Origin of the sequence: Rosenbergiella collisarenosi (genome assembly GCF_018494085.1) — a bacterium.
Classification (GTDB): Bacteria; Pseudomonadota; Gammaproteobacteria; order Enterobacterales; family Enterobacteriaceae; genus Rosenbergiella; species Rosenbergiella collisarenosi.
Genome location: NZ_JABBFP010000003.1, coordinates 344,350 through 432,239, shown reverse-complemented (window position 1 = coordinate 432,239; position 87,890 = coordinate 344,350). Strand labels below are relative to the sequence as shown.

83 protein-coding genes are annotated in these 87,890 nt (G+C 52.7%); 51 read left to right on the top strand and 32 right to left on the bottom strand.

All coding sequences use genetic code 11. The features are described 5' to 3' along the window. A partial coding sequence (locus HGT70_RS07830; RefSeq protein WP_214195494.1) for a hemagglutinin repeat-containing protein occupies positions 1–362 on the top strand: 362 nt, incomplete at its 5' end. A gap of 60 nt (positions 363–422) precedes the next feature. On the opposite strand, the gene HGT70_RS07825 is transcribed toward HGT70_RS07830, so the two are convergent. Continuing rightward, complete coding sequence (locus tag HGT70_RS07825; protein WP_214195493.1) at positions 423–671, bottom strand: hypothetical protein; 249 nt, start codon at positions 669–671, stop codon at positions 423–425. 135 nt (positions 672–806) lie between these two features. Next, positions 807–1,871: a phenylacetaldoxime dehydratase family protein gene (locus tag HGT70_RS07820; protein ID WP_214195492.1), complete on the bottom strand. Its 1,065-nt coding sequence runs from the start codon at positions 1,869–1,871 to the stop codon at positions 807–809. 447 nt (positions 1,872–2,318) lie between these two features. Here HGT70_RS07820 and HGT70_RS07815 point away from each other — a divergent pair, with 447 nt between their 5' ends. Further along, entirely contained in the window at positions 2,319–2,813 is a 495-nt protein-coding gene (locus tag HGT70_RS07815; RefSeq protein ID WP_214195491.1) for a DUF2569 domain-containing protein, read from the top strand. Positions 2,814–2,883: 70 nt separating this feature from the next. On the opposite strand, the gene HGT70_RS07810 is transcribed toward HGT70_RS07815, so the two are convergent. The 6 genes from HGT70_RS07810 to HGT70_RS07785 form a co-directional block, all read right to left on the bottom strand. Further along, on the bottom strand, positions 2,884–4,491 hold the full coding sequence (locus HGT70_RS07810) for a purine-cytosine permease family protein (RefSeq protein WP_071429472.1): 1,608 nt from the start codon (positions 4,489–4,491) through the stop codon (positions 2,884–2,886). A 72-nt stretch (positions 4,492–4,563) separates the two neighbouring features. After that, positions 4,564–5,286, bottom strand: coding sequence for a GntR family transcriptional regulator (locus HGT70_RS07805; protein WP_214195490.1), 723 nt, complete (start codon positions 5,284–5,286; stop codon positions 4,564–4,566). Further along, positions 5,279–8,914, bottom strand: a complete 3,636-nt coding sequence (uca, locus tag HGT70_RS07800) for an urea carboxylase (protein ID WP_214195489.1) — start codon at positions 8,912–8,914, stop codon at positions 5,279–5,281. Before uca ends, HGT70_RS07805 begins: the two co-directional genes overlap by 8 nt. Position 8,915: 1 nt before the next feature. Beyond that, positions 8,916–10,700: an allophanate hydrolase gene (gene atzF / locus HGT70_RS07795; RefSeq protein ID WP_214195488.1), complete on the bottom strand. Its 1,785-nt coding sequence runs from the start codon at positions 10,698–10,700 to the stop codon at positions 8,916–8,918. A gap of 191 nt (positions 10,701–10,891) precedes the next feature. Next, positions 10,892–12,868 carry a TonB-dependent copper receptor gene (locus HGT70_RS07790; protein ID WP_214195487.1) on the bottom strand — a complete coding sequence of 659 codons (1,977 nt, stop codon included), beginning with the start codon at positions 12,866–12,868 and terminating at the stop codon, positions 10,892–10,894. 96 nt (positions 12,869–12,964) lie between these two features. After that, positions 12,965–13,345, bottom strand: coding sequence for a DUF2946 domain-containing protein (locus HGT70_RS07785; RefSeq protein ID WP_214195486.1), 381 nt, complete (start codon positions 13,343–13,345; stop codon positions 12,965–12,967). 156 nt (positions 13,346–13,501) lie between these two features. Between HGT70_RS07785 and HGT70_RS07780 the strand changes: the two genes are divergently transcribed. Both HGT70_RS07780 and HGT70_RS07775 read left to right on the top strand, forming a co-directional pair. Continuing rightward, positions 13,502–14,413: a LysO family transporter gene (locus HGT70_RS07780; RefSeq protein ID WP_214195485.1), complete on the top strand. Its 912-nt coding sequence runs from the start codon at positions 13,502–13,504 to the stop codon at positions 14,411–14,413. Further along, positions 14,410–15,123 (top strand): alpha/beta hydrolase, encoded by a 714-nt coding sequence (locus tag HGT70_RS07775; protein ID WP_214195484.1) that lies wholly within the window; start codon positions 14,410–14,412, stop codon positions 15,121–15,123. The genes HGT70_RS07780 and HGT70_RS07775 overlap by 4 nt, the downstream gene beginning before the upstream one ends. On the opposite strand, the gene HGT70_RS07770 is transcribed toward HGT70_RS07775, so the two are convergent. Continuing rightward, a complete protein-coding gene (locus tag HGT70_RS07770) occupies positions 15,098–15,286 on the bottom strand; it encodes a hypothetical protein (RefSeq protein ID WP_071429486.1) in 189 nt (62 codons plus the stop codon). The genes HGT70_RS07775 and HGT70_RS07770 overlap by 26 nt on opposite strands. A gap of 293 nt (positions 15,287–15,579) precedes the next feature. Between HGT70_RS07770 and HGT70_RS07765 the strand changes: the two genes are divergently transcribed. Genes HGT70_RS07765 through HGT70_RS07755 form a run of 3 tightly spaced genes read left to right on the top strand, consistent with a single transcriptional unit; the run spans position 15,580 to position 18,820 of the window. Next, entirely contained in the window at positions 15,580–16,551 is a 972-nt protein-coding gene (locus tag HGT70_RS07765) for an HlyD family secretion protein (RefSeq protein ID WP_214195483.1), read from the top strand. Then, positions 16,533–17,687, top strand: coding sequence for an ABC transporter permease (locus HGT70_RS07760; protein WP_214195482.1), 1,155 nt, complete (start codon positions 16,533–16,535; stop codon positions 17,685–17,687). The genes HGT70_RS07765 and HGT70_RS07760 overlap by 19 nt, the downstream gene beginning before the upstream one ends. Continuing rightward, positions 17,684–18,820: an ABC transporter permease gene (locus HGT70_RS07755; RefSeq protein WP_214195481.1), complete on the top strand. Its 1,137-nt coding sequence runs from the start codon at positions 17,684–17,686 to the stop codon at positions 18,818–18,820. The genes HGT70_RS07760 and HGT70_RS07755 overlap by 4 nt, the downstream gene beginning before the upstream one ends. Positions 18,821–18,823: 3 nt before the next feature. Here the strand turns inward: HGT70_RS07755 and HGT70_RS07750 are convergent, their stop codons facing one another. The 3 genes from HGT70_RS07750 to HGT70_RS07740 form a co-directional block, all read right to left on the bottom strand. After that, entirely contained in the window at positions 18,824–19,975 is a 1,152-nt protein-coding gene (locus HGT70_RS07750) for an iron-containing alcohol dehydrogenase (RefSeq protein ID WP_214195480.1), read from the bottom strand. Between the two features lie 129 nt (positions 19,976–20,104). Further along, entirely contained in the window at positions 20,105–22,069 is a 1,965-nt protein-coding gene (locus HGT70_RS07745; protein WP_214195479.1) for an FUSC family protein, read from the bottom strand. 248 nt (positions 22,070–22,317) lie between these two features. Further along, on the bottom strand, positions 22,318–22,824 hold the full coding sequence (locus HGT70_RS07740; RefSeq protein ID WP_214195478.1) for a DinB family protein: 507 nt from the start codon (positions 22,822–22,824) through the stop codon (positions 22,318–22,320). A gap of 135 nt (positions 22,825–22,959) precedes the next feature. On the opposite strand from HGT70_RS07740, the gene HGT70_RS07735 reads away from it, so the two are divergent. After that, a complete protein-coding gene (locus HGT70_RS07735; protein WP_214195477.1) occupies positions 22,960–23,349 on the top strand; it encodes a VOC family protein in 390 nt (129 codons plus the stop codon). Here HGT70_RS07735 and HGT70_RS07730 read toward each other — a convergent pair. Beyond that, on the bottom strand, positions 23,346–24,101 hold the full coding sequence (locus HGT70_RS07730) for an aspartate/glutamate racemase family protein (protein ID WP_214195476.1): 756 nt from the start codon (positions 24,099–24,101) through the stop codon (positions 23,346–23,348). The two genes, HGT70_RS07735 and HGT70_RS07730, sit on opposite strands and share 4 nt — an antisense overlap. A gap of 236 nt (positions 24,102–24,337) precedes the next feature. Between HGT70_RS07730 and HGT70_RS07725 the strand changes: the two genes are divergently transcribed. The 3 genes from HGT70_RS07725 (at position 24,338) to HGT70_RS07715 (ending at position 27,783) form a co-directional block, all read left to right on the top strand. After that, the gene (locus HGT70_RS07725; protein ID WP_214195475.1) at positions 24,338–25,825 is read left to right on the top strand and encodes an NCS1 family nucleobase:cation symporter-1; all 1,488 of its coding nucleotides are present in this window, start codon (positions 24,338–24,340) and stop codon (positions 25,823–25,825) included. A gap of 70 nt (positions 25,826–25,895) precedes the next feature. Further along, a complete protein-coding gene (locus HGT70_RS07720; protein ID WP_157725265.1) occupies positions 25,896–26,498 on the top strand; it encodes a 2OG-Fe(II) oxygenase in 603 nt (200 codons plus the stop codon). A 124-nt stretch (positions 26,499–26,622) separates the two neighbouring features. Next, positions 26,623–27,783: an MFS transporter gene (locus tag HGT70_RS07715; protein ID WP_241569006.1), complete on the top strand. Its 1,161-nt coding sequence runs from the start codon at positions 26,623–26,625 to the stop codon at positions 27,781–27,783. Between the two features lie 46 nt (positions 27,784–27,829). On the opposite strand, the gene HGT70_RS07710 is transcribed toward HGT70_RS07715, so the two are convergent. From HGT70_RS07710 to mdoC, 5 genes are all read right to left on the bottom strand, one after another. Continuing rightward, positions 27,830–29,257 (bottom strand): c-type cytochrome, encoded by a 1,428-nt coding sequence (locus HGT70_RS07710; RefSeq protein ID WP_425328681.1) that lies wholly within the window; start codon positions 29,255–29,257, stop codon positions 27,830–27,832. Then, positions 29,254–30,909, bottom strand: coding sequence for a GMC family oxidoreductase (locus HGT70_RS07705; protein WP_214195474.1), 1,656 nt, complete (start codon positions 30,907–30,909; stop codon positions 29,254–29,256). The genes HGT70_RS07710 and HGT70_RS07705 overlap by 4 nt, the downstream gene beginning before the upstream one ends. Before the next feature lie 39 nt (positions 30,910–30,948). Further along, positions 30,949–31,512: a sugar dehydrogenase complex small subunit gene (locus HGT70_RS07700; RefSeq protein WP_071429509.1), complete on the bottom strand. Its 564-nt coding sequence runs from the start codon at positions 31,510–31,512 to the stop codon at positions 30,949–30,951. A gap of 127 nt (positions 31,513–31,639) precedes the next feature. Then, a complete protein-coding gene (locus tag HGT70_RS07695; RefSeq protein ID WP_071429511.1) occupies positions 31,640–33,124 on the bottom strand; it encodes a SulP family inorganic anion transporter in 1,485 nt (494 codons plus the stop codon). Positions 33,125–33,148: 24 nt separating this feature from the next. Continuing rightward, entirely contained in the window at positions 33,149–34,270 is a 1,122-nt protein-coding gene (mdoC, locus tag HGT70_RS07690; protein WP_214195511.1) for a glucans biosynthesis protein MdoC, read from the bottom strand. Between the two features lie 219 nt (positions 34,271–34,489). On the opposite strand from mdoC, the gene HGT70_RS07685 reads away from it, so the two are divergent. From HGT70_RS07685 to HGT70_RS07675, 3 genes are read left to right on the top strand one after another with little or no spacing between them, the layout of a single operon-like run. Next, positions 34,490–36,055, top strand: coding sequence for a glucan biosynthesis protein G (locus HGT70_RS07685; RefSeq protein WP_071429512.1), 1,566 nt, complete (start codon positions 34,490–34,492; stop codon positions 36,053–36,055). Beyond that, positions 36,048–38,600 carry a glucans biosynthesis glucosyltransferase MdoH gene (mdoH, locus tag HGT70_RS07680; protein WP_214195473.1) on the top strand — a complete coding sequence of 851 codons (2,553 nt, stop codon included), beginning with the start codon at positions 36,048–36,050 and terminating at the stop codon, positions 38,598–38,600. Before HGT70_RS07685 ends, mdoH begins: the two co-directional genes overlap by 8 nt. Positions 38,601–38,648: 48 nt before the next feature. Further along, a complete protein-coding gene (locus HGT70_RS07675; protein ID WP_071429516.1) occupies positions 38,649–38,888 on the top strand; it encodes a YceK/YidQ family lipoprotein in 240 nt (79 codons plus the stop codon). Here HGT70_RS07675 and HGT70_RS07670 read toward each other — a convergent pair whose 3' ends face one another. After that, the gene (locus HGT70_RS07670) at positions 38,889–39,284 is read right to left on the bottom strand and encodes a MysB family protein (protein ID WP_071429518.1); all 396 of its coding nucleotides are present in this window, start codon (positions 39,282–39,284) and stop codon (positions 38,889–38,891) included. Between the two features lie 184 nt (positions 39,285–39,468). On the opposite strand from HGT70_RS07670, the gene trhO reads away from it, so the two are divergent. Beyond that, positions 39,469–40,527, top strand: a complete 1,059-nt coding sequence (gene trhO, locus HGT70_RS07665) for an oxygen-dependent tRNA uridine(34) hydroxylase TrhO (RefSeq protein WP_214195472.1) — start codon at positions 39,469–39,471, stop codon at positions 40,525–40,527. Positions 40,528–40,570: 43 nt separating this feature from the next. On the opposite strand, the gene acpA is transcribed toward trhO, so the two are convergent. The 5 genes from acpA to HGT70_RS07640 form a co-directional block, all read right to left on the bottom strand. Further along, positions 40,571–42,262, bottom strand: coding sequence for an acid phosphatase (gene acpA / locus HGT70_RS07660; RefSeq protein WP_214195471.1), 1,692 nt, complete (start codon positions 42,260–42,262; stop codon positions 40,571–40,573). Positions 42,263–42,341: 79 nt separating this feature from the next. After that, positions 42,342–43,463, bottom strand: a complete 1,122-nt coding sequence (gene solA, locus HGT70_RS07655) for an N-methyl-L-tryptophan oxidase (protein WP_214195470.1) — start codon at positions 43,461–43,463, stop codon at positions 42,342–42,344. A gap of 84 nt (positions 43,464–43,547) precedes the next feature. Next, positions 43,548–43,799, bottom strand: a complete 252-nt coding sequence (gene bssS / locus HGT70_RS07650; protein ID WP_071429526.1) for a biofilm formation regulator BssS — start codon at positions 43,797–43,799, stop codon at positions 43,548–43,550. Positions 43,800–43,903: 104 nt separating this feature from the next. Then, positions 43,904–44,953 carry a dihydroorotase gene (gene pyrC / locus HGT70_RS07645; RefSeq protein WP_071429528.1) on the bottom strand — a complete coding sequence of 350 codons (1,050 nt, stop codon included), beginning with the start codon at positions 44,951–44,953 and terminating at the stop codon, positions 43,904–43,906. A 201-nt stretch (positions 44,954–45,154) separates the two neighbouring features. Then, positions 45,155–46,210: an NAD(P)-dependent alcohol dehydrogenase gene (locus HGT70_RS07640; RefSeq protein WP_214195469.1), complete on the bottom strand. Its 1,056-nt coding sequence runs from the start codon at positions 46,208–46,210 to the stop codon at positions 45,155–45,157. A gap of 105 nt (positions 46,211–46,315) precedes the next feature. On the opposite strand from HGT70_RS07640, the gene HGT70_RS07635 reads away from it, so the two are divergent. Beyond that, entirely contained in the window at positions 46,316–46,705 is a 390-nt protein-coding gene (locus HGT70_RS07635) for a winged helix-turn-helix transcriptional regulator (protein WP_214195468.1), read from the top strand. A 139-nt stretch (positions 46,706–46,844) separates the two neighbouring features. Beyond that, on the top strand, positions 46,845–47,516 hold the full coding sequence (locus HGT70_RS07630) for an SDR family oxidoreductase (protein ID WP_214195467.1): 672 nt from the start codon (positions 46,845–46,847) through the stop codon (positions 47,514–47,516). 555 nt (positions 47,517–48,071) lie between these two features. Here HGT70_RS07630 and HGT70_RS07625 read toward each other — a convergent pair. Further along, positions 48,072–48,632 (bottom strand): lipoprotein, encoded by a 561-nt coding sequence (locus HGT70_RS07625; RefSeq protein WP_214195466.1) that lies wholly within the window; start codon positions 48,630–48,632, stop codon positions 48,072–48,074. 9 nt (positions 48,633–48,641) lie between these two features. Continuing rightward, complete coding sequence (gene grxB / locus HGT70_RS07620; RefSeq protein ID WP_071429537.1) at positions 48,642–49,289, bottom strand: glutaredoxin 2; 648 nt, start codon at positions 49,287–49,289, stop codon at positions 48,642–48,644. Positions 49,290–49,443: 154 nt separating this feature from the next. Between grxB and rimJ the strand changes: the two genes are divergently transcribed. Beyond that, the gene (gene rimJ, locus HGT70_RS07615; protein ID WP_071429539.1) at positions 49,444–50,019 is read left to right on the top strand and encodes a ribosomal protein S5-alanine N-acetyltransferase; all 576 of its coding nucleotides are present in this window, start codon (positions 49,444–49,446) and stop codon (positions 50,017–50,019) included. 115 nt (positions 50,020–50,134) lie between these two features. After that, the gene (gene murJ, locus HGT70_RS07610; protein ID WP_214195465.1) at positions 50,135–51,673 is read left to right on the top strand and encodes a murein biosynthesis integral membrane protein MurJ; all 1,539 of its coding nucleotides are present in this window, start codon (positions 50,135–50,137) and stop codon (positions 51,671–51,673) included. 5 nt (positions 51,674–51,678) lie between these two features. On the opposite strand, the gene HGT70_RS07605 is transcribed toward murJ, so the two are convergent. The 3 genes from HGT70_RS07605 to flgA all read right to left on the bottom strand — a co-directional run bounded on the left by HGT70_RS07605 (position 51,679) and on the right by flgA (position 53,134). Beyond that, positions 51,679–52,104, bottom strand: coding sequence for a flagella synthesis protein FlgN (locus tag HGT70_RS07605; RefSeq protein WP_071429543.1), 426 nt, complete (start codon positions 52,102–52,104; stop codon positions 51,679–51,681). Positions 52,105–52,108: 4 nt separating this feature from the next. Further along, positions 52,109–52,399 carry a flagellar biosynthesis anti-sigma factor FlgM gene (flgM, locus tag HGT70_RS07600; RefSeq protein WP_071429545.1) on the bottom strand — a complete coding sequence of 97 codons (291 nt, stop codon included), beginning with the start codon at positions 52,397–52,399 and terminating at the stop codon, positions 52,109–52,111. Between the two features lie 93 nt (positions 52,400–52,492). Continuing rightward, the gene (flgA, locus tag HGT70_RS07595; RefSeq protein ID WP_071429547.1) at positions 52,493–53,134 is read right to left on the bottom strand and encodes a flagellar basal body P-ring formation chaperone FlgA; all 642 of its coding nucleotides are present in this window, start codon (positions 53,132–53,134) and stop codon (positions 52,493–52,495) included. Positions 53,135–53,285: 151 nt separating this feature from the next. On the opposite strand from flgA, the gene flgB reads away from it, so the two are divergent. The 11 genes from flgB (at position 53,286) to flgL (ending at position 63,030) form a co-directional block, all read left to right on the top strand. Further along, positions 53,286–53,696 (top strand): flagellar basal body rod protein FlgB, encoded by a 411-nt coding sequence (gene flgB / locus HGT70_RS07590; protein WP_214195464.1) that lies wholly within the window; start codon positions 53,286–53,288, stop codon positions 53,694–53,696. Positions 53,697–53,706: 10 nt separating this feature from the next. Continuing rightward, positions 53,707–54,105 (top strand): flagellar basal body rod protein FlgC, encoded by a 399-nt coding sequence (gene flgC, locus HGT70_RS07585; protein WP_071429551.1) that lies wholly within the window; start codon positions 53,707–53,709, stop codon positions 54,103–54,105. Positions 54,106–54,119: 14 nt separating this feature from the next. Then, positions 54,120–54,776 carry a flagellar hook assembly protein FlgD gene (gene flgD, locus HGT70_RS07580; RefSeq protein ID WP_071429554.1) on the top strand — a complete coding sequence of 219 codons (657 nt, stop codon included), beginning with the start codon at positions 54,120–54,122 and terminating at the stop codon, positions 54,774–54,776. Between the two features lie 16 nt (positions 54,777–54,792). Continuing rightward, positions 54,793–55,995, top strand: coding sequence for a flagellar hook protein FlgE (gene flgE, locus HGT70_RS07575; RefSeq protein ID WP_071429556.1), 1,203 nt, complete (start codon positions 54,793–54,795; stop codon positions 55,993–55,995). Positions 55,996–56,010: 15 nt separating this feature from the next. Further along, positions 56,011–56,772, top strand: a complete 762-nt coding sequence (locus HGT70_RS07570) for a flagellar basal body rod protein FlgF (protein WP_071429558.1) — start codon at positions 56,011–56,013, stop codon at positions 56,770–56,772. A 12-nt stretch (positions 56,773–56,784) separates the two neighbouring features. Then, positions 56,785–57,567 carry a flagellar basal-body rod protein FlgG gene (gene flgG / locus HGT70_RS07565; protein WP_071429560.1) on the top strand — a complete coding sequence of 261 codons (783 nt, stop codon included), beginning with the start codon at positions 56,785–56,787 and terminating at the stop codon, positions 57,565–57,567. 68 nt (positions 57,568–57,635) lie between these two features. Beyond that, positions 57,636–58,310 (top strand): flagellar basal body L-ring protein FlgH, encoded by a 675-nt coding sequence (locus tag HGT70_RS07560; protein ID WP_214195510.1) that lies wholly within the window; start codon positions 57,636–57,638, stop codon positions 58,308–58,310. A 26-nt stretch (positions 58,311–58,336) separates the two neighbouring features. After that, a complete protein-coding gene (locus HGT70_RS07555) occupies positions 58,337–59,425 on the top strand; it encodes a flagellar basal body P-ring protein FlgI (protein ID WP_232526973.1) in 1,089 nt (362 codons plus the stop codon). Then, positions 59,425–60,327 (top strand): flagellar assembly peptidoglycan hydrolase FlgJ, encoded by a 903-nt coding sequence (flgJ, locus tag HGT70_RS07550; RefSeq protein WP_214195463.1) that lies wholly within the window; start codon positions 59,425–59,427, stop codon positions 60,325–60,327. Before HGT70_RS07555 ends, flgJ begins: the two co-directional genes overlap by 1 nt. Positions 60,328–60,412: 85 nt before the next feature. Continuing rightward, positions 60,413–62,053 (top strand): flagellar hook-associated protein FlgK, encoded by a 1,641-nt coding sequence (gene flgK, locus HGT70_RS07545; protein ID WP_071429566.1) that lies wholly within the window; start codon positions 60,413–60,415, stop codon positions 62,051–62,053. A 14-nt stretch (positions 62,054–62,067) separates the two neighbouring features. After that, on the top strand, positions 62,068–63,030 hold the full coding sequence (gene flgL, locus HGT70_RS07540; protein ID WP_214195462.1) for a flagellar hook-associated protein FlgL: 963 nt from the start codon (positions 62,068–62,070) through the stop codon (positions 63,028–63,030). Positions 63,031–63,086: 56 nt separating this feature from the next. On the opposite strand, the gene rne is transcribed toward flgL, so the two are convergent. Further along, positions 63,087–66,071 carry a ribonuclease E gene (rne, locus tag HGT70_RS07535; RefSeq protein ID WP_214195461.1) on the bottom strand — a complete coding sequence of 995 codons (2,985 nt, stop codon included), beginning with the start codon at positions 66,069–66,071 and terminating at the stop codon, positions 63,087–63,089. A gap of 543 nt (positions 66,072–66,614) precedes the next feature. Here rne and rluC point away from each other — a divergent pair. Continuing rightward, positions 66,615–67,574 carry a 23S rRNA pseudouridine(955/2504/2580) synthase RluC gene (gene rluC / locus HGT70_RS07530; protein WP_071429572.1) on the top strand — a complete coding sequence of 320 codons (960 nt, stop codon included), beginning with the start codon at positions 66,615–66,617 and terminating at the stop codon, positions 67,572–67,574. 11 nt (positions 67,575–67,585) lie between these two features. On the opposite strand, the gene HGT70_RS07525 is transcribed toward rluC, so the two are convergent. Then, positions 67,586–68,173, bottom strand: coding sequence for a Maf family protein (locus HGT70_RS07525; RefSeq protein WP_071429575.1), 588 nt, complete (start codon positions 68,171–68,173; stop codon positions 67,586–67,588). A gap of 142 nt (positions 68,174–68,315) precedes the next feature. Between HGT70_RS07525 and yceD the strand changes: the two genes are divergently transcribed. The 20 genes from yceD to HGT70_RS07425 all read left to right on the top strand — a co-directional run bounded on the left by yceD (position 68,316) and on the right by HGT70_RS07425 (position 84,282). Next, a complete protein-coding gene (gene yceD, locus HGT70_RS07520; RefSeq protein WP_214195460.1) occupies positions 68,316–68,837 on the top strand; it encodes a 23S rRNA accumulation protein YceD in 522 nt (173 codons plus the stop codon). 14 nt (positions 68,838–68,851) lie between these two features. Continuing rightward, positions 68,852–69,022, top strand: coding sequence for a 50S ribosomal protein L32 (gene rpmF / locus HGT70_RS07515; protein WP_048911991.1), 171 nt, complete (start codon positions 68,852–68,854; stop codon positions 69,020–69,022). 26 nt (positions 69,023–69,048) lie between these two features. Beyond that, complete coding sequence (gene plsX / locus HGT70_RS07510) at positions 69,049–70,062, top strand: phosphate acyltransferase PlsX (protein WP_071429579.1); 1,014 nt, start codon at positions 69,049–69,051, stop codon at positions 70,060–70,062. Further along, entirely contained in the window at positions 70,063–71,016 is a 954-nt protein-coding gene (locus HGT70_RS07505; protein ID WP_214195459.1) for a beta-ketoacyl-ACP synthase III, read from the top strand. Between the two features lie 15 nt (positions 71,017–71,031). Then, a complete protein-coding gene (gene fabD, locus HGT70_RS07500) occupies positions 71,032–71,964 on the top strand; it encodes an ACP S-malonyltransferase (protein WP_214195458.1) in 933 nt (310 codons plus the stop codon). 10 nt (positions 71,965–71,974) lie between these two features. Continuing rightward, positions 71,975–72,709, top strand: coding sequence for a 3-oxoacyl-ACP reductase FabG (fabG, locus tag HGT70_RS07495; RefSeq protein ID WP_214195457.1), 735 nt, complete (start codon positions 71,975–71,977; stop codon positions 72,707–72,709). Between the two features lie 148 nt (positions 72,710–72,857). After that, entirely contained in the window at positions 72,858–73,094 is a 237-nt protein-coding gene (gene acpP / locus HGT70_RS07490; protein WP_028685983.1) for an acyl carrier protein, read from the top strand. An 84-nt stretch (positions 73,095–73,178) separates the two neighbouring features. Next, entirely contained in the window at positions 73,179–74,417 is a 1,239-nt protein-coding gene (gene fabF / locus HGT70_RS07485; protein WP_214195456.1) for a beta-ketoacyl-ACP synthase II, read from the top strand. Positions 74,418–74,481: 64 nt separating this feature from the next. Next, positions 74,482–75,291: an aminodeoxychorismate lyase gene (pabC, locus tag HGT70_RS07480; RefSeq protein WP_071434951.1), complete on the top strand. Its 810-nt coding sequence runs from the start codon at positions 74,482–74,484 to the stop codon at positions 75,289–75,291. 3 nt (positions 75,292–75,294) lie between these two features. Further along, positions 75,295–76,320 carry an endolytic transglycosylase MltG gene (mltG, locus tag HGT70_RS07475; protein WP_214195455.1) on the top strand — a complete coding sequence of 342 codons (1,026 nt, stop codon included), beginning with the start codon at positions 75,295–75,297 and terminating at the stop codon, positions 76,318–76,320. Next, complete coding sequence (gene tmk / locus HGT70_RS07470) at positions 76,310–76,942, top strand: dTMP kinase (protein ID WP_071429591.1); 633 nt, start codon at positions 76,310–76,312, stop codon at positions 76,940–76,942. The genes mltG and tmk overlap by 11 nt, the downstream gene beginning before the upstream one ends. Further along, the gene (holB, locus tag HGT70_RS07465; protein WP_071429593.1) at positions 76,942–77,919 is read left to right on the top strand and encodes a DNA polymerase III subunit delta'; all 978 of its coding nucleotides are present in this window, start codon (positions 76,942–76,944) and stop codon (positions 77,917–77,919) included. The genes tmk and holB overlap by 1 nt, the downstream gene beginning before the upstream one ends. A 21-nt stretch (positions 77,920–77,940) precedes the next feature. Then, the gene (locus HGT70_RS07460) at positions 77,941–78,741 is read left to right on the top strand and encodes a YchF/TatD family DNA exonuclease (protein ID WP_071429595.1); all 801 of its coding nucleotides are present in this window, start codon (positions 77,941–77,943) and stop codon (positions 78,739–78,741) included. 47 nt (positions 78,742–78,788) lie between these two features. After that, complete coding sequence (gene hinT, locus HGT70_RS07455; protein ID WP_071429597.1) at positions 78,789–79,142, top strand: purine nucleoside phosphoramidase; 354 nt, start codon at positions 78,789–78,791, stop codon at positions 79,140–79,142. A 14-nt stretch (positions 79,143–79,156) separates the two neighbouring features. Beyond that, positions 79,157–79,522: a YcfL family putative periplasmic lipoprotein gene (locus HGT70_RS07450; RefSeq protein WP_071429599.1), complete on the top strand. Its 366-nt coding sequence runs from the start codon at positions 79,157–79,159 to the stop codon at positions 79,520–79,522. 10 nt (positions 79,523–79,532) lie between these two features. After that, positions 79,533–80,156 (top strand): penicillin-binding protein activator LpoB, encoded by a 624-nt coding sequence (lpoB, locus tag HGT70_RS07445; protein WP_071429601.1) that lies wholly within the window; start codon positions 79,533–79,535, stop codon positions 80,154–80,156. Next, on the top strand, positions 80,137–80,913 hold the full coding sequence (locus HGT70_RS07440) for a phosphotransferase (RefSeq protein WP_157725266.1): 777 nt from the start codon (positions 80,137–80,139) through the stop codon (positions 80,911–80,913). The genes lpoB and HGT70_RS07440 overlap by 20 nt, the downstream gene beginning before the upstream one ends. A 46-nt stretch (positions 80,914–80,959) precedes the next feature. Then, the gene (gene nagZ, locus HGT70_RS07435; RefSeq protein WP_214195509.1) at positions 80,960–81,982 is read left to right on the top strand and encodes a beta-N-acetylhexosaminidase; all 1,023 of its coding nucleotides are present in this window, start codon (positions 80,960–80,962) and stop codon (positions 81,980–81,982) included. Between the two features lie 230 nt (positions 81,983–82,212). Further along, positions 82,213–83,517, top strand: a complete 1,305-nt coding sequence (locus HGT70_RS07430; protein ID WP_214195454.1) for an NAD(P)/FAD-dependent oxidoreductase — start codon at positions 82,213–82,215, stop codon at positions 83,515–83,517. A 213-nt stretch (positions 83,518–83,730) separates the two neighbouring features. Further along, the gene (locus HGT70_RS07425) at positions 83,731–84,282 is read left to right on the top strand and encodes a glycine zipper 2TM domain-containing protein (protein ID WP_071429607.1); all 552 of its coding nucleotides are present in this window, start codon (positions 83,731–83,733) and stop codon (positions 84,280–84,282) included. A gap of 42 nt (positions 84,283–84,324) precedes the next feature. Here the strand turns inward: HGT70_RS07425 and mfd are convergent, their stop codons facing one another. Next, entirely contained in the window at positions 84,325–87,780 is a 3,456-nt protein-coding gene (gene mfd, locus HGT70_RS07420) for a transcription-repair coupling factor (protein WP_214195453.1), read from the bottom strand. Positions 87,781–87,890: the final 110 nt, after the last annotated feature.

Genomic DNA, 87,890 nt, shown 5'->3' with positions numbered 1-87,890 from the left:
TGACCTTACACAGCGGTCGCGATACCACCTTAACCGGCGCGCAAGTTAACGGTGAGCGGATAGCGGCACAGGTTGGCGGTAACTTAACGCTGACCTCTGAGCAAGACAGCAACCGCTACGACTCCAAGCAACAAAGCGCCAGCGCGGGCGGCAGTTTTACCTTTGGCTCGATGACCGGTTCAGGGAGTTTCAATCTTAGCCAAGATAAGATGCACAGCACCTACGACAGTGTGCAAGAGCAGACCGGCCTGTTTGCGGGCAAAGGGGGCTTTGATGTGAAGGTTGGTGAGCATACCCAGCTTAACGAAGAGGTTGAAAGGTTATTCGCAGAGCGAAGAGCCACAGCAGCAGGCAAGGTATGAAGGTACGTTGGGTGCCGGAGGCGTACAGCGATATGGGATTACCTAGTAGAGAGCAATCCGCTAGCCGCGCTGTAGATAGTTGAGCGGTTCAGTGAGTCGGCGGCTCTGCTGGCAGAACGCCTTTGATGGGGACGCCGGGGAAAATAGGCGGTACGCGGGAGCGGGTATTTCATGAACATTATCGGCCTGTTTACGAGCTGGATGAAAAAGCTGATACCGTCTGGATAGTGACGTTAATCCACACAGCCCAATGCTGGCCTCCCATATCGCCGGACAGCCCAAAAACCCTCTGTGAGTTGGGGTATCCATTGCCCGCGCCAAATATGGCGCTCCTGATGCGTAAAATTATTAACCTTATTAAGATCATGACTGAACAGTAAAAAAATCCGCAATTTGAAGATTACAGATGGTTGCTGATCTCCAAGATCTTTAAATTGAATATTGTTATCTTACCGAATCGGTATTACACGACGACTTCCCTTTTTTTAGTAGACCCGTATTAGGGTGGCAGTTGATATATTCGAAATATTGCGATTGAGCTGGGATAACGGAAATTTCATGCCACAGGCGTAGTGTAATATCAAAATTCAGTGCCTTAACGTATTTCATAAACTCTTTAAAAATCGCGACATGGGTAGGGTGGCTTTTCGACCAGAGTTCCAAAGCCTGTAGATCGGTGAAATGGGCAAGGCCAAAAGTCTTTGGTAATAATGCACGGTCATCACGTTCTAACACTTGCATATAACGACAGCTCAAACAACCGATAGTCAGTCCGTCGTCGCGTAAGAAACGCATTCCGGTATTCAAGATTGGCTCTACGTCCTCAACATACAGTGTGCGCTCTTCGTTTAACGTATCTGACCAATCCTGACCAGAGCGAATAAGACAAAGATTATCGCTGCCATGGACAATTTGGCGGGCGGCGTTTATCGACGAGATCCTAAGTTCGCTATGAGCATTGAGCGGCGAGGTTTGGGCGAGAGGAAGCCTGTCGCGGGCGCTCCCCCAGTAGCCGTGCTCTTGTATTTCATCGCTCATTTTCCGAGCAAGGTGAGCGATCCCTTCAGGATGATGGTGATCGGAGAATATCGTCTCCATTCCTCGTATATCAGGCGTGACGACTTCCATAAATAAGCCATATTCCTCTTGTTCTCTGTCGACGGATTGCCACCATTCTTGAAAATCGCTCTCTGTTTTCCAGAGCGAAAAAGTCTCGGCAGAAGCCCAATAGGCAATAGCAATATCGTTGATAAACCCTAATTCGTCGCGATAAGTTGCTAGATCCCAGTGCGAGGGACCATGGGCTGTTGAGAAACGCGCGGTAATTGCGTCGAGAGCCCGTTCGCCCTCGGTCTGTGTAGACTGTACGCCGAAATACGCCATAACAACGCGCTCAACGAGGGGGGAGAATCGTGTCGTCCATGCTGGGAAAGGAGGGGTGTAGGCTGCCGGGGTCGAAACCGGCGTTTTCCTTTCTTCTTGTAATGGGTGAGGAATGGCTGATTCCATGGCTATACTCCTTCATCTTTGTGACTCGAGATCCATAAATACGCAAGCGGCTGGTATACAAGCGACAGTTCCAAGGTTGGTCATAAATATGATCTCGTGGTTAAGCGGCTGAACTAGATATACCCGAGCCGGCTCTGAGAGCGTTATGACCAGAGGGAAGAAATAATTGTCGAAAACGGAAATGGTATAGATTGTACTGAGCATGAAAAAAGCGGGGTAGATTAGCTTTGCGGAACTTATGTATTTTTTCTAGAGTGAACTGCCGTTACTAAGTTTAATATAGCGAAGAGCAAATTGTTATGCCAGTTAGAATACTTGACGCAGAGTCATGTAGATAAACGCTTATCGAAAGCAGCTGATGGATAAAAAACGCAAGGTTTTCACTTGCTCTTTTAGCAAAGAACATAGGTCGTTGACCTGTCATAATTCTCTTACAAGGTAGTTTTTATGGAATGTATAAAATGTCAAAGTGAACACGCGAATCAAGAGTCTGGTCTCTGTCAGACATGCGAAGATAAGCAATATCGAAAGATTGATGGGCTATTATATCTCCCCGCAATCGGGCTAGTTTTAACGATTAGTAATAGCGTTTTGGATATTTGGGGTCTGGTGGTTAACTTTTCAGGGTATTTGACCGAGTCTGGTGCGCTCTTCCATTTTATTCTCGTAACTCTATTACTCACGCTAATCAGTTTGAGCGTTTCACTCTATGCGGCATGGATGTTTTTTAGGAAAAAGCGGCAAACTCGTCGAGCGATGATTAGCTATTATATTACAGGATTAATTATTGCGCTGTTCACCGTTATCTACCCGGCTATGTTTTTCGGAATGCCGATGACAAGCGCTAGTATGTCGCTGTTGATCAGAGGAATAATTGGCGTCTTGGTTTGGATCCCTTATTTTATCGTCTCTAAGCGGATTAACGTGGTTTTTTGTCGCTAACAATCCTGCCAGGGCACCTGAATTCTTTGCACTCGACGAACGCCCCTCCCTGGGCGTCTGACGGCAACGGTTAGTGAAGGGTTTTACACAATGAGCAAATCACGCCCTGATGAGCGGCACTGTGCATCACGTCTGGGCGTTCATAGGGCTGCTGGCAGGACACGCAATGATATAGGGTGCTAACAGGTGTACCGGCTGTATCGTAACGGGGTTCGTCAATACCGTCGTGGGTCTGTTTAGCGTAATATTTACCGCCCGTGACGATCGCCATTAAGGGTGTTAACCCTGCGGCGACCGCGAGGGCGATAAGCGGCGAATATGGCATCAGGAATGGGCCGAGTAGGCCAAAGAACGCGGCAATCGAAAGCCCCGCAGCCCCCAAAAAAGCCACCATGCCGACCGGATTAAAACGATAGAGCATCCCCTTACGGTACTCTGGGAGTTTCGGCGAGAGCTGTAATAGGTATTTATTCACCGCAATATCTATCGCGACCACCGTCACCCAAGCAATCGCAAAGTTCGAGTAGAAGCCTAAAATATTCCCGAGTACCGCAAACATATTGCCTTCCATCAGCGCAAGGGCGATGGCGAGATTAACCAGAACAAAGACGATCCGCCCAGGATAATGGCGGCGAATACGGGTGTAAGCACTGGTCCACGATAGGGAGCCGGAGTAGGCGTTGGTCACGTTGATCTTAATCTGCGAGATAACCACCAAGACGACCGCAAGCGTCAAGGCGAGCCAGCCGGGTAACATTTGATGGAAGGCGGCATTAAATTGCTGTACTGGCTCGGTACTGTTAATCCCTGGGGCGAAGCTGAGCAAATAAAAACCGAGGAAGGCACCGATCGCCTGCTTTAACGCACCAAGGACAACCCAGCCCGGACCCGCTGAAAGCACGGCTACCCACCACGAGCGACTATTCTCCCGCGTCTTAGCAGGCATAAACCGTAAGTAATCAATCTGCTCACCAATTTGCATGATCAGCGATAGGCAGATACCGGCCCCCAACATCACCGATGCCATGTCGATACCAGCTTGTCCTTGTTTTCCCGCGAAGTGATAAAACTGCTGGAGCAGGGTGGGTTGCTGCCATAACAGCGCGACAACTGGACCTATCATCAGGATCAGCCAAAGGGGGGTAGTCCAAATCTGTAGTTGGCTTAAGGCCTTCATCCCGTAGACGACCAAAGGAATGACGAGCAGCGTCGAGAGCAAATACCCCAGCCATAGGGGAAGATGTAAGCCGAGCTGCAGGCCTTGTGCCATGATCGACCCTTCCAGTGCGAAGAAGATAAAGGTGAAACTGGCGAAGATAATACTGGTGATCACCGAGCCGTAGTAGCCAAAACCCGCACCACGCGTGATCAAATCTAAGTCGATATTATACCGTGCCGCGTAATAGGCGAGGGGGATCCCGGTGAGAAAGATGATGATCGCCGCGAAGACGATGGCTAACAGGGCATTGAGGGTACCGTAGGTGAGCCCGATACTCGCACCAATGGAAAAATCGGCTAAGTAAGCGATACCGCCTAATGCCGTGATGGCAACGGTCGCGCTTCCCCAACGGCGAAAGCTATGGGGGGCATAGCGTAAGGTATAATCTTCCAGTGTCTCATTGACTGCGGATGAGGGGGCGGGGCGGCTATTGTTAGCGGTTTCACGGGAGTAGCTCATCATTGACCTCTTAAAATAAGTTAACATTATTCCGGGTAACGGGCGCCGCTTAACACGGCGTCGCGGTGAGGACTAGGTTCTCGCTCGGGAAGGACTCTCCCTCGGATGAGCGGCTTGAGCGGTCTCGCGTGCTTGCTGGAGGCGCAGTAAGGTGATGGTGCGAACCGCCGCTTTACTCTCGGAAATATGCAGTGTTAAGAGGCGTAAGGCCTCTTCACAGCGTTGTGCGTAGAGGGCGTGCAAGATCGCCTGATGCTGCTGATAGGTGGCGTGCAGGCGATGTTGCTGAGTAAAGTCTAGCCTGCGAACGCGACGCATTTTCTCGGTAATATCGCTATGCAACTGTAAAAACTGACGATTGTGCGTCGCGGCGACTAAGGCGCGATGAAAGGCCTCATCTTCCTTCGCCACGCTCGCCCCTAGGGTACTCGGGGCCGAGTCAATCCAAAAGCGCTGTTGCGCCGCAAGCGCTACGCGACGTTCTGCCAACGTAAGTGCACATAGTCGCCGGACCGCCTCACATTCGAGGACGATACGTAAATCATAAAGCTCGTCGTAATAGTCGAAATCCAACGCCTTAACCTGCCAACCACTGCGAAATAACACCTCCACATAGCCTTCACGTTCCAGATGAAATAACGCTTGTCGCACCGGGGTACGGCTAACGTTGAGCTGCTGGGCTAACGTATTCTCACTAAACCGTTCACCGGGGAGCAGCTGAAAATCGAAAATAGACTGTTTAACGGCCTGATAGACTTTATCGGCCAGGCCTTCCCGGGTTTGAGCGCTAGGCATCGTGCTTATCCTCCGCGGCCAACCAGAGCAGTGTCTCGCCTGGAGTCACTTGTTGACCCGGTTGTGCGAGAATATGTGTGACCGTCCCGGCGAAGGTTGCCGTAATCGAGAGTTCCATCTTCATCGCTTCGACGATAATCAATGGTTGACCGACCGTCACCGCGTCACCGACGTTAACCATGACTTTCCACACGTTGCCGCTCAATTCAGCTCGAACCGGGGTATCTGTCGCCTCGGCAGCGTGGGAAGGGGCGCTAGCGGGCGGCATCGAGAGTGGAGAAGGCTGTGTTTCCCAGCGGCCAACCTCTTGGGTAAATGCCTGATGTTGGCGATGACGAAACGCTGCAATTGACGATGCATTATCGTGCAGGAATTGCTGATAGGCCGCAAAATCGAATACCGTTTCCTCGATTTTTACCGAAGCGCGTCCTTCGCGAAAGGCCTCGCGCTGTGCCAGTAACTCGGTCTCAGAAACCGGATAAAAACGGACCTGATCGAAGAAACGCAGTAGCCAAGGTTCTCCGGTTGTGAATTGGGTATTTTTAAGAAACTTATTCCAAATAGGGAGCGTACGCCCCACCAGTTGATAGCCTCCCGGCGAGTCCATGCCATAGATACACATATACATTCCGCCAATCCCCACCGTTCCCTCGGCGGTGAATGTGCGGGCGGGATTATATTTTGAGCTGAGCAGACGATGGCGCGGATCGATGGGAACGGCGCAGGGGGCACCGAGATAGACATCGCCCAGCCCCAGAACCAAGTAGCTCGCAGAAAATAGGGTTTCACGGACCTCCTCGCGATGCGCGAGGCCATTGATGCGCTGGATAAAATCGACGTTATTCGGCAGCCAAGGAGCCTGCGCGCACACGGTCTCTCGGTAGCGTTCGACAGCGGATAAGGTGGCGCTGTCTTCGAAGGCCATCGGTAGCCAGATCACCCGTGACGGCACCTTCATCGTGCTGACGTCGCCCAATCGCTCCTCGATATCGACGAGTAAGCTGATGAGCTGGCGTTGGCTGAGTTGTAGGCTGTTATAGCGAATTTGTAGCGAGCGTACTCCAGGAGAAAGCTCGTCAATCCCCGTAATCACCGCAGCATTGAGGGCCTCCATCAGGAGATGAACCCGCAGGCGCAAGGCGAGATCGAGCAGATTATCGCCGTACTCGATCAGCACATAGTGGTCGCCAGCTTGGCGATAGAAAACCTCCGGTGTCGTGGCGGTTGCTGCCCGACGAGCCAATAAAGTTCCGGAACCAAGATCGGTGGACGCTAAGGAGGGCGCGGGAAAGTCGGCAATCGACGGCGCACAGAGATCGTTAATCGTCGCTTGCTGCGCACGCTCGCGCGCCACTGCTTCTAGCTGGCTTATCGGGTAGAAACGGATACTGTCGCCAGGTTTCACTTGCCCGACCTTCCACAGTTCTGCCTTGGCGATGGTGACCGGGCAGACAAAGCCTCCTAGGCTCGGGCCATCGTGGGTCAAGATCACCGGGAAATCCCCGGTAAAGTTAATGGCACCCAGCGCATATTCGCAGTCATGCACGTTTGATGGGTGCAGTCCCGCTTCGCCGCCATCAGGCCGACTCCAGCTTGGCGTCGGGCCGACTAGTCGTACACCGAGCCGGTTCGAGTTGTAATGGACCTGCCAGTCGCTGGCGAAGAAGGTCTCTATTGCCTCCGGGGTAAAGAAATCGGGAGCGCCATGCGGGCCATACAGCACGCCGATCTGCCACTGCGTGCCGTAGTCGGGGATCAGTGCGGCGGGGATCGCCGTTGGCGGAGAAATCGGCGCGGGGGTGGTACAGGCGCTAAGCGCCGGTTGCGAGAGGGCGAGCCTATCCGCGACTCGCAGCGTGCGCCCTGCATGACCGCCGAATTGCCCTAAGACAAAGGTCGATCGGCTCCCCATGTAGCAGGGCACGTCGAAGCCGTTACGCACGGCAAGATAGGCCCGACACCCGCGCGGCGCTTGGCCGAGACGTAATATTTGTCCGGCGCTAACCGTAATAGGCTGCCAATAGTCGATCGGGTCCTGGTCCAAGTATGCTGGGCAGGGCGCGCCAGTGAGGGCAATCAGCGCATCGCAGTCGAAACGTAAAGTTGGTCCCTGTAAGGTGAACTCAAGGCCAGCGGCATCGGGATGATTCCCGACGATACGATTGGCGAGGCGAAAGGCGTAATCGTCCATCGGTCCAGAGGGGGGAACGCCGATATGCCAGTATCCGAGCCGCCCTGGAAAATCTTGTAGGGTACTGAAGGTGCCCGGCTGTAAGACCTCGATGCTATGGGCGGTGGGACGAAAATGGTCGAGAAACCGCGTCGACATCGTCCCCTGTTGGAAAACCTCGGTGGCAATGACCTGGCGTAGATAGTCGAGATTGGTGGTTATACCCTGTAATCGAGTAGCATCGAGTGCGTGGCGTAGTTTCTCGAGGGCGGCCTCGCGCGTGGCAGCATGGACGATCAGTTTTGCGATCAGTGGGTCGTAGAAGGCCGAGACTTCGCTCCCCTGTTCAACGCCACTCTCGATGCGAACATCGGCGGGGAACACGACCTCGGTCAACACACCGGGGCAGGGTTGGAAATGCTTCAGGGGGTCTTCCGCATACAGGCGTACCTCGATGGCAGCGCCCTGTGGCGCGCGTTGTAAGCGTTGCCAATCAAGGGGTTCGTTAGCCGCCACCCGCAACATACATTCGACTAAGTCTACGCCGGTCACGGCTTCGGTAATTGGATGTTCTACCTGTAGGCGAGTATTGACCTCCAAGAAATAAAAGGCCTCTTGCCGAGGATCATAGATATATTCGACGGTACCCGCGCTGCGATAATTAACCTGCTTGCCAAGACGCACTGCGGAGGCTAAAAGTTCGGCGCGGATCGCTTCAGGAAGATGGGGCGCGGGGGTTTCTTCAACCACTTTTTGGTTGCGTCGTTGTAACGAACAGTCGCGCTCACCGAGGGCCACGACGTTACCTTGACCATCACCGAAGATTTGCACCTCGACGTGCCGAGCCTGATCGATATAACGTTCGAGGAACACCCCCGCATCGCTGAAAAATTGCTCCCCTAGACGACGTACACTCTCCCAGGCCTCTCGCAGCGCAGCCGCATCCGGGCAAAGCGTCAAACCGATCCCGCCGCCGCCTGCCGTGCTTTTTAACATCACCGGGTAACCGATGCGCTCAGCCGCCATTAGCGCCTCGTCTAAGGAGGCGAGCAGCCCGGTGCCGGGCGTCATTGGGACGCCAGCCGCGTGCGCTAATTCTCTGGCGCGATGCTTTAACCCAAATTCGCCAATTTGCTCTGCCGTTGGCCCCACAAATACCAGACCCTGTGCCTCGCAGTCGGCCGCGAAAGCCACGCTCTCCGAGAGGAAACCATAGCCCGGCCAAATCGCTTGCGCGCCGCTCTGTTTCGCCGCCGCTAAGATCTTATCGCGACGTAGATAGCTGTCACTGGCGTTGTCACCTCCCAATGGCAGCGCGATATCGGCGAGTTTAACGTGGCGCGCGTTGCGATCGGCGTCTGAGTAGACGGCAACACTGGTGATCCCCAAACGGCGGAGCGTCGCTAGTGCTCGGCAGGCAATTTCGCCACGGTTTGCCACTAACACGGTGGTAAACATATTATTTCTCCTCTTGGCTCATTAACCAACGACGCCACCCGCCGAAGGCAGTGATCTCTAGCGCGTCGGTCAGGGTGTAGGGTTCGCAGATAAAGCCTTTAACTGTCCGGCCATCGGCCAGTGTGACGCTACCGATCCCTAGTGGGGCGGGGATCTCGGCGACAAACTCGCCAAACCTTGCCAGCGGGATATCCCAAAGCTCCACCGTGATGGCGTTTCCGCCGTCGCCTCGCAGCAAGCCGGGTTTTTTTATCGGGCCGTCGAGTAGGGCGAAGAGTCGGTAGTTATCGGCGGTCTGCGTCTGTTCGATAAAGACGGCATCCCGCGTGGTAAGTTGGTAATTGAGCGGCATACCGGAGAGGTGAGCGCCAACCACGGCCACCCTTACGTGATCTGGCGAGGGCGGCAGGGTCGTCGAACGCGCAGGAAGGGGGTTACCGGTTGCGCCTAAGGGTAAGGCGAGCAGAGGCTGCCAACGACAGCCAAATTCCGCGAGCGCGCGGTCGTGCCAGGCGGGCGCGACTAATGTAATACCGGCGGGTAAACCATCGTCACGAAACGGCGCGGGGAGAGCCAAGGCGCTGAGGTCGGCCAAGTTAGTAAAGTTGGTATACAGGCCGAGTTGCGCGTTTAGGGCGATCGGGTCTTGGGCGAGGGCCTCAAGGGTATGGATCGTGGGGGAGGTTGGGACGAGTAACGCATCGAACGGTTGCAGGGCATGCTCAATCTCCCGGCTGAGGGTGGCCCGCAGGTATTCCGCGCGGTAAGCATCGATCGCTGAATAGTTCAGGCCTTGGCTGATCACCTGATGAACGACAGGGTCCATCTGTTCGGGATGATCGAGTCTGTCGCCGACCGCAGCGCTGCGCTCGGCCACCCATGGCCCGGCATACAGCTGCTCAGCGAGTTGCTGGAAGGGTGCGAAGTCGATCGTGGAAAGCTGTACGCCAGCCTCACGCATCGTAGCGAGCGCTTTCTCCCATGCCCCGCGTGCCTGCGCATCGCCAAAGAAGTTCACGGCATCGGGGATGGCAAAGCGCGGCTGGGCGGAGAATTGTGCCGGTGCACGCCGAGGCAGCTGGCGAGAATAAGGCTCTGCGGGATCATAACCGGCCGCGAGGGTCGCGACGTGATAAGCCTGTGCGACGGTTAGCGCGAAAATCGACACCGTATCGTTCAAGCGACAGGCCGGAATAACGCCACGGCTGGATATCCACCCCTTAGTCGGCTTCAAGCCGACCAGATTATTAAAGCCGGCAGGAACCCGTCCAGAGCCTGCGGTATCGGTGCCCAAAGCAAAAGCTACCAGCCCACGGGCAACGGCCGACGCGGACCCAGAGCTAGAGCCGCCACTGATATAGTCGCTGTTGAAGGTATTGACGACGGCACCGAAGGGCGAGCGGCACCCGACCAATCCCGTCGCATATTGGTCTAGATTCGTTTTACCGATGACGATGGCGCCAGCCGCCTTAAGCCGCGCGATCACCGCAGCATCTTCGATTGCTTGATAGGTAGCGGCCGGACAGGCGGCACTCGTTGGCCAACCGGCAACATCGATATTATCTTTTACCGCAAAGGGAACGCCCCACAGCGGCAGGGTCTGCGCAGCGGTGGGTAATGCGCTCAGCTGTTCATCTATCTGTTCGGGCGTCGCCAGCGTGATCCATGCCGTGTCCCGTGGGTCGAGGGCGGCGAGATGAGTATGAAGGGTCTGGCGTAGCGCATCGGGGTGCTGATGGTGCTGGTGCTGCCAGTCTTCGATCGTATAGCCTAGTGTTGTGCACATAGTGGGATCCCAAGTGGTATACAAGATGGGAGACTATTGAGCAAAAACTAGGCCATAATTTTAACCTGCTATTTTTAAATGGTATTTTTCGAATAATCCCACGCTTTTCGCGAGGAGATTGTGTTTTCCTGCACCATCGGCTGACGCGAGTGTTAGCCGATGGTGCAGTGCAAGGGACTCGTTAGCGCTCGCTAAAACGTCAGCGTCATTTTCCCCCAATAGCTCCGTCCGGGTTCATTGATCCGCGTAGCTGAGGGGTAGCCAAAGCTACTATTACCGGCGAGATTAAGATGCTCGCTATAGGTTTTATTCAATAGGTTATCGACGCCGACACTGAGCGCGAGGGTATCAGTAATCTGATAGCGGCTATTAGCTGAAAAAATCACGAATCCGGCACTCGGACCAAAATCTTTGCCTACCACATTGCCCTGACCCCGCGCTACGCGATGCTGGGCGCTAACAACGCGCACCAGCCCAGTGGCTTGCCACGCGCCGTGCTGCCATGTCACGCCAGCCCGTGTTTCCAGCGGCGGGATCTGCGGGAGAGGGCGATGCTGCTGGCGATTTTGCGCTTGGGCATAGCTGAGGCTGGCATCGAGTTTCCAGTGCTCGAGCCACTGGTAACTCGCACCCAGTTCGCCGCCGAAGATAAGGGCATCGACGTTACTGACCTGCGTGGTACGCCGAGGAGTAGGCGAGTAGCGAAACAGGATAAAATCGTCCACCCAGCCGAGATAGGCCGATGCCCAAGCATTGAGCTGTTTATCCTGATATTTCGCCCCGATATCCAGTTGCGTCGTCTTCTCGGGGTGAACCTGCTGGAACGCGGCAGAATAGCCGTCTGCGCCATAGGTCGGGGAGAATAGCTCCCAATAATCGGGGAAGCGCTCGGTATAGCCCAGCCCCGCATAGAGCATAACGGGTATGTTGTCCGCCTCGTGTTCAATACGCATAAACCCAGCCGGTAGCCACTGCCGGCGTGTTGCGTGCTGGCCGACTCGTCGATCCTCGGCCTGAGCAAGATCGACACGTGCGCCGCTAATCAGCTGATCGCGCTCGTTTATGCGATAGCGTAACTCACTAAACAGTCCATAATCGTTGAACTGTGCGTCGCTACGCCATCCGCCGTGCGTCTTACGGCGATGGCGATTGCTTTGCATATCGACACCACTTTGTAGCTGGGTGGCGTGCCATTGCCAGGTCCCCATGACTCGTCCGCCCAAGGTTTGGCGACCGACCTCCGAGCGCATCGGCATACGGCTTTGCGCGGCGGGACGTGAAAGATTATCCATCACGTGGTCCGCATTGTTGTAATAGATCGAACTCGTCAACTGCGTGAACGTCTCGCTAAGGTTCTCCTTCTGGAATTTTACGCCGAGGCTCTGGCGCTTAAATTGTGACCCGTCCATAGATCTGCCGGCATAACGCGCCGAGCCGTTGCCTTGTCCGGCCGTTAGCTCGAGTAAGGTATCAGTATCCGGCGTCCAGCCAACGGCGATATCGCTGTTCCACTTCCGCCATTGCGACGGCACTTTATTCCCTGAACCGTCGTGATAATCGCTGGAACGTGCGTGGTTACCGGTTAGCCGGAGATAACCGTCCTCGTTACCGAGTGCGATATCGGCATTCTGATCGAACCGCTGGCGCGAGGCTGCCAATAGGCTAGCACTTCCCTGCACGCCTGGCTGGGTAAAACTCGGGGGGAGTCGCTCGAAACGTAACGTTCCCGCCGAGTTACCCGGCCCCCACAGCACCGTCTCGGGGCCTTTGGTGAGGGTCATGAGGTCGAAATTCTCGGGGGAGAGATACGATGAGGGGGCATCCATGCGGCTGCCGCACGCCCCGAGCATCTCGCTATCGTTCATTAACATCCGTAAGCGCGAACCAAACATACCACGAAACACCGGATCGCCGTTCGTCCCTCCGTTACGAATTTGGGCAAAACCGGGGATCGTCTTGAGATAATCAGACCCATCGCTGGCGGGTAGCGGCTGACGTGGCGTCTTAGGCGAGGTGACGACCTCCAACGGAGTGGTCAGCGGTGCCACGACGGTAAGGGTCGATGCCTGAACGGGGAGCGTAGGCGAGGCGGCAACAACGCAGCTCGGGCTTACCAAGCCGCAGAGCGCCAGCGTAAGGGGGGATAACACTAATGGTGAGTGGGACATAACACTTCCTCATGACTAGGCGTGACAAGGCCTAGCCGAATTAATATTCACTATGTTGTCCTTCGAGCGAAGGGATTTATCTAACTAAGGGAAGTATTAGAGAGGAGGGGGGGCACGGGTAAGACGTGGCGACCAAAAACCGGGTCGATCTGCACCGAGGTAGCGAGTCAGGCGTCGACGAACCAGCGGCACATAACGCTGAGAAAGGAGGATAACGACGAAAAGCTGAATAAAGGGGAAGTGGGCTAATAGTTGGCAATAGCCACAGGCCATATCGTCGAGCAGCGTATTATCGATCTTAGCCGCGTGCGGCATCGCCATCCCGCACTCGTCATCCATCGAGGACATCGCCATAGTCGCCAAACTAGAGGATGGATGGGCGAGCGTTTTCGAGATGATAGGCGCGACAAACAGCATCGCAATAGAGAACATTGCGAGCCAAGCTGCCCATCGCTGCCAGTAGGGGTATCGGGTCAAAATCGTTTCCGCCAAAATAGTGCGACGCTATGGTACTGCAAAATAGAGCGATTGGCTACGAACCCCTATAGAAAATAGGGGTAATATTTTTTTAGAAAGGCGCGCACAATCAAGGCATTAATGATAAGTTTATCGCTATCTATCCGCTGTTGATTAATGACGAAGAACCCCATCGCTATGCACCATGCACTCATTGCCATCCTCTTTCTTCTCGCCGTGCTGCTGTTAGGCTGGGGCGTGGGCACACAACTCAGCCTCACTCATCGTCGTCGAGCTGTCTCGGCGCTAGGCCCGATCGTACTGCTCCTGTTAATGAGTATGGGATTAGATTTCTCCGGCGTGTTTAGCCATGGCGATATTGGTGCTGCGATCATCGCACATGCCGCGCTACTTGCGCTATGTACCAGCGCGATAACCTGCCTCTTACTGTTTCGTCCCCCTGCTACGGTAAAAAGGGAGGGCGATCATCCCTCGCTATGGGTGGCCTGCGGCGGATGTTTTAAGGCGATTGCCGCGTTTGTCTGTGGGTTGCTGATCGGTCACTTTACTCACTTCACCTTGGCGGCGATTGGCCTGTCGAGTAATGCGATTCTCTATGTGATGCTATTTTGTGTTGGGATTGACTTAGTCGGCTTTCGTTTCACTCGCCTGACGCCGCGGCTTGTCGCGATCCCACTGCTAGCGCTGGTGGCTTACGGAGCCGGAGGGTTACTTTTCTGCGCGATGACAGACTTTACTTGGCAGCAGTCGCTTCTGGCTGGCAGCGGCTTAGGCTGGTTTTCGCTCTCGGGACCGATGGTACATCGACTGGTCAGCGTCCAGATGGGCGCATTCGCGTTTATGACGGATTTCTTTCGCGAGCTACTGAGCATCGTTTTTCTTTATTTCTTTGGACGACGTCAGCCGTTAGCCGCCGTCGGGCTAAGCGGGGCCGCCGCGATGGATTCGGCGTTACCGTTTATCAAACAGAACTGTGACCAGACATACATCCCCTATGCCATCTTCAGTGGCTTAGTGTTGACGCTGGCCGCCCCTTTTCTAATCTCTTTGGTGGCGGCGCTACTATGAAATTAAACGCGTTACTCAGTAAAGTCCTGTTAATAGCTATCGCTAGCGCGGCATTACCTGCCAGCGCTGCGCTAGAGGGTATTCTACTTGCCCCACAGAATGGACAGCCAGCGAAGCATCTTGCGGTGTTGTTACACGGCTATGGCAGCAACGAACAAGATCTTCTGCCCCTTAGCGACGCTCTGGCGAGCGACTACGCCGTTCTCAGCTTACGCGCCCCACAGACGCTAGGGGGCGACCGTTATGCATGGTATCGAGAGGGGAAGGACGAGTCACAGGATATCGATCGTGCACGCGAAGAGGTCGTCGAGCGTATTCATCAGATACAAAGACAGCTCGGGGTGGCCCCGAACGCAACCCTGGTGGCAGGGTTTAGCCAAGGAGCAGTGATGAGCTGGTCGATAGCGTTGCAAAGCCCTACGGTCGTGGGTGGGGCGGCGATTTTCAGCGGTCGTTTGCCCGCCAATTTACCAGCGCAGCCTCTCCCCGTAAGTGCCGCCACACTTCCCAATATGTTCGTCGGGCATGGGCAGGTAGACAACCGCATTGCGATGCCGCGTGAGGAGCAAGCCGTCGCGGTCGCCAAGCAGCGGGGCTATCGGGTCAGCTTTCACCGCTATGCCACGCTCGGGCATGGTATCAGCTCACAGGAGCTGAAGGACTTTTCGTTATGGTCGGCGGGTCTTAACGCTCGAACGCCATCGTCCTAGACGGGGTACTGTCGCTGCGACGGGGTGCCTTGAGTAAACGCGTAAACTCGGCCTCAAGTTGTTCAACCGCGGTCAGAAACTGCGCCGGGGTGTAGCTTTTTTGCTGTTGTGAAGCGTAGGCAATCGCCAATTCTTTCGCAGTAAATCGTTGTGTAGAAAACATAAGAGCACCTCTTCAGTTGATAGGGGAAGTGTAGGCGCGCCGCGATAGAAAATAAAATTGCTATGAGTGATTACTCCGATTGGTAAAACTTTGCACTGGTTCACACTCTGGTCATCGCCACAGAGTGACGGGAACCCATGCATAATCAAACTTACTCTTGCAAGGATCGGCTATAGTTAGCGGTTTGAGGAAGATTTAACGGTCTACGCAGTGCTTTTTCTTACTGAGTACATTACGCTTATAACAATATAAGAGGGAAATCAGCGTTTGCTGATTAATTCTGGAGTAGGTTGATGAGTAAAAAAATAATTTTTACTGTTTTGGTGATGATCGCCATTGTTTCACTAGCGGTTTTTTTTAGGGTACAAAATCAAGATCTACTCCTGCAGGGTGAGGTCGATGCACCGGAAGTCATTGTCGCGTCTAAAGCGAAGGGGCGGGTCGTCGAACGCCTTATCGAACGGGGGGACGATGTTAAAGCCGGGCAGGTGATTATCCGCCTAGACGCTCCCGAATTAATTGCACAGCTAAAAGCCGCTGAAGCCGCGCGCGATCAGGCGAAGTTCACGCTAGAGATGTCGCAGAATGGGACGCGTAAAGAGAGTATTCGCCAATTAACGGCGACGCTGGCGGGGGCGAAAGCCGACTACCAAACGGCTGAAACGACCTTCCGCCGTAATCAAAGTGTGGCGGCCAAAGGCTATATTTCCGCGCTCGATTTAGATAACGCCCGCAACTCCAGAGATACCGCATTGCACAGTATGCAGAGTGCTCAGGCGAATCTCGATGAGGCCTTGCACGGCGATCGCTGGGAGCAACGCGACGTCTACGGCGCGCAACTGCAACAAGCCGAGCAACAATTGGCAGAGATTAAGGTGCAAACCGATGATCTGAACGTTAAGGCCCCGGTTGACGGCGAGGTCGGCCCGATCCCGGCAGAGGTGGGGGATCTACTCAGCGCCTCTAGCCCCTTAGTAACGCTAGTGCGTTTGCCACAAGCCTACTTCGTCTTTAACTTACGCGAAGACATCCTGGCCCATGTCCGCAAAGGGGATATCATTCGCTTACGCGTCCCTGCACTGAATAACCAGATGATCGAGGCGCGGGTCCACTATATTGCTCCATTGGGCGACTTCTCGACCAAAAGCGCCACGCGAGCAACCGGGGATTTCGATCTTAAAACGTTCGAAGTCCGTTTATGGCCAACCCAGCCCGTTGTTGGCCTACGTCAGGGAATGAGCGCGTTATGGCAGTGGAAACGTTAAGGAAGGGGCCTCGCGCCTTTCGCAGAGCTTTTAATAAAGAAATCCGTCGTAGCGCGCGTAATCCGGCTATCCACTGGTTAACCTGGTGCTTCCCGCTGCTCTTATTTTGGCTGCTAAGCAGTAATTTCTCGGAAGGCACCCTGATGAATCTACCGGTGGCAGTGGTCGATAATGACCACAGCCAGCTGTCACGCGAGCTGATCCGTAAATTAGATGCCAGCCCGCACGCTAAATTGACCGAGTGGGAAGGGGGACTCAACGAAGCGTTGCATAAGCTGCGCACGGCGCAAGATTATGGATTGGTCTATATTCCACCGGATTTTGAAAAACATCTTTTGTCGGCTAAGCAGCCCAAAGTGGCGTTTTATTATAATGCTCTGTATTACGGGGCAGGCCTTTATTCAACCCAAGATTTTTCAGGGTTGGTGACGGCGTTGAACAGCGAGTACCGAAGCGAGGTGGAGGCGAAAATCGGTAAAACCGCGCCAAGCCTCCCCTCGGTATCCTTGGTCTATCGAAGTTTATTTAATGCCAGTGGCAGCTACATCTATTACCAACAATTTGCGGCAACCATCCACTTGATTCAACTATTCGTCGTCACCAGCATGATTTACGTCCTCTCGCGAAGTAAGCCGCTGATCTATGCAGATCGCTTCGGCTGGTCGCTGTTGGGCAAACTCGCTCCTTATACCTTGATTTATACCACTATCTTGATGGGTGAAATCGCGCTACTGGTCTGGGTGTTTTCTGCACGCTTCGTGGGCAATCCTTACTATATGTTCTTTGTCGCCTTTTTCTACATCATGGCGGCGCAGAGCCTAGGGTTGATGCTCTTCACCTTCACCCGTACCGCGATTAGCGCCTATACCTTTATGGCGATCTTCGTCACCATCGCCTTAGCCTTCTCGGGTCTCGGGATGCCAGAGCTGTCGATGCCCCTACCGGCTCAGTTTATCGCTAACCTAGAACCGCTCACCCACGCATTGTATGCGATGTTCGACCTCTTTATTCGCGAGGTGCCCGCCAAGCCGGTGCTCGGGGTGTGTGCACTGTTGGCCGTTTATCCTATCGTGGTGGGGTTATTGGTATTCCGCCGCTTACCTAAGCGGTTACGCGACCAAGAGGCGATGGTATGAGTGAATATTGGGCGACCTTCAAAAAGGTGCTCGCGGGGATGCTGGAAAAGCCGATGTGGGCGATGCTGTTATTATCGTTATGCATTATCAGCATGGTCTATGCCAAGGGTACGGTATGGGAAATGCCTGTTGCCGTCGTCGACCTGGATCATAGTTCGGCCAGCCATTTGCTCACGCGTAATCTCGATGCCAGCCCTAAGCTCAATGTTGTGACTTATGATAAGCTCGGTCAGGCGCAACGTGACATGGGTTACCGTAAGTTATACGCGGTGGTCGAGATCCCGGTGGATTTTGAGAAGAAGATGCTATCGGGTAAGAGCGTCGCCATCCCCGTCTTTGGCGATGCGACCAACCGTCTACCGAACGGCCAGATCCAGCAGAACGTGTTAGCCGCTTATCAGCAGATGCTTAACCAGTATGAGGTCGAGCTGATGATGAAGAGCCAGTTTACCCAAGCGGAAGCGAACGTGGTGCTAACGCCGATGACCGGGCTGACCCTGCCGTTATTTAACCCGGGGATCAGCTTCGCGGCAATTATCTTCCCCGGCCTCTTAGTGATGTTACTACAACACTCACTGCTGATCGCCAGCGTGCGGGTCTGCTTGATGATGAGCGCGCAAGGGCGGCCTAAGCTGCCCGTGGTCTTAGGTGCGCTGTCCGCCTTGATCCCTATCTGGTTATTTTTATCCATCGTTCTGTTTGCCCTATGGCCTTGGGTCTTAGGCTACGAGCAGGCGGCCTCTATCCCTATGCTACTGTTACTTACCTTCCCATTTTTACTGGCGGTGCTCGGGCTTGGGCGGTTGTTAACCGAGTGTATCCGCCGTGTAGAGATGATCTATCTCACCCTCTCTTTCATTACGACCCCGGTATTCTATATTTCCGGTACGATCTGGCCGCTGCAGGCGATGCCAGGCCCGGTCAGGTTTATCTCCAGCCTGTTTCCGTCTACCTGGGCGATTAAAGCCATTGCAGGGGTCAACCAGATGGGACTATCGCTACGCGAGGCGCTGCCCGATATCTGTATGCTATTACTCCTTTTTGCCGTATACAGTCTCGCCAGCCTAGTCCTGACCTTCCTGCGCGACAGACGGTTACTCAGTCGATTTATCCATCGCGGCAGTCAGCATTAAGCGTTAGTGGTGACCTTCCGGCCAGGCGCGGGTGATCAAGCCCGCGCGATCGGCCGCGCTGTAATCCACTAAGGAATACTTATTGGTCGCACGCTCGGCAATCGCGGTGACCTGCGCAGGGGTTAAGCGCTCTGTGGTCTGCCAGAAGGGCGAGCAGGCGTTATCGGTGATCCATAGCTTAAGGTGTTGTGCCGGAAACTGCTGCTGGGCGAGAGGAAAAAGCTGGTGGTTTAATTCGTGCAGCAGGGATTGCTGAGCCTCGTTTTCATTCTCGGCCAGGCGGTCAAAGAAAGGTAGAAGCAGCTGCCCGCAGACCTTCCCATGATGCCAAGGTTTCAGTGCCCCCAGCTCCCCGGCGATGCCATGAATAACGCCAAGCCCGGCACTCGCCAAGCATAGCCCGCCTAACCATGAGGCATTCAACATTTTCTCGCGCGCCGCCTCGCCGCGCGTATCGCTGTCGGCAAGAAATGGCCACGCCTCGACAAATAAGCGTAGGCCGGTAAGGCTCAAGGCTCGCGTCAGGGGATTCGCTTGGCGCGAAAGGTAAGCCTCGAACAGGTGAGTAAAGGCGTCTATCCCGCAGTTAGCTAAGACAGCGGCGGGGGTCCCGCGCAATAGCGCAGGGTCCAATATCGCGTAATCAGGCACCAAGTTAGGGTGACGCAGCGAGGCCTTGGTCTTCAACACGGCAGTATCGGTCACTACCGCATTTTGCGTAACCTCGCTGCCAGTTCCCGCCGTCGTGGGGATTGCGAGAAAGGTTAAGCGTTCTGCGGTCAAGGCAGTATCACCGATCTTTTCGAGGTAGCGTTCGGCCGGGAGCGGATGACAGGCTAGCGTACTAAATGCCTTGCCCGCATCAAGCGTACTGCCGCCGCCGATTGCGACCACGGTTCGACAGCGCCCCCGCCAAGTCGTCACCCAATCATTGAGTTGTTGCGGCGAGGCCTCATGCGTCACCGTCACGATATCGACCAGAGTGGCGGCTATATGCGGCGCTAAGGTTGCCCAGTGGGCGCTGGCCAGAAACGAGGGGCTAGCGAATAGCAGTACGTCCCCTGCAGTATGTCCGAGTAGGGTGGGTAATTGGTGCAGCGCACCATACCCACTAAGAGTCTGTTGATTACTGCATAACGCGATCAGTGGCGACATAGTATGGCTCCCTTTTTTCTCTACTCTAGCCGACTTACTTGCGAAGAGAGGTAGGGAAAAATGCTACCTCGACAACGCCAGCCCTTACCAGCGGAAAAATTCCTATAAAGGCATGCCCCCAATGAGGGGTTAGCCGGCGATTAATGGCGCTTTATGATGATCTAACAGTTGTTGCAGATCCTCGATCACCAGCGTCAGTTTCTCTGGTGTCGGTAACTGTTCGATCTCCGCTCGGTAACGCTGTAGTAGCTGCTGCAGCTGCTCGAAGGCACGCTCACGCTGTACCGCCAGCTTACTGGTCGATAACAGCGTGGCGCAGTCGCGGATCTCCTGATGAAATTCCGCCAGCCTTGGAAAATTATGGATAGTAATGGCATTAATCCGTCGATAGATGATGATGAGATTAATGGCGAGCTGATAGCGCATCAAGTGACGGCTATCGAGGGTAATCAATTGGAGCAATTGGTCGTACAGCCCACTGAGGCGATTTTTCTTGCGCCGCTGCGGGTTAGTGGTCAGCGTCTGCAGGGCGGTGACTAAAATATTGCGGATCAGCGCATTCGCCAGATGTGTCTTATGCAGATCGGGGATCACCGAGATAATCACCAGCGAGATAATCGCACCCAATATCTGTCCTAGCCCACTGTCGAGGGTATGGCTGAAATTAAAGGTTTCGGGGTTAGTGATCGGAATAAGGTTAAATATAAACATTAGCGAGGCCCCGCTGCCCATAATTTTATATTGCACCGCGAGAGAGAGGATAAATACCAGGCTACCCAATGCGAGGAGCAACAGGAAAAAACTCTGCTGCGTCGCGGGCAGGATCAACAGGTAGAACAACATACTGATCGGCATGATGTAGATCATGCCGTAGATAAAGTCGAGGCCTAGGGCTTTAGGGCTTTCCGCACGCATCGCAAGGGTCGTAACGATGCTAGCAATAATCAGAAAGCCGCTGATGGCATTGGGGTCCATGACGAGCCATAGCAGACAGCCCACCGCGGTCGTGACAAAGGTCCGCATGCCGTTAATAAACGCATGTTTACGCTGTGCCGTTTGCGCGGGGGTGATGGTGTAGCGTTCGATAATCTCTTTTTCGCGCTCATGCAGCGGCTGATGAGCGTGCAGGCCACGCACTAAAATCCGCAGCTCCTTCATCGCCTTCAACCATGCACTCAACGCATAAGGCGTCTGCGAGGCAGGCAACTGATGGATGAGATAGGTAAACTGATGTAATTTTTGGTTGAGCTGCTCGGGAGTGGCGATAGCGCCCTGAAAGAGTAAATACCAGTGACTCGCACGTTTATCGGGGCGTTGGTGAAAGTAGTGTTGCGTCTCGTAGCTGAGCGTGAGGAGGTGGAACAGAATGCCGTTTATCCCCTTAAGTCGCCGGTGCATCATCGACGAATAATGGGAGGATTCCATACGCAGCGTCTGGCGCATCGCTTGTAACGCTTTCGCTTGGCTGAGGTGCTGGCGGAAGGCCTCCTCGAAGGCTTGAGCATCATCGCTGGTAAAGCAGCGCGCGAGCAGGTGAAAACAGTTTAGCGGTAGCTCCGCGACACGCTGGTCGATCGTCTGCTTCACCGAGCGCGGAAGGAAGATCAGGTCGGAGAGGATCAGGCAGAGCAGGCCGAGCGTGATCTCAAAAAAACGGTAGAGAGCGATTTGTAACACATCGTGGGGGGTCTGCCAGGCGGTGACCAAAATAATAAATACCGAATAACCGGCCAGCCCGAAGGCGTAGCTGATCTCTTGTTTAACGACGGTAAAGAGCCAGGAGAAGAACCCCGCCCACGCGCAGCAGGCTAATAATAGCAGCACCGGCGCACGGCTAAATAAGGTCATGATCACCACGCCACCGATACAGCCCACCGCCGTCCCTATCAGTCGTAAGAAGCCACGAAACCGCAAGACGCCACTCATTGGTTCACCGCCGCTGGCGAACGCCGGAGATGCGGTGATGATCGCGACGGTCATCATCGACCATTTTGGGGTGTCCAGTTCAAGAATAAAACTTAATGCGAGTGCGAGGAGCAGCGCACAGGTCGTTTTACAGGCAAAACGGAGCCGGTAAAAAAGAGAGTTATGCATTGTTATAATATCTAAAAAAATTTAGAAAAAGGGTTCTTGCCAGTAGGCGATAATGCGATGAAGAGAATTAGGCGATTGAAAACATGGTGGCGTTTCCACGAGTTGGCGTAAGACTTATCTTACGCCTTTCGCAAGAAAGTGGAAGTATGATCGTGATCAAAAATTAGAGAATATTTGCTGGCGATTTAATTTTTTTATCGAAGTGCGCAACTGGCCGACGGATTACGCGCCGTCGGCCACATCGTCTATCAGGCCTGTCGTAGAACACACTCCGATGGTGCGACGTCACGCAGAAACACGGTAAGCGCATCTTGAGGGGGCTTGCCCCCTGCCTGAGCGATCAACCAACCTACTGCCCCGCGATGATAGCTGCTGTGGTGCAGGCTATGATGCACCATCTCTACCGCGCTCATCACCCCTTGGCCACCCGCGACAAAGGTAAAGGTAATCTTTTGTGCCGGGTTCCAGTTAGCGCCGACATAGTCACGATACCACTCACTGCAAGCGCGCATCGATAAAGATAACTCAGCGATTGTCGGGGTCTCTACGGTGTTTAAGGCGCGATAACCGTGGTCGGTGCCCCGCAAGTTGCCCTGAAAAATTCTATCCACGACATAGATATGATTCATCAAACGCAGCATGACTCTCTGTTGCTCGGCGTACTGCGCCGTATCGACTGCGGCGATAGCCGTTAATGTTTGCTGATCCGCCCATGACTTAAAGGCGAGTAAAGTATCAAGACAGGCAAGCTCCATCGGACGCTCCTAAAAAAAGTAGAGGATGATTATTCAACGCAATGAACAAAAAAGCGAGAGACGGTTTGCCTACGCGTGCGCCCTGCGTTGACCGCTCGAGGATTGTGCGGCAAGGTAGGGATTTTGGAGCGAGCGATGATCGACGCCTTAGACCATATTCATCGCTATGTAGACGATATTCACGCCGCCGCCGCATGGTATCGGCAGATTTTAGGCTTCCACCCCGATCCGGCCTTCAGGCAGTGGTTCGAAGAGGGAGGCCCTTACGTTATCAGCTGTGCGGCGGCCTCTCTGTCGCTGTTCCCGCGGCGAGGCCACGCGCCCGGCCCTACCATCGCCTTCTCCACGCAAGCCACTCAGCTGCCTGCTCTCCTCAATGCCTTACGCGCACAGGGGGTTGCTTATACCGTGGTCGACCACGCGCTGACCTGGTCTATCTATTTTCACGATGAGTCGGCGAACGCCTTAGAGGTGACCTGCCATCAGTATGCGGCCGCGACGGCCGCACTAGCGACGAGCGCCTAAGGGGTAAGTGACGAAGGGAGGCATGCCGCATAAGGCCCGCTAATCCCTTTATTGCGTGGGAAATCGAGATCCCCCCATTTGCTTGTGGTGATGCCAAGATTCAGTAATGATTCGAGCAGCGTGACGGCGGCACTGACCCCATCGATGATCGGCATCTGAAGCTCATCGCTTAGCTGTGTCGCCAAATCAGCCATCCCGCCGCAGCCGAGAATAATTGCGCCAACGTTATCTTGCTCTTTGGCGCGCAGGCAATATTCACGGACTTTCTGCTGCGCCGTACCGCTGCCATCTTCTAAGCTTAATACCGGCAGATCGATAGCATGTACCGCGGCACAGTGATCGTGGAAACCATAACGATGCAACAGGTGTCGCGCGATAATCACCGTGCGCGGCAGGGTGGTGACGATTGAGAAACGTGTGGCCACTAAACTTGCCATATGCATCGCCGCCTCCGCTATCCCTAGCACCGGCCCCGTCGCCACTTCACGTGCAGCCAGCAAACCCGGATCGCCAAAGCAGGCGATGATATGCCCTTGCACCCCACGATCTTCACCGGCACGGATCTGCTGGAGGATCCCAAGCGTCGCAACAGCCTCATCGAAATGCCCCTCGATAGAAGGAACGCCCTCATCAGGACACACCGCATCAATATCGAGGCGGGAACCCGCAATCTTCCGGGCAGTGATCGCCATGGTTTCGGTCATGGCTTGGCTCGTGTTGGGATTAATCAGTTGAATACGATGGCGGGGCATAGGATCTCCAGAGGATAGGGGGATTGCACAGGTAGTGTGCAAGTGATGTCGGTCTTGCACTCTAATGAATCTCGTAGATAAAGTGCAAGAGGTCATTATGCGTCACGGTTTCTGTCTTTGGCAACCGAACCCCATACGCAGCGGGATTGGAATTATTGTTTCACTAGAAGTGATATTGGTATGTTATTTGCAGCGTTAGCGCCATCAGTTCGAATTCGTTTAAGAGGATGGCACTTATGGCGCAACACGATCCCACATCGCAACCGCATTACCCCGCAAGCTACAGCCCGCGGTTGACCAACGACGACTTGGCTCCAGTCGCTGAGCAGCACTGGTCTTGGTACAACATTTTCTCCTTCTGGATGTCAGATATTCATAGCATGGGTGGCTACGTCGTTGCCGCGAGTTTCTTCGCCTTAGGGTTAGCCGGTTGGCAAGTGTTGCTCTGTTTATTGATTGGGATCTGTATCGTTCAGGCCGCCGCTAACCTGATTGCCCGCCCGAGTCAGCTGACGGGGGTGCCTTATGCCGTCGTCTGTCGTCAAGCGTTTGGCGTGTTTGGGGCAAATATCCCGGCAGTGATCCGTGGCCTGATTGCCTTTGCATGGTACGGGATCCAGACCTGGTTGGCGTCCAACGCTTTGCTCCTCGTGTTACTTAAATTCTGGCCAAGTCTTACGCCGCTAACCCTCCCGCATTTCGTCGGCCTATCGGCGCTGGGCTGGATCTGTTTTGCGGTGATGTGGTGTGTGCAGGCGTTGGTCTTCTGGCGCGGGATGCGTACCATTCAGGCTTTCATTGATATTGCCGGGCCTGCCGTCTATATCGTGATGCTCGCCTTGGCGGCATGGATCGTCGCGCAGACCGGTTGGCACGGTATCTCGCTGACGCTCTCCGATAAAGCGCTGAGCACGTCGCAACAGACTTGGCAGATGGTGACGGCTATTTCTTTAGTCGTCTCCTATTTCTCCGGTCCCTTACTGAATTTTGGCGACTTCGCGCGCTACGGCAAATCAATGCAGGCCGTGCGTCGAGGCAACCGTTGGGGTCTACCTTTCAACTTTTTACTGTTCTCAGTCATTACGGTCATTATCGTTTCTGGTACGAAAAGCCTATTCGGCCAGATGATCACCGACCCGATCGAGACCGTGGCCCATATGGGAAATGGTCTGGTGATGGCACTCGCGTTGTTGACGATGATTATTGCGACCGTCGGGATCAACATCGTGGCAAATTTCGTTTCGCCCGCCTTCGATTTTTCTAACTGCGCCCCACAAAAAATTAGCTTTCGTATGGGCGGAATGATTGCGGCAATCGGCTCCGTGCTGCTGACGCCTTGGAATCTCTTCCAATCTCCCGAGCTTATTCACTATAGCCTCGATGTGTTAGGGGCCTTTATCGGTCCGCTATTTGGTATTTTACTGTGTGACTTTTATCTGATTAAACGCGGTAAGATCGATGTCGATGACCTGTTTAATGCCACAAAACAAGGGCGCTATTGGTACCAAGGTGGCGTAAACCTGCGTGCGGTCGCGGCACTCGTCCCCGCAGTGACGATAGGCCTAGTGATTAGTTTTATACCGAGTCTTCACGAAGTGGCGAATTTTAGCTGGTTTATCGGCGTAGGCATTGCCGGTATCGCACACTTTCTGTTACACCCCCGTGAGGTGCTCACCCCACAACCGTCATCATTGACGCACTTCGTACCCGGTAAAGAATCTTAGTCAGTGCATAGAGGCTAGGTGATTCTCACGCTATACTGCGCATCCTTTCTATTTTGGGATGTCGCAGTTTATGATCAACACAAGCGCTTTCGTTGAGCAGTTATCCGAACAGGGATGGTATTACCAGCAAAATGTCATCCCTGGCGAGTGGGTGACTGCGTTAGCCGATCTCTGCCATAAAAGAACTTTTCTTCAGGCGGGTGTCGGTCAAGGGCTGAAAAACATCATCAATGAAGCGATTCGTTCCGATAGCATTAGCTGGATCGATCCCCGTGAGACCGATCCGGCGGTGGTCTATTACCTATCGCGGGTCGATGAGATCCAGCAGCTGCTTAATCGCGAGTTTTATCTTGGATTAAATGGCTTCGAAGGGCACTTCTCTCGCTACCCGCAAGGGGCATTCTACAAGCCGCATTACGATTGTTTCGCCCAAGATAAACGGCGAGCCGTCACCCTGATTTTTTATATCAATCAGAACTGGCTGCCAGAGAACGGTGGGCAGCTGTGCTTACACCTTCCCGAAGGCAAGACCGTGATTGAACCCGTTGCCGGTAGCATGGTCTGCTTCCTGTCCGAACAGATTCTCCACGAGGTATTGCCGACGCATACAGAGCGGATGGCATTAACCGGCTGGTTCGTCCGCCATCATGGACAAGATTACTTTTACAGCTAATATTTCAGAAAATTTCTGTGTTAATTTTCAGAACTGTGATCAGCATGCCATACTAATGGCTTGCTTTTTTTTTATGTGGCAAATCTGCCCCGATCTTTTCACTTAGAAACTGTATGGAGTCGTTGTGTCACAAACGAATACGAAACACGTTGGACTCGCTCAGCTCGCCTTAGCCCTTGGCGGCTTCGCGATCGGCACGGGCGAGTTCGTCATTATGGGGCTACTGCCGGATGTCGCGCAGGGGCTACACAGCTCTATCACCCGAGCGGGAGATGCGATTAGCAGCTATGCCCTTGGCGTGGTGGTCGGCGCGCCATTAATCGCGGTCCTGTTCTCGCGCGTCTCGCGCCAGCGGTTGCTGATTGCGCTGATGGGATTATTCGCGCTCGGTAATGCGGCCAGCGCGATCGCCCCGGGTTACTACTCCTTTGTGCTGATGCGCTTTATCACCGGTTTACCGCACGGCGCGTTCTTTGGCGTCGCCTCGCTGGTCGCCGCATCGATGGTCGCGCCCCACCAGCGCGGCAAAGCGATTGGTCGCATGATGCTCGGCTTAACGGTAGCCACACTTATCGGCGTGCCAGCCGTCTCGTGGATTGGACACCATCTAAGCTGGCAACTGGCGTTCTGGTTCGTGGGCGCCTGTGCGGTGATCTCTTTATTGATGATCATTCGTTATGTGCCATTTAGTAAAGGGGACCGCTCCGCTCATCCGCTGCGCGAGTTAACCGCCCTGAAGAAGCCACAGGTATTATTGACGTTACTGACAGGGGCGACAGGGTTCGGCGGTATGTTCGCCGTCTTTAGCTACATTACGCCAACGATGATCCACTCGGCGGGAATGAGTGAGGCACAGATCCCTTGGGTGATGGCTGCTTTTGGTCTCGGCATGATCGTCGGCAGTACGCTCGGTGGGAAATTCGCAGACTGGAGTGTGCGCAAAACCATTGGTCTGTCTCTGTTATGGAATATCGCGATCATGGTGATGTTCTGTTTCTTAGCCAAATACGTGGTCACCGGCTTTTTAGCGGCGTTTCTCATTGGCACGGCGGGCTTGCTCATTCCGTCACTGCAAATTCGTTTGATGGATGTGGCAGGTGATGCTCAGACGTTGGCGGCGGCGATGAACCACTCGGCGTTAAATATGGCCAATGCGCTCGGCGCGTTTTTAGGTGGGGTGGTAATCGATGCGGGTCTGGGCTGGATTTCGACCGCGTGGGTCGGTACGGTATTAGCCGTGATGGGACTGCTTATCTTCTTGCTATCCTTACGCGTCAAACACTAAGACGTTAATTATGCCCAGCAGCGGCTCTCGCTGCTGGGCATGGTTATTACGACTTGTGCTGTTTGCGACTGCGGCGTAGCCTGAAGCCGATTAGCAGCAAGATTACGATGACAATCCCTACCGCGATAGCCGGCACCATATACGGCTGTGCAGCGGCGAGGAATGGTAGACGACCGCCTTTACGCATCCATGCGACATCTCCGGCCTTAACCGTTACCTGCGGATTACCGTAGTTATGTAAGACATAATTACTGATATCAGCAATTTGCTGATCGGTCAGTTGATCCACGTAGGTCGGTGAGCTAAACGCTGGCATCACTACGTCATGATCCTTCGTCGTGCGTCTCACCCCAAACAAAATCGCCGAGACGAGGTTATCTGGGCGGATCATACCCGTAGCCGTGTTGTGGAACAGTGAAGGATAAGCCTGATTCGGGCTTCCCGAACCATCGGGTTGGTGACAGCTGGCGCAGTTACCACTAAAGAGCTTAGCGCCACTATCTAACGCGTTATAGGCGTTATTCACCGATTGGCCACGCACCTCTTGCTCGACGCTAACCGGATGCCCGTACTGGTAAGCCGCGGTGGTTTCGCCTGGATCACGAATTGGCGCAGTCTGTTTGAGATAGACCGCGATAGATCGCAGATCGCTATCAGGAAGATATTGCAGGCTATGCTCCACGGCTTCAGCCATGCCGCCTGCAGCCTGATTTTTCCCGATAGCGCGCCCGGTCTTCAGGTAGCTAACCAGCTCATCATCGCTCCAGCCACCAATGCCGCTGATCGGATCAGAGGTAATATTCGGCGCGTACCAGCTACCCAGCGGTGCGCCCGCGAGCGGTTGGTCATGCTTCTCTGCCATCATAAAGTTACGCGGCGTATGGCAGGTGTCACAGTGGGCAAGGCCATTAACCAGGTAGTTACCGCGGTTCCACTCGGCACTTTTACTACTGTCTATCTTAAAACCTTCAGTACTGCCGAAGACCGCATTCCACATCCCCATGCTAAAGCGCATATTGAACGGGAAAGGTAGTTTGGTCTCGGTATTGGCCTGATCGACGGGTTTCACGCCATGCATAAAATAGGCATACAGCGCGTGCACATCCTCATCGGTCATCAGGTGATACGACGTATAAGGCATCGCAGGGTAAAGATGCGCGCCATCGGCGCGGATCCCTTGGCGTATCGCTTTGGCGAATTGCGCCTCGCTATACTGACCAATCCCTTGCGCCGATGGCGTAATGTTGGTGGCATAGATGGCGCCCATCGGCGAGGCAATAGCATAGCCCCCCGAGTAAGCGGTTTTACTGCCCGGCGCGGTGTGACAGGCTTGACAGTCTGAGGCGATCGCCACTTGCTCGCCATGGGCGATAAGTGCTGCACCCGCATCGTCGGTACTTGCCGCGTGGGCGAAAGGACTCATCATGGCAAGGGCGACGAGCCAAGGAAGAGTTTTCATACCGTGGTTCATCATACGATCCCCTTCAAACGCTGCGCCATATCATGGGCCGCTTTTAAGCCTAATGCTGCCATGGTCAGTGTGCTGTTCACCACGCTGGCAGAAGGGATTGCACCGCCGCCCGGCAACCAGAGGTTCTCGTGGTCGAAGGTTCGACAGTTGCTATCCACCACGGCATTTTTGGCGGAGTCGCCCATAATTGTACCGCCCATAATATGGTTGTTGGCGTTCAGACTGGTGGTAATGTTGAACTCTTTCGCGTTAAACAGTGAACCGATGTGGCGCAGCTGATCGTGCGCTGCTTCGGCACCCTTACGAACATAGTCGCCGACATCATAGTGGATGTCGGGACAGGCGAGGCCGTGCGCATCTTTACGATCCGCGCTAAGCGTCAGGCGGTTATCTGGGTCAGGCAGCGGCTCTAGGCTGATCGACAGGTCCACCCCATGGGTGGAACGGTAACGAATTTCCTCGTCCAACGCTTTACCGACTAAACCTTTCGCCAGTGCCTGTTTGGTGGCTGGGACTACTCGCGAGATATTATTTAGGATCATCTTGTTGGCGGAGTAGTCGCGACGGAAATCCCCATCGCGTGGGCCAACCATACAGCTACTCTGCGCAGGACCACGGCCCAGCCACATCGGCTCTTCGGTGAGGAAGCTACAGTGGAAACCAGAGTGATCCATCATATTCCGGCCTACCATGTCAGAACTGTTGGCGATACCGGTTGGGTTAGCCTTATTTGCCGCCAGCAGGAGTAGGCGTGGTGTTTCGATACCGTTACACGCGAGGGCGAACATCTTCGCGCTGGCTTTGTGTGAGGCTTTTTGATTATCTAACCAATGCACTGCGGTAATACGGTTTTCGCTATCGGTATCGATTTTATAGACCACCGATTCCGATAACACGACCGCACCCTGACGTTCTGCGCGTTCGACATGATGGATGCCGTTATACATCGCACCAATCGGACAGATAGGCTGGCAGTTGTTGTTACCGCAGCAGACCGGACGACCTTCCCATGGACGAGTGCTCCGCCCCTGGGGGATCGGGACTAAATTGTACCCATACGGGTTGACCACGCTGGCAAAATAGTTATCGCCGTGAGCGAAGGGCACCATATCCATGGGATAAGGGCGACTACGCTGCGCCGGGGACTGCATACTTGGGTCCTGAGGTCCGGCGACGCCTATTTCGTATTCTGCCTCACAATACCATGGCTCGAACTCCTGATAGGAGATTGGCCAGTCGCGACCCACGCTATATTTGCGTTGCATCTCGAAGTCGCTAGGGTGGTGACGCCAGCAGGAAGCCGCCCAGTGCCAAGTCGTTCCGCCTACCGTGCGCAAATAGCCTTGCTGGAAACTGCCAGCACTGGGGCCAGTTACGTTGACATAGTTATTCGGCGGAAAATAGAGTGGGGCAGGTGCGAGCGGCGATTGGGGATAGAGCCCCTGAAAGTCAGAGCCTGCGCGATTGGCAAATGGCATGTTACGCCAGTTTTCGACAGCCTGCGCACGGGTGATGCGCAAGCCCGCTTCTAGGACTAAGACGGAATAGCCTTGTGCGACGAGACGATCGGCCATCATCCCGCCAACAATTCCGGACCCTACGATGACAACATCGGCGCTCACATCACCGTTAGCAGTAAATTCTGGTTTTTTCATAATGATTAATTTTATTGTTATAGGAGGTGAAGTAAGACATTACAGCGCGTCGATGACTGCGGTGTTGTTCGCGTCGGGCACGGGGGCGGTCCACCATAATGGGCCGTTACCACAGTAGGTGGGGACGACTAACCCATCACTGACTGTCTGATACATCCACGCCTGCTGATAACTCACGAGAGTCCCGTGGTAATCATCGCCCACTGTTCCGGTATACCACGCCGTGACAATCTGTTTTAACAACGCTTGTAAACCCGCTTGCTGCGCCCGGCTGGCAAAAGCCTCGGCACTCATCCCTTCACTGATCTGTTGGGCGAGGGGGAGGAGTTGCTGGGCAAACTGCGAGGAGCGCTTAACGAAGGCGTTATAGAAATGTGCAGCAAGCTCGGCATTAATCTGCTTATGTTCGGTGATGGTCTGCGTAACGCGGATAAACGCGCGTAACGGATCACCGGAGGTGCTTGGCGTTTGCGCGAGTCCCGCGAGCGGCAGCGTGGTGACAAAGCAACCTGCGGTGACGATCAGCGAGTTTTTAAGAAAGCGACGGCGATTGGTATCGGTACCAGATAAGTGGTTGTCCGAATTGGGGCGATTAGGTGTCATGATGGTCAAATCGGAATGTGATAAAGTTCACATAATATAGTTAAATGCGTCCGAAATGTAAAAACATTATAATGTTTGAGGATTAAAAAAATGGGGTGGGGGGAGCGCAAGATGCTCCCCCTTTCTATTACTGATGTTGAGCGGAAACCCGTTGGTGGATCGCCTCGCTGCGCCCGGCTAATCCCACGAGGGTAACGGTACAATGGTGACGCTGATAACGATGTTCGATAGAGTCGAGCACACTAACACTCGACGCGTCCCAGATTTGTGCGGCACTGAGATCGATAATCACCTGCTGTGGATCATTCGCATAGTCAAAGTGTTCGTATAAGTCGTTGCTGCTCGCGAAGAACAGCGGACCTTCCACATGGTAGGTGACCTGTTGACCATCGGCGGAGAGGCTACGCCGCGCGACAATAATATGGCTAATGCGTCGTGCGAACAGTAAGGTGGCAAAGACCGCGCCCACTACCACGCCCAGCGCTAAGTTACTCGTCCAGACCGTCACCACCACGGTAAATAGCATAATCAGGGTTTCGCTGACAGGTAATCGGCGCAGCGTCTTCGGTTGCAGGCTATGCCAGTTAAGTGTCTTAGCAGAGACAATCACCATAATGGCGGCGAGAACGACCATCGGGATCTTAGCCATCACCTGACTCAATACGCTGACTAATAGCAATAACACGATGGCGGCGATCACCGTTGAGACTCGGCTTCGCGCCTTACCCAGTTCGACGTTAACGATAGTTTGGCCAATCATCGCACAACCCGGTACGCCACCGTAGAAGGCTGCGAAGAGATTAGCAACGCCCAATCCCCATGACTCACGGTGTTTATTGGATGGGGTATCGGTAATGTCATCCACCAGCTTCGCAGTCAATAACGACTCCATCAGACCGACGAGCGCAACACTTATCGCCGCAGGCCAGATAATGCTTAGCGTCTGCCAGTTGAGGGGGACATGCAAGGCGTTGAAGCCAGGAAGACCCGGTGACATTGTTCCCTCATCCCCCACGTTTGGCAGGTGAATACCGCTATAGATCGCGATACTGGTCAGTAAGACGATCGCGATCAACGGGGCAGGGATGGCGGTAAAGACACGCGGTAGCCCGATGACGATAGCGAGTGTCACGGCGAAGAATACCCAGACCAGCGGCCCATGACCTAAGATATGCGGCACCTGCGCCATAAAGATCAGTATCCCCAATGCGTTGACGAATCCCGTCATCACCGCCTGAGGGATATAGCGCATCATTCTTGCTAAACCGAGTACGCCGAAGAGGATTTGTAATGCCCCCGCTAGCACGACGGTGGGCAAAATATAGTTAACGCCATGAGCGGCAACCATCGGGCCGATAACGAGAGCGACCGACCCGGCAGCGGCACTCACCATTGCAGGGCGACCGCCGATAAACGATAGGGTAAGACAGATGACGAAGGAAGCGATAAGGCTTACTTTCGGGTCTACCCCTGAAATGACCGAAAATGAGATCACTTCCGGTATTAAGGCGAGAGCCGTGACAATACCCGCCAAGCTCTCGGTAATGAGTAATGAAGGCGATGACAGCACCGTTTTAACATGACCGGCTTTTGCTGCAGAACGTTGTTCCATGTAGTGACCCTTGTTGAATATTTATTATTTCGTCGTCTTGCCTGAAAAAAGAAATCGCAGTACGGGAATACGCAGGTGGATCTCGTACAGGACGAATGATACGCCAAATACCATGACTAAGCCTGCAAAAAAACCGAGCCAATTATTATGAATGGCCGGGCTGACAAATAAGCCATAGATCAGGGTTAAGGGATGGTGGACCAAATAAATAAACAGCGAGGCGTTCACCAGGTAAGTGACTCGTGGCGAGTGGCTATTTAATAAACGATAGCCGCTGCTAAAACAGATGTTGAGCATGCAGATACCCATCGCCATCGAAATTAAGGCATCGAGTTCATAGAGCCAACCCTCACCAGAACTGTGATGCTGATTATAGTGATAGGCGTAGAAGGCGAGGAGCGTACTGAGCCACAGTAGCGGATGCGGCTTGATAAACAGCGCCTTGAGCGAGGTGATCTGCCAAGCGAGCGCGCCCAATATAAAGAAGGGGAGATAAAAGAGTACCTGCATCACCACGATATTCATCAATGCATCTTTCATCACCAGCGGCAGCGTGATCACTAATACGCGGCGCAACACGCACCAGGCTAAAACACTTAAGGTTAAGCCTAGGATAACCTGCCACCAACTCACCTTTTTATCCTGCCAGTGTTCGGAACGGGTCGCGAGGAAACGGAATAATTGATAACCGATCAGCGTTAATAAACAGAGGATCAGCAAGAACCACAGGTGCGATATAAGCTCCCAACATAAGGTATTATATTTTTGATAGAGCGTGAATTGTGACCAATTCGGAAATTTATCCGAGATATTTTTCAATAATAGAAACTGCGGCAAGGTAATTAATGGAATTGCCGCAAGAAAAGGAATACCTACCCGCTCAAGGCGAACCTTAAGCCAGCGTTGCGGCGAATACCGCAAAAATAGCATGTAGGAGAAATAACCGGAGATGACGAAAAAGACCTGCATACGAAACGAGTGGATAAACTCGTTAAATAACGTCAGCCCGAAAGAGGCCGTAGGGCTGTTAATTGTCCAGTGTTGCGACGAATAAATGAGCGACACGTGAAAAGGTACACCGAGCAGCATTAAGAACGCGCGGATGGAATCGAGAAAATACTCACGTTGTGGGGGTTGGGTAGACATCATCTATACTCATCGTCTAGGGTGCATTTTGCACGATTTCGGCTAAGATCATGGGAAGTATATCAGACAACCTAGGCGGCCTGCGGGTTTCGTTAAATAATCCGAAAAATCTGCTATTACTAATAAAAAGACACTATCACTCTAAGATGACTGTCAGAATGCCATGGAATCCATTAATATACGCTGAGTGATTTTAAGTACACATTTTAAGGGGGCGATGTGCTCATCAAGAAAGAGACTACACATAAAGGACGACAACTCAAATGGGTTGGTGCAGCAGTACTGGTCGCACTCTACACGAGCAACAGTTGGGCATTTAGTATCGATGATGTTGCTAAACAAGCACAGTCATTGGCTAAAAAAGGCTACCAAGCCCCAAATAATAATCTGCCCTCACAACTTCGCGAATTAAAATACGCCGACTACCAACAAATTCAATTTAAACGTGATAAAGCGTACTGGGCAAAACTCCACACCCCGTTCAAGCTCGAGTTTTATCATGAAGGCATGTATTTCGATCAAGCGGTGAAAATTAACGAAGTGACCGCCTCGGCCGTCCATGAAATTAAGTACGATCCTGCCTACTTCGATTTTGGAAAAGTCCCCCATGATGCCGATACCTTGAAAAACCTGGGTTTTGCTGGGTTTAAGGTGCTTTACCCCCTTAACAGCCGCAAAAAAGAAGATGAGATTAGCAGCTTCTTAGGGGCGAGCTACTTCCGTGTGGTCGGTGCTGGCCAAACCTATGGTCTCTCCGCGCGTGGTCTGGCGATCGATACCGCTGTGCCAGCAGGGGAAGAGTTCCCACGGTTTAAAGAGTTCTGGATTGAGCGTCCAACCGCCAATGCTAAGCAGTTGACGATTTATGCGTTACTCGACTCGCCACGTGCAACGGGTGCTTACCGCTTTATTATCCATCCAGGAAAAGACAGCACGGTAGATGTGCAGTCTCGGGTCTACTTACGTGACAACGTCACTAAACTCGGTATTGCCCCACTTACAAGTATGTACCTGTTTGGCGCCAACCAGCCATCACCTGTGGTGAACTACCGCAACGAACTGCATGATTCGGATGGTCTCTCTATTCACAACGGTAATGGTGAATGGATCTGGCGTCCTATTAATAACCCGCGTCGTTTAGGGGTGAGCACCTATCAAGTTGAGAACCTGAAAGGCTTCGGACTATTACAACGCAATCGCGATTTCAGCCATTACCAGGATCTCGATGACCGTTATGACCAACGTCCAAGCGGCTGGGTAGAACCGGTCGGCGATTGGGGTAAAGGCCATATCGAACTGGTCGAAATCCCGACTAATGATGAGACCAACGATAATATCGTGGCGTTCTGGAGCCCAGAAAAGCTGCCGGCAGCTGGCAAAGAGATGAAGTTCGATTATCGCTTACACTTCACTCGCGATGAAGCGGCGCTGCACGATAACAATTTAGGTTGGGTCCAAGATACGCTACGTTCAACCGGTGACGTTAAACAGTCGAACTTGGTGCGTCAGCCAGACGGCAGCATCGCGTTCCTGGTCGATTTCGTCGGTAAGAACTTGAGTAAGCTGACAAGCGATGCGAAAGTCGCTCCGCAAGTGAGCATCGGGAACAATGGCGAAATTGTTGAGCAGAATGTCCGTTATAACCCAGTCACGAAGGGATGGCGTCTCACGCTGCGTCTACGTGTTAAAGATCCAAAACAAGTGACGGAGATGCGTGCGGCGTTAACCCGCGATGAAAAACCATTGACCGAAACCTGGAGCTATCAGTTACCTGCCAATGAATAAATCAACGTTTAACTCGGAACAGTACGTCGACACTCTGCCGCTTGATGCGGCAGAGCAGTCTTCGCTACGCTCAGCCGCCGCGCAGGAAAGTTTTGCCCAGTTCCATCGTGAACTGGGTCATGACACGACAGCGAGCGACCATGAAGAAGATGCGGCGCTTGCCTCGGTTTCCTCGCGCGTTAAAATGGCTTGGGCGACCAAAGATGCGGGCGACGCGCAATTTGACCAGGATGATTTGCAGCGCACCACCCTTAAGGCCATGCCGCCGGTAAGACGTGCGCTGATGTCGCCTGATATTTGGGAAACTAACCCGCTCACGCGGGCATGGCGTTCCCTACGCGGTAAGTCGCGTAAGCAACGCGAGCGTTTACAAGATGCGCCTACGCGTAACTCGGAAGAGAAGTGGCGGGTGGTGGGGACGATGCGTCGCTACATTCTGCTGTTCTTGACCCTAGCGCAGACCGTTGTCGCAACCTGGTATATGAAAACGATCCTGCCTTATCAAGGCTGGGCGCTGATCGACCCGACGCAACTCTTCACACCGGATTGGAAGCAGGCGGTACTACAGATCCTGCCTTACGTTTTACAAACCGGCATCCTGTTCTTGTTTGCGATTTTATTTTGCTGGGTATCCGCCGGGTTCTGGACCGCATTAATGGGCTTTCTGCAGCTGTTGATGGGCAAGGATAAGTACAGCATCTCTTATGGTACGGCAGGGGATGAACCGCTTAACCCTGAGAATAGAACTGCGCTGATCATGCCTATCTGTAACGAGGACGTGCAGCGTGTGTTCGCCGGTCTACGTGCAACTTGGGAATCAGTTAAGCGTAGCGGTAATGGCGCGCATTTCGACGTCTATATTCTTAGCGATAGCTTTGATGCCGATATCGCCATCGCCGAACAGAAAGCGTGGATGGAATTAGTGCGTGATGTCGGGGGAGAAGGGCAAATCTTCTATCGCCGCCGTCGCCGCCGTGTGAAGCGTAAAAGCGGTAACATCGATGACTTCTGCCGCCGTTGGGGGCAGAACTACGCTTATATGGTCGTGTTGGATGCCGACAGCGTGATGAGCGGAGAGTGTCTATCAGGCCTCGTGCGTATGATGGAAGCGAACCCGAATGCCGGGATCATCCAGTCTTCTCCTAAAGCCTCTGGGATGGATACGCTTTACGCTCGCTGTCAGCAGTTCGCAACGCGCGTCTATGGACCCCTCTTTACCGCGGGCCTCCATTTCTGGCAACTTGGTGAATCCCACTACTGGGGCCATAACGCCATCATTCGCGTGAAGCCATTTATCGAGCACTGTGCCTTGGCTCCGCTTCCGGGCGAGGGGTCTTTCGCCGGGTCCATTATGTCCCATGACTTTGTGGAAGCGGCCTTGATGCGTCGTGCCGGCTGGGGCGTCTGGATTGCCTATGACCTGCCAGGCTCCTATGAAGAGCTACCGCCTAACCTGTTGGATGAGTTGAAGCGTGACCGTCGCTGGTGCCACGGTAACCTGATGAACTTCCGTCTATTTATGGTTAAGGGTATGCACCCTGTGCACCGTGCGGTGTTCTTGACCGGGGTGATGTCTTACCTCTCTGCACCCTTGTGGTTTATGTTCCTCGCCCTCTCTACGGCGTTACAGGTGGTGCACTCATTGGTCGAGCCGACTTACTTCTTACAGCCTCGACAGCTGTACCCGGTCTGGCCACACTGGCGTCCTGAACTGGCGATTGCACTTTTCTCGACGACGCTCGTCCTGCTGTTCTTACCGAAGATGCTCAGTGTATTACTGATCTGGTGTAAGGGCGCTAAACCTTACGGTGGCTTTGTCCGCGTCTTCCTCTCTCTGATTTTAGAGATGTTGTTCTCGGTATTACTCGCACCGGTACGGATGCTGTTCCACACCGTTTTCGTGGTTAGCGCATTCCTGGGACTAAAAGCAGTCTGGGATTCCCCGCAGCGTGATGATGACTCAACCCCGTGGAGCGAGGCTTTCCGTCGCCACGGTTCACAGATGCTACTCGGTATTGTGTGGGCTGCGGGCATGGGCTATCTCGACCTGAACTTCCTGTGGTGGTTAGCACCGATCGTCGGCTCATTGATCCTGTCGCCGATCGTATCAGTGATTTCGAGCCGCGCTACGATCGGTTTAGCCTCACGCCGCGCGAAGCTATTCTTAATTCCAGAAGAGTACGATACGCCGCAAGAGCTGATTGATACCGATAATTATGTGCTGCTCAATCGCGAGCGTGTATTGGATGATGGCTTTATGCATGCGCTGTTCCATCCTTCTTTTAACGCGCTAGCGACGGCCATGGCGACGAGCCGCCATCTGCAGAGCGATCTGCTGGAGCATGCTCGTGAACGTCAAATCGATCAGTTACTGAGTGAGTCACCGGAGAAGAGTAGCGCGAACCAGCGTTTGCTTGCGATTAGCGATCCTGTCGTGTTGGCACGACTACACAGCCGCCTATGGCAGCAACAGGATAAATACCGTCAGTGGCATGAGAGTTACGCCAAGCTGACCGTTAATCCTCACGCACTACAGGTTAACTAATGATAAGGCGGCTTAGGCCGCCTTTTTTATCGGTGAGGTCGATAAGTCATGTTCCCATGGCAACAAAAACTAGTCGTCATACTCTCAGTCGTTATGTTGAGTGGTTGTGGCAGTATTATTAGTCGCAGTGTGGCGGGGCAAGGACAGGGACATCAGTACTACCCGGGTGTGCAGTGGGATCTGCGCCAAGGTTATTGGCGCTTTATCACGATTTTGGATTTACCACTTTCGCTTATCGTTGACACCTTTATGTTACCGATCGATGCCAAACATGGTGACTACCCGTAACTACCAGCGTTCAGAGTCGCTGTTGTCGTCATCCCACTCATTCGCGGCGGCGCGCCCTTCTTCAGTATCGGTCGGTGGCGCAAGTTGAAATTCGCCTTCGTCCCACTCATGTAAGGTATTCTCGGGTAACCATTCGGCGAGAATCTCTTCTTCATCGTACTCGTTATCCCAGATTGCTTGTGCAGCCTCGTCAAAGTAGAGAGGCAGGCATTCGCTTGGCTCGGTATTCTGATCGGAAAACTCTGCTTGCCACATGATGTCGCCATCTTGCATAACATATTTTTGTAATGAAAATTGGCTAATGGCGGCGTCGTTCTCATCGACCTCTGGGTTGTCAGCCAGATAGCTCTCGCGCGCGACGTTAATCGCTTCGTCTAAGGTAGTGAATAAATCCATGGTATTGACCTCATCTCTTTGGGAATAAAAGAAGCATAGATCATATTTCTTACTGTGAAGCCGTTAGCGATTAATTTAATGAATTTTTGGTTTATCCCGAACGAACGCCCAACCGGGGCTTGGGATGCGTAGGGCTATCGGGTATGATAGACGCCTTTTTTAACCGCCCTAAAGGACGAACACCATGCCAGTGTTACATAACCTTGTATCGAACAAAGAACTCAAACAGCGTTTAATGGAAGAGGTCGAACCGCGCACTACCGTCTCTTTCTATAAATACTTTACTATCGACGATCCGCAGGAGTTCCGTGACCGCCTTTATCAAACCTTTCTTGCCCTGAAGGTGTTTGGTCGTGTCTATATCGCGGCAGAGGGGATCAATGCGCAAATTAGCGTGCCCGCCAGTAATTTTGAGGCGATGAAGCAGAAGATCTTCGCTTTCGACCCGGCACTGAATGGCTTGCGGATGAATATTGCCCTCGATGACGACGGTAAATCTTTCTGGGTATTGCGCATGAAGGTGCGCGAGCGGATCGTGGCAGATGGTATTGAGGATACGAGTTTCGATGCGAGCGATGTCGGCGCCTACCTTAAGGCCAACGAAGTCAATGCTATGCTCGACGATCCCGATGCCGTATTTGTCGATATGCGTAATCACTATGAGTATGAGGTGGGTCGTTTCGATAATGCATTGGAGATCCCGGCCGATACCTTTCGCGATCAGTTGCCGATGGCAGTAGAGATGCTCGCGGAGCAGAAAGAGAAAAAGATCGTGATGTACTGCACCGGGGGGATCCGTTGCGAGAAAGCCAGCGCCTGGATGAAGCACCAGGGATTCGAGAATATCTACCATATCGAAGGCGGGATTATCGAATATACGCGAAAGGCGCGCGAGCAGGGGTTACCTGTACGGTTTAAAGGTAAAAACTTTGTGTTCGATGAGCGCATGGGCGAGCGTATCTCAGACGATGTATTAGCGCACTGCCATCAGTGTGGCGCATCGTGCGATACTCACGTGAACTGCCTAAACGACGGCTGCCATTTATTGTTTATCCAATGTGACGACTGTGCGGTGAAGTATCGTGGCTGTTGTAGCCCTGAATGTTTAGAGGAGTCAACCTTGACGCCTGACGAACAGCGTCAGCGCCGAGCAGGACGAGAGACGAGTAATAAAATCTTTAATAAGTCACGCGGTCTATTACGAATGACCTTACCGTCGCCAATTAATAAAGATAACACTTAATATTCCGCCCCAGCTTGCGCAGGGGCGGTTAGGTTGTTCGCCGTTAAAACTCTAGGGTGGCGCTGAGGTCACCCATTTTAGCGTGCCCATGTTTTACTAACGCGTTATCGCGTTCGGTTAGCCCATTAAGTACAGGTAGGTCGTAGACACGGCTAATGAAACGTAGAATTGAGCCGGTATCGTATTGGGTGTGATCGACATGACCGCGGCGTGCAAAAGGTGAAATCACTAACGCTGGGATGCGTGAACCGGGCCCCCATCGATCTCCTTTCGGTGGAGCGACAGGATCCCACCAGCCGCCATTTTCATCAAAGGTTATCACCACTACCGTATTTGGCCACTGCGGGCTGCGCTGTAATTGGTCGATAATATGTGCAATATGACGGTCACCGGCTTCAACGTCCGAGTAACCCGCATGCATATTGAGGTTACCCTGCGGCTTATAGAAGGTCACTGGAGGGAGTTTCCCGGAAATGACATCAGCAAGAAAATGGTTGGTGGCGGGGGAGTCGCCTAAGCCACCATCGCGCAAATGCTGCGTTCTCGCCTGCGGATGGGCGGGGCCGAGGTTTTCGAAATAGTTAAAAGGCTGGTGGTGCAATTGGAAATCAGGACGCGGCGGAAATTCCGTACTGTCTTTTTGATCATCGGTCGCAAACTGCCAGCCGCCGGCGTACCATGCCCAATCAATTCCTTTCTCTGCCAGTTTATCGCCAATATGCGCGTGTTTTTGCGCAGGCAATACATTGGCCTTACTGGCATCGGCGTAATCCGGGCGTTGAGCATCGCGACTAGCGGAAGGCCAGAAGGGCGGTTGCATGGTGTTAACCGCATACCCATCGGGGGTGATCTGGCTTGGCCCGAATTTTGGAATACCGGTCAATGCGCTGGCGGGCGAGTCCGCTAAGGGTTTTAGGCGGCTATCGGTTGGGTCGTCGCTCATCAGTTCTGCGATTAAGCCTTTCGCAGGCGAGGTGTTAACATCAGGATAGTAGGGCGCTTGGGCACAGGCTAGATATTGATGGTTAAGGAACGATCCGCCGAAAGCACCTTGGAAGAAGTTATCACAGAGCGTGTAGTCGCGTGCTAATTGCCATAGGCGCATGTTATACGCGCTATCGGCATAACAGCCCATAGTTAACGCCCCGGAATCGGCCCAGGCGACGAAGCGATCGTTCTTTCCACCATTAATTTGCATCTGGTTCTGATAAAACACGTGCCACAGATCACGAGTAATGACCCCTTGCGGTAGGGCCTCTTGGTCATCACCCTGCAAGGCAAAAGGCTTATTGGGCAATGTATTGAGATACGCTGCGTCTTGACCAATTTCATAGCGCTTATGGTTGACCACCTGCGGGTCTGGGACAAGGCCTTTCCAAATCGGTGGTAGATGCGAAAGCGGGGTGCCATCCCGATCAACTTGGGTTGTCGCCTGCTCGCTCAGCTGGTTTAACGGCTGTTGGCTACCGGGAAAATTGGCGAACAGGTTATTGAAACTACGATTCTCTGCATAAATCACCACAACGTTTTTTACTTTTTCTCGCAGTAATTCTGTCTGTTTGGTCGTGGGATAATCGGCAAGAGGCCGTGCGGCACTATTTTGATGTACGACGGCTTGTGCACCACCGAGTGGTAATAGGGTAGAACTAACACCCAGTACCGATGCACCGGCAAGTAAGCGGCGACGCTGTGGGTTTTCAGGTGCGGCTGAGGTGTTGGGGTTCTTCGACTTCATGCATTGTCCCTTAGTAGGAAAAAGTTAGCGTCACGATACTCATTATGCGTGACGCTTTTATGACAATGCCGCGTATCAATTACGCCGTTGCGAAGCGTTGCAGACGAAATGGCGAGATGACGGTGTCGATCTCTTGGCCTAGCGCGAAGTGGCTCGCAATTTCCCCGAGCGCGGGCGCACATTTAAAGCCGTGACCACTTAAGCCGCTGATCACCAATCCGGTCTTATTCTCATCCAGATAATCGATGATAAAATGGCCGTCGGGAGAGTTGTCGTAGCTGCAGGCTTGGCCGAAGAGGCAAGCGCTTTGCCCGGGTAAAAATTGCTTTAGGAAGGCGAAACATTCGCTACCATCTGTGGGGACTTGGCCAAAGGGCAGGCACTCAGCGGCGCTCTGCAACGGTTGCCCGCCATCGTGGCGCGCGACTTTAAGCTGGTCGTCCTCGGCAGGGAAGCCATAATACTGGCTACCGTCGTCGAGCTGGGCAGTAAAGGCCGGGAAATGGGTGTGATGACTAAAGCGCCCATCGGACTGAAACCATGCCATGACTTTGCGTACTGGCGTGATCGGCAGGTCGGGGACGAGTTTTTTCGCCCAGCTGCCTGCGGTGATGATAATTTTACGTGCGGTATAGTCGCCATCCGCCGTAGTGACCCGATACAGCTCATCGTGGTGTTCGATGGCGGTGACTGGGCAATTAAATAACTGTGCACAGCCTTGTTCTTGCGCCAGTCTGATCCATTGCTCGACCGCTTTTTCACTATAGAGGTAGCCCGCCTCTTTATCGAGTACGCCGTGAAAGTCATCGGGCACAACGAAGGTCTCCCAGCGCTGCCGGATCTGTTGCGCGCTCAGGGCTTCTACTTGCACAGACCAAGTCTGCGCACTCGCCAGTAACTGTGGGATCAGTGGCGCGTTAAGCGGGGCAATCGACAGGACACCACTGCGTTGGAACAGCGTGGTCGACGAGGTTTTTTCCAGCGCGTCCCACAGCACTTTACTGCGTTGCAGCAGAGGCATGTAGCGATCGCCTTCGGCATAGGCATAGCGCATCAGGCGAGTGGTACCATGGTGCGAACCTTGTTGATGAGGGGGATGGTGAGCATCGATCATCAATACGTTTAGGTTATTGATGGTGGCGTAGCAGCCTGCTGCTGCCCCGACTGAACCGCTTCCGACAATAATGACATCGTAAATCATTGCATTGCTCCGCTTTTTTTTTGCAGCATAGCAGAGTCGAGCGGGGTCAGACAAAAAAAGGCACCCTATGGGTGCCTTGGAGAGTTAATGCTTTGCCCTGACTGGTTCTGTCTCTGACTCTTCAATACGCGCAATGCCTGCTTCGAGAAGAGAAATAAACTGCCGTGCTACATCCGTAGTGATCCAATAAGCGGGACCAATATCGGCATCTTGTTCTGTTTGTTGGGCCGAGGAGACTGAATGCAGGCGGATCATCATCGCATTATAATCTTCGACGGTACTGATATCCCAACCGACTAACGGATGTGTTTGGATCACATTACTTTCTTTATCCATCTGAACCTCCATAATCGTCTAGTAGTGGTGAAGACTGAGGTTACATGTATCCTATTTACTCCATAGGAAGGACAGAGTATAGCATGGATCTGGTTTAATGCGGGTTATTCACTCACAACCTGCCATTGCACGGTCTCTCCTGCCAAGAAGGGAATTAACTGCTCGTCGCCGAGGGCGATATGTTCGGGTACTGTCCACGCTTGGCGTTGTAGCGTAATGGTCTGCTCATTGACCGGTAATTGATAGAATGTCGGACCATTTATCGAGCAGAATGCTTCTAGGTGCTCCAGTGCCCCGAGCTCATCGAATACTGTGGCGTAGGCGGCTAATGCAGTCGGCGCGTTGAAAACCCCGGCACAGCCACAGCTCGACTCTTTACGCGATTGTACATGTGGAGCGGTATCGGTACCGAGGAAAAACCGCGCGTGTCCGGTCGCGACCACATCACGGAGGGCTTGCTGGTGAATGTTACGCTTGAGGATCGGCAAGCAGTACAGATGTGGGCGGATCCCGCCACTCAACATATGGTTACGGTTGAACATCAAATGTTGGGGGGTTACCGTCGCGGCTAGTAGCTCGTTTCCCTCTTGTACGTATTGCGCGGCATCACGGGTCGTGATGTGCTCCATGACAACGCGCAGTGCCGGGAAGCGTTGACGCAGCGGTATCAACACTTGATCGATAAATTTCGCTTCACGGTCAAAAATATCGACGTGAGAATCAGTCACCTCACCATGGATGAGCAGCGGCATGCCGATGGCCTCCATGCGCTCCAGCACTTCAGCAATGTGGTCAATGCTGGTAACGCCGTGGCTAGAGTTGGTGGTGGCGTGGGCCGGATAGAGTTTTGCGGCGGTGAAGACTTTACGGCTAAAACCTAGCTCGACCTCGTCGGCAGAGAGGCTATCGGTCAGATAGCAGGTCATCAATGGCGTAAAGTGATGCGTTGCAGGAAGCGCGGCGAGAATACGCTGACGGTATTGTTCGGCGGCATGAACGGTAGTGACCGGCGGAACTAGATTTGGCATGACGATTGCTCGCCCAAAATGCGCACTGGTATAGGGTAGGACAGTGTTTAGCATCTCATCATCGCGCAGATGAATATGCCAGTCATCGGGACGACGAAGGGTCAGCGTAGTTACAGGGGATTTCATCAGTATAGGCTCCGGCTAATAGGTCAACGATTAGGGCGTTCAGGCCGGGAACCAAGCATAAAGGTCGCAACGTGAGATTGCACTCTTTTTTTATAGAAGGTGCAACGAAATGAGGCCATCGTGCCATATTCCGCCCCTTGGCGACAGGTGTAAGGGGCAAGATGCAGCCACGCTGGGCTGCAAGCAGTGAGGGGGAAGACTTTAGCGCGACCACCGTGTCGCATGTATATCGATCACGAAACGATATTTTACATCGCCGTTTAGCATGCGAGTAAAGGCTGTTTCGATATTCTCGCCGCTCAGCAGTTCGATATCGGAGGTAATGCCATGTTGACCACAGAAATCGAGCATCTCTTGGGTTTCTTTGATGCTACCGATCGATGAACCGCTGATACTTAATCGTCTAAAGACCATCGGCGTGATCGCGGGAGAAGTGTGTGGGCTCTCGGGGATCCCGACTAAGACAAGCCGGCCATTAGTTTTTAGTGTCGCTAAGTAAGGGTCGAGATCGTGCGAGGCGGCTACGCAGTCGATAATCAGGTCGAGGGAGGTCTGACAGGCAGCCATCTGCTCGGCGTCGTGAGAGACAACGACCTGTTTTGCCCCTAGCCGTTTCGCATCTACACCTTTCTGAGGCGAGGTAGTAAACAAGGTCACCTCTGCGCCGAGCGCGCTCGCTAATTTTACTGCCATATGTCCGAGTCCACCTAGGCCAACCACACCAACTTTATCTCCTGCTTTGACGCCGAAGTGGCGGAGCGGTGACCATACGGTGACCCCGGCACATAATAGTGGAGCGACGCCGGCAAGGGGGAGGTTGTCCGGTACGGAGACTACGAAGTCTTGATCGACGATAACTTGCTGCGCATAGCCGCCCCATGTGCTCTCACCGGTGTATTTGTCGATGCCATTATAGGTCGGGGTGAAACCCTCCTCGCAATATTGTTCTGCTTGATTTTGACAAAAATGACACTCGCGGCACGCATCAACCATTACCCCGACGCCGACGATATCGCCAGGTGCGAAGCGCGAGACCTGATTACCGACATCGATAACCCTGCCCACGATTTCGTGGCCAGGCACTAAGGGGTAGCGGCTCACGGCCCACTCATTACGTGCCATATGTAAGTCAGAATGGCATACGCCGCAGTACAATACCTCGATAGTCACGTCTTGCTGTTGCAGAGGACGCAGGGCGATTTGATCGGTCGATAATGGGGAAGTCGCAGTATGGGCAACTAGGGCATTAATTTTCATACTTCTCTCGTTTGCGCTTGGTCATAGAGTGGGCCGCGACTATAGTGAAGAACGAACAATTTTGGTAGTAGTCACCATTTGGTAACTACTAGGAGGTGAGTAATTATGCCCGATTGGGTAGAGGGGCAACTCTTTTTCTATGCAGATTCTCCTGCGCGAAGAATTATGGATCTGTTTAGTACTAAATGGAGTTCAATGGTATTGCACGCGCTCTATCATTGGCCGGAGGGCCGTGCCCGCACCGGCGCGTTACAGCGCAGCTTGCAGGGCATCTCGAAAAAAATGCTGTTCCAAACGCTAAAAGAATTAGAGCAACGTGGGTTAATTGCCCGTCATGTCTACGATGTCATTCCGCCAAAAGTCGATTACCGCCTCACGGCCCTTGGGCTAACGTTCGCCGAACCGATCGAAAAGATGTATCAGTGGGGCGTCGAACATCAAGCGGCATTGGATGAGATGGAAGCGATTTATCAGGCGAGCAGGGCACAGGAATAGGCGGGCTATCGCTGCGTGGGTATCGGTAAATCTTAGACCTATTCCCCGAAGTCCCTCGATCATCCTGACGCACGAACGATAACGCGAGGCGGTACAGTTTTTACTATAGTTATCACAGCCACCACAATAAGGATTAACGATGATGAGTGAAAAGACTGTCTTGATTATTGGCGCGTCGCGGGGGATTGGCCTAGGGCTAGTCGAACAGAGCCTTGCGGAGGGCTGGCAAGTGACCGCCACTTATCGCGGCGAAGCCCCCGCGGTATCAGGCGTTACTTGGTGTGCCTTAGATATTACTGATACGACGAGCCAGCAGCGGTTTATAACGGCGGTTGCGCAGCAGCGCTTCTCGGCGATCCTCATCAATGCGGGGATCTATGGTCCAGAAGCGCAACGGCTCTATCTGGCGACGGACCAGCAACTGAACACGCTTTTTCTGACCAATACCTTCGCACCTGTCCGCTTGGCTGAGCGTCTACTCCCGTTACTCGAACCGCAAACGGGTGTACTAGGCTTTACCAGCTCGCAGATGGCAAGCTTAGCCGAAAATCCCGACGCGCAGATGCCGCTTTACTCGGCGAGCAAGGCGGCCCTCAATATGCTGGTGCGCAGTTTATTACCGGCGGCTGAGCAACAGGGCGTAACCCTGCTATCTCTCCATCCAGGCTGGGTACAGACTGATATGGGCGGCAGCCAAGCGCCGGTCACGGTTGCACAGAGCAGCCAAGGTTTACTCACGGTCCTCGCCGCCGCCACGGGAAAACAGGGACACCATTATTTGGATTATCAAGGACACCCTCTGCAATGGTAAGCGCGTTGCGTTAGTCCGAGCCACGGTTGGGCTAACGCGATACGATACCCTTATTGAGTGTGGGTTATCGTGTCATGATAGGGGACAAGCGGCTGCGGCGTATAGCCTTGGGTGTGGAGATATTTTCTAATTTCTTAGGTACGGCGAGAAAAAAACAGGATAATGCCCACTATTAATAATAGTAGTGCTGTAAAGGTGAGATGTTTTTTCATACTCCTAGCCTGCCATTTCCCGCACCGATTATAAAAAAGGTGTTATCGTGGAGACTAGAGCGAAGAACGTTGCCTGAATCGTGCAGTCCATTTTGACGAGCCGCTACACAGCACCCAGCGCTAATATCGATTTGTTTCTGTTTCCTCATCCTGAGTTCCCTTTCCGTGTACGGCTAATTTGAGCATAGTACCTGGGGACATTGAGTATCCATTATTTACACAAAATGTGTTATCTGCCGAGATATTGCGCTGACAAGCCCCGTCCCGATAACGGACTGTCGCGTCGAAAGGCTTAACACGGGCTATAGGAAATACCTGCCGTAACGGCAGGCGTTAATCAGTACTACGGGGCTAAGGGAATCACTAGTTCGCCGGGCTTTACTTCGATGCCGGTGGCATATTTCTTCGCAAGCGACTCCGCTTTCGAGCGATCGCTACTTAATACCCAAGCGGGTTGCTGAGTGAAGTAATCACGCAGTGAGGTGGCTAATAAGGGTTTTAGGCTGTCAATAACACCCTGCACCTTCTCAGGCTGCGCCTGTGCGTCGATGATCGTTAGATTATGCAGGTAGACCGCGCCTTCTTCACGATTAAAGACCGGTACTGCGCTCATCTTCAGCTGCAGATCCGCCTTCTGCTTACCGAATAGGGAGGTGAAGCGTAGGTTTGCATGGCCAGATAATACGACCTGGTTTGCCACGGCGCGACCCACTTCAGCATGCAGGGTATCGAGGATGATATGGGCATTGGCTAAGCCATCAATCCCAATATCTTTCTCGTAATTAGCATGTTTACTCAGGCTTTGATTAATCTCCTGCTCGCTTAGCGTGTAGGAGGCAAGATGATCGCAGCCCGTCAATAGTATGCCGCAACATAGGGCGAGGATCGAAAAGTACTTACGCATAGAGTCCTCCTAGCGTGCTAGCGAAAAGAGCAGGGGCACTGCGGTTTGGCGAGACAGCGAATCGCGTAGCGCGGCGACGGAATCAGGCCAAACAATCTCTTTCACTAACGTGAGGTTGCGCAGTAGCGGAAACAGATGAATATCATCATAAGACAGCGTGCCGTTGACGGCATGCGGTGAGCTAATTATCTCGGCGAGCCGCTCTAAGTCCTGATTGACCTTGAGGACCAATTCCGTACGCTGCGCACGCAGTGGACCGAAATCACCCATAAAGGCCTGTTTTTTAGCGGCATAATAGTCGCGCGCGGCATCTGTTGCAAATTCGGCGAAATCGGTGGTCGGCATGATGGGTAATAATAGCTGATTAACATAGCTTCCTACCTCGGTTAGCCACTCTGCCAAGGCGGGTGAGGTTGTCGTACTGAGGCGTGGGAGGGTAGAGCGCGACTCAATATAGTCGATAATGTCGAGGCTCTCGCCCATCGCGCTTTGGTCATCTTTTACCAAGATAGGCAACATCTTTTTACCGATCAGGCGCTGCGGCGTCGCTTCGTCGTCGTTGAGTAAGAAAGAGAGTTCGACGGGTTGCTGATGTAAGCCAAAAATCATCCGCGCTTTCACACAGAACGGGCAGTGGTCATAAACATAAAGATGCATAGTCGATCCTATTCCAAAGGGGGATAACGCTTCGATAAGCGATAATTGTACGCTAGGCTAGGGTTTCTGCCAAATTTGAAACTCTCGCGAGAGTCTTTACTCATCACACTAATTAGCCAATAATCATCCACTTATTGCGTCGTGTGGAGACATCATGTTTGGCTATCGCTCATCGGGTCCGCGGCTGTCGCTGACCTCGCCTAGAATGCAGATTAGGACCGTCGCGGAAAGAGACGGTTGGCTATTGACCGATTATTATCAAGAAAATCGGGATTTTCTGATGCCGTGGGAACCCTTACGGGACGAGAGTTATTTTCATCACCATGGTTGGGATGCGCGTCTCCATGTGATGACAACGCAACAGAAGCAGGGTGACGCCTTTTATTTTTTACTGATGGACCCCGCCGCACAGCAAGTATGGGGAGTCGCGAACTTTACCCAGGTGATCCGCGGTTGCTTTCAGGCCTGCTATTTAGGGTACTCGCTGGCAGGCGCTCAGCAGGGTAACGGGCTGATGCATGAAGCCTTAACCACCCTTATCCCTGTGCTACAAAAACAGCAGCAATTGCATCGAATTATGGCGAACTATATGCCGCGAAATCAGCGGAGCGGGGCGCTATTGGCCCGATTAGGCTTTGAGAAAGAAGGCTACGCTCGCGATTACCTAAAAATCAACGGGCGCTGGGAGGACCATGTCTTAACGGCATTGGTAACGCCAACACCCGACTAAGGCGTCATGGTTTGTAACAATCGGAACTGATTATTTCCGGGAATGGCAGTACACTAGCCAGCGTTTAACGTGTGCTCCATATGAAATTGTTGATTATTCAGGATGTTTCTCTTTTATGAATTTACTTAAATCCTTGGCGGCGGTCAGCTCCATGACCCTCTTTTCGCGGGTATTGGGATTCGCCCGAGACGCCATCGTCGCCCGCGTGTTCGGTGCAGGGATGGCGACAGATGCCTTCTTTGTGGCCTTTAAACTCCCCAACCTGCTACGGCGAATTTTTGCTGAGGGCGCGTTTTCTCAGGCGTTTGTCCCCATTCTCGCTGAATACAAAAGTAAAGAGGGCGAGGAGGCGACGCGGATCTTCGTCTCCTATGTCGCCGGATTATTAACGCTAGTCTTAGCGCTGGTAACCGTTATCGGGATCATCGCGGCACCTTGGGTGATTTATGTGACCGCGCCAGGCTTTGCCGATACCGCCGATAAGTTTGCGCTTACCACTGCGTTATTACGCGTCACCTTTCCCTATATCCTACTGATCTCTATCGCCTCATTACTCGGCGCGATCCTTAATACTTGGAACCGTTTCTCCGTTCCTGCCTTCGCCCCGACGCTGCTCAATATCAGCATGATTGGCTTTGCGCTTGTCGGCTCGCGCTATTTCCATCCACCGGTGATGGCACTAGCCTGGGCGGTAGTCGTTGGCGGGATTTTACAACTCGGTTATCAGCTCCCACACCTAAAAAAAATCGGTATGCTGGTGCTGCCGCGTATCAATCTTAAAGATGCCGGAGTTTGGCGGGTGTTACGGCAGATGGGGCCGGCGATACTAGGCGTGTCAGTCAGCCAAATCTCGTTGATCATCAATACGATATTCGCCTCCTTCTTAGTATCAGGGTCCGTCTCGTGGATGTACTACGCCGACCGTTTGATGGAATTTCCGTCGGGCGTACTAGGGGTGGCATTGGGCACAATCTTACTACCGTCGTTATCGCGGAGTTTCTCTAGCGGGAATTTTGACGAATATTCACGGCTGATGGATTGGGGACTACGACTGTGTCTCCTCCTCGCCTTACCGAGCGCAGTGGCATTGGGGATCTTAGCTGGGCCATTAACCTCTGCGCTGTTCCAGTATGGGAAATTCTCCGCCTTTGATGCGGCGATGACGCAACGAGCGCTGGTGGCGTACTCTATCGGTTTAGTGGGTTTGATCGTCGTGAAGGTCTTGGCACCTGGCTTCTATTCACGTCAAGATATCAAAACGCCGGTCAAGATCGCCATCGCGACCCTGATTATCACGCAGGTGATGAACCTGGCCTTTATCGGCCCGCTGAAGCATGCTGGACTCTCCCTGTCTATCGGCTTAGCGGCTTGCCTCAACGCGGCGTTACTCTATTGGCAATTGCGTAAGAAGCAATTTTTTATTCCGCAAGCGGGATGGGGCGTGTTTCTGCTGCGGCTCATTGTGGCGGTCGTCGTGATGGCCATCGTGTTATGTGCGGTACTACACGTGATGCCAGCCTGGGGACAGGGCCTGATGGTCGAGCGTTTACTTCGTCTGACCGCGGTCTGTGCCGCAGGCGGGATAAGTTTCTTTATTACCTTGGCGCTGCTCGGGTTTCGTATTAAAGACTTTTCACGCCGCAGTGTCGTCTAATCCGGTTAACGACCCACGACCGGATGCCCATCTGGACCATAAAAGCGCTGCGCCTGTAGAGGGTGCAGCACGCTGAGCACCTGCTCCGTCCAGGCCAGCTGTTGATTGAGCATCAACGCGGTATGCTGGTTCTGTTCACAGAGATGCTGGGCGAGCGGAATAACCCTCTGCCAGCGTGCACTTAAGGCCGGATGCTCGGCGTAAGGCGGTGTTAGCCTAAGCTGCGCGTCGAGGGTAGTTCGGCGCTGTTCGATAAACGCCAAAGTAGTGAGTAGCGACTGTTTATCCTCGCTCAGACTCAATAAGCGTCGGCTATCGGTGGTGGCGGCCATTAGCTGGCGTTGCTCCTCCTCCATAATATGGCGTAGCGAGGCTAACACTTGGTACAGGCTATCAAGGATCGCCGCGAGGGGCGGTTGGCGCTCATCCATCTGCCTACTCCTTTAGCTCGGCAATCAGCCCGTCGGCAATCTTACCCGCATCGATTTGATAACGACCTTCGGCCATCGACTGGCGTAACTGCTGGACCTTTTCAGTATCGATATCGGTATGATTCAATTGCGTAAACTGTGCTAACGAATGGCTAAGACCGACACTCGCCGGTGGCTGAGCGTGCGGCGATAATTGCGCGCAGGGTTGCTCAGCATTGAACGCGCGCGTTTGCCGTGGGTCCTGTAGTGCATCGTTAGCCCTTCCCGCGATGCCGGGTATTTTTTCGATTGTCATAGACTGTCCTTGCAATAAAAAAACCAAGAGTAAAAGCGGGTCACTCTCTCTATCGGTCGATATACACGAAACTTTAGTCGTTTCATTCTGTGATTATTGCACGATCAATTCGTGCTGGTCGTTAAGCCTCGCGGTGAGTCGCTGACCAGTGGCGAGGCGGATCCTGATGGTTTGATTGATGCCTGCGTTATCCAGCGCTACGGCACGCCCGGTAATATGAAACCCCCTTCCGCTGAACGTGATCGGCACCGTCTCACCTTGTTTAATCACCCACGGTTGGCGGAACTGGTTCTTGGTCAAAATTTTCCCTGCGGGTATCGTCTGTAACGCTATTAAAGGCAGGGGCGGTGGCGTTAACCAACTCGCGCGCGGCAGTGTATCGAGCCGCCCAATTTTCGGCATGATTTGCTGAGCGGTGATACTCGCGCCTTGCTCAATTCGTTGTCGGCTTTGGTAGTAAGTGCCAATGACCTTTACCACCACACGTAAGACGGTGACCTGCTTGCCGCAGCGTGCCGTCAGTGTTAGCGGCCCCCAGCGGCGGCTATTGCTCGGGAGTTGTAACTGAGGCTGTGAGCAAGGCAGCGACCTTGTCGCGGTGGGGAGGTCGAGACTGAGTGTGGCGGCATAGTTCGGCTCGCGCTGTTGGAAAAAATGTAATAACTGCGTCGATAATGGCTGCGCGCAGGCCGTCGTCGCGAGCAGCCCGCCTAACGTGATACAGAGCAGTCTCACCTATCACCTCTCATCAAGCAAAGGGTAAAGTGTAAACCTTGCGCAGGACGGTTAAGTGGGAAATTGCTCTACGTTTTGAGCGCTATTCAAACGATTTACTCTGCAATGATTAACGTATTCTGCGAAATATTCAGTCAGTAAGGATAACGTTATGATAGACCGCCTCGACAACACTCTCGATTTCGCGACCAAAGCGCTTGCATTACGTACGCAGCGCCAAAGCGTATTAGCCGCCAATATCGCTAATGCGGATACCCCCGGTTATCAAGCCCGCGATCTGCCGTTCGCCCAACAGCTTACGCGAGCGGTGGGCGCGATGCCTTCTATGGCGAGGGGCGTCGATCTCCAGTTAACTCACGCGGCGCATATTGCCGCGGCAAGTCCCCGATCGCAGGCGCTTAACCTGCTCTATCGTATTCCCGACCAACCCTCTGCCGACGGCAATACGGTGGATATGGATAGGGAACGCGTGGCCTTCTCTGAAAACAGCCTGCACTACCAGACGGACTTGACCTATTTGTCCAATCAGTTCAAGTGGATGAGTAGTGCTATCCAAGGATAAGGAATGCCCAATGCTTTCAATTTTCGATATCTCTGGCTCCGCCCTGCGCGCGCAGTCGCAGCGGTTAAACGTGAGTGCCAGTAACTTAGCCAATGCAGACAGCGTTACCGGCCCTGATGGCCAGCCTTATAGAGCAAAACAGGTGGTGTTTAGAACGCAGCCGAGTAATGGGTCGGGCATTGGTGGGGTGCAGGTCGCCGCCATCATCGATGATCCTGCGCCGTTAAAACAGGTGTATCAGCCGGGTAACCCGCTGGCGGATGATCAGGGTTACGTCAAGATGCCTAACGTTAACGTCGTGGCGGAGACGGTGAACAGTATCTCTGCCTCACGCAGCTATCAAGCGAATGTGGAAGTGCTGAATACCGTGAAAAGCCTAATGCTGAAGACCTTAACCCTAGGCCAATAGAGGAGAATCGACACATGTTATCGGCTATTAGCAGTGCCAATAGGCTCAGTGCCAGTGATTCGGCCTCAGGAAACTCAAGCACGGACCTCCAGAATCAATTTCTGACGCTGTTGATCGCGCAGCTGAAAAATCAAGACCCGACCAACCCGATGGATAATAGCCAATTGACGACTCAGCTCGCGCAGATCAATACCCTGGCCGGGATCGAAAATTTAAACAGCACGCTGTCCTCGATTTCTGGACAGATTAATACCAACCAATCGGTACAAAACACGCTACTGATCGGGCACGGCGTGATGGTGCCCGGTGATGCCATTTTGGTAGGAGACGAGGCTACCACGCCGTTCGGTTTTGAGACCGATGCGACTGCTAATGCGGTGAGCGCCACGATTAAAGATAGTAGCGGCAATGTCGTTGCACAGTTAGATCTCGGCGCGATGGGCGCTGGAACCCATACCTTTCAGTGGGATGGTACGCTGGCGGACGACAGCCCCGCACCAGCCGGAAAATACACTATCAGCATCGATGCCACCAACGATACAGGCGCGATTCATACCTCGCCACTTACCTATGCCATTGTGTACGGGGTGACCCCGACCGCCAGCGGTGCAGTTCTTAATTTAGGCACCTACGGTACGGCGAGCCTCGATCAAATCAAACAAATCCTTTAACCAGTAGGAGAATACTATGTCATTTTCGCAAGCCGTCAGTGGATTGAATGCTGCTGCCAGTAACCTAGATGTGATAGGGAATAACATTGCTAACTCAGCGACCAGTGGCTTTAAGAGTTCAACCGCCGCGTTTGCCGATATGTTTGCCGGAAGTCAAACCGGGCTGGGAACCAAAGTCTCCGCCGTTATCCAAAATTTCGGAGATGGCTCCATTAATGCTACCGGGCGTAATCTGGATGTGGCGCTCTCGGGAAATGGCTTCTTCCGTTTAGAAGATAGTAACGGGTCGATCTACTACTCGCGCAATGGCCAGTTACAACGCAACGCCGATGGCTACTTGGTCAATACCGAAGGATTACAGGTCACTGGATATCCGGTAAGTGGTTCTCCGGCGACGGTCCAGACTGGGGCGGACCCCGTGCCGCTCATTATTCCGACCACTCAGCTTCCCGCTCGTGCAACGACTCAAGGTTCCTTACAAGTCAACCTAAACTCCTCGGATGCGCTACCCTCGGTCACCCCCTTCGATGCCAAGGATGCCAATAGTTATAACGCGAAAAGCAGCATGACCGTCTATGACAGCCAAGGTAATGACCACCAACTCAATCTCTATTTCGTCAAGACCGCCAATAATCAGTGGCAAGTCTACCCGATCGATGGTTCGACGGGCGACACTTCTGCCGATTTCACGATGAGCTTCGATGAGAACGGGCAATTAACGAGCGACGCGATGCAGCCTATCACTTTGCAAGGGGCGAATGGCGCCGCGGCTAACCAAGGCTTAACCCTCGATTTCACAGGAAGTAGTCAACAGAATACCGGTGAGACGCAATTTGGTAATCCTAAGCAAGACGGCTATGCACCGGGAGATCTGACCGGGTTTACGATTAACGACGATGGCACGATCGTTGGTAGCTATTCGAATCAACGTACGCAACCGATGGGACAGATCGTGCTGGGGAGTTTTACCAATAGTGAAGGCCTACAGCCTAAGGGCGATAATTTATGGAGCGAGAGTACGTCCTCCGGTCAGCCGGCAATTGGTACGCCCGGCAGCGGTAATTTCGGCACCATGACGGCCGGAGCGCTCGAAGCTTCTAATGTCGATCTCAGTAAGGAACTGGTGAATATGATCGTTGCGCAGCGTAATTACCAATCCAATGCGCAGACGATTAAGACCCAAGACCAGATACTTAATACTCTCGTCAACTTACGCTAAGGGATAGCGCGATTCATGGATAGGATGATCTATACCGCGATGAGCGGGGCGAGCCAAACCCTCGCGTTACAAGCTGTGACCGCGAGTAATCTCGCTAACGTGTCGACCCCCGGTTTTAAAGCGCAACTCGCCAGCTTTCGAGCCGTGCCGGTGGAGGGGAAATCCCTCGCTACCCGCAGTTTCGTGACCGCCTCTACCCCTGGGGCTGATCTATCAGCCGGCCGCTTTAACTATACCGAACGGACGCTGGATGTGGCACTACAACCGAACAATTGGCTGGCGGTTACGCTCCCGGATGGCAGCGAGGCCTATACCCGTAATGGCAATATGCAGGTGTCTGCCGACGGGTTCCTGACCCTTAACGGTCGGGCGGTGGTTGGGGAAGGCGGGCCGATCGCCATTCCCGAGCACGCGCAATTAACCCTCGCGACGGACGGCACGCTGACTGCACTGAATGCCGGGGATCAGCCCAATGCAACGGTCACGATAGGGCGGCTGAAAATCGTCGACGGCGATCCCACGACGATTCAGCGCGGTGACGATGGATTATTCCGCCCCACCGCGCAAGCCATCGCGCAATTTGGCGAGGCGCGTTTACCGGTAGATCCCCTAGGCAAAGTGATACCGGGGGTGCTGGAGGAGAGTAACGTTAATCCTGTGCAATCCATGGTGGAAATGATCAATCACGCTCGCCGCTTCGAGATGCAAATGAAAGAGATCAGCCATGCCGATCAGAACGAGCAAAAGGCTAATCAGTTGTTATCTATTACCAGTTAATAAGGAAAGACCATGATCCGATCGTTGTGGATTGCGAAAACTGGACTTGATGCCCAACAGACAAACATGGATGTCATCTCCAATAACCTCGCCAACGTGTCGACCAACGGCTTTAAGCGTTCACGCGCGGTATTCGAAGACTTGTTATATCAGACGCTGCGTCAACCGGGAACACAGGCCTCAGAACAAAATACGCTTCCCTCAGGTTTACAGATTGGGACCGGAGTGAGACCGGTGACGACTGAACGGCTGCATTCGCAAGGTAATCTTTCGAAAACCGATAATGCGAAAGATGTCGCGATCAATGGTCAAGGCTATTTCCAAGTCCTGCTACCGGATGGTAGCTCGGCGTATACCCGCGATGGTTCCTTTCAAGTCGATCAGAATGGTCAGTTAGTCAATAACGCCGGGTATCCGGTACAGCCGGGGATTACAATCCCTGCCGATGCATTGAGCATCACCATCTCCAAGGATGGCATTGTCAGTGTGACACAGGCAGGTCAGACGCAACCGGCACAGGTCGGCCAGCTGACGCTGAATACCTTTATTAATGATGCCGGGCTGGAGAGTAAGGGGGAGAACCTCTACCAGGAGACGCAGGCCTCCGGTGCCGCAACCGAGAGTACGCCTGGCCAGAACGGGGCTGGCTCGCTCTACCAAGGTTATGTCGAGACCTCGAACGTCAATGTGGCAGAAGAGTTAGTGACCATGATCCAGACACAGCGCGCTTACGAAATCAATAGTAAAGCCATCAGTACCTCGGACCAAATGCTGCAACGCCTCACACAGCTCTGATTAGCCCTGGGCGTGGCCGCACGCCCGTATCACGACAGGAGAATACGGTGAAAATTCGTGGGTTTTATATGGGTATGGTGTGGTCCTGCCTCAGTAGCCTGACGGGCTGCGCCCTCATTCCCCATACCCCCTTAGTCAAAGGAGATACCTCGGCACAGCCCGCTACCCTGCCACAACCGGTGATGAACGGGTCGATATTTCAGGCCGTGGCCCCGATGAATTTTGGCTATCAGCCGCTATTTGAGGATCGTCGTCCCCGCGCCATCGGCGATACCTTGACGATTATCTTGCGAGAAAATGTGAGTGCGAGCAAAAGCTCCAGCAGTAATGCCTCGCGTAAAGGGAGCGGTCAGCTTGGGCTAAATGTCGTGCCGCGCGCGTTAGATGGCGCGTTGGGGGGAGATAAAACTCACTTTGATGGCTCGGGCAGTAATGACTTTGCAGGGAAAGGTGGGGCGTCGGCGAATAATACCTTCACAGGGACGATCACGGTATCAGTCTCACAAGTGCTGGCCAACGGTAACCTGAAGGTGGTGGGCGAGAAGCAGATCGAGATCAATCAGGGCACCGAGTTTATTCGTTTCTCCGGCGTGGTGAATCCGCGCACCATCAATGCCGATAACGCGGTGCTCTCCACCTCTGTCGCCGATGCCAGAATTGAATATGTCGGAAATGGCTACATCAATGATGCCCAGCAGATGGGCTGGCTACAGCGTTTTTTCTTAACTATCGCACCGATGTAACGGAGAGTCCTAGGATGCGGATCATAATGATGATTGGATTGCTGTGTATGAGTCTCACCGCGATGGCACAAACGTTGCGGATCCGAGATGTCGCGCAGGTACAGGGAGTCAGAGACAATGCCCTGATCGGCTATGGGTTAGTGGTAGGCTTAGACGGCACGGGCGACCAGACCACGCAGACGCCGTTCACCACGCAGTCGATGAATAACATGTTGTCGCAACTTGGGATTACGGTCCCTACGGGAACCAATATTCAGCTCAAAAACGTCGCCGCGGTGATGGTGACGGCAAAATTACCCGCTTTTGCGCGGCAAGGTCAGACGGTTGATGTGGTGGTCTCCTCGATGGGCAACGCTAAGAGCCTGCGGGGTGGCACGCTATTATTAACGCCTTTAAAAGGCGTCGATAATCAGGTCTATGCGCTCGCCCAAGGTAATGTGTTGATCGGCGGCGCGGGCGCGCAGGCCGGTGGCAGTAGCGTGCAAGTTAATCAACTCAATGGCGGACGTATCACCGGGGGCGCGACGGTGGAACGTGAGCTTACGAATAATTTCGGCGCCAATAATCAACTTATTCTGCAGCTGTCGCGTAACGACTTCTCCCTTGCGCAGCGGGTGGCTGACGTCATCAATAAACAGAGCGGTTATTCTGCCGCCGCACCCCTCGATGCCGGGAGCATCGCGGTGAAAGTGTCGCCCACCCAGGCCTCACAAGTGCGACTCTTGGCGAAACTCCTCGATTTACCGATCACCCTGCCTACCGCACGGGCGAAGATTGTGATCAACGCACGTACCGGATCGGTAATTATGAACCAACAGGTGAGTATTGAGCGCTGTGCGGTGGCGCAAGGTAACTTGTCCGTTACGGTCGATAAGCAGACTCTGGTGAATCAGCCAGATACCCCGCTAGCGGGCGGCGAAACGGTCGCTACCCCGCAGACTAACATCTCCTTACGCGAGCAAGGGGGAGCGTTACATAAAGTCAATACCAGCGCATCGTTAAACGATGTTGTCGCGGCATTGAACACCCTTGGCGCGACACCGACTGAGCTGATGTCTATTTTACAGGCAATGGACAGTGCAGGCTGCCTCAATGCCGAATTGGAGATCCTCTAATGACGGTGACTACCGGATGGGATGTGAATGAGCTGAACGCCTTACGCGGTGCGGCGCAAAAAAACGCCTCACAGAATAGTGCGCAGGTTGCCCAACAAGTGGAAGGGATCTTCTTACAGATGATGCTAAAAAGCATGCGGCAGAGCTTACCGGGGGACGACCTACTCGGCAGCGATCAGCAACGCTTATTTACATCGTTGTACGATCAGCAAATCACTCAGTTGGCACCGAACAGTCATCTGGGACTGGCGGCATTGATTGAGAAGCAGATGCAACCCGTTATACCTCCGGCCTCCGATGTTGGACAGCGGGCATTGCCCATCGATACCGATCGGCAGTTTTTTCAACGTATCGTGCAGTGGGTGGATCGTAAGGTTGATAGCGCGACCCAGCTGGCACATCCGATGCAGCAATTTATTCAGCGTCTTCTGCCGCACGTTAAAAAGGTCAGCCGTCAGACAGGGATCCCCGAAAAACTTATCCTCGCCCAGGCGGCGTTGGAATCAGGCTGGGGACAGCGACAGATTACGACCGAGTGTGGGCAACCGAGTCATAATCTGTTCGGTATCAAAGCCGGTGGTCATTGGCAGGGCCCGACTACCGCGACACTCACCACGGAATATCGACAAGGTAGAGCCGAAAAAACCACGGAGCCGTTTCGCGTTTATCGTTCGTGGCAGGAAGCGCTACAGGATTATGGTGCGCTATTGGCGAACAACCCACGCTATCAAGCGGTGACGTCTGCGCGGAGTGCCGAACAAGGCGCTTACGCGCTACAACATGCGGGCTATGCGACAGATCCTGACTATGCACACAAACTTGTGGGGATTATCCGTCAGCTTAACCAGACGCTTCCCAGCCCGCCCTCGAGCACGCTGCGTCATCTTAGTGATTTATTTTAGCTGTCTTAATAAAGTCTCTCTTCGCGTAGGCCGATAAACCGAGAGAGTGTTGTTAGCCATCCGTTTATTAAGGTAAGGAAAAGCAATGTCGAGTTTAATTAATTCTGCGATGAGCGGATTAAGCGCCGCCCAGCAACTGTTAAACAGTACGGCGAATAATATTAGCAGTTATACCATCGCCGGATATAACCGCCAGATTACCCTTCTTTCTGAAGCGCAAAATACGTTTAATGGTAACAGCTGGTATGGGAATGGGGCGATTGTGAACGGTGTTCAACGGCAATATGATGCGTTAATCGATAGTCAGCTACGCAATGCGAGCGCCAAGAGCAGCGCGCAGTCTGCGCATTACACGCAGCTTTCTGCTATCGATAAACAGATGACCCTCGACGGGGAAACCTTAAACGATGGGTTAGAATCTTTTTTCGATACACTGCAAAATGTGGTGAATAACGCCGCCGACCCCGCTGCGCGTCAGGCTGTCATGTCGCAAGCCGCGGCACTGACGAATCAGTTTACCGCGACACAAACCATGCTCGACCAGCAGCAGCGCGATATCAATACACAGTTACAGAGCACCGTCTCCACCATCAATGGTTATAGCCAGCAGATCGCTACCCTCAACCAACGCATCGCCCAAATGTCGCAAAGCGGCGATACGCCGAACAATTTACTGGATCAGCGCGATCAATTAGTGCGTGACCTGAATGATCAGGTCGGGGTGACCGTGGCGATGCAAGATGGCAGCTTAACCGTCAGTATCGCTAATGGCTTCACGCTAGTCAGTGGTAGTCATAGCTATGACTTAGAGGCGATGCCTTCCAACGCGGACCCTGACCAATTGACCATAGGTTATCACGATAAACTGGCGGGACAGGTCGAGTTGCCGGAGAAATTAGTGAACAGCGGCAAGATGGGCGGGCTACTCGCTTTTCGCCATGATGATCTCAATTCGCTGCAGAATCGTCTCGGTCAACTCACGCTGGCTTTCACCTCGGCGATTAACAGTGTTCAGGAACAAGGCTATGATCTGAACGGCCAGCAAGGGGAGGCCCTGTTCAGTGTTGGAACGCCGAGCGTAAAACAAAATCAACTCAATACCGGGACCGCGACACTGAGTGCGGAATTTACCGATGCCCAGCAGGTTCAGGCTTCCGACTATCAACTCGTTTATCAACAGGGTAGCTGGCAGGTTACCCGGTTGAGCGATAATAGCGTGATCCCGGCCGATATTTCGACCTCCGCTAATGGGACTACCCTTAGTTTTGACGGCCTGTCGGTTTCAGTTAGCGGTACACCCGCCGACCATGACCGCTTTTTATTACAACCGGTGCGCCAGATCACCGATCAGTTCGCATTGCAGACCAGCGATCCTAATAAGCTCGCCGCCGCCGAAGACCTGTCGGGCGAGAGTGATAATCGCAATATGCAGAAAATGCTCGATGTGCAGTCACAAAAGTGGGTAGGGGGAACGCAGACGTTCAGCCAAGCTTGGCGCTCAGCGGTGAGTGTTGTCGGGACACAGACGCAATCTTATGGCAATGCCGTGAATGTGTCAGATACCATTATCACGCAGCTAACGGCGCGCCAGCAAGCCGTGTCCGGGGTTAATTTAGACGAAGAGTATGCCAACCTCACGCAATATCAACAGTATTACATCGCGAATACACAGGTGCTGAATACCGCGAGTGCGCTATTCGATGCCTTAATCAGCGTACGCAGCTAAGGGGAGTGAGTCACATGAGAATGAGCAGCACCTTTATCTTTCAACAACAGACACAAGGGATTAGTCGTGCTCAAGCGGAGTGGTTAGCCGCTGGGCAACGCTTATCCACCGGTAAACGCGTCGTCTCTCCGGCAGATGATCCTGTCGCAGCGTCCCAAGCACTGGGTATTCAGCAGCATCAGCGTAGTGAGCAACGCTATGGTATGGCACAACAATTTGCCCAAACGACGATGAGCACTGAGGCGACAGCACTTTCCTCGATCAGCGATTCAATTCAAGCGGCGATTAGCGATGTTATTTACGGTGCCACCGGGACCCTGAATGATGATGATAGGCAATCCGTGGCAGTCAAACTGGAAGGCGTGCGCAGCCAACTGTTAACCATTGCTAATAGTCAGGACAGTAGTGGGCGTTATCTCTTCGCCGGGTATAACACCGCCCAGCCGCCATTTGTCGAGGGGGGGCAAGGGGTGACCTACCAAGGTGGCGAGCAACCGATTCGCCAGCAGGTAGATAATCAACGTATCATGACCCTTACTCATACTGGGAAACAGGTTTTTCAATCGGTCTCTGCGAATCCGAAATTAGATCCAAATGGCAGCGTGGGCGATACCGATCTGTTCTCGATCTTGGATAAGGCGATTACGCTGCTAAAGACCCCCCTGCAAGATGCTGATGACACGGTGAGGCAAGGGGTGAAAACGGGGATGAATGCCGCTAATCGCGAGCTAAATAATAGCTTAAATAATATTCTGACTCTCCAGTCTGAGAATGGTACCCAGTTAGCGGAGCTTGAGAGCTTAGGAACACTCAGTGCCAACCAGAATATTCTTGCGCAGGGCCAATTAAGCCAATTAGTGGACGCCGATGTGACACAGACTATTTCTGACTATCAAATGAAAGAAACCGCGTTACAAGCCAGTTATACCGCCTTCACCCAAATGTCCAAACTCTCTCTGTTTCAAATCAATAAGTGATAGATAAAAAAACACCCGCATTTTGGCGGGTGTTTTTTACGTGGTAGATCGAAGACCTACTCGTCTGTTTTCGTCACGTCAGCGATGGCATGGTGACGTGCTGCATGCCCGCCTGCCGCACCTTTACCGGTGAAATGATAGGCTGGACGTAACCAGTCGCTTGGCTTCACAGGCTCTGACACCCAAGCTGGAGCTTCGGCTTTCGTTACCGGTGAGGTAGCAACCAGACGACCCCGAGTGATGGCGGCTGGAGACGTCGGCGTCGCAGAGGGTACTGCTAGCGGTTGAGTCTCAGTCACCACGGGCTGCGAGGCGGTCTCTGTTACGGTTGGCGCTTCGCTCGCTGGCGCAGGCTCAATAACCGCTACCGGCTCAACGGCGGCTGGCGCTTGAGTTGCGTCGGTTTCACTCGGTGTAGCGTAAACGACTGGAGCCGTAACGACCTCTGTCTCGGTAGCAGGCAGGGCGGTTTGCTCGATAGTCGTGTCAACAACCGGCTGCGCAGGCGTGGGTGCAAGATCATAACGTACCCAAACTTTACCCGAAGCCATTTCCGGGGCCGCGGCTGCCGTAGTGACGGCCATCGGGGTCTGTTGTGGGTAACGGTCATCACGATAACGGCGGCGACGTTGGCCACTCACACGTAGATGACGCGGAGAACGGCGCGAGCGACGTGGTGCGACATCATTATTATCCGTGCTAGCTTGCGGCGCGGGAGAGGCTTGCACAGGTGCAGTGGCTTCAACCGCCTGCTCAGTCTGTGGCGCAACCACCGGCGTCGCAGCGTTGTCGACGACGCGAACTTTCTGTTGCAGCGCGCGTGGCTGACGACGCGGTATTACCTTAATTTCGACTTCACGCGGCTGTTCTTCGCTAGTGATCGTTTCGCTTGCCGGCTCGACAATGGCAGTTTCTTGCTTACGCACTTCTTGCTGTTCACGGCGCTCTTCTTGACGACGACGTTGACGCTCAGCACGCTGCTCACGGCGCTGTTGCTCGCGTTGCTGACGAACTTCATCGCTTACAGCGTTGTCTTGACGCGGTGCGCGCTCTTGACGGGCTGACGGTTCAGCAGTGACTTGCTGCGTACGATTAGCATTACGACGGTTATCGTCTTGCTGGGTTGTTGAGGCGTACTCTTTTTGGTTTGAACGCGCAGGACGGTCGTTTTTATCGTTACGCTCGTAGCGGTTATTGTTACGGCGTTGATTATTACGACGATCTGATTGGCGCGGCCTATCTTGCTGTTGAGACGATTCGGTCGCGACTGGTGCCGCTGGCGTCGCTTCTGGGGTGGTTTTTTCTGCAGCGTCAGAGCCGGAGAAGAACGACTTGATACCTTTGACTAAACGACTGAAGAAGCAGCCGGCAGGTTTTTCAGCGGTAGCGGTAGCTGAAGCTGAAGCTGGGGTTTCCGTTACAACCGGTGGAGCATCTGGCATCGCAAAGGCGGCGAGTGCAGGTTGCTCAGGGCGGCGGCGTTCAACTGTTTCTTCCTCCGATGGCAGTGCCATCTCGGTTTCATGCAGCTTCGGTAAGTGGTAGCTTAGCGTATGTGTCTCTTCGCCCTTACGAACGCGTAGCACAGAGTAGTGTGGCGTCTGCATTTTATCGTCTGGGACGATGATGGTTTTCACACCACCTTGGCGTGTCTCTATCGCATTAACGGCAGAGCGCTTTTCGTTTAATAAGTAGGATGCGACAGGCACAGGGACGATCGCATGCACTTCTTTAGTGTTGTCCTTAAGGGCTTCTTCTTCGATGAGACGAAGGATAGATAGCGCTAACGATTCGTTATCACGGATGGTTCCGGTGCCACTACAACGTGGGCAAACGTGATGGCTCGATTCACCAAGAGAAGGGCTCAGACGCTGACGCGACATCTCCAGCAGACCAAAGCGTGAGATGTGGCTAATTTGGATGCGCGCGCGGTCTTGGCGGACGGCATCGCGTAATTTGTTTTCAACGGCACGTTGGTGACGCGCAGGTGTCATATCAATGAAGTCGATGACAATCAGGCCACCCAAGTCGCGTAAGCGTAACTGGCGTGCGATCTCATCGGCCGCTTCAAGGTTTGTATTGAAGGCTGTCTCTTCGATATCGCCACCGCGGGTAGAGCGCGCCGAGTTAATATCGATAGCGGTAAGGGCTTCCGTCGTGTCAATAACGATGGAACCACCAGAGGGAAGACGAACCTCGCGCTGAAACGCAGACTCGATCTGAGATTCAATCTGATAGTGGCTAAATAGAGGGATCTCACCCGAATATAATTTGATTTTACTAGTGAAATCTGGACGGCCTAGCGCCGCGATATGTTGACGTGCTAGTTCAAGGACGCTTGGGTTATCGATCAGGATCTCGCCGATATCTTGGCGCAGGTAGTCGCGAAAGGCGCGAACAATAACGTTACTTTCTTGGTGGATCAAGAATGGCGCGGGACGACTGTTGGCCGCTTTCTGGATCGCTTCCCAATGCTTGAGGCGGAAGTTCAAGTCCCACTGTAGCGACTCTGCCGATTTACCAACCCCTGCGGTACGCACAATGAGTCCCATCCCATTTGGGATATCAAGGGAAGATAATGCTTCTTTTAGCTCGCTACGGTCGTCGCCTTCGATACGGCGTGAGATCCCACCTGCTCGTGGATTATTCGGCATGAGGACTAAATAACTGCCCGCCAAGCTGATAAACGTGGTGAGGGCTGCCCCTTTATTACCACGTTCTTCCTTATCGATCTGTACGATAACTTCTTGCCCCTCGCGCAGAACATCTTTGATGTTCGGGCGACCATGGCCGGAGTAATTGTCAGGGAAGTTTTCGCGAGAGATTTCTTTAAGAGGGAGAAAACCATGGCGTTCAGCGCCATAGTCAACGAAAGCGGCTTCTAAGCTAGGCTCAATACGAGTGATTTTACCTTTATAAATATTCGCTTTCTTTTGTTCATGGCCTGGACTTTCAATATCCAAGTCATAGAGTTTTTGTCCATCTACTAGTGCGACACGCAACTCTTCCTGCTGAGTTGCGTTAATGAGCATTCTTTTCATTTACATGTTCTCGTCATTATCATTTTTGAAAAGCTGCGGGCATTACTGCGATGAGCGAGTTATCCGATGGCTTCGTGTCTGTAGGCAATCACGTCAGCCTCACGGCTGTCGATCGCTTAAGAAGCGCATAACGTCGGGGAAATGTTACTAATCAGCTTCACAGTTCCATAGAGATCATCTCTTCCCCGTAGGGGAGAGGGCAATATCCCATCTCGTTCAGGCTGCAGTCCGCAGCCCGCTAATTATCTGAATCCACATAACGTCTTATGCCATTGCTGCGTGTTGTCTCTTCAGATAAAAATTCAACTAAAGCGCTTTGCGACGCAAAGTTCTGCATTCGTAAAGCCTGAGCATTATTCCATTGCTGGCCTTCATATAGCAAGGTGACTTTCGCGTTGTGAATCACTTTATTTACTATTTGAGCAATTTCATCGGAAAAGCGGCACCAGGCTGGTTAAAAAGAGAGCGTAACGAGGTTTTTTCACCGACAGGACATCAACAAAACAGTAGCGGTAAAGCTTGACTCTCTTTACACTTATTACCATGAAAACAGAACATAATGGCGTACAGCTGATTGCCATCACGTCGGAACACGACGGACAGCGAATTGATAACTTTTTACGAACCTTCTTAAAAGGGGTCCCTAAAAGCATGATCTATCGAATCTTGCGTAAGGGCGAGGTTCGCGTTAATAAAAAAAGAATCAAGCCGGAGTACAAGTTGATTGCCGGCGATGAATTACGTATCCCACCGATCCGCACCTCAACACGTGAGGCGCCTGAGGTATCACCGAAGTTGGAGCGCGTAGCTCAACTTGAGAAAGCGATACTCTACGAGGACGACGCACTACTGGTGTTGAATAAGCCGTCCGGTACTGCAGTTCATGGCGGCAGTGGCCTGAGCTTCGGCGTCATTGAAGGGTTACGCGCGCTACGACCCGATGCACGCTTCCTTGAGTTAGTGCATCGGCTGGATCGCGATACCTCGGGGATATTATTGGTCGCGAAAAAACGGTCGGCATTGCGCTCCCTGCATGAGCAACTGCGCGAGAAGACGATGCAGAAAGACTATCTGGCATTAGTACGCGGCGAGTGGCCTTCGCACCTAAAATCCGTGAAAGCACCCTTATTGAAAAATATTCTGCAAAGCGGCGAACGGGTAGTAAAAGTTAGTAGTGAAGGCAAGCCTTCGGAGACACGTTTCAAGGTTGAGGAGCGCTTTGGTTTTGCTACGTTAGTGAAGGCAAGTCCCGTGACGGGGCGTACACACCAAATCCGCGTCCATACGTTGCACGCCGGACACCCTATCGCGTTCGATGATCGCTATGGCGTGACCAGTTTCGACCAGCAACTCGCAAGCACTGGGCTGTCGCGCCTATTTTTACATGCGGCCGCGCTGACCTTTACCCATCCGGGAACCGGCGAGACATTACGTGTAGAAGCCCCATTGGATAAAGGGCTTAAACACTGCTTAACCGTGTTGCGTCAGAAGAAAAACGCCTAGTCCACTCGGGATCAATTCGTTAATGGGTTGATGCCGATTTCTCTAAGGATGCGGGTAAGGGCAATCAGGGGAAGACCTACTAAGGTATTCGGGTCTTCTCCCGCCATCTTCTCAAACAGGGTGACCCCTAAGCCCTCAGATTTAAAGCTTCCTGCACACTGTAGCGGCTGTTCTTTATGGATATATCCCCAGATCTCCTCATCGGTTAAGTCTCTAAAAAAGACTTGGTAGGTGTCTAAGCGCTGATGCCACTGCTGATTAACACCATCATAGACCGCCAGCCCAGTATGGAAGGTGACACATTGGCCGGATGACGCGCGCAATTGGACGAATGCTTGCTCCGGGGTATGAGGCTTACCCAATATGCGTTGCGCTAAACTTCCTAACTGATCGCAGCCGATAATAATACTGTCTGGATAGCGTTCTATCAGGGCGGTGGCCTTTTCACGGGCCAAGCGCAAGACTTGCTCTTCGATGGATTCGTGGGGGTGTGCAGACTCGTCAATATCCGGCGCGGCACAGAAAAAGGGCAGGCCGAGTTTATCTAAAACGGCTTGGCGAAACGGCGATGAAGAAGCGAGAACAAGGTTATAAGGCATATTTTTTTCATAATCTATAGCGAATAAGTTCAACTCATCTTAAACTATCTGCCGCACTGGTTGCGAATTTCTCGGTTAAAGTTGCGGGGCAATGGCCTTTTTCTTTGACTCTTCATCATTACAAAGTTAATATGCGCGCCCTATGCAAATAGTAAAATTACCTTTCACTCTGGATCTGCAACGTACTGCACAAAAACGCCTTGATTATCAGGGAGTCTATGTCGCGGGCGCATTACAACGTTTAGCCGATTCAGTCGTGAGTGTGGATACCGATGTTTCGTGTACGATGTCGTTTGGCATCGATAGCCAGCGCTTAGCCGTCCTTGATGGCAGTGCTGACGTAACGGTAACGTTACGCTGTCAACGTTGTAACGACACGTTCACGCAATCTGTCCACGTAAAATACCTCTTCAGCCCTGTTCGCAATGACGAGCAGGCGGAAGCGTTACCGGAAGGTTACGAGCCGGTTGACGTCGATGAGTTTGGCGAAGTCAACTTGCTTGCAGTAGTCGAAGATGAACTTATCCTCGCATTACCCGTCGTTCCGGTACATGATTCTGAACACTGTGAAGTGTCCGACGCGGACATGGTGTTTGGTGATTTGCCCGCTGAGGCAGAGAAGCCAAACCCATTTGCCGTATTAGCAAGTTTAAAGCGTAAGTAATAGGAGTAAGGTCCATGGCCGTACAACAGAATAAACCAACCCGTTCCAAGCGTGGCATGCGCCGTTCACACGATGCACTGACTACGTCTGCTCTGTCCGTAGATAAAGTTTCTGGCGAAACTCATCTGCGTCACCATGTGACTGCTGACGGTTACTACCGTGGTCGCAAGGTAATTGCTAAGTAATTCTGGCCGCGAAGCTAGGTATTACTTTGACACGTGTGACCCTGGCTGTTGACGCCATGGGCGGGGACTTCGGCCCCCACGTGACAGTGCCTGCAGTATTGCAGGCACTGGGCACCTATCCCTTTCTAGAGATTTACCTTGTCGGGCTCCCCGATACGCTCACCCCATTACTGCTTAAAGCGGATTCTTCAGCGCGCCAACGCCTACAGTGTATTGATGCCGAATCTGTTATCACCAGTGATGTCAAACCCTCATCCGCCATCCGTCAGAGTAAAAATAGTTCGATGCGTATTGCATTGGAGTTAGTCAAAGACGGTAAGGCTCAAGCATGTCTTAGCGCAGGCGATACCGGAACATTAATGGGCTTAGCCCTGATGTTGCTCAAGCCATTGCCGCAAATTCGTCGTCCTGCCTTAATGACATTATTACCCACAGCCACCGTAGGGCAGATGGTTATCCTCGACATTGGGGCGAATCTCGATGCGGATAGTGAAATGCTGGTCCAATTTGCCTTGATGGGCGCGGTGGTTGCTGAACAGATGCTGGGGATCGATCAACCTCGGGTCGCACTCCTAAATGTTGGTCAAGAAGAGAGCAAAGGGACAGAATCTATTCGTCAAGCCGCGAAAATATTACGGCAACAGACGGTGATCCGTTATACTGGCTTCTTAGAAGGAAGTGAATTACTAACAGGTCAGGCCGATGTCTTGGTATGTGATGGCTTCAGTGGCAATGTGGCATTAAAGACGTTAGAGGGAGCAATGAGGTATTTCCTTCAACGTACGGGACACAGCCAGTCTTTTTGGCGGCGTCTTATCCACTCACTGCTGTCACGAAAGACCAGTAAGATTGATCCAGATAAGTACAATGGTGCATTTTTATTAGGGTTGTCAGGCGTGGTCATTAAGAGCCATGGGGCAGCAAATCAGCAAGCCTTTTTAGCGGCAATTGAGCAGTCGATTTTAACTGTACAGGGGCAACTCTCTCAACGAGTGGCTCGCCAATTAGCCACTGTAGTAGCCAGGAGTGACAGAACATAAATGTTTAGCAAAATTTTGGGTACGGGTAGTTATCTACCTGAACAAGTTCGCACGAATGCGGATTTAGAGAAAATGGTAGAGACAACCGACGAATGGATTGTCACTCGCACTGGTATCCGTGAACGTCGTGTCGCGGGTCCCGAAGAAAACGTTGCCACAATGGGTTTTCATGCTGCGCAGAAAGCCATCGAAATGTCGGGTATCGATAAAAATGATATCGGCTTAATCATTGTCGCCACAACCTCTTCAAGCCATGCTTTCCCTAGCTCAGCGTGTATGATTCAGCAGATGTTGGCGATTACCGACTGTCCTGCTTTCGATCTCGCTGCCGCGTGCGCGGGGTTTACTTATGCGCTCAGTGTTGCCGATCAATACATTAAAAATGGTGCAGTGAAACATGCGCTAGTCATCGGCGCAGACGCACTAACACGGACCCTAGACCCTTCTGACCGCGGTACGGTTATTTTATTCGGCGATGGTGCGGGTGCAGTGTTGCTTGGACAAAGTGAGAGTGAGGGCATTATCTCAACCCACTTACATGCAGATGGAAGTTTTGGGAAGCTGCTTACACTAGGTTACCAAGATCGTGAACATCAAGATCAACCTCCCTATTTAACGATGGCTGGGAATGAAGTGTTCAAGGTTGCCGTAACTGAACTTGCCCACATTGTCGAAGAAACATTGGCAGCGAATGGTATTGATCGCTCAGAACTCGACTGGTTAGTGCCTCACCAAGCCAATTTGCGGATCATCAGTGCGACCGCCAAAAAGCTCCATATGGGGATGGATAAAGTCGTGGTTACGCTCGACCGTCATGGCAATACCTCGGCAGCCTCTGTGCCGACTGCGCTGGATGAGGCGGTACGCGATGGTCGTATTCAACGCGGCCAGCTGATTTTATTAGAAGCGTTTGGTGGTGGTTTTACTTGGGGCTCCGCCCTCGTTCGTTTTTGATTGACAGGTATATTTATGACACAATTTGCTTTTGTTTTCCCCGGCCAAGGCTCGCAAACCGTTGGGATGCTAGCGGACTTAGCGGCAGAACATCCCATTATCGAAGCGACCTTTACGCAAGCCTCGCAAGCGCTAGGCTACGATCTTTGGCAGCTCGTTCAACAGGGACCTGCTGAAGAGTTAAATAAAACGTGGCAAACTCAGCCTGCGCTGTTGGCCGCCTCGGTTGCCTTGTACCGTTTATGGCAACAGCAGGGGGGCGTTCAGCCCGCGTTACTGGCTGGGCATAGCCTTGGCGAGTACTCGGCATTGGTCTGCGCGGAGGTGATCGCCTTCGAAGACGCGATTCGCTTAGTCGAGCTGCGCGGCAAACTGATGCAGGAAGCCGTACCGGAAGGTACTGGAGCGATGCAAGCGATCATTGGCCTTGATGACGCCGCCATTCGCCAAGCTTGTGAAGAGAGTGCGCAAGGACAGGTCGTCTCACCCGTAAACTTTAACTCTCCGGGACAAGTTGTGATCGCGGGGAATAAAGAGGCGGTAGAGCGTGCGGGCGCTGCGTGTAAGGCGGCGGGCGCGAAGCGTGCATTACCACTGCCGGTGAGCGTGCCTTCACACTGTGCATTGATGAAGCCTGCTGCAGATAAATTAGCCGTAGCCTTGCGGGAGATCACTTTCCAACAACCTAAAGTCGCTGTGGTGAATAACGTTGATGTAAAATGCGAGACGGATGCGCAAGCGATTCGCGATGCGTTAGTGCGTCAGCTCTACAGCCCAGTACGTTGGACCGAAAGCGTTGAGTTTATCGCAGCGCAAGGTGTTACGCAGTTATTCGAAGTGGGGCCAGGTAAGGTATTGACTGGACTGACAAAACGGATTGTCGATACGTTAACGGCATCAGCGATTAACGACCCAATTGCGTTTTGTGCAGCATTGATTAAAGAATAAGAGGAAAAACATGAGCGTCAATGGTAAAATCGCACTCGTTACAGGTGCAAGTCGTGGTATTGGCCGCGCAATTGCTGAAAAACTCGTGGCCGGTGGCGCGACAGTTATCGGTACGGCGACCAGCGACAACGGCGCAGAAGCAATCAGTGCTTACCTTGGGGATAACGGCAAGGGACTAGTACTGAATGTCACTGATGCGGCATCTATTGATGCTGTATTACAACAAATTCGTACTGAATTTGGTGAAATTGACATTTTAGTTAATAATGCAGGTGTAACTCGTGATAACCTGTTAATGCGCATGAAGGATGATGAGTGGCAGGATATCCTTGACACGAATCTGACATCTGTTTTTAAATTATCTAAAGCAGTATTGCGTGCCATGATGAAAAAACGCATGGGCAGAATCATTACCATTGGTTCGGTTGTCGGAACAATGGGTAATGCGGGTCAAGCAAACTACGCTGCAGCAAAAGCGGGTTTGATTGGCTTTAGCAAGTCACTGGCGCGAGAAGTTGCGTCACGTGGTATTACTGTGAACGTTGTGGCTCCTGGTTTCATCGAAACCGACATGACGCGAGCACTGAATGAAGAGCAACGATCTGGTATTTTGGCAGAAGTTCCTGCTGCCCGTTTAGGGGAGCCTCAGGAAATTGCTAACGCCGTGGCCTTCCTCGCCTCTGACGAAGCAAGTTACATCACTGGTGAAACTTTGCACGTTAATGGTGGGATGTACATGGTCTGATCTGCTTCAAATTATTATTTTTGCGATTTATTGTACAAAAAATACTAATTTGTCGTCAGAAAAGCAGGGAAGTAGTTGCATCTTTTTAAACATTTTATAAACTACGAAAACCGTCGCATTAGCGAGTTTTGATAGGAAATTAAATAGTATGAGCGATATCGAACAACGCGTTAAGAAAATCATTGCCGAGCAACTGGGTGTTAAAGAAGATGAAGTGATCAACTCTGCTTCTTTCGTAGAAGACCTGGGTGCTGATTCTCTTGACACCGTTGAGCTGGTAATGGCTCTGGAAGAAGAGTTTGATACTGAGATTCCAGACGAAGAAGCTGAGAAAATCACTACCGTACAGGCAGCGATCGACTACATCAATAGCCATCAGGGCTAATGAATACCTTCAGGCGGTCACTCGACCGCCTGAGTTTTATTGCGTCCCACTAAGAATAATAATTCCCCTCCCTGGAGGACGAACGTGTCTAAGCGTCGTGTAGTTGTGACTGGTCTTGGCATGTTGTCTCCTGTCGGCAATACAGTAGAGTCTACCTGGAATTCTCTCCTAGCCGGTCAGAGCGGCATCAACCTGATTGACCATTTTGATACCAGTTCTTATGCAACACGTTTTGCTGGAATGGTAAAAGATTTTAATTGTGATGAGATTATCTCGCGTAAAGAACAACGTAAAATGGATCTCTTTATCCAATACGGTGTGGTCGCGGGTATTCATGCATTACAAGACTCTGGAATTGAAGTCACTGAGCAGAATGCCCACCGTATTGGTGCGGCGATTGGTTCAGGGATTGGCGGCTTAGGTCTGATTGAAGAAAACCATGCAGCCTTAACTAAAGGCGGCCCGCGTAAAATCAGTCCGTTCTTCGTCCCAAGTACGATTGTTAATATGGTAGCAGGTCACCTGACTATCATGTATGGCTTGAAAGGCCCGAGTATCTGTATCGCTACTGCCTGTACCTCTGGGGTACACAATATTGGGCAGGCGGCGCGGATGATTGCCTATAACGATGCGGATGTGATGGTTGCAGGTGGCGCTGAAAAGGGGAGTACTCCTCTTGGTGTTGGCGGCTTTGGTGCGGCCCGTGCGCTCTCGACTTATAACGACAATCCACAAGCGGCGAGCCGTCCTTGGGATAAAGACCGTGACGGATTTGTGCTGGGTGATGGGGCCGGAATGCTCGTTCTCGAAGAGTACGAACATGCTAAAGCCCGTGGTGCTAAAATTTACGCTGAGTTAGTGGGTTTTGGGATGAGCAGCGATGCTTATCATATGACCTCTCCTCCTGAAAATGGCGATGGCGCGGCGCGTGCGATGCAAAATGCATTAAACGATGCCCAGCTTAATGCTAGCGACATCGGCTATATCAATGCTCACGGTACCTCTACACCTGCGGGTGACTTAGCCGAATGCCAAGCTGTTAAATCGGTATTTGGCCACGATAGCAAGGTCATGGTAAGTTCGACAAAGTCGATGACCGGACACCTTTTGGGCGCGGCAGGAGCGGTCGAATCTATTTACTCGATTCTCGCTTTACGCGATCAAGCTATACCGCCTACGCTGAATCTGGATAATCCAGACGAAGGGTGTGACTTGGACTTTGTTCCACACACGGCACGTCAAGTCTCCGGCCTAGAGTACGCCTTGTGTAACTCTTTCGGATTTGGTGGAACCAACGGGTCGCTAATTTTCCGTAAGGTCTAAATGCTGACTCGACCAAAAAGCCCGTTTATCGGGCTTTTTTTTTGCCAACGATAGGGCTTATCGTATGCAGTTAATCAATGGTGTCAAAACCTCGCAACTCTCTAGCTTGGATCGCGGTCTACAATTTGGTGATGGCTGTTTTACCACGGCACAGGTTATCGCTGGAGAGGTGCGCCATTTAGCACAGCACTTGGACCGTTTAGCGCGGGATAGCCAACGGCTGAGTATTCAGTTCGATGCGTGGGCCGAGTTAAAGCAAGAGATCCTCTCGCTCGCCCAGCAGAGTGAACGGGGCGTACTGAAAATTATATTAACGCGTGGCGTCGGCGGGAGGGGCTACAGTGCGTCAGGCTGTACGGATACCCAGCGTATTCTATCGTTAGCCCCTCATCCTACCCACTACACCACCTGGCAACAGCAAGGGGTAGCGTTAATCACCAGCCCTATCTCTTTGGGGATGAATCCCTACCTAGCCGGTATCAAACATTTAAATCGGTTAGAGCAAGTACTCATCAAGCGCTATCTTGACTGCCAGAATGCCCAAGAAGCCCTCGTTCTCGACTCGCAAGGGCACATTATAGAGTGTTGTGCGGCCAACATTATTTGGCGTAAAGGGCAACAGCTTTATACTCCTGCGCTTACACATAGTGGTGTAGAGGGCATCATGAAAGGCTTAGTGATTGAAGCCCTAGAGACAGAAGGGTACCATTGTCGCCACGTCACCCAGACGCGTGATGTACTTGAACAGGCAGAAGAAGTGATTATCTGTAATGCCTTAATGCCAGTGCTGCCAGTTACCCGTATTGACCAGTGGCAATACCCGGTGGGCGAGGCGATGGCAGCACTCATCAAATTAGGATTTACCGCGAGTTAAGTTATGCAGAAAAAATGTAAGGGCCTCTTAGGGCTGGTGATCTTATGTATCATTTTAATCGCTGCTGGCCTCTGGCAAGTTAAGCGTTTTGCCGCGCATCCGCTGTTGGTCCAGCAAGAAACGATTTATACCTTACCCGCCGGGTCGGGCCGCGTGGTATTAGAGCAACAACTTGAATCACAGCACATTGTGCCGCGTGGGCCTTGGTTCGGCTGGTTGTTAAAAGTCGAGCCACAACTGGCGAAATTTAAAGCGGGAACTTACCGTCTAACGCCGGGTATGACTGTACGCCAATTACTAACGCTCTTGGCCAGTGGCAAGGAAGCGCAATTCCCTGTGCGTTTTGTAGAAGGACAACGTATTGAGGATTGGTTGAAGACGCTGCGCGATGCGCCGTGGATCACTCATAAACTTGCCGATGATCAATCAACGACTGTCGCGCAGGCGCTGGGGATACAACCCGCAGAGTTGGAGGGGGGCTTTTTTCCAGACACCTACTACTATACGGCTAAACGCTCAGATATCAGCGTACTAAAACAAGCGCGTGACCGGATGGTTCAGCTACAGAAAACGGTATGGGAGGGTCGTGAAGCGAATCTTCCTTACAAGGATATTAATCAGCTAGTTACCATGGCGTCGATCATCGAAAAAGAAACGGCGGTAGCGGCTGAGCGTGGAAAAGTGGCATCGGTGTTCGTGAACCGTTTACGTAAAGGGATGCGACTACAAACCGACCCAACGGTTATTTATGGGCTTGGCAGTGATTACCAGGGCGTGTTGACGCGTGCGGAGTTAGAAAAACCTACTTCGTATAATACCTACGTAATCCCAGGGCTACCGCCTGGACCTATCGCGATCCCTAGTCGTGCATCGCTAGAGGCTGCGGCCCATCCTGAAACCAGCGATTTTCTGTACTTTGTGGCGAATGGGCGAGGTGGACATACCTTCACTTCGACCTTGGCTAACCACAATCAAGCCGTGAAAGCATGGCGTAAAGTCGAAAACGAGCGTAAAACCAGTGAAAAGTAAGTTTATCGTTATTGAAGGGTTAGAAGGGGCAGGTAAAACCACGGTTCGCGATAAACTCGTCGCGGAGTTACAGGCTCAAGGGATCACCGATATCGTGTTTACCCGTGAACCGGGCGGTACGCCGCTGGCCGAGGCGCTAAGACAGCTCGTGAAAGAGGGTATTGAGGGCGAGACTATTACCCCTAATGCTGAACTCTTGCTACTGTATGCAGCGCGCGCTCAATTGGTCGATACCGTGATTAAACCTGCTCTGGCACGAGGCGCATGGGTAGTTGGTGATCGCCATGACCTCTCCTCACAAGCCTATCAAGGGGGAGGACGAGGGCTAGACAGTTCTATGATGGCGACCCTTAAACAGGCCGTATTGGGCGACTTTGCCCCGGATCTCACCTTGTATCTTGATGTGACCCCTGAGATCGGGCTATCACGCGCACGTGCACGCGGACAACTCGACCGCATCGAACAAGAGTCGCTCGATTTCTTTCACCGGGCGCATCGGCGTTATCGCGAACTCGCCGCGGCCGACCCGACAATTCTGACCATTGATGCTACCCAGCCGCAAGACCAGGTTCAGCAAGCGGTACAGCGAAGCTTACGCGAATGGCTTAAGGAACAGCTATAATGCAGTGGTTTCCGTGGTTAACGCCTCATTATAAGCAGATCGTGCAGCAACATCAGTCACATCAGGCGCATCCCGCATTACTGCTGCAGGCCCACCGCGGCATGGGGCTTGAAGCCTTAGTCTGGGGGATTGCTCGCTGGCTACTCTGTGAAACACCAGAGGGGCATAAAGCGTGTGGCCACTGTCACGGCTGTCAGCTTATGTTGGCGAATAACCATCCCGATTGGTACCCGATTTCCGTTGAGAAAGGCAAGCAGCAGATCGGTATTGATAGCATACGCGACACTTGCGAGAAAATTTGGCACTCCCCACAACAAGGTGGGGCGCGTGTTATTTGGGTGGATAATGCGCAGCAGCTTTCAGAAGCCGCAGTCAACGCTTTACTTAAGACCGTAGAAGAACCGCCAGAAAACTGCTGGTTCCTATTTACCACGTCGCAGGCTAGCCAGTTACCGGCGACCCTGCGTAGTCGCTGTGTCGCACTGACTATACGCCCGCCCGACGAGTCTCAGGGCCTTGCGTGGTTATCACGCGAGAGCCAACTTACGGAACAGAGTTTATTGACGGCGTTACGCTTATCGGCGGGTGTGCCGGGTGAAGCCTTAGCGTTGATAACCTCACCGCGTTGGCAGGAAAGGGCGCGGCTGGGCGAAGGGCTAATACAGGCGATACCCCAGCAACCGATGCAATTATTGCCGTTGTTACTCGACGAACCCAGTAGTGAAAAAATTTATTGGCTGATGGCTTACTTACTCGATGCGTTGAAACTGCAGCGAGGAGGGAAAACGTGGTTAACGCATGTGGATAACCCTGAGACGAGTCATCATCTGAGCCAGGCGATGGATGAATACCGATTACAAACCCTCCTCGCAAAATGGCGGGAGTGTCATACACTGTTATTACAAACACCACAGCTCAACACTGAGTTAGTGATAAGTGATGTCTTATTAGCGTGGGAAGCTGCGCTAGATAATTAATATTAAGTGATAGAGAGCATTATGTTTTTAGTTGATTCGCACTGCCATGTTGATGGATTAGATTACGAAAAAGAACATCGGAACTTAGCCGAGGTGATCGATAAAGCGGCGGCTCGTGACGTCCGTTTTATGCTGGCGGTATCGACGACACTGACGGCATTCTCCACGCTACACCAGATGACGGCTGACTATCAACAAGTTGCTCTCTCTTGCGGCGTTCACCCCCTTAATCTTGATGATGACTGGGATATTGACCGCCTACGTACTCTTGCCAGCGATCCAAAAGTTGTCGCGCTGGGCGAGACGGGACTCGATTATTTCTATCATAAGACCCCTGAGCTATGGGCTACCCAACAGCAGGCATTCCGTGACCATTTGCAAGTCGCCTGTGAGCTTAACAAGCCGGTGATCGTGCATACGCGCGATGCGCGTGAAGATACGCTCAGCGTTCTCGCCGAAGGCGGCGTGGAGCGCTGCGGGGGTGTACTGCACTGCTTTACTGAAGATCGTGATACAGCTAAAAAGCTGTTAGATTTAGGGATGTATATCTCTTTCTCGGGGATTTTAACCTTTAAAAACGCCGAACAGATCCGTGAGGCTGCACGCTTTGTCCCGTTAGATAGGATCCTTGTTGAAACGGATTCCCCTTATCTCGCGCCGGTTCCCTATCGCGGCAAAGCCAATCAGCCTGCTTATACCCGTGATGTTGCGGAGTATTTAGCCGTAGTAAAAGGGGTATCTGTCGAGCAAGTCGCTGAGCAGACAACCGAAAACTTTGCTAAATTATTTAATATTGCTCGTGAACGCTTAACGCTCTCATAAATTTGCTCGCCCAACGATGGCGAGCTGACAAAAAGGATTGGAATGACATGGCAGAAGAGACGATTTTCAGCAAGATAATTCGTGATGAGATCCCGGCGCAGAAACTTTACCAAGACGACTTAGTCACTGCGTTCCGTGATATCTCCCCGCAGGCCCCAAGCCATATTTTAATTATTCCTAATGTCCTGATCCCGACCATGAATGATGTTACGGACGAACACGAGCGCGCGCTGGGTAGGATGATGACGGTTGCAGCAAAATTAGCTAAGCAGGAAGGGATTGCCGAAGACGGATATCGCTTGATTATTAACTGCAATCAACATGGTGGACAAGAAGTCTACCATATCCATATGCACCTTTTAGGTGGGAAACTGCTGGGTCCGATGTTGACGCGTCAATGAGAGGAACGTCGCCAATGCGCTTGTTATGTGTGACCGTTTTCGCGGCACTCGCCATCGTGGGCTGTAGTAGTCAGCCGCAGATGATCACGATTTCTCAACCCTTAGTGATGGGGTCTGAAGTGCTATCAGCGGGCATTACTGCCGATGCGCCGATCATCAATAGTGAACAAGCTCCCGCGGCGACGACACGGGTCTACAATGACCGTGACGTTCCGGTAACTATCCATTATCAGTACTTTTGGTATGACCAGCAAGGCTTGGATATTCCTCACGGCGCGCAACAACAGCTGATGCGGGTACCGGCACATAGTTCTAGCGAATTACTCTCTTCTTCTGGCAGCGTGAATGCTCGTCAGGTTCGTATCTATATTTCTCTGTGAGGACGTTACCGTGACTAAATACTTAAAATATAGCAGCTCACTCTTATTCGCTTGTTTATTGAGTGGTTGTGTCATCAACCAATCTCAGAAACCGGCGCCGGTTGAACCGGGCAATGGCTCGACGACACCGCCACTGACTACACAGCCTGGCCAGAAAACGCCAGAGATACACAACCCGCCGCCGGTGACCCAGCCGCAGCCTGTCCCCGAGGCACCAAAGCTCACGTCAATCGATTGGCCTGCCACGGTGCAACCGTTAGTGAGCAAAATGGTTCACGCCCAAGGCATTACTTCAGGTAGCGTGTTACTCGTTGATCGCATCAAAAACAGCACTAATGGCTCGATCCAAACCGATAATGCGAATTCGGCGCTGACACAGGCACTTTCTGGGTCGTCATTTAACCTAGTCACCGCCGCTCAACTTGCCCAAGCGAAGCAGACCTTAGGGATCTCGCCTAACGACAGCCTAAATTCGCGCGGGAAAGCGATTGGTTTGGCGCGTAATCTTAACGCGCAATACGTTCTCTACACCACAACGCGCGGCGATATCAAAGCGGCACGCGTGCAAATGCAATTAATGCTAGTCAACACTGGCGAGATTATCTGGACGGGTAGTGGCAAAGCCAGCTATTAATAACGATTGGTCACTATTGCCAGGGCTATCTGGCAATAGTTGGCGCCCTCGCACACAGCAGGATGAGATCCATCGTCTTACCCCCCTACAGCCTCTCCCTTTCGTTAACCGCCAGCGAGAGTACCGCATTCTTCGAAAACTGCGTGGTGCCCGGCTGGGAAGTAAAGCGAAAGGCTTCGCTGCGGGGGAGTTACGGGTAGAATGGACGCAAGGTCGCACCCTCGCGCCCAGCGATTTTTCACCGGAAAATACTGAGCTCATTGCCTTACTGATTCGGCTACATCAACACCCCTTGTTGGGCTACCGCTTGCCGTTGGTAACATTATTACAGCGCTATTGGCAGTTATGTCGGCAGCGACATCCGCGCTGGCTCAGCGAATTGCAACGCTTACAACGCCGAGGTGAACCGCACCCCTTACGGTTAGTCCCGTTACATATGGACCTACATCCCGGTAACGTGATTACCACCGAGACGGGATTAGTCCTAATCGATTGGGAGTATAGCGCGGATGGTGATATTGCACTTGAGTTAGCGACGCTGTGTCTACAAGATGCTGATCAGGCCACTGCGTGGATTACGGCATATGCGCAAGCCTTTTCGCTCGATACTGAAACGTTACGAATACAGGTTAAGCGTTGGCAGCCTTGGCTGCGCCTTCTACAGGCTAGCTGGTATCAACTTAAGGCAGAACAGACGCAGCAGCCGCTGATGAAACAACTGGCCACCCAGAGCTGGCAAAACCTTTTATCTTCATGAACTGAGTACGATAGGACACTACATGAACGCTACCCCAGGGCCACTAATGCTGGATGTCGAGCAGTATGAGCTCGACGCGGAAGAACGCGAACTCTTACAGCATCCACTGACCGGTGGAGTTATTTTATTTGCGCGCAACTACCACGACCCCGAGCAGCTCGCTCATCTGGTTAAACAAATCCGTCAAGCCTCGCACACGCGTTTAGTGGTGGCTGTCGATCAAGAGGGGGGTCGTGTTCAGCGTTTTCGTGACGCCTTTACTCAACTCCCGGCCATGCAATCCTTTCTCGCACTCAGCGATACTCTCGACGATGCGCTGACGGTTGCCCGTGAAACCGGCTGGCAGATGGCGAGTGAGATGACGGCGATGGATATCGATTTAAGTTTCGCGCCGGTTCTCGATCTTGGTCATATTAGTTTAGCGATTGGTGATCGCGCGTTTAGCGAGTCGAAAGAGCAAGTTCTCCCTGTCGCCGCCGCTTTTATGGAAGGGATGCACAGTGCGGGAATGAAGACAACGGGTAAGCATTTCCCCGGACACGGCGCAGTGGTTGCGGATTCGCATAAAGAGACGCCGATCGATTTACGTGAGGCCAGTGAGATCCGTCAACACGATATGGCGATTTTCCGCCATTTCATCGAACAGCAACAGCTGGATGCGATGATGCCCGCGCACGTTATTTATCCTACCATCGATGATCGCCCTGCGAGTGGCTCGGCATACTGGCTGAAAGAAGTCTTGCGCCAAGAACTTGGCTTTAAAGGCGTCATCTTCTCCGACGATCTGCATATGGAGGGTGCGGCCGTGATGGGCAGTTACCCGGAGCGTGCGCGGCAATCGCTGAATGCTGGCTGTGACGCCATACTGGTCTGTAACCATCGTCCCGGCGTGATCAGTATTCTGGATGAGTTACCGATCACTCGTGCAGCCGGGTTAGAAGGGCTATACCACCGAGGGCAATTTTCTTGGGCGACCCGCCATAACCATACGCGCTGGGTCGCGAACCATCGTAACCTCGCCACCTATCAACAGCGTTGGTTAGAAGCTAAACAACATCTCGCGCGCTAACCCCTGCTAAGAGGAGCTTTTGCTCCTCTTCATCCCCGCTTTTTTATCCTACCAATCAACTTAATTTATGCATCTGTGCCAATCAACTTGATTCAGATCAAATTTATTACGCTGAATAATCTGAGCGTGCTATGCTGAAATCAGTGAACGATTTTACTTTATAACCCTATGTTAATTAAGTTTATTCTTAACATTAATTTAACTAGGAAAGGTTAATCTTTGGGGGTCAAGTGACTACGACAAAACAAAAAATTGTAATTGTAGGCGGCGGTGCGGGCGGTCTAGAACTTGCCACGCAATTAGGTAATAAACTTGGACGTCGGGGACAAGCAGACATTACGTTGATTGATCGTAATCCGACGCATCTCTGGAAGCCGCTGTTACACGAAATTGCTACAGGCTCGATGGATGAAGGGATCGATGCCCTGAGTTATCTTGCCCATGCTCACCACCATGACTTTCAATTTCAGCTGGGTAGCCTCGTCAATATCGACCGCGAGACGAAACACCTGGAACTGGCCCCTATTCACGATGCACAAGGCAATCTGCTGGTTGACGCCCGTAACGTGCCTTACGATACGTTGGTGATGGCGCTGGGGAGTACCTCTAATGACTTCGGCACCGAGGGCGTAAAAGACCACTGTATCTACCTCGATAATCCGCAACAAGCGCATCGCTTTCGTAACGAAATGCTTAACCAGTTTCTTAAGCACTCCTCCGCCCAGCAAAATGATAAACCCGTCAATATTGCCATTGTCGGGGGGGGCGCGACAGGGGTAGAGCTTTCTGCCGAGTTGTACAATGCGGTTAAACAACTGAATAGTTACGGCTATAAGACACTCGGTCGTGAAGCTCTCAACGTTACCTTAGTGGAAGCAGGAGAGCGTATCCTGCCTGCGTTACCGACGCGCATCTCCGCCGCCGCGCATCAAGAGCTGACAAAATTAGGTGTGCAAGTGAAAACCGGCACTATGGTTACCCGCGCACAGCGTGATGGACTCAACACCAAGCAGGGCGATTTCATTGCCGCAGATTTAATGGTTTGGGCGGCTGGGATCAAGGCGCCTGATTTTATGAAAGAGATTGCCGGATTAGAGACCAACCGTATTAACCAACTCGTCGTACAGCCTACGTTACAAACGACGCGAGACGAAAATATCTATGCGATTGGCGACTGTGCAAGCTGCGCCTTACCGGAAGGCGGATTTGTCCCTCCGCGCGCGCAGTCTGCGCACCAGATGGCCTCACAAGTCATGAAAAATATCTCAGCGGCGCGTAAAGGTAAGCCACAGACGGCTTATAAGTATAAAGATCATGGCTCATTGGTCTCCCTATCGCGCTTTAGTACCGTGGGTAGCTTGATGGGCAACCTTATGCATGGGTCAATGATGGTGGAAGGGCGCATTGCGCGTATGGTCTATCTGTCACTTTACCGCATGCATCAGGTGGCGTTACACGGGTACCTCCGCACCGGTTTGATGATGCTCTCAGGCAGTATCAACAAGGTGATCCGTCCTAAACTAAAGCTCCACTAAGCCACTCGGCCGCCGCTTGGCGGCCTTAATCATCGCTGTTCCCCTGATTAGACCGATAAAATAGCGAATCGCTGCTTTAGAGAGTCACATATTCTATTTTCTCCATTATTCCGATAGCTGGTAGTGAAATGTTTTGGCAGACTGCTCTCAACTTGGCAGGGCATCGTGCTGCCAGCCTGTAGCCATCAATCAGAATAAATTGCAGGAGATAAGATGAATAAATCATTAATTGCGGGAGTTGGGATTGGCGCATTAGCCGCCTTAGGGGTTGCTGCGGTCGCCGGTAGCCATTTTGCGCAACAGACGCCTCAGTTTGCTGAGGTAATCGCCGTTCAGCCGCAAACCGAAACGATTAAAACGCCCCATGAGGTGTGCCGTAATGTCAACGTCGTTCATCGTCGAGCGGTACAAGATGAAAACCGTCTTACCGGTTCTGTGCTAGGGGCAGTGGCAGGCGGGGTGCTAGGTCATCAGTTTGGGGGTGGGCATGGACGCGATATTGCGACAGTAGCCGGGGCATTGGCGGGGGGGTATGCCGGTAATCAGGCACAGCAGAGCTTACAAAATAGCGATACCTATCAAACCTCACATCAACGCTGTAGCACGCGTTATACGCAAGAATCGCGTATTAAAAACTATAATGTTACTTATAAAGTCGGCAAGAAAGAGGGAACGATTGTCATGGATCACAAGCCTGGCTCAGTGATCCCGCTCGATGACGATGGCAACTTAAAGCTCAATGAACCGACCGTACAAAAAAGTTGATTAAGAGGGCGCCTTCTCGCAATAGAAGGCACCCTTAACAGATTAGTGAGCAGGGACGCGCTGGTTATCCATCTGCGCAAGTAGCTCAACCAACCACTCTATGCGTTGTTGTCGTTCACTTAAGTCTCGGACGAAGCGTAATTTGACCGGGCCTTCAAGTTTCCACTGCATTGGGTCTTGCTGTAATAAGCCAATGAGCCAGCCGGGGTCGACCTGATTTTGCTCGGCAAACTCGATATATCCGCCTTTCTCACCCGCTTCAATCTTAGTAATGCCCAATGATTCTGCTTGCAGACGGATCTCTGTCTGCGTTAGCAGATTGCGCGTAGCATCGGGAAGTAGGCCAAAGCGGTCAATCATCTCAACCTTGATATCGTTGAGTTCCGCACTTTCGTTGGCGCTGGCAATACGCTTATACAGCGAGAGACGGGTATTGATATCTGAGATAAAGTCATCCGGGATCAGTGCGGGCAGACGCAGCTCAACGTCGGTGTGGCGTTGAGAAAGATCCTCGAGTGACGGCTCTTTCCCCGCTTTGAGCGACTCAACGGCATTTTCCAGTAATTCCATATACAGGGTAAAGCCCAAGGTCTCCATCTGACCACTTTGGTCGTCGCCGAGTAACTCACCTGCGCCGCGGATCTCAAGGTCGTGAGTGGCGAGGGCGAAACCAGCACCTAAATCTTCCAACGAGGCGATGGCCTCCAAACGCTTACGCGCGTCGGCCGTCATCGCTTTCGGATGTGGGGTAAGTAACCACGCATAGGCTTGGTGATGCGAGCGGCCGACCCGGCCACGGAGCTGGTGCAGCTGCGCGAGGCCGAAATGATCCGCGCGCTCGATGATAATCGTATTCGCGGTAGGAATATCGATCCCCGTTTCGATGATGGTGGTACAGACTAAGACATTGAAACGCTGGTGATGGAAGTCGTTCATTACTTTTTCCAGTTCACGCTCGCGCATCTGACCATGACCGATACCAATGCGCGCTTCGGGCACAAGCTCTGCCAACTTCTCAGCTGCCTTATTGATATTCTCTACGTCGTTGAACAGATAGTAAACTTGTCCCCCCCGTAATACCTCACGCAAGATCGCCTCGCGCACGACGAGTGCGTCATACTCGCGCACAAAGGTTTTCACGGCCAAACGACGCGCCGGAGGTGTGGCGATAATCGAGAGATCGCGCATGCCACTCATCGCCATATTAAGCGTACGTGGGATTGGGGTAGCGGTAAGCGTTAGGATATCGACATCGGCACGCATCGCTTTGATACGTTCTTTATGGCGGACACCAAAACGGTGCTCCTCATCGACGATGAGTAATCCGAGATCGGCCCATTGCAGGTCGCTCATTAATAGTTTATGCGTGCCGATGAGGATATCCACCTTACCGTCGGCGGCCTCTTGCAATATCTGGCTCTGCTCTTTGGCGCTCCGAAACCGAGATAGCATCTCTACGCGCACCGGCCAGTCGGCGAAGCGGTCGCGAAAATTATCGTAGTGTTGCTGCGCTAGAAGGGTGGTAGGAACCAATACGGCGACTTGTTTGTTATTTTCCACCGCGAGAAAGGCGGCGCGCATCGCGACTTCCGTTTTACCGAAGCCCACGTCACCACAGACTAAGCGATCCATCGCCAGTGGCTGACACATGTCGCTAAGGACAGCGTTGATGGCTTGGTTCTGGTCGTGGGTCGTTTCATAAGGGAAGGAGGCGCAGAATTGCTGATAATGCTCGCGATTCTGAGTAAACGTAAAGCCAGTCTTCGCGGCTCGTTGCGCATAGATATCCAATAATTCAGCCGCTACATCACGAACTTTTTCAGCCGCTTTCTGCCGCGCGCGATTCCACGCATCGCTGCCTAGTTTATGCAGCGGCGCATTATCGTCGGCCCCTCCTGCATAACGGCTAATCAGATGTAACGAGGAGATCGGAATATAGAGTTTGGCGTCGTTCGCGTAGTTAAGCACCAGATATTCGGCCGTCACGCCGCCGGTTTCTAGCGTCGTCATACCAACGTAACGGCCTACGCCGTGATCGAGGTGCACTACCGGTTGCCCGGGATGCAACTCAGCGAGGTTACGAATTAATACATCGGGGTTAATCGTACGTCGCGTATCTTGCCGACGGCGCACGACGCGCTCGCCCAATAAATCGTTCTCACAGATCACAATCAATTGCTGTTTATCGGCGATGAAGCCTTTCTCAGCCGCGCCGACCATCAAGTAGGCGCCCGGTGCCTGAGCCTGTGAGAAGTCGCTGATCGCTGAAGGGCGTAGCTTGATCCGTGCCAGCATCTCTTGCAGACGTTCACGTCGCCCTTGGCTTTCAACAGAGAAGACGGTGCGATAGGCCGGATGGGCATCGAGTAGCTTGCGTAACGGTTCGAGCGGGTTATGCAGCGCATCGGGCTGATGCAGCGACGGTAGTGTCTGATATCCAAGGTTAGTGTTCGCAGCTTTCTTCGCTAACTTATCGCAATGCAGCTGGATACGCGGCCACTGTTTCAGTTCGGCATGTAAGGTATCTGGCGCGAGCCATAATTCATTCGGCGCTAGCAACGGTCGCATCGGGTCGACGCGGCGATTGTCATAGCGGCTAGCCGTATCTTGCCAAAAACGTTCGCTACTCGCCGAAAGATCTCCGGTATTCACCAGTAGGGTCTGCGCCGGGAAGTAGCTGAATAGGGGGGAGAGCGGCTCGTCGAAGAAGAGTGGCTGCCAATACTCGATCCCCGCCGGTAAAGTCCCCCGAGAGACTTGCTGGTAAACGTGCTCGGCTTCACGCAGGACGTCGAATTTTTCGCGCCACTGAGTCCGAAAACGTTCAATCGAGGCTTTATCGGTCGGGAACTCATGAGCAGGTAGTAGGCTAATAGCCTCGACCTCATGCAGCGTACGCTGCGTGTCCGCGTCGAAGGAGCGTAGCGTATCGATTTCGTCGTCGAGAAAGTCAAGACGATACGGGGCGTCGCTCCCCATCGGGAACAGGTCGAGTAATGCACCGCGCGTGGCATACTCGCCATGCACCATTACCTGTTCGACATGGCGGTAGCCAGCTTGGTCGAGTTGGCGAATCAGCGTATCCCGCGACAGCTTATCGCCGCGCTTCATCACAAGTGCATGGCCATGAAGGAAACTATGCGGACAGACCCGTTGCATAAGGGTGTTGACAGGCAAAATGAGGAGGCCCTTTTCCATCAACGGCAGCTGATAGAGCATCGATAAGCGGCTCGAAATGATGTCTTGATGCGGCGAGAAGTTATCGTAAGGCAGGGTTTCCCAGTCTGGGAGCGTGTTGACACTCAACGTGGTGAACTGGGCTACCTCACTTGTGAGCTGTAACGCATTTTGCATATCACTGGCAATTAATACGACGAGGCCATCGTGTTGCTCTGCAATCCGTGCCGCTTCGATGGCAAAAGCCGAGCCAACCAATTCGCCTAACTGCCGATTATCACCTGCCTTGGTAGGCAGTGAATATTGCTGGTTATCCGTCATAAACTTACATTGTCTCTTATTAATGATGCATTAACGTTTCTGCTCTACGGGCTGACCACGACTCATCAACGTTTTCACTTCCTTTAAAGTAGCACTCCGTACCGCGAAGC

Coding starts and splice junctions, on each gene's coding strand:
- HGT70_RS07825 (WP_214195493.1), bottom strand. CDS start 671: ATGGATACCCCAACTCACAGAGGGTTTTTGGGCTGTCCGGCGATATGG.
- HGT70_RS07820 (WP_214195492.1), bottom strand. CDS start 1,871: ATGGAATCAGCCATTCCTCACCCATTACAAGAAGAAAGGAAAACGCCG.
- HGT70_RS07815 (WP_214195491.1), top strand. CDS start 2,319: ATGGAATGTATAAAATGTCAAAGTGAACACGCGAATCAAGAGTCTGGT.
- HGT70_RS07810 (WP_071429472.1), bottom strand. CDS start 4,491: ATGAGCTACTCCCGTGAAACCGCTAACAATAGCCGCCCCGCCCCCTCA.
- HGT70_RS07805 (WP_214195490.1), bottom strand. CDS start 5,286: ATGCCTAGCGCTCAAACCCGGGAAGGCCTGGCCGATAAAGTCTATCAG.
- uca (WP_214195489.1), bottom strand. CDS start 8,914: ATGTTTACCACCGTGTTAGTGGCAAACCGTGGCGAAATTGCCTGCCGA.
- atzF (WP_214195488.1), bottom strand. CDS start 10,700: ATGTGCACAACACTAGGCTATACGATCGAAGACTGGCAGCACCAGCAC.
- HGT70_RS07790 (WP_214195487.1), bottom strand. CDS start 12,868: ATGTCCCACTCACCATTAGTGTTATCCCCCCTTACGCTGGCGCTCTGC.
- HGT70_RS07780 (WP_214195485.1), top strand. CDS start 13,502: ATGACGAAGAACCCCATCGCTATGCACCATGCACTCATTGCCATCCTC.
- HGT70_RS07775 (WP_214195484.1), top strand. CDS start 14,410: ATGAAATTAAACGCGTTACTCAGTAAAGTCCTGTTAATAGCTATCGCT.
- HGT70_RS07770 (WP_071429486.1), bottom strand. CDS start 15,286: ATGTTTTCTACACAACGATTTACTGCGAAAGAATTGGCGATTGCCTAC.
- HGT70_RS07765 (WP_214195483.1), top strand. CDS start 15,580: ATGAGTAAAAAAATAATTTTTACTGTTTTGGTGATGATCGCCATTGTT.
- HGT70_RS07760 (WP_214195482.1), top strand. CDS start 16,533: ATGGCAGTGGAAACGTTAAGGAAGGGGCCTCGCGCCTTTCGCAGAGCT.
- HGT70_RS07755 (WP_214195481.1), top strand. CDS start 17,684: ATGAGTGAATATTGGGCGACCTTCAAAAAGGTGCTCGCGGGGATGCTG.
- HGT70_RS07750 (WP_214195480.1), bottom strand. CDS start 19,975: ATGTCGCCACTGATCGCGTTATGCAGTAATCAACAGACTCTTAGTGGG.
- HGT70_RS07745 (WP_214195479.1), bottom strand. CDS start 22,069: ATGCATAACTCTCTTTTTTACCGGCTCCGTTTTGCCTGTAAAACGACC.
- HGT70_RS07740 (WP_214195478.1), bottom strand. CDS start 22,824: ATGGAGCTTGCCTGTCTTGATACTTTACTCGCCTTTAAGTCATGGGCG.
- HGT70_RS07735 (WP_214195477.1), top strand. CDS start 22,960: ATGATCGACGCCTTAGACCATATTCATCGCTATGTAGACGATATTCAC.
- HGT70_RS07730 (WP_214195476.1), bottom strand. CDS start 24,101: ATGCCCCGCCATCGTATTCAACTGATTAATCCCAACACGAGCCAAGCC.
- HGT70_RS07725 (WP_214195475.1), top strand. CDS start 24,338: ATGGCGCAACACGATCCCACATCGCAACCGCATTACCCCGCAAGCTAC.
- HGT70_RS07720 (WP_157725265.1), top strand. CDS start 25,896: ATGATCAACACAAGCGCTTTCGTTGAGCAGTTATCCGAACAGGGATGG.
- HGT70_RS07710 (WP_425328681.1), bottom strand. CDS start 29,257: ATGATGAACCACGGTATGAAAACTCTTCCTTGGCTCGTCGCCCTTGCC.
- HGT70_RS07705 (WP_214195474.1), bottom strand. CDS start 30,909: ATGAAAAAACCAGAATTTACTGCTAACGGTGATGTGAGCGCCGATGTT.
- HGT70_RS07700 (WP_071429509.1), bottom strand. CDS start 31,512: ATGACACCTAATCGCCCCAATTCGGACAACCACTTATCTGGTACCGAT.
- HGT70_RS07695 (WP_071429511.1), bottom strand. CDS start 33,124: ATGGAACAACGTTCTGCAGCAAAAGCCGGTCATGTTAAAACGGTGCTG.
- mdoC (WP_214195511.1), bottom strand. CDS start 34,270: ATGTCTACCCAACCCCCACAACGTGAGTATTTTCTCGATTCCATCCGC.
- mdoH (WP_214195473.1), top strand. CDS start 36,048: ATGAATAAATCAACGTTTAACTCGGAACAGTACGTCGACACTCTGCCG.
- HGT70_RS07675 (WP_071429516.1), top strand. CDS start 38,649: ATGTTCCCATGGCAACAAAAACTAGTCGTCATACTCTCAGTCGTTATG.
- HGT70_RS07670 (WP_071429518.1), bottom strand. CDS start 39,284: ATGGATTTATTCACTACCTTAGACGAAGCGATTAACGTCGCGCGCGAG.
- trhO (WP_214195472.1), top strand. CDS start 39,469: ATGCCAGTGTTACATAACCTTGTATCGAACAAAGAACTCAAACAGCGT.
- acpA (WP_214195471.1), bottom strand. CDS start 42,262: ATGAAGTCGAAGAACCCCAACACCTCAGCCGCACCTGAAAACCCACAG.
- solA (WP_214195470.1), bottom strand. CDS start 43,463: ATGATTTACGATGTCATTATTGTCGGAAGCGGTTCAGTCGGGGCAGCA.
- bssS (WP_071429526.1), bottom strand. CDS start 43,799: ATGGATAAAGAAAGTAATGTGATCCAAACACATCCGTTAGTCGGTTGG.
- pyrC (WP_071429528.1), bottom strand. CDS start 44,953: ATGAAATCCCCTGTAACTACGCTGACCCTTCGTCGTCCCGATGACTGG.
- HGT70_RS07640 (WP_214195469.1), bottom strand. CDS start 46,210: ATGAAAATTAATGCCCTAGTTGCCCATACTGCGACTTCCCCATTATCG.
- HGT70_RS07635 (WP_214195468.1), top strand. CDS start 46,316: ATGCCCGATTGGGTAGAGGGGCAACTCTTTTTCTATGCAGATTCTCCT.
- HGT70_RS07630 (WP_214195467.1), top strand. CDS start 46,845: ATGATGAGTGAAAAGACTGTCTTGATTATTGGCGCGTCGCGGGGGATT.
- HGT70_RS07625 (WP_214195466.1), bottom strand. CDS start 48,632: ATGCGTAAGTACTTTTCGATCCTCGCCCTATGTTGCGGCATACTATTG.
- grxB (WP_071429537.1), bottom strand. CDS start 49,289: ATGCATCTTTATGTTTATGACCACTGCCCGTTCTGTGTGAAAGCGCGG.
- rimJ (WP_071429539.1), top strand. CDS start 49,444: ATGTTTGGCTATCGCTCATCGGGTCCGCGGCTGTCGCTGACCTCGCCT.
- murJ (WP_214195465.1), top strand. CDS start 50,135: ATGAATTTACTTAAATCCTTGGCGGCGGTCAGCTCCATGACCCTCTTT.
- HGT70_RS07605 (WP_071429543.1), bottom strand. CDS start 52,104: ATGGATGAGCGCCAACCGCCCCTCGCGGCGATCCTTGATAGCCTGTAC.
- flgM (WP_071429545.1), bottom strand. CDS start 52,399: ATGACAATCGAAAAAATACCCGGCATCGCGGGAAGGGCTAACGATGCA.
- flgB (WP_214195464.1), top strand. CDS start 53,286: ATGATAGACCGCCTCGACAACACTCTCGATTTCGCGACCAAAGCGCTT.
- flgC (WP_071429551.1), top strand. CDS start 53,707: ATGCTTTCAATTTTCGATATCTCTGGCTCCGCCCTGCGCGCGCAGTCG.
- flgD (WP_071429554.1), top strand. CDS start 54,120: ATGTTATCGGCTATTAGCAGTGCCAATAGGCTCAGTGCCAGTGATTCG.
- flgE (WP_071429556.1), top strand. CDS start 54,793: ATGTCATTTTCGCAAGCCGTCAGTGGATTGAATGCTGCTGCCAGTAAC.
- HGT70_RS07570 (WP_071429558.1), top strand. CDS start 56,011: ATGGATAGGATGATCTATACCGCGATGAGCGGGGCGAGCCAAACCCTC.
- flgG (WP_071429560.1), top strand. CDS start 56,785: ATGATCCGATCGTTGTGGATTGCGAAAACTGGACTTGATGCCCAACAG.
- HGT70_RS07560 (WP_214195510.1), top strand. CDS start 57,636: ATGGGTATGGTGTGGTCCTGCCTCAGTAGCCTGACGGGCTGCGCCCTC.
- HGT70_RS07555 (WP_232526973.1), top strand. CDS start 58,337: ATGATGATTGGATTGCTGTGTATGAGTCTCACCGCGATGGCACAAACG.
- flgJ (WP_214195463.1), top strand. CDS start 59,425: ATGACGGTGACTACCGGATGGGATGTGAATGAGCTGAACGCCTTACGC.
- flgK (WP_071429566.1), top strand. CDS start 60,413: ATGTCGAGTTTAATTAATTCTGCGATGAGCGGATTAAGCGCCGCCCAG.
- flgL (WP_214195462.1), top strand. CDS start 62,068: ATGAGAATGAGCAGCACCTTTATCTTTCAACAACAGACACAAGGGATT.
- rne (WP_214195461.1), bottom strand. CDS start 66,071: ATGAAAAGAATGCTCATTAACGCAACTCAGCAGGAAGAGTTGCGTGTC.
- rluC (WP_071429572.1), top strand. CDS start 66,615: ATGAAAACAGAACATAATGGCGTACAGCTGATTGCCATCACGTCGGAA.
- HGT70_RS07525 (WP_071429575.1), bottom strand. CDS start 68,173: ATGCCTTATAACCTTGTTCTCGCTTCTTCATCGCCGTTTCGCCAAGCC.
- yceD (WP_214195460.1), top strand. CDS start 68,316: ATGCAAATAGTAAAATTACCTTTCACTCTGGATCTGCAACGTACTGCA.
- rpmF (WP_048911991.1), top strand. CDS start 68,852: ATGGCCGTACAACAGAATAAACCAACCCGTTCCAAGCGTGGCATGCGC.
- HGT70_RS07505 (WP_214195459.1), top strand. CDS start 70,063: ATGTTTAGCAAAATTTTGGGTACGGGTAGTTATCTACCTGAACAAGTT.
- fabD (WP_214195458.1), top strand. CDS start 71,032: ATGACACAATTTGCTTTTGTTTTCCCCGGCCAAGGCTCGCAAACCGTT.
- fabG (WP_214195457.1), top strand. CDS start 71,975: ATGAGCGTCAATGGTAAAATCGCACTCGTTACAGGTGCAAGTCGTGGT.
- acpP (WP_028685983.1), top strand. CDS start 72,858: ATGAGCGATATCGAACAACGCGTTAAGAAAATCATTGCCGAGCAACTG.
- pabC (WP_071434951.1), top strand. CDS start 74,482: ATGCAGTTAATCAATGGTGTCAAAACCTCGCAACTCTCTAGCTTGGAT.
- mltG (WP_214195455.1), top strand. CDS start 75,295: ATGCAGAAAAAATGTAAGGGCCTCTTAGGGCTGGTGATCTTATGTATC.
- holB (WP_071429593.1), top strand. CDS start 76,942: ATGCAGTGGTTTCCGTGGTTAACGCCTCATTATAAGCAGATCGTGCAG.
- HGT70_RS07460 (WP_071429595.1), top strand. CDS start 77,941: ATGTTTTTAGTTGATTCGCACTGCCATGTTGATGGATTAGATTACGAA.
- hinT (WP_071429597.1), top strand. CDS start 78,789: ATGGCAGAAGAGACGATTTTCAGCAAGATAATTCGTGATGAGATCCCG.
- HGT70_RS07450 (WP_071429599.1), top strand. CDS start 79,157: ATGCGCTTGTTATGTGTGACCGTTTTCGCGGCACTCGCCATCGTGGGC.
- nagZ (WP_214195509.1), top strand. CDS start 80,960: ATGCTGGATGTCGAGCAGTATGAGCTCGACGCGGAAGAACGCGAACTC.
- HGT70_RS07425 (WP_071429607.1), top strand. CDS start 83,731: ATGAATAAATCATTAATTGCGGGAGTTGGGATTGGCGCATTAGCCGCC.
- mfd (WP_214195453.1), bottom strand. CDS start 87,780: ATGACGGATAACCAGCAATATTCACTGCCTACCAAGGCAGGTGATAAT.